Source organism: Photobacterium ganghwense (genome assembly GCF_003025595.1).
Classification (GTDB): Bacteria; Pseudomonadota; Gammaproteobacteria; order Enterobacterales; family Vibrionaceae; genus Photobacterium; species Photobacterium ganghwense.
This window is the reverse complement of sequence record NZ_PYMI01000013.1, coordinates 1-82181: the sequence shown is the minus strand read 5'-3', so window position 1 is coordinate 82181 and position 82181 is coordinate 1. Positions and strand designations below refer to the sequence as shown.

General features: G+C 54.1%; 79 protein-coding genes and 1 riboswitch. Of the genes, 46 read left to right on the top strand and 33 right to left on the bottom strand.

The genetic code is table 11. The features are described 5' to 3' along the window. Window positions 1-250: 250 nt before the first annotated feature. The 5 genes from hemG to C9I92_RS24370 form a co-directional block, all read right to left on the bottom strand. On the bottom strand, window positions 251-775 hold the full coding sequence (hemG, locus tag C9I92_RS24390) for a menaquinone-dependent protoporphyrinogen IX dehydrogenase (RefSeq protein ID WP_047887529.1): 525 nt from the start codon (window positions 773-775) through the stop codon (window positions 251-253). A gap of 31 nt (window positions 776-806) precedes the next feature. After that, window positions 807-2264 carry a TrkH family potassium uptake protein gene (locus C9I92_RS24385; RefSeq protein ID WP_047887528.1) on the bottom strand — a complete coding sequence of 486 codons (1458 nt, stop codon included), beginning with the start codon at window positions 2262-2264 and terminating at the stop codon, window positions 807-809. A 41-nt stretch (window positions 2265-2305) separates the two neighbouring features. Next, complete coding sequence (locus C9I92_RS24380; RefSeq protein ID WP_047887527.1) at window positions 2306-2938, bottom strand: YigZ family protein; 633 nt, start codon at window positions 2936-2938, stop codon at window positions 2306-2308. Window positions 2939-3161: 223 nt separating this feature from the next. Further along, window positions 3162-3650: a hypothetical protein gene (locus C9I92_RS24375; RefSeq protein WP_047887526.1), complete on the bottom strand. Its 489-nt coding sequence runs from the start codon at window positions 3648-3650 to the stop codon at window positions 3162-3164. Continuing rightward, window positions 3647-5542: a S8 family peptidase gene (locus C9I92_RS24370; RefSeq protein ID WP_047887525.1), complete on the bottom strand. Its 1896-nt coding sequence runs from the start codon at window positions 5540-5542 to the stop codon at window positions 3647-3649. The genes C9I92_RS24375 and C9I92_RS24370 overlap by 4 nt, the downstream gene beginning before the upstream one ends. Before the next feature lie 339 nt (window positions 5543-5881). Between C9I92_RS24370 and fadB the strand changes: the two genes are divergently transcribed. From fadB to acuI, 3 genes are all read left to right on the top strand, one after another. Further along, window positions 5882-8044, top strand: coding sequence for a fatty acid oxidation complex subunit alpha FadB (gene fadB / locus C9I92_RS24365; RefSeq protein WP_047887524.1), 2163 nt, complete (start codon window positions 5882-5884; stop codon window positions 8042-8044). Window positions 8045-8071: 27 nt separating this feature from the next. Beyond that, the gene (gene fadA, locus C9I92_RS24360; RefSeq protein ID WP_047887523.1) at window positions 8072-9238 is read left to right on the top strand and encodes an acetyl-CoA C-acyltransferase FadA; all 1167 of its coding nucleotides are present in this window, start codon (window positions 8072-8074) and stop codon (window positions 9236-9238) included. 162 nt (window positions 9239-9400) lie between these two features. Beyond that, window positions 9401-10381 (top strand): acrylyl-CoA reductase (NADPH), encoded by a 981-nt coding sequence (gene acuI, locus C9I92_RS24355; RefSeq protein WP_047887522.1) that lies wholly within the window; start codon window positions 9401-9403, stop codon window positions 10379-10381. Window positions 10382-10596: 215 nt separating this feature from the next. Here the strand turns inward: acuI and C9I92_RS24350 are convergent, their stop codons facing one another. Beyond that, complete coding sequence (locus tag C9I92_RS24350; RefSeq protein WP_047887521.1) at window positions 10597-11559, bottom strand: LysR family transcriptional regulator; 963 nt, start codon at window positions 11557-11559, stop codon at window positions 10597-10599. A 123-nt stretch (window positions 11560-11682) separates the two neighbouring features. Continuing rightward, window positions 11683-11865 (bottom strand): hypothetical protein, encoded by a 183-nt coding sequence (locus C9I92_RS24345; protein WP_047887520.1) that lies wholly within the window; start codon window positions 11863-11865, stop codon window positions 11683-11685. Window positions 11866-12008: 143 nt separating this feature from the next. On the opposite strand from C9I92_RS24345, the gene tusA reads away from it, so the two are divergent. Next, entirely contained in the window at window positions 12009-12257 is a 249-nt protein-coding gene (gene tusA, locus C9I92_RS24340) for a sulfurtransferase TusA (protein WP_047887519.1), read from the top strand. Window positions 12258-12323: 66 nt separating this feature from the next. Here tusA and C9I92_RS24335 read toward each other — a convergent pair whose 3' ends face one another. From C9I92_RS24335 to C9I92_RS24325, 3 genes are all read right to left on the bottom strand, one after another. After that, window positions 12324-12596, bottom strand: a complete 273-nt coding sequence (locus tag C9I92_RS24335) for a hypothetical protein (protein ID WP_047887518.1) — start codon at window positions 12594-12596, stop codon at window positions 12324-12326. Window positions 12597-12839: 243 nt separating this feature from the next. Continuing rightward, window positions 12840-13397: a TMEM165/GDT1 family protein gene (locus C9I92_RS24330; RefSeq protein ID WP_047887517.1), complete on the bottom strand. Its 558-nt coding sequence runs from the start codon at window positions 13395-13397 to the stop codon at window positions 12840-12842. A gap of 93 nt (window positions 13398-13490) precedes the next feature. After that, window positions 13491-13592: riboswitch (yybP-ykoY riboswitch) on the bottom strand. Between the two features lie 177 nt (window positions 13593-13769). After that, window positions 13770-14444, bottom strand: coding sequence for a YiaD family glycine zipper/OmpA-like lipoprotein (locus tag C9I92_RS24325; protein WP_047887532.1), 675 nt, complete (start codon window positions 14442-14444; stop codon window positions 13770-13772). 300 nt (window positions 14445-14744) lie between these two features. On the opposite strand from C9I92_RS24325, the gene glyQ reads away from it, so the two are divergent. The 3 genes from glyQ to C9I92_RS24310 all read left to right on the top strand — a co-directional run bounded on the left by glyQ (window position 14745) and on the right by C9I92_RS24310 (window position 19571). After that, window positions 14745-15656 (top strand): glycine--tRNA ligase subunit alpha, encoded by a 912-nt coding sequence (glyQ, locus tag C9I92_RS24320; RefSeq protein WP_047887516.1) that lies wholly within the window; start codon window positions 14745-14747, stop codon window positions 15654-15656. A 9-nt stretch (window positions 15657-15665) separates the two neighbouring features. Further along, window positions 15666-17735: a glycine--tRNA ligase subunit beta gene (gene glyS, locus C9I92_RS24315; protein ID WP_047887515.1), complete on the top strand. Its 2070-nt coding sequence runs from the start codon at window positions 15666-15668 to the stop codon at window positions 17733-17735. A 573-nt stretch (window positions 17736-18308) separates the two neighbouring features. Then, on the top strand, window positions 18309-19571 hold the full coding sequence (locus tag C9I92_RS24310) for a valine--pyruvate transaminase (RefSeq protein ID WP_047887514.1): 1263 nt from the start codon (window positions 18309-18311) through the stop codon (window positions 19569-19571). A gap of 285 nt (window positions 19572-19856) precedes the next feature. Here the strand turns inward: C9I92_RS24310 and ibpA are convergent, their stop codons facing one another. From ibpA to dnaA, 5 genes are all read right to left on the bottom strand, one after another. Then, window positions 19857-20297, bottom strand: coding sequence for a small heat shock chaperone IbpA (gene ibpA, locus C9I92_RS24305; protein ID WP_047887513.1), 441 nt, complete (start codon window positions 20295-20297; stop codon window positions 19857-19859). Between the two features lie 533 nt (window positions 20298-20830). Next, the gene (gene gyrB / locus C9I92_RS24300) at window positions 20831-23245 is read right to left on the bottom strand and encodes a DNA topoisomerase (ATP-hydrolyzing) subunit B (protein ID WP_047887512.1); all 2415 of its coding nucleotides are present in this window, start codon (window positions 23243-23245) and stop codon (window positions 20831-20833) included. Window positions 23246-23264: 19 nt separating this feature from the next. After that, window positions 23265-24347, bottom strand: a complete 1083-nt coding sequence (recF, locus tag C9I92_RS24295) for a DNA replication/repair protein RecF (RefSeq protein ID WP_047887511.1) — start codon at window positions 24345-24347, stop codon at window positions 23265-23267. A gap of 3 nt (window positions 24348-24350) precedes the next feature. Then, a complete protein-coding gene (gene dnaN, locus C9I92_RS24290) occupies window positions 24351-25451 on the bottom strand; it encodes a DNA polymerase III subunit beta (RefSeq protein ID WP_047887510.1) in 1101 nt (366 codons plus the stop codon). Window position 25452: 1 nt separating this feature from the next. Further along, window positions 25453-26853, bottom strand: coding sequence for a chromosomal replication initiator protein DnaA (dnaA, locus tag C9I92_RS24285; RefSeq protein ID WP_047887509.1), 1401 nt, complete (start codon window positions 26851-26853; stop codon window positions 25453-25455). A 310-nt stretch (window positions 26854-27163) separates the two neighbouring features. On the opposite strand from dnaA, the gene C9I92_RS24280 reads away from it, so the two are divergent. The 27 genes from C9I92_RS24280 (at window position 27164) to C9I92_RS24150 (ending at window position 51873) form a co-directional block, all read left to right on the top strand. Further along, on the top strand, window positions 27164-27919 hold the full coding sequence (locus tag C9I92_RS24280; RefSeq protein WP_047887508.1) for an amino acid ABC transporter substrate-binding protein: 756 nt from the start codon (window positions 27164-27166) through the stop codon (window positions 27917-27919). A gap of 96 nt (window positions 27920-28015) precedes the next feature. Beyond that, complete coding sequence (locus C9I92_RS24275) at window positions 28016-28687, top strand: amino acid ABC transporter permease (RefSeq protein WP_047887507.1); 672 nt, start codon at window positions 28016-28018, stop codon at window positions 28685-28687. Continuing rightward, window positions 28684-29454, top strand: a complete 771-nt coding sequence (locus C9I92_RS24270; RefSeq protein ID WP_047887506.1) for an amino acid ABC transporter ATP-binding protein — start codon at window positions 28684-28686, stop codon at window positions 29452-29454. Before C9I92_RS24275 ends, C9I92_RS24270 begins: the two co-directional genes overlap by 4 nt. A gap of 150 nt (window positions 29455-29604) precedes the next feature. Continuing rightward, on the top strand, window positions 29605-29739 hold the full coding sequence (rpmH, locus tag C9I92_RS24265) for a 50S ribosomal protein L34 (RefSeq protein WP_082210903.1): 135 nt from the start codon (window positions 29605-29607) through the stop codon (window positions 29737-29739). A gap of 14 nt (window positions 29740-29753) precedes the next feature. Then, window positions 29754-30110, top strand: coding sequence for a ribonuclease P protein component (rnpA, locus tag C9I92_RS24260; RefSeq protein WP_047887505.1), 357 nt, complete (start codon window positions 29754-29756; stop codon window positions 30108-30110). Beyond that, complete coding sequence (gene yidD / locus C9I92_RS24255; RefSeq protein WP_084712690.1) at window positions 30077-30334, top strand: membrane protein insertion efficiency factor YidD; 258 nt, start codon at window positions 30077-30079, stop codon at window positions 30332-30334. Before rnpA ends, yidD begins: the two co-directional genes overlap by 34 nt. A gap of 2 nt (window positions 30335-30336) precedes the next feature. Continuing rightward, complete coding sequence (gene yidC / locus C9I92_RS24250) at window positions 30337-31953, top strand: membrane protein insertase YidC (RefSeq protein ID WP_047887504.1); 1617 nt, start codon at window positions 30337-30339, stop codon at window positions 31951-31953. Window positions 31954-32087: 134 nt separating this feature from the next. After that, window positions 32088-33455 (top strand): tRNA uridine-5-carboxymethylaminomethyl(34) synthesis GTPase MnmE, encoded by a 1368-nt coding sequence (mnmE, locus tag C9I92_RS24245; RefSeq protein WP_047887503.1) that lies wholly within the window; start codon window positions 32088-32090, stop codon window positions 33453-33455. Between the two features lie 491 nt (window positions 33456-33946). Then, on the top strand, window positions 33947-34393 hold the full coding sequence (gene mioC / locus C9I92_RS24240) for an FMN-binding protein MioC (protein WP_047887502.1): 447 nt from the start codon (window positions 33947-33949) through the stop codon (window positions 34391-34393). A gap of 430 nt (window positions 34394-34823) precedes the next feature. Next, window positions 34824-36713 (top strand): tRNA uridine-5-carboxymethylaminomethyl(34) synthesis enzyme MnmG, encoded by a 1890-nt coding sequence (gene mnmG, locus C9I92_RS24235; RefSeq protein WP_047887501.1) that lies wholly within the window; start codon window positions 34824-34826, stop codon window positions 36711-36713. 10 nt (window positions 36714-36723) lie between these two features. Continuing rightward, window positions 36724-37344 (top strand): 16S rRNA (guanine(527)-N(7))-methyltransferase RsmG, encoded by a 621-nt coding sequence (rsmG, locus tag C9I92_RS24230; protein ID WP_047887500.1) that lies wholly within the window; start codon window positions 36724-36726, stop codon window positions 37342-37344. Between the two features lie 16 nt (window positions 37345-37360). Further along, window positions 37361-38155 (top strand): ParA family protein, encoded by a 795-nt coding sequence (locus C9I92_RS24225; RefSeq protein WP_047887499.1) that lies wholly within the window; start codon window positions 37361-37363, stop codon window positions 38153-38155. A 15-nt stretch (window positions 38156-38170) separates the two neighbouring features. Continuing rightward, window positions 38171-39058 (top strand): ParB/RepB/Spo0J family partition protein, encoded by an 888-nt coding sequence (locus tag C9I92_RS24220; protein ID WP_047887531.1) that lies wholly within the window; start codon window positions 38171-38173, stop codon window positions 39056-39058. A 178-nt stretch (window positions 39059-39236) separates the two neighbouring features. Continuing rightward, a complete protein-coding gene (locus C9I92_RS24215) occupies window positions 39237-39626 on the top strand; it encodes a F0F1 ATP synthase subunit I (protein WP_047887498.1) in 390 nt (129 codons plus the stop codon). Window positions 39627-39634: 8 nt separating this feature from the next. Then, window positions 39635-40420 carry a F0F1 ATP synthase subunit A gene (gene atpB / locus C9I92_RS24210; protein WP_047887497.1) on the top strand — a complete coding sequence of 262 codons (786 nt, stop codon included), beginning with the start codon at window positions 39635-39637 and terminating at the stop codon, window positions 40418-40420. A 67-nt stretch (window positions 40421-40487) separates the two neighbouring features. Then, window positions 40488-40745 (top strand): F0F1 ATP synthase subunit C, encoded by a 258-nt coding sequence (atpE, locus tag C9I92_RS24205; RefSeq protein ID WP_005302247.1) that lies wholly within the window; start codon window positions 40488-40490, stop codon window positions 40743-40745. 50 nt (window positions 40746-40795) lie between these two features. After that, window positions 40796-41266 carry a F0F1 ATP synthase subunit B gene (atpF, locus tag C9I92_RS24200; protein WP_047887496.1) on the top strand — a complete coding sequence of 157 codons (471 nt, stop codon included), beginning with the start codon at window positions 40796-40798 and terminating at the stop codon, window positions 41264-41266. A gap of 16 nt (window positions 41267-41282) precedes the next feature. After that, entirely contained in the window at window positions 41283-41816 is a 534-nt protein-coding gene (gene atpH / locus C9I92_RS24195; protein WP_047887495.1) for a F0F1 ATP synthase subunit delta, read from the top strand. Window positions 41817-41832: 16 nt separating this feature from the next. Continuing rightward, window positions 41833-43374, top strand: coding sequence for a F0F1 ATP synthase subunit alpha (gene atpA / locus C9I92_RS24190; protein ID WP_047887494.1), 1542 nt, complete (start codon window positions 41833-41835; stop codon window positions 43372-43374). A gap of 44 nt (window positions 43375-43418) precedes the next feature. Beyond that, window positions 43419-44285, top strand: coding sequence for a F0F1 ATP synthase subunit gamma (gene atpG, locus C9I92_RS24185; RefSeq protein WP_047887493.1), 867 nt, complete (start codon window positions 43419-43421; stop codon window positions 44283-44285). A 32-nt stretch (window positions 44286-44317) separates the two neighbouring features. Beyond that, complete coding sequence (gene atpD, locus C9I92_RS24180) at window positions 44318-45724, top strand: F0F1 ATP synthase subunit beta (RefSeq protein ID WP_047887492.1); 1407 nt, start codon at window positions 44318-44320, stop codon at window positions 45722-45724. A 17-nt stretch (window positions 45725-45741) separates the two neighbouring features. Next, window positions 45742-46164 carry a F0F1 ATP synthase subunit epsilon gene (locus C9I92_RS24175; protein ID WP_047887491.1) on the top strand — a complete coding sequence of 141 codons (423 nt, stop codon included), beginning with the start codon at window positions 45742-45744 and terminating at the stop codon, window positions 46162-46164. Window positions 46165-46342: 178 nt separating this feature from the next. After that, window positions 46343-47704 carry a bifunctional UDP-N-acetylglucosamine diphosphorylase/glucosamine-1-phosphate N-acetyltransferase GlmU gene (glmU, locus tag C9I92_RS24170; protein ID WP_047887490.1) on the top strand — a complete coding sequence of 454 codons (1362 nt, stop codon included), beginning with the start codon at window positions 46343-46345 and terminating at the stop codon, window positions 47702-47704. Window positions 47705-47956: 252 nt separating this feature from the next. After that, window positions 47957-48727, top strand: a complete 771-nt coding sequence (locus C9I92_RS24165) for a DeoR/GlpR family DNA-binding transcription regulator (RefSeq protein WP_047887489.1) — start codon at window positions 47957-47959, stop codon at window positions 48725-48727. A gap of 18 nt (window positions 48728-48745) precedes the next feature. After that, on the top strand, window positions 48746-50581 hold the full coding sequence (gene glmS, locus C9I92_RS24160) for a glutamine--fructose-6-phosphate transaminase (isomerizing) (protein ID WP_047887488.1): 1836 nt from the start codon (window positions 48746-48748) through the stop codon (window positions 50579-50581). A 296-nt stretch (window positions 50582-50877) separates the two neighbouring features. Beyond that, a complete protein-coding gene (locus C9I92_RS24155) occupies window positions 50878-51255 on the top strand; it encodes a helix-turn-helix transcriptional regulator (RefSeq protein ID WP_047887487.1) in 378 nt (125 codons plus the stop codon). A gap of 237 nt (window positions 51256-51492) precedes the next feature. Then, window positions 51493-51873 (top strand): helix-turn-helix domain-containing protein, encoded by a 381-nt coding sequence (locus C9I92_RS24150; RefSeq protein WP_047887486.1) that lies wholly within the window; start codon window positions 51493-51495, stop codon window positions 51871-51873. Between the two features lie 82 nt (window positions 51874-51955). Here C9I92_RS24150 and ilvA read toward each other — a convergent pair whose 3' ends face one another. The 5 genes from ilvA to ilvG form a co-directional block, all read right to left on the bottom strand. Continuing rightward, window positions 51956-53509 (bottom strand): threonine ammonia-lyase, biosynthetic, encoded by a 1554-nt coding sequence (gene ilvA, locus C9I92_RS24145; protein ID WP_047887530.1) that lies wholly within the window; start codon window positions 53507-53509, stop codon window positions 51956-51958. A 6-nt stretch (window positions 53510-53515) separates the two neighbouring features. After that, a complete protein-coding gene (gene ilvD / locus C9I92_RS24140; protein WP_047887485.1) occupies window positions 53516-55357 on the bottom strand; it encodes a dihydroxy-acid dehydratase in 1842 nt (613 codons plus the stop codon). A 68-nt stretch (window positions 55358-55425) separates the two neighbouring features. Next, window positions 55426-56361, bottom strand: coding sequence for a branched-chain-amino-acid transaminase (ilvE, locus tag C9I92_RS24135; protein ID WP_047887484.1), 936 nt, complete (start codon window positions 56359-56361; stop codon window positions 55426-55428). 20 nt (window positions 56362-56381) lie between these two features. Next, the gene (gene ilvM, locus C9I92_RS24130; protein ID WP_047887483.1) at window positions 56382-56630 is read right to left on the bottom strand and encodes an acetolactate synthase 2 small subunit; all 249 of its coding nucleotides are present in this window, start codon (window positions 56628-56630) and stop codon (window positions 56382-56384) included. After that, window positions 56630-58276, bottom strand: a complete 1647-nt coding sequence (gene ilvG / locus C9I92_RS24125) for an acetolactate synthase 2 catalytic subunit (RefSeq protein ID WP_047887482.1) — start codon at window positions 58274-58276, stop codon at window positions 56630-56632. The genes ilvM and ilvG overlap by 1 nt, the downstream gene beginning before the upstream one ends. Window positions 58277-58682: 406 nt before the next feature. Here ilvG and C9I92_RS24120 point away from each other — a divergent pair, with 406 nt between their 5' ends. After that, complete coding sequence (locus tag C9I92_RS24120; protein WP_047887481.1) at window positions 58683-60212, top strand: YifB family Mg chelatase-like AAA ATPase; 1530 nt, start codon at window positions 58683-58685, stop codon at window positions 60210-60212. Window positions 60213-60293: 81 nt separating this feature from the next. Here C9I92_RS24120 and C9I92_RS24115 read toward each other — a convergent pair whose 3' ends face one another. The 5 genes from C9I92_RS24115 to C9I92_RS25505 form a co-directional block, all read right to left on the bottom strand. Continuing rightward, complete coding sequence (locus C9I92_RS24115) at window positions 60294-60896, bottom strand: thiol:disulfide interchange protein DsbA/DsbL (RefSeq protein ID WP_047887480.1); 603 nt, start codon at window positions 60894-60896, stop codon at window positions 60294-60296. Window positions 60897-60967: 71 nt separating this feature from the next. Then, complete coding sequence (locus C9I92_RS24110) at window positions 60968-61957, bottom strand: serine/threonine protein kinase (protein ID WP_047887479.1); 990 nt, start codon at window positions 61955-61957, stop codon at window positions 60968-60970. Window positions 61958-62066: 109 nt separating this feature from the next. Further along, window positions 62067-63488: a cytochrome c oxidase accessory protein CcoG gene (gene ccoG, locus C9I92_RS24105; protein ID WP_047887478.1), complete on the bottom strand. Its 1422-nt coding sequence runs from the start codon at window positions 63486-63488 to the stop codon at window positions 62067-62069. 277 nt (window positions 63489-63765) lie between these two features. Continuing rightward, a complete protein-coding gene (locus C9I92_RS24100) occupies window positions 63766-64032 on the bottom strand; it encodes a YihD family protein (protein ID WP_047887477.1) in 267 nt (88 codons plus the stop codon). Between the two features lie 133 nt (window positions 64033-64165). Then, window positions 64166-64339 (bottom strand): hypothetical protein, encoded by a 174-nt coding sequence (locus C9I92_RS25505; protein ID WP_157038331.1) that lies wholly within the window; start codon window positions 64337-64339, stop codon window positions 64166-64168. Window positions 64340-64684: 345 nt separating this feature from the next. Here C9I92_RS25505 and C9I92_RS24095 point away from each other — a divergent pair, with 345 nt between their 5' ends. The 3 genes from C9I92_RS24095 (at window position 64685) to trhA (ending at window position 67117) form a co-directional block, all read left to right on the top strand. Then, entirely contained in the window at window positions 64685-65362 is a 678-nt protein-coding gene (locus C9I92_RS24095; protein ID WP_047887476.1) for a FadR/GntR family transcriptional regulator, read from the top strand. 156 nt (window positions 65363-65518) lie between these two features. Further along, window positions 65519-66307, top strand: coding sequence for a sporulation protein (locus tag C9I92_RS24090; RefSeq protein ID WP_047887475.1), 789 nt, complete (start codon window positions 65519-65521; stop codon window positions 66305-66307). A 150-nt stretch (window positions 66308-66457) separates the two neighbouring features. After that, window positions 66458-67117, top strand: a complete 660-nt coding sequence (trhA, locus tag C9I92_RS24085; protein WP_047887474.1) for a PAQR family membrane homeostasis protein TrhA — start codon at window positions 66458-66460, stop codon at window positions 67115-67117. An 82-nt stretch (window positions 67118-67199) separates the two neighbouring features. Here trhA and C9I92_RS24080 read toward each other — a convergent pair whose 3' ends face one another. The 5 genes from C9I92_RS24080 to def all read right to left on the bottom strand — a co-directional run bounded on the left by C9I92_RS24080 (window position 67200) and on the right by def (window position 73114). Continuing rightward, window positions 67200-68645 carry a TrkH family potassium uptake protein gene (locus C9I92_RS24080; protein ID WP_047887473.1) on the bottom strand — a complete coding sequence of 482 codons (1446 nt, stop codon included), beginning with the start codon at window positions 68643-68645 and terminating at the stop codon, window positions 67200-67202. A gap of 4 nt (window positions 68646-68649) precedes the next feature. Next, window positions 68650-70026 carry a Trk system potassium transporter TrkA gene (gene trkA, locus C9I92_RS24075; RefSeq protein ID WP_047887472.1) on the bottom strand — a complete coding sequence of 459 codons (1377 nt, stop codon included), beginning with the start codon at window positions 70024-70026 and terminating at the stop codon, window positions 68650-68652. 173 nt (window positions 70027-70199) lie between these two features. Next, complete coding sequence (gene rsmB, locus C9I92_RS24070; protein ID WP_047887471.1) at window positions 70200-71483, bottom strand: 16S rRNA (cytosine(967)-C(5))-methyltransferase RsmB; 1284 nt, start codon at window positions 71481-71483, stop codon at window positions 70200-70202. Window positions 71484-71616: 133 nt separating this feature from the next. Beyond that, a complete protein-coding gene (gene fmt, locus C9I92_RS24065; protein ID WP_047887470.1) occupies window positions 71617-72567 on the bottom strand; it encodes a methionyl-tRNA formyltransferase in 951 nt (316 codons plus the stop codon). 28 nt (window positions 72568-72595) lie between these two features. Further along, a complete protein-coding gene (def, locus tag C9I92_RS24060; protein WP_047887469.1) occupies window positions 72596-73114 on the bottom strand; it encodes a peptide deformylase in 519 nt (172 codons plus the stop codon). A 287-nt stretch (window positions 73115-73401) separates the two neighbouring features. Between def and C9I92_RS24055 the strand changes: the two genes are divergently transcribed. Genes C9I92_RS24055 through C9I92_RS24040 form a run of 4 tightly spaced genes read left to right on the top strand, consistent with a single transcriptional unit; the run spans window position 73402 to window position 76692 of the window. Beyond that, the gene (locus tag C9I92_RS24055; RefSeq protein ID WP_047887468.1) at window positions 73402-74460 is read left to right on the top strand and encodes a LysM peptidoglycan-binding domain-containing protein; all 1059 of its coding nucleotides are present in this window, start codon (window positions 73402-73404) and stop codon (window positions 74458-74460) included. 18 nt (window positions 74461-74478) lie between these two features. Continuing rightward, entirely contained in the window at window positions 74479-75573 is a 1095-nt protein-coding gene (gene dprA, locus C9I92_RS24050) for a DNA-processing protein DprA (protein ID WP_047887467.1), read from the top strand. A 2-nt stretch (window positions 75574-75575) separates the two neighbouring features. Next, the gene (locus C9I92_RS24045) at window positions 75576-76049 is read left to right on the top strand and encodes a DUF494 family protein (RefSeq protein ID WP_047887466.1); all 474 of its coding nucleotides are present in this window, start codon (window positions 75576-75578) and stop codon (window positions 76047-76049) included. Between the two features lie 34 nt (window positions 76050-76083). Then, complete coding sequence (locus C9I92_RS24040) at window positions 76084-76692, top strand: DNA topoisomerase family protein (RefSeq protein ID WP_047887465.1); 609 nt, start codon at window positions 76084-76086, stop codon at window positions 76690-76692. 121 nt (window positions 76693-76813) lie between these two features. On the opposite strand, the gene C9I92_RS24035 is transcribed toward C9I92_RS24040, so the two are convergent. Then, window positions 76814-77929, bottom strand: a complete 1116-nt coding sequence (locus C9I92_RS24035) for a 5-(carboxyamino)imidazole ribonucleotide synthase (protein ID WP_047887464.1) — start codon at window positions 77927-77929, stop codon at window positions 76814-76816. Continuing rightward, on the bottom strand, window positions 77926-78417 hold the full coding sequence (purE, locus tag C9I92_RS24030; protein ID WP_047887463.1) for a 5-(carboxyamino)imidazole ribonucleotide mutase: 492 nt from the start codon (window positions 78415-78417) through the stop codon (window positions 77926-77928). The genes C9I92_RS24035 and purE overlap by 4 nt, the downstream gene beginning before the upstream one ends. A 202-nt stretch (window positions 78418-78619) precedes the next feature. Between purE and tsaC the strand changes: the two genes are divergently transcribed. The 4 genes from tsaC to C9I92_RS24010 all read left to right on the top strand — a co-directional run bounded on the left by tsaC (window position 78620) and on the right by C9I92_RS24010 (window position 81298). Beyond that, the gene (tsaC, locus tag C9I92_RS24025; protein WP_047887462.1) at window positions 78620-79177 is read left to right on the top strand and encodes an L-threonylcarbamoyladenylate synthase type 1 TsaC; all 558 of its coding nucleotides are present in this window, start codon (window positions 78620-78622) and stop codon (window positions 79175-79177) included. Window positions 79178-79183: 6 nt separating this feature from the next. Next, window positions 79184-80089 (top strand): oxygen-dependent coproporphyrinogen oxidase, encoded by a 906-nt coding sequence (hemF, locus tag C9I92_RS24020; protein ID WP_047887461.1) that lies wholly within the window; start codon window positions 79184-79186, stop codon window positions 80087-80089. 94 nt (window positions 80090-80183) lie between these two features. Then, window positions 80184-81005 (top strand): shikimate dehydrogenase, encoded by an 822-nt coding sequence (aroE, locus tag C9I92_RS24015; RefSeq protein ID WP_047887460.1) that lies wholly within the window; start codon window positions 80184-80186, stop codon window positions 81003-81005. A gap of 29 nt (window positions 81006-81034) precedes the next feature. After that, window positions 81035-81298 (top strand): DUF1488 family protein, encoded by a 264-nt coding sequence (locus tag C9I92_RS24010; RefSeq protein ID WP_047887459.1) that lies wholly within the window; start codon window positions 81035-81037, stop codon window positions 81296-81298. On the opposite strand, the gene C9I92_RS24005 is transcribed toward C9I92_RS24010, so the two are convergent. After that, a complete protein-coding gene (locus C9I92_RS24005; protein ID WP_047887458.1) occupies window positions 81295-81852 on the bottom strand; it encodes a gamma carbonic anhydrase family protein in 558 nt (185 codons plus the stop codon). The genes C9I92_RS24010 and C9I92_RS24005 overlap by 4 nt on opposite strands. Between the last annotated feature and the right edge of the window lie 329 nt (window positions 81853-82181).

Below are 82181 nucleotides of genomic sequence, written 5' to 3'. Positions count from 1 at the left end.
GTCATTTTGAATTGGTCACTCAGTTCATCGATAAATCTTTTTGACTATCAGTTCACGAGTGCCCACACAGATTGCATGGTCAAATTGTTAAAGAACTTTTCTTTCACGTCGCTGGCTTATTTCGCCGCGCTCCGTGTCAGTGAGGTCGCATTATAGAGAGTTCGATCGGCTTGGCAAGGGCTTTTTTTGAAAAAAAATGCCCTACCGAAGCGTTCGCACAAAAAACACGCAAAACCACTAGGAGAGCGTATTACAGCGCCTTGAACTGACCTGCAAAAGCCGCGACTTTTTGCCAATCAGTATATTCAACCTCTTTCGAGGTATCGGTCTCTCCCCCCGTCAGACGCATGATGAACTGAATCATGACCCGATCGAACCACTTGTAGCGCGGATAACGCAAAGCACCGGCAAACACGCCCATCAGTTCAGGCCGCCAGGCGGATTTTTGTAGGAACTTCTTTATATAGACGCTGGTTTCCGGCGTATTCTTGCCTTCTTTACGTGCCGTCAGGTTCACGCAGAAAAAGCCGACTTTGTGTTGCGCCAGTGCTGACTGATGCTTGGCAATAAACTGATACAGCGCTTTATTAAGATGACCATAGCGGATCGAGGCGCCAATCAGAGCTCGGTCATACCGGGAAAATTCAACGTCAGGTAACTGATTTAAATCCACCAGCTCACACTGATATCCCTCGCCCAGCGAAGCTTCAATGTGACGCATGATTTTGATGGTTTGCCCATCACTGCTGGAATGAAGCAGTAATACTTTTTCCACCTTTCCTCCTTACTACCCCTGCTATCAGTGATTAGTTACGCCAAAACGTCGGCGTAAACAGCACCAGTAACGTAAAGACTTCAAGACGACCAAACAACATGGCCACAATCAACACCCACTTTGCGGTGTCGTTCACTTCCCCGAAATGCACCGCGACTTCGCCCAGCCCCGGCCCGAGATTATTCAGCGTTGCTGCCACAGCCGAGAATGCCGTTAGCTCATCCATGCCAGTCGCAATCAGGGCCAGCATACAAATGACAAAGACCAGCGCATAAGCCGAGAAAAATCCCCATACCGCATCGACAACTCGCTGTGGCAATGCCTTGTTCCCGACTTTGATGGTGTATACCGCGCGTGGGTGCACCAGGCGCTTCAGCTCTCGAATCCCCTGCAGCAATAACAGCAGCATACGAATCACTTTAATGCCCCCTCCGGTCGAACCTGCACAGCCTCCGACGAAGGAGGAAAACAAGAGCAACACCGGCAGGAACAGTGGCCACTCGGAGAAACCGGTTGTGGTAAAACCGGCTGTCGTTGAGATGGACACGGTCTGGAACAGCGCCTGATCAAAAGCATCAAAGTACGACTCATACGAATGATGCTTTAACAGCATGGAATAACAGATCGCCAACAGGATCAGCTGCGAAACCAGAAAGGCCCGAAACTCCGGATCCCGCGCGTAGGCACGCAGATTTATCCCGCCATGAGCAAATGCGGCAAAGTGCAGCGAGAAGTTACAGGCCGATATCAACAGAAACACCACGGTGATCATATTGATGGTGGAACTGTTAAAGTAGCCCATGCTGGCATCGTGAGTAGAAAATCCACCAATCGCGATGGTCGAGAAGCTATGAGAGATTGCATCAAAGACTGACATTCCCGCCAGCCAGAACGCCACGGCACAGGTGACCGTTAACGTCAGGTAGATATACCAGAGCGTTTTGGCGGTTTCAGCGATTCGAGGAGTCATCTTGCTGTCTTTGACCGGTCCCGGAATTTCCGCCCGGTACAGCTGCATGCCCCCGATCCCCAGTACCGGCAAGATGGCCACTGCCAGGACGATGATCCCCATACCACCGAACCATTGCAGCAGCTGACGGTAAAACAGGATGGCTTTAGGCAGATGGTCTAACCCGACAATTACTGTTGCCCCGGTCGTGGTCAGGGCCGAAAAAGATTCAAAAAAAGAATCGGTCACGGAGAGGTCTGGGGTTTTGGACAAGATAAAAGGCACCGCCCCGGCGCTGCCGATAACGGTCCAGAACAACACGACGATCAGGAAACCATCCCGGGCTTTTAATTCCCGGCGATAACGGCGGTTAGGCAGCCACAGCAGGGCCCCACCAGCCAGCAGTAAGAAGAAGGTGACAACAAAGGGAAAACCGGCCCCATCGCGGTAAATAAGGGCAACAATGGCCGGTGCCAGCATGGTGACACTGAATAATGCGAGCAGCAGCCCGACAATCCTAATAATAGAGCGAAATTGCATGGCCTGGTTCGGCTCTCATCTATGCTATTGATAAACAGGGTTTACGGGGCTTCAGCCGAGCGCGGGCTGGCTTCAACCTGACCGCCACTACGGTTGGTCAGCTTGGCACAAAAGGTGTCAACCTGACGCCGATCCAGCACTATAGTGAGGGTCACCCCATCGGCATAGACCGCATCAATTTGCTGCGCATCGTACTCTGCCATCAGGGTTTCCACCAATGACAACTGATTATACGCGCAGCTTACTGTTAATTCTGAAGTTATTATCTTTTCTTTGGTTTGCAGCACAGTTAGCGCTTGCTGCACACCGCCGCCATACGCTTTGACCAGACCACCGGTCCCCAACCGAATCCCCCCGTAGTAACGGGTGACCACAGCCGTGATCTCTCCCACACCGGAACCGGTCAGCTGGGCCAGAATCGGTTTACCGGCAGTCCCGGAGGGCTCGCCATCATCACTGAAGCCCCACTTCATGGAATCTTCCGGCCGGCCAGCGACAAACGCCCAGCAGTTATGACGGGCATCATGGTGCTTTTCCTTTATCTGCTGGACAAAGGCTTTAGCCGCTTCAACCGTAGGCGTGTGCGCCAGATAGGTAATAAAGCGGCTTTTTTTGATTTCTTCCTCAAACACTACCCCCTGGGCCGGAATGAGATAGGGCTGTGATGCTGTCATGCTTCTGCCATGCTGCTCGTCAAATTACGTGAACCACACAGAATAACACATCCTGCCCACGGCCTCGCCAACCAGATTACGGCTCCCGGCTCACAACTTGTGACTTTTTCCCCTGACGCGACCTACACTGAGAGCACAAACGGCAATGCCAGCAACAACCCAGATAACAAAAGGGAGGCTTACGCCTCCCTTTGCTGCTTTGGCCCAGTTAAACTTCGACCGATTATTGCGGGCGATTACGCTGCCCTACCAGCTCCAGTTTTGCCTGGCTGACACGGGGATCGCGCTCCAGCTCCGCCAGCAGAGGGAGCAAATCCCCCCCCGCCGCGGCTTTAAACAATACAATGTCTGTCCCGGTGAACACCACGTCCAGCTGATTATCCGCCGCAAATTGCTGCGCGCTGACACCCGGCGCGAGACGGACAAAAATTCCCCCGCTGACCTCTACCGGCCCCAGGGTTGACCCATCCGCCAGCAATCGATCCCCGACAAACAGACCCTCGCTCACTGTCGGAGCGGCACGAAGCATGCCAGGAGCCGCAGCCGTCGGCGCCAGTTTGGTGTAGCGCTTACCGTTCATTTCCACTTCGCCCGCAGCATGCAAACTCGCCTGCGCGTCAGCCGGTAACGGGGGAAGCTGTTCAGCCATTACAGAACCGGCACCCATCACCAGTGCCGCCAGCAGTCCGAACTGCCAATGCAATTTCTTCATTGTTTTTTCCCCTTATTGCCCTTGTGACCGAAGAAACGAATATCCCATGCCTTCAGCACCCCATCGGCACTGTTATTCGGGAAACTGATTGGGAAGGCGTTCGACGGATCAAAATACGCCACCCAGCTACTGCTGTCCTGGCTGGTATCCCGTACCACCAGCTGCCAGTTGCCTTTCGCTTTCTCACCGTAGAAATGGTGGGTCAGCAGCAACTGCTGCTCAAACCCGGTAATGGATTTGTCCAGCGACTGGCTTACCAGACCGGTACGTGGTGACAATAGGACACTGCGGGTACCGGACGGCGAGACCAGCTCGATCGCCAGATCATTCAGGCGCTCATGATCAAGATCCAGTTTGACCTGGACGCTCTCGACCACAAAGTTCTTGCGCTGATTAAACGTACTGGTCACCCCGTCAATCTTCGCATCCGGAATGACGGCATCTGCCTGAGTCGTTGCCCAGTCAGTAATCTGCAATGGCGGTAAATGCTTGCGGTAGTGCATCGCCATCATTACAGCCGCATCAATGTTGACCCGGCCAAAGCCATAAAAATTATGGAAATCGTATCCGGCCGCATTGGTTTGCCAGCCCGGTATCGCGTCATAGGTGGCTACATCTCCCGATGTCTGGGTAAAACTGAGCGAAACCCCCGAGTTAGCCGGATCGGTTTTGGTCGCTGTCGACGCCAGGATATGGCGGATGTCCCGCCAGCTCAGCGCCGGATTGGCCGACATGATCAACGCGACCGCACCCGATGTATTCGGTGCCGCAGATGACGTCCCGTTCATGGTGCCTATAAAGTCACAGTTCGGGTCAAGCTCATGGCCACCGTGCAAGCCGTTACTGGTATCACCAGTGACATTGCTGCCGGCTTCACAGCCCGACAAGTCGGTGGTAATCATGGCTGGTTTTTCATCACCGTATTCCCCACCCGGGGCAGAAACGAAGACGTTGGCTCCCACACTGCTGTAGGAAGACAAACCGCCGTCGGCATTGAGGGCCGAAACGACCAGGTTCCAGTAGTTGGCATTGGTCGGCGTCAGGTTACTGTCCTGCATCGGCAGCCCGGCATTAGCCGGACCGACCCGGGATTTATCGAAAAAGTCACCCGGTAGAACATAAGCACCGCCCAGCCCCTCGCCAATCCAGCCATAGAAATAACGGTAGCTGTTACCGGCCGACTTCACGAATAGACTGCCGCGCCCCTGATGGGCATCGCGGGTCACCTGCTCATACACTTGCTCTTCGAGGGCAAACTCAGGGTCCGTCAAATCATAAGCAATGGGGAAAATGGTGGAATAGCCGTAACTCTGGTTGAATACCCGGGTGTCTTGGGTATTGGCGGCCGCCCCGTGTGACATCAGCCATCCTTCCTGAGACTGGTTTTTCAGCCAGTTAAACCCTTTCAATCCGGCCCGGGGAGCCACTCCTCGGCCCCCGATCGCATTCCAGCCCACCGCTGCCGTTAAACCGGCTACCGCAGTACCGTGATTGTCGGACGGATCTTCCGGGCTGGGATCGTTGTCATTGTTCACCACATCCCAGGAGCCGGGACGAATATTGGCAGCCAGATCCGGATGGTGGATCTCCAGGCCGTCATCAATAACAGCGACATTCACCCCGACACCATGAATCCCCAGCAGATGAGTCAGCCACAGGTTCATGTCCTGACCGGGTGTCCCGGCGGTCTTAGCAAAAGCATTCTGGCCGGTATTGCGTAAATGCCACTGCTGACTGAACAACGGGTCACCGGGTGGTAAATCGGGTACCCAGCTGAAATCCATATCCGGCACCCATACCGGTTCAGGCTTCTTCATCATGGCTGCTTGCCCTGTCACCGGCAATAATGCCGCCGCCAGCGCCACAGACAAAAATGTCCGCTTATTCTTCATATCTATCGATCCTTCGATGGAATAAATCCGCAGCCCCGTGCTACGAATATCTCATTTACGATCGATACTTTTCAGCCTGCCAGTCTTCATCTTTCAGCTTTAGAGCTTTCTCCCAAAACCATCTAATTGACTGAAAAACAGAATAAATCACCTTCCAAAAAAGCAATATTTTGCATTTACATACCCTATCCCTCTTGGGTATAGATCAAGAAAGTTAAACAAATGTTTAAATTGAGTGTTGTAATTGTTGAGCAAGGGGTTCAGACTATTCTTTAACCTACTGGCAGGTCTAACTAGTTAAATCAATTCGGCTCAGACCGAACTTCACGGAGATAGAACATGATTTACCAAGGTGAAACCCTATCCGTTAGCTATCTGGAAGATGGCATCGCGGAACTCAACTTCAATGCCCCTGGCAGTGTCAATAAATTCGACCTGAAAACCCTAGAGAGCCTGAACGAAGCACTGAATGTCCTGTATCACCAAACCGAGCTGAAAGGACTGCTACTGACATCGGCTAAATCCGCTTTCATTGTCGGCGCTGACATTACCGAGTTCCTCGGCCTGTTTGCCAAACCGGCTGAAGAATTGTCTCAATGGGTGACCCATGCCAATGATATCTTCAACAAATTAGAAGACCTGCCGGTGCCGACACTGTCGGCGATCAATGGTCATGCTTTGGGTGGTGGCTGCGAATGTGTGCTGTCCACCGACTTCCGCCTGGCAGACAGCACGGCCCGCGTTGGCCTGCCGGAAATCAAGCTGGGCATCATGCCTGGATTTGGCGGCACTGTCCGACTACCTCGTCTGTTGGGGGCGGACTCCGCCATGGAAATCATTACTGCCGGTAAAGACAAAAAAGCCCTGGATGCCCTGAAATTGGGCCTGGTGGACGGTGTGGTCGAACCGGCGCAGCTGCGTGATGCAGCACTGGCCATGCTGAAAGAGGCCATTGCCGGTAAGCTGGACTGGCAACACCGCCGTGCCCAGAAAAAAGCCCCGCTGGCACTAAACAAGATCGAAGCCACCATGAGCTTTACCATGGCCAAAGGCATGGTGGCGCAAATTGCCGGCCCACACTATCCGGCCCCCATGACAGCCGTCAAAACCATCGAAGAAGCTGCCCGCTGCAGCCGTGATGAAGCGCTGGCTATCGAAAACAAACACTTTGTAACCCTAGCGAAAACCGACGTAGCCAAAGCATTGGTCGGCATCTTCCTGAACGACCAGTACATCAAAGGCCAGGCCAAACAAGCAGCCAAAGCCGGTAAACCAGCAGCTAAAGGCATGGTACTGGGTGCCGGCATCATGGGCGGCGGTATTGCCTACCAGTCAGCACTGAAAGGTGTGCCGGTAATCATGAAAGATATTGCTGACCCGTCACTGGAGCTAGGGATGGGAGAAGCGGCCAAACTGCTCAACAAGCAGATGGAACGCGGCTACCTTGACGGCCTGGGCATGGCCCGCGTCCTGAGCAGCATCACACCAACCCTCCACTACGCCGGTGCCGAAGACGTAGATGTGGTTGTGGAAGCGGTCGTGGAAAACCCGAAAATCAAAGCTGCTGTACTGAGCGAAGTGGAAGCGCTGGTCGGTGACGATGCCGTGATTACCTCGAATACCTCTACCATCCCGATCAACCAACTGGCGAAAAGCCTGAAGCGCCCGGAAAAATTCTGCGGAATGCATTTCTTCAACCCGGTTCACCGCATGCCGCTGGTTGAAATTATCCGTGGCGAGCACACATCGGAAGAGACCATTAACCGCGTCGTCGCGTATGCCGCGAAGATGGGTAAATCCCCGATTGTGGTCAACGACTGCCCGGGGTTCTTCGTCAACCGTGTGCTGTTCCCTTACTTTGCGGGTTTCAGCCTGCTGCTGCGTGACGGTGCCGACTTCACGCAAATCGACAAAGTGATGGAGAAACAATTCGGCTGGCCGATGGGCCCGGCTTACCTGCTGGATGTGGTGGGTATCGACACCGCGCACCATGCGCAAGCCGTCATGGCAGAAGGGTTCCCTGACCGTATGGGCAAAGACTTCAAAGACGCTGTGGATGTAATGTACGAAACCCAGCGCTTCGGCCAGAAAAATGGCAAAGGCTTCTACGCCTACACGGTTGACCGTAAAGGCAAGCCGAAAAAAACAGTGGATGCCGACGTGGCCGGGCTGCTGGCACCGGTGGTCAGTGGCAATGTGGAGCTGGATGCCGAGGCTATCATCGCCCGCATGATGGTGCCGATGATCAACGAAGTCGTTCGCTGTCTGGAAGAAGACATTATTGCTAGCCCGGCAGAAGCCGATATGGCGCTGGTATATGGTCTTGGCTTCCCTCCGTTCCGCGGCGGTGTGTTCCGTTACCTGGATACTGTGGGTCTGGCGAACTACGTGGCGATGGCAGATCGTTTTGCTCATCTGGGTGCCCTGTATGAGGTACCGGCTGGCCTGCGCGAAAAAGCGGGCAAAGGTGAAACTTACTACCCAGTACCAACCAACGCGTGATCACGGCTTAAGGATGAGGATTAATAAATGAATAACGTTGTAATTGTCGACTGTCTCCGTACCCCAATGGGCCGTTCAAAAGGCGGTGCGTTCCGCCATGTCCGCGCCGAAGATCTGTCTGCGCACCTGATGAAAGGCCTGCTGGCCCGTAACCCGCAGGTGGATCCAGCGGCCATCGAAGACATTTACTGGGGCTGTGTTCAACAAACGCTGGAGCAAGGTTTCAACATTGGCCGTAATGCCGCGCTGCTGGCCGGCATCCCGCACACCGTGGGCGCCACCACGGTCAACCGCCTGTGTGGCTCGTCCATGCAGGCACTGCATGATGCGGCACGCGCCATCATGGTCGGCGATGCGGACATTTGCCTGATTGGTGGTGTGGAACATATGGGTCACGTCCCGATGAACCACGGCGTCGATTTCCACCCGGGTCTGTCAAAGTCGGTGGCCAAAGCTGCCGGTATGATGGGGCTGACCGCGGAAATGCTTGGCCGCATGCACGGCATCAGCCGCGAAATGCAGGATGCGTTCGCTGCCCGCTCCCACCAGCGTGCCCATGCTGCAACGCTGGAAGGCCGCTTTACCAACGAAATCCTGCCAACAGAAGGCCATGATGCCGATGGCCGCCTGACGCTGCTGGCTCACGACGAAGTGATCCGCCCCGAAACAACCATTGAGTCGCTGGCTGCCCTGCGTCCGGTGTTTGATCCGGTTAACGGCACCGTGACCGCCGGGACATCTTCCGCCCTGTCTGACGGTGCCTCGGCCATGCTGGTCATGAGCGAGAGCAAAGCCCGCGCGCTGGGCCTGACCATTCGTGCCCGCATCAAGTCCATGGCGATTGCCGGCTGCGATCCGTCGATCATGGGTTACGGCCCGGTTCCGGCGACGCAGAAAGCCCTGCAGCGCGCAGGTCTGACAATCGATGATATAGATCTGGTTGAACTGAATGAAGCCTTTGCGGCGCAGTCACTGCCTTGCGCCAAAGATCTGGGTCTGCTGGAGAAGGTCGATGAGAAAGTGAACCTGAACGGTGGTGCGATCGCGCTGGGTCACCCGCTTGGCTGTTCCGGCTCGCGCATCTCGACCACGCTGATCAACCTGATGGAACATCAGGATGCGAAATTCGGCCTGGCGACCATGTGTATCGGGCTCGGTCAGGGGATCGCCACGGTCTTTGAACGAGTGGAATAAGCCTTTTCGCCTGATGAAGCCCGCTTTTGCGGGCTTTTTTTGATCTCTGTTAACTATGCAGTCACCGCATATATCAGATGATTAAGTTTCATTTTATTCATGGTTATTTGGCGTCTACACTCAAAACCAATTAAAGACGCCTGACGAATTCGGAGCTTCCCTATGTTTAAGGCCTTGGTACTCAACCAACACGACAAGCAGACCCTTGCAACGATTGAACAACTGGATGACAGCCAGCTGCCGGAAGGCAATGTGCTCATTGATGTCGATTACTCCTCCCTGAACTACAAAGATGGCCTGGCCATTACCGGGAAAGGCAAAATTGTCCGCCAGTTTCCTATGGTGCCGGGTATCGATCTTACCGGTACAGTGTGTGAGTCCAGCGACGAGCGTTACCAGCCTGGAGATAAAGTCGTGCTGACCGGCTGGGGCGTAGGTGAAGGCCACTGGGGCGGCATGGCCCAGAAAGCGCGCCTCAACGCCGATTGGCTGGTACCACTGCCTGCGGCGCTGGACGGCAAGCAATCGATGATGATCGGCACCGCCGGTCTGACAGCGATGTTGTGTGTCCAGGCACTGGTCGATGCCGGGGTCAAACCGCAAGCCGGTGAAGTGCTGGTAACGGGAGCCAGCGGCGGTGTGGGCTCAGTCGCGGTCACGCTACTGGCTCAACTTGGCTATCAGGTGGCAGCCGTGACCGGTCGTGCAGCAGAAAACGGGGATTGGCTGAAATCACTGGGTGCCAGCCGGATCATTGAACGCCATGAGCTGGAAGAACCGGCGCGTCCACTGGAAAAACAACTCTGGGTCGGCGCGGTCGATACCGTCGGCAGTAAAGTGCTGGCTAAAGTCCTGGCGCAGGTTGACTACGATGGTGCCGTGGCTGCGTGTGGGCTGGCGGGCGGATTTGACCTGCCGACCACAGTCATGCCGTTTATTCTGCGTAACGTCAAACTGCTGGGCATCGATTCCGTGATGTGTCCGTATGAAAAACGCATGGCGGCGTGGCAGCGTTTGAGCGAACTGCTGCCAGCGAGTTTCTACGCCCAGGCCTGCCGCGAAGTGAACCTGGAAGAGGTGCCAGAGTGCGCCGAGGCGATCACCCGCGGACAAATCACCGGTCGGGTGGTGATCAAACTGTAGCGGTAGCCATCATCAGTGTAAGCACTCACAGTGTAAACACTAACAGGCTGACGCGATCCGATCACAAACGACAAGACCCGAATGACTACCTTGGCCAGCCATCATGCTGGCCTTTTTTATAGCACGACTATGGCGATGAAGATGAAGATGAAGAGATAATAACCGGCAATCACCTCCATCCCTCACGACCACAGATCACCGTCTCATCGCTAACCTCACGTCAAGCGCTCACTTTCACCCAGTAAACCCATGTCGTGAATCCGTTTATCAATCAACCTGCCGCACTCTTCGCGGATCAGTTGGCGCAGCCAGATCTGCGACGCTGAATATTCACAGCGCGGATGCCAGATCAGTGAATAGTCAAACGGCTTAAACGTAAATGGCAACGGCTTGACCACCAGATCATGCTGCGCTGCCACCAGGTACGCCAAATCAGCCGGGACGGTAATGATCAGTGGCATGGTATCCACAATCGCCAGAGCTGCTTCAAGATGATAGGCCCGCAACACCAATTTTCTTTCCGGCTGTCCCAGCAAAGCATCATCGATCAGCGCTTTCACCCCGTCGCTGATCGCTATCATGGCATGCGGATACGCCAGGTAATCCGCCAGCGTGAGTGGGTGTGCCGCCAACGGATGCTGACGGGACATCATGCAAAACACACTGACCCGGCCAAGGTGCTCCGCTTGCAGTGGAGCAACCGGCCCGGTCGGGCGACAGATCGCCATGTCACACCCATCGGTGGTCAGCTGGGTCAACAAGTGATCATGCTGCAGCGGGGCAAACTCCAGGGAAATGTGGGGGGCTTCCTGATAAATGCGCGGCAGGGCAAACGGCAGAATGGTTTGCATCGCATAGTCAGTGGTGGCAATCACAAACCGCTGCTCACACGCCTGCGGCCGGAAATCACTTGGACTAAGCAGGTTACGCATGGCTTCCAGTGGTGCATTCAGCGCTTCATTGATTTCCAGCGCCCGCTGAGTCGGCAACAGATGCTGTCCCTGACGGGTGAATAAGGGGTCATTCAGTAGATCGCGCAAGCGTCCCAGTACTCGGCTCATGGCTGACTGGCTCAGATTGAGCCGAACAGCAGCTTTACTGACGCTGCCTTCTTCCAGCAGCACCCGCAGCGCTACCAGCAGATTCAGATCGCGGCGATAGATGTCTTCGAGTTCCATGCCTTACCTGTGTCTATGCCCAAGGAAAGCATATTATCCCGCGCCCAATAAAAAAAATCCCGCTATAAAAGCGGGGAAGCCCAAGAAAACTGGGGGAGTGTAGTAGATGTGCAAAGTTAGCTGTCAGCTTTCCTCTTCTTCGAGCTCAGGAGAATGAATAAGCTCGAACCAAAGGCCCAGCGCGGCGGCAATCAAACCAGCCAGCGCAAAAAAACTGGAGTCGTTCGGTGTACGCAATATCAGGGTACAAAAAGTGATAAAGCACAACACACTGTAAATGGTGAGGCGATCCATCGACGTAAGCATAGTCATCCCTCCTAATCCATTAGAAGATAAAACGTTAACGACTTGTTAAATAAGTTACACGTTTTATTTCGATTTGCCAACCCTTATTGATTAATTCTTGCCCGTAAGTATGATCGAAGGCTTCGCAACAAGATGTCGACACTATGACTACGATTTTTGATAACCCGACACATTGCCTGGAAGCAGAAGGACTCCGCTGTCCGGAACCCGTAATGATGGTGCGGAAAACGGTAAGAAAAATGGCGGATGGCGATACCCTGCTGGTGATCGCTGATGACCCGTCAACGACGCGCGATATTCCGAGCTTCTGCCGGTTTATGGATCACACTCTGATCGCCGCCGAGACAGATACGGTTCCCTACCGGTATCTGATTAAGAAAGGGACTAACTAAAAAAGGCAGCTCAATGAGCTGCCTTTTGCTTATTCGTCCGTTAGGGATGCACAACACGGTACTGCATTACGGCTCCTGCCACTCACGCTCCGTGTCATTCTCGCGCAATTGACGGCGGGCTTTCTCTAACTCATGGCGCAGCTCGCGAATTTCCTTTTTCATCGGCAGGACGTAACGTAACCGCACCAGCGCATCCACCGACAGATAAGTCGTGATGATGGCACCCACCACCATCGGTAACCACATATCAGTCAGCACCATCCCAAGGATATTCAGTGCCAGTGCGACATTAAACAGCCAAAACTGGCTGCGTGGTGAGATTGCGAGAAAACGTTCCATATCTCCTCCTTAGAGCACGCTTTCCGGTACTGGTATCACCTTAGCACGAGCAATTTTCCTGCACTACACTCAGGCTCACAAATCCTGCCAACGTCATCGAACTTTCATTAAACATTTATATTTCAAAATGTTAATTGCAACGCTGCAGTAAAATGCAAGCCCTCTTGGGGCGATCCGCAACCGTGCTGCAGAAAGGTTTCACGTGAAACCTTTCTGGCCTCTGCGCGCCCCGCCGCCACCCGCTTACAGTCCGATGCCGGCCACCACCGCCAAGCCGAGGAACAACACAGCGGTAATGATACGGATAGTTTTCAGCGGCATACGATCCGCCGAGAGTTTACCAATCAGGACAACCGGTACATTAGCAAGCAACATCCCGATGGTGGTACCCAGGACAACCAACAGCAAACCGTCGGAGTACTTCGCGCCCAGCATCGTGGTCGCCACCTGAGTTTTGTCACCGATTTCCGCTACAAAGAAGGCAATAAAGCTGGCAATAAACGGGCCGCGGCCGGAAATTTTCTCGTCATCGTCGAGCTTGTCGGGGATCAGAATCCACCCTGCCATCGCGACAAAACTGACCACCAGTACCCACTTCAGTACGTCAGGGCTGAGGTAATCAGCGACGACCACACCCAGCCACGCCGCCAGGGCATGATTGGCAATGGTGGCAAAGAAAATCGCCAGAATAATCGGCACCGGTTTACGATAACGACTGGCCAGCAGCAAGGACAACAGCTGGGTTTTATCCCCAATTTCGGCCAAGGCAACGGTAGTAATGGAAACAGCTAAAATGCTCATGACATGCTCTTTGGGGCGAGGGTAATTATTTTAAACCATAGGTAAACAAGCACGCCCCACCCCGGTTCATGCCGATTTACCAATGGTCTCGCCAAACCCACAAGTAGGATTGCGTGGGTCACAAACGCCATGAAGATTTTGCTTCAATTATGTTGACGTTTGTCTTGTACAGAACAAGAGGCTACTCCCCAAAGGAGCGTGAATTCTAGCCAGCTTTGCGCTCTGGATCAAGCACAAAACCGACACTGCCCCCTGGCCCAATGGCCGAATCGCAGCCAAGAAAAAGGAGCCATGATGGCTCCTTTTGGGAATTAACTGATAAGTTAGCAATTAGATGGTGAACAATCTCACCATGCTATTAAGACCATGCCATTAAGACATTGGAGACAGAACGATCTCAACACGGCGGTTTTCCGCGCGGCCCTGCTCAGTCGAGTTTGACGCGATTGGATGCGCTTCACCCATACCTTTGGTGATAATACGGCTGCTCGCCACACCTTCACGCATCAGCTGGTTGCTCACTTCGCTCGCACGAACCTGAGACAAACGCAGGTTGTACGAATCCGTACCCTTGCTATCAGTAAAGCCGTAAACGTTCAGGCGAGTTTTCTCATACTCTTTCACCACAACCGCTACGCTCGATAGTGCTTGTTTTGCCTGAGAGCTCAGATCGGTCTGATCAAAACCAAAAGTAATGGCGTTTGGCATGTTCAGCACAATGTTGTCACCGTCACGAGTCACGCTCACGCCTGACGCACGCAGTTTCTTACGCAGTTCCGCTTCCTGAACATCCATGTAGTAACCGATACCACCGCCCAGGGCAGCACCAGAAGCAGCACCAATCAGGGCACCCTTACCACGGTCGCTCTTACTGGAAGAAGCAACACCGATCGCAGCACCAGCCACCGCACCGATCAGTGAACCGGTTGTTGCTTTCGCTGTTTGCTCTTCACCCGTATATGGATTCACGGTCGAACAGCCCGTCGCTACCAGCGCAGCGGCCGTCGCCATCACCAGATTGCGAACCCATTTATTTTTATTGGTCATTTTCAGTTCCATAGTAAAAATCTCATTCACTCTCGGCTCCGCCGATCTCACTGTCTTGGCAGAACGATGTAGCCAATTTCCCTCTCAGGTAATTTTATACTGTCATTAAGACAAAATATTCAGAACATTGTCAAAATAGTGCTATTTCTTTAACGCCACACCCGTTACCCACACAAATTTTGGCAATTAGCCGTAAACATGCCCAAAAAACATGCACGAACCCTACTAGCAAGCGGGCTGGCGAGGTATACTGGATTGTTACTTAACATCTATTAATCCATCAATCACGCGAAGCTGACAATGCAGAAATATGATATTAAAACCTTTCAGGGCATGATCCTCGCGCTGCAGGATTACTGGGGCCAGCAAGGCTGTACTATCGTACAACCGCTGGACATGGAAGTCGGTGCCGGTACCTCGCACCCGATGACATGTCTACGTGCTCTGGGTCCGGAACCTATTGCAGCAGCGTATGTGCAACCTTCCCGTCGCCCGACTGACGGCCGTTACGGTGAAAACCCGAACCGCCTTCAGCACTACTACCAGTTCCAGGTGATCATCAAGCCATCACCGGACAACATTCAGGAACTGTACCTGGGTTCACTGGAAGCGCTGGGCATCGATACTCAAATCCACGATATCCGCTTTGTGGAAGACAACTGGGAAAACCCGACGCTGGGTGCTTGGGGTCTGGGTTGGGAAGTCTGGCTGAACGGCATGGAAGTGACCCAGTTCACTTACTTCCAGCAGGTTGGTGGACTTGAATGCAAACCGGTGACGGGTGAAATCACTTACGGTATTGAGCGTCTGGCAATGTACATTCAGGGCGTTGACTCTGTGTATGACCTGGTCTGGACCGACGGCCCGCTAGGTAAAGTGACGTACGGTGACATCTTCCACCAGAACGAAGTGGAACAATCCACGTACAACTTCGAGCACGCGGACGTTGACTTCCTGTTCACTTTCTTCGACCAATGCGAAAAAGAATGTCAATCGCTGCTGGAGCTGGAGAAGCCCCTGCCGCTGCCTGCTTACGAGCGTATTCTGAAAGCCGGCCATGCCTTTAACCTGCTAGATGCCCGCAAAGCGATCTCTGTTACTGAGCGCCAGCGTTACATCCTGCGTATTCGCAACCTGACTAAACAAGTTGCTGAAGCTTATTACGCTTCCCGTGAAGCTCTGGGCTTCCCGATGTGCAAAACCAATCTATAAGGGAACGGCATGAGCGAAAAGAATTTTCTGATTGAACTGGGTACCGAAGAGCTGCCACCAAAAGCGCTGCGTACTCTGGCCGAAGCTTTTGCTGAAAACTTTGCCGCAGAGCTGAACACCGCCGATTTGACCCATCAGGGTATCGAGTGGTTCGCAGCTCCACGTCGTCTGGCACTGAAAGTGCAGGCCATGGCACCGGCGCAGCCTGACAAAGTGGTAGAAAAACGTGGCCCAGCCGTCGCGGCCGCATTCGATGCTAACGGTAACCCAACCAAAGCAGCAATGGGCTGGGCTCGCGGTAACGGTATCACCGTTGACCAGGCTGAGCGTCTGGCCACAGACAAAGGCGAATGGCTGCTGTACAAAGAAGCCGTTAAAGGCCAACCGGCACAAAATCTGCTCCCTGAACTGGTGGCAAATGCCCTGGCTAAACTGCCTATCCCTAAGCCAATGCGCTGGGGTGACAAAGAAACACAATTCATCCGTCCGGTGAAAACCCTGACGATGCTGCTGGGTGACGAGCTGATCTCCGGCACAGTACTGGGCGTTACCGCCGATCGCGTGATTCGCGGTCACCGCTTCATGGGTGAAGCTGAGTTCACTATCGACCACGCTGATCAGTACCCTGCAATTTTGCAGGAACGCGGTATGGTTATGGCCGACTACGAAACCCGTAAAGCCCTGATTCTGGCCGATGCGCAAAAAGCCGCAGCCGAAGTGGGCGGCATTGCCGATCTGGAAGATGACCTGCTGGAAGAAGTAACGTCGCTGGTTGAATGGCCAGTCGTTATGACTGCATCATTCGAAGAAGAATTCCTGAAAGTGCCGGCTGAAGCACTGGTTTACACCATGAAAGGTGACCAGAAGTACTTCCCGATTTACGATCAGAACGGCAAGCTACTGCCTAAGTTCATCTTCGTATCGAACATCATTTCCAAAGATCCACGTCAAATCGTTGAAGGTAATGAGAAAGTGGTTCGTCCGCGCTTGGCAGATGCCGAGTTCTTCTTCAACACTGACCGCAAACGTCCGCTGGTTGAACGTCTGTCAGAACTGGACAATGTCCTGTTCCAGAAACAACTGGGTACCCTGCGCGACAAAACCGATCGCATCACAGCCCTGGCAGGTTACATTGCGGCGCAAATTGGTGCCGATGTGGAGCACGCTGAGCGTGCCGGTCTGCTGTCTAAATGTGACCTGATGACCTCCATGGTCTTTGAGTTTACCGACACCCAAGGTGTTATGGGCATGCACTACGCACGCCACGACGGTGAACTGGAAGATGTCGCACTGGCACTGAACGAGCAGTACATGCCACGCTTTGCCGGTGACAGCCTGCCAAGCACTGACGTCTCTGCAGCTGTTGCGATGGCCGACAAACTGGATACGCTGGTAGGTATCTTTGGTATCGGTCAGGCGCCAAAAGGCAGTGACCCATTTGCCCTGCGTCGTGCAGCACTGGGTGTGCTACGCATCATTGTTGAGCGTGGTTACAACCTGGATCTGGTTGACCTGATCGCCAAAGCGCACGAATTGCTGGACGGCAAAGTCAGCAACCGTGAGGTTGAAGCTGAAGTACTGGAATTCATGCTGGGCCGTTTCCGCGCCTGGTATCAGGATGAAGGCCACAGCGTTGACGTGATCCAAGCGGTTCTGACCCGTCGCCCAACCCAGCCTGCTGATTTCGACAAACGCGTGAAAGCCGTGAGCCACTTCCGATCACTGGATGCCGCGGAGTCGCTGGCTGCCGCGAACAAGCGTGTGGGTAATATCCTGGCGAAATTTGACGGAGCGCTGTCTGACGCGATTGATACCGGTCTGCTGGTTGAAGATGCCGAGAAAGCTCTGGCCGAAAAAGTGGAAGCGAAAATCGCGGCTCTGGCGCCAATCTTTGCGGAAGGCGATTACCAGTTGGCACTGTCTGAACTGGCCACCCTGCGTGAAGCGGTTGATGCGTTCTTCGACAACGTCATGGTCATGGCTGATGACGAGAAGCTAAAAGTGAACCGTCTGACCATGCTGAACCTGCTGCGTAACGAATTCCTGAAAGTGGCTGATATTTCACTGCTTCAGAAATAAGTTAGTCCAAACCCCGGCAGTGCCGGGGTTTTTCTTCTGCTCCACTATTCCACTATATAGCCTGAGTAACTCTTGGCAATTCCGCTACTTACTTCCCCCTGAACTCCCCCCTGATGCCGACGCTACTGATTCCGCCCCTCGGGCATGACTGAGTCTGACGGTAAGTGGTTTCACGTGGAACCTGCATCTGCCGTCTCTGGTGAACCTGCATCTACAGCCAATTGCCAGTGATAAATGAGCCATTGCAGCCAACAGTATATACCTCCAACCGCCAGCCCAACCGACCTTACTCACCCCTCCCAAGCAGAGAAATGTTTCATGTGAAACACACAGAGGCAGAGGCAGAGGCATGGCAACAGAACCAGAATGCCAAAAATCACGACCACAGATTCTCCGCCACACCGGATTAAACCGCGGAATTCTTCACTGGGTGTAAAGGGAAAAGAACGCCGCAATTCAGACTTTCCCTACCTCCAGCATTCAGGTATGTTGACGGAGTACACAACATAATCCATAACCATATCGAATAAATAAAAGTCAACCTTAGATAGACTGAGAATCGGAAGTAATAAGATGGAGTTTTCAACATTCGGTGACAAGTTCGCCCGCTACTCTGGGATCACCCAACTAATGGATGATTTGAACGACGGATTACGCAATCCCGATGCCATCATGCTGGGTGGCGGGAATCCGGCGCAGATTCCCGAAATGCTCACCTACTTCAATCAGCTTTGCCAGCAAATGGCCGCCAGTGGCGAACTGACCCAGGCCATGACGAACTACGATGGTCCGCAAGGCAAAAACACGTTCATCAATGCCCTGGCCGATCTGTTGCGTGAGCGATTCGGCTGGCCGATAACCGCACGCAATATCGCCCTGACCAACGGCAGCCAGAGCGCCTTCTTCAATTTGTTCAACCTTCTGGCAGGCACATTCAGCGATGGGACCCGCAAAAAAATTCTGCTGCCGCTGGCACCGGAATACATTGGCTATGGGGATGCGGGGTTAAGTGAAGAGATGTTTATCTCCTACCGCCCGGAAATCACCCTACTGGAAGATGGCCTGTTTAAGTACCATGTCGACTTCAAAAACCTGGTGGTGGATGACAGCATTGGGGCGATCTGTGCGTCGCGCCCGACCAACCCAACCGGCAATGTGTTGACCGACGAAGAAATTGCCCACCTGGATGCACTGGCGCGTGAACACGGTATCCCACTGATTATTGATAACGCCTACGGCATGCCGTTCCCGGATATCATTTTTGAAGATGTCACCCCTTTCTGGAACGACAACACGGTGCTGTGCATGAGCCTGTCCAAGCTCGGCTTGCCGGGTGTCCGCTGTGGGATTGTCGTTGCCCGCGAAGAAATCGCGACAGCCATTACCAACATGAACGGCGTGCTCAGCCTGGCCCCTGGCAGTGTCGGGCCCGCCCTGGCTTATCGGATGATTGAACAGAACGACTTGCTGACGCTGAGCGAAACTGTGATTAAACCGTTTTACCAGCGTAAATCACAGCACGCGGTCGCACTGCTGCAACAAGCCATTACCGATCCGCGCTTTCGAATTCACAAACCTGAAGGGGCCATGTTCCTGTGGTTGTGGTTTAACGATCTCCCTATCAGCACCATGGAACTGTACCAACGCCTCAAGGATCGCGGAGTGTTGATTGTCCCGGGCGAATACTTCTTTATCGGATTGGAAGAAGACTGGCAGCATGGTCATGAATGCCTGCGCATGAACTATGTGCAGGAAGACGACGTGATGCAACGCGGCATTGCTATCATTGCCGAAGAAGTTGCTCGCGCCTACCGGGAAGGCAAACCCGCTGATTGATAGCCTACAAGCTATGACTCCTGGAGTGCACTCCCCGTTTAGGGACATAGCAGCATCGCATCTAGATGGGTAATCGGTCTTTACCAAGTCACCAACCTTGGTCCGCCGCGAGCATTGTTATTATCGCTCTCCCTCAGAAAGCTGCCATTAGGCAGCTTTCTTGGTTTCACGTGAAACCAAAACGGGAACCGCTTCTCCTACTGCAATTACTAGAATCCAGCCAAACAAAAAGGCCAGCCGATGGCTGACCTTCTCTCTTATCGTTGCTGCGTTTAGCTAGCGGCGTTACTCACTTTCCAGTAGCGGCGTGCCATTGATGGTGATCTTACGTGGCTTCTGCTCTTCTGGGATCTCACGTTCAAGATCAATATGCAGTAGCCCGTTCTCCATATTAGCCCCAATCACTTTGACATAGTCTGCCAACTGGAACTTGCGCTCAAAGTCGCGTTCTGCGATCCCCTGATACAGGTACTGGCGCTCGTCGTGCTCGGACTCAGGGCGAGTACCGCGCACAATCAGTTTGTTCTCGTGCTGAGTGATATCCAGCTGCGACTCAGCAAACCCCGCGACCGCCATCGTAATGCGGTACTGGTTATCGCCACGCTGCTCAATGTTGTATGGCGGGTAGCCACCATTGCTGTTGTTCAGGTTCTGCTCCATCTGATTAAACAGACGATCAAAACCAATGGCAGAACGATATAGAGGAGTAAAATCAAGTGTACGCATAATACCTATCCTTCTTTGAAGCAATATGATTACGGTTAAGGTCAGTGAAGCTGCTTTCCTACCGGACAAGCGTATGCAGGCCCAAACTCTGGCACCTTGCTCTGCTTCACTACTAGATATAAGGTCGGCCAAATCCGATTCAAGACCCCGATAGCAATTTTTTTGCTCAGCGGTTTATTCGCAGTCAGCCGTTTTTGTCCTAACCAGGCAACTAGCCGTCTGGTTCCCCCAAAACTGCAGCACCCAGCAAGTAAAAGTCTCCCATCCCCGACAACAAATTTGCCCAAAATCAGAAAATACCCACTACGGTTTAGCAAGGAGAGCCCGCATCTTTACTCAAACGTGATCTGGGAGCAGCGAGCCTGCCCAGTTCATACTCCAGACTAACCACGATCCAAAAGAAAAGCCTCCGCCAGGATAACGGCTACGGCAGCCTATAATCGAGGTCATAAAAAAACGCCGCTCTTTCGAGCGGCGTTTTCCAACACCCTATCTGACATTCTGCCACTTGGGCAGGTACTATCTCGGCGTAATTACACGTCCAGGTTGGCGTTCAGGGCGTTCGCTTCGATAAAGTTACGACGCGGCTCAACCTGATCACCCATCAGCGTGGTAAACAGTTCGTCAGCAGCAACTGCATCCTGAACAGTTACCTGCATCATACGGCGCGATTCTGGATCCATGGTGGTTTCCCACAGCTGATCCGGGTTCATTTCACCCAGACCTTTATAGCGCTGAATGCTCAGGCCACGGCGAGATTCTTTGATCATCCAGTCCAGTGCTTCACTGAAACTGTCAACCGGCTGTTTACGCTCGCCACGTTGAACGTAGGCAGAGTCATCCAGCAGGCCGTCCAATGCTTCCGACAGATCCGCCAGTTTCGCATACTCTTTCGAGTTCAGCAGATCAACACTCAGCAGGTAGTCGTATTCCACACCGTGAGTACGCACGATCACTTTCGGCAACCATACGTTGTGCTCGTCGTCCTTCACCACCTCAAACGAGAAGTGACTTTCACCGGTTTGTTTTTGCTGCAGCGCGGCCACCAGCGTGTTCGTCCAGCCTTCTACCTGAGACTGATCCGCCAGCATGTCCGCCGTCAGACGCGGCTGATACAGGAACTCATTCAGCATCAGTTTCGGATAGCGACGGCTCATGCGGTCAATCATCTTACCGGCACTATTGTATTGCTGCACCAGCGTTTCCAACGCCTGACCCATGATCGCCGGCGCCCCTTCTGCGGTAAACAGCTGCGCGTTATCCAGTGCCAGAGTGATCTGGTACTGCGTCATGTTGTCATCATCCTGGATGTACTGCTCTTGTTTGCCTTTCTTCACTTTGTACAGTGGTGGCTGAGCAATGTAGATATGACCACGCTCGATCAGTTCTGGCATCTGACGGTAGAAGAAGGTCAACAGCAGCGTACGGATGTGCGAGCCGTCAACGTCGGCATCGGTCATGATGATGATGCTGTGGTAACGCAGTTTATCCGGGTTGTATTCGTCGCGGCCGATACCACAGCCCATGGCCGTGATCAGCGTAGCCACTTCCTGCGAAGACAGCATCTTGTCAAAACGGGCTTTTTCCACGTTCAGGATTTTACCTTTCAGCGGCAGAATCGCCTGATTCTTACGGTTACGACCCTGCTTGGCAGAACCGCCCGCCGAGTCACCCTCCACTATGTAGAGTTCAGACAGCGCAGGATCTTTTTCCTGACAGTCAGCCAGTTTGCCCGGCAGACCCGCCAGATCCAGAGCGCCTTTACGACGCGTCATTTCGCGCGCTTTACGAGCCGCTTCACGGGCTCGTGACGCTTCGATAATCTTGCTACAAACCGTTTTGGCATCACTTGGGTTTTCCAGTAGGAATTCACTCAGCTTTTCACCCATCGCCGACTCAACGGCCGGTTTCACTTCACTCGATACCAGCTTGTCTTTGGTCTGGCTGGAGAACTTAGGATCCGGCACTTTCACCGAGACCACGGCCGTCAGGCCTTCACGGGCATCGTCACCCGAGGTCGCGGTTTTCGCTTTCTTCGAATACCCTTCTTTTTCCATGAAAAGGTTCAGGGTACGGGTCAGCGCGCCACGGAAACCCGCCAGGTGTGTACCGCCGTCACGCTGCGGAATGTTGTTGGTAAAGCAGTAAATGTTTTCCTGGAAACCATCGTTCCACTGCATCGCCACTTCAACCCCGATACCGTCTTCACGAGTGAACTCAAAGTGGAACACTTTCGGGTGAATTGGAGTCTTGTTACGGTTCAGGTGCTCAACGAACGCTTTAATCCCGCCTTCATACATGAAGTGGTCTTGCTTGTTTTCTTCGCGCTCATCAATCAGTCGGATAGAAACCCCGGAGTTCAGGAACGACAGTTCGCGCAGACGCTTCGCCAGGATCTCGTAGTGGAATTCGATGTTGCTAAACGTGGCCGCACTCGGCCAGAAACGAATACGGGTACCGGTGCGGTCAGAATCACCAATCACAGCCAGAGGTGCCTGAGGTTCACCATGGTGGTAAATCTGCTGATGGATATGGCCGCCGCGGTGAATGGTCAGTTCCACTTTTTCAGACAGGGCGTTCACTACCGACACACCCACCCCGTGCAGACCGCCGGAAACTTTGTAGGAGTTGTCGTCAAACTTACCGCCGGCGTGCAGAACCGTCATGATGACTTCTGCCGCAGAAACCCCTTCTTCAGGGTGCAGTTCTGTCGGAATACCACGACCATCATCGCTTACAGACACCGAGCCGTCTTCATGGATAGTTACGATGATATCTTCACAATGGCCAGCAAGAGCTTCATCGATAGAGTTATCGACCACCTCAAAGACCATGTGGTGCAAGCCCGTGCCGTCATCGGTATCACCAATGTACATCCCTGGGCGCTTACGTACCGCATCAAGGCCCTTCAGTACCTTGATACTTGATGAATCGTAGTTGTTGGACATTGAGTTACTCTCGCTTTGATTATCCTGCGGTTATTTTACCGTGTTCCACATGAAACATCTTGCCATTTTCATCATGCATTTCCGCGATTTGGTCACCGCTGATCGCACTGATGAACACCTGGGCACCGGTTTCCTTTAACCGTTGTGCCAGCAGCGTGCGCCGCTGGCTGTCCAGTTCGGAAGCAAAATCGTCAATTAAATAAATGCACTGCTTCCCGGTGGCTTCGGTCAGGTGTAATCCCTGGGCAAGGCGCAGGGCACAGACCATTAATTTCAGCTGACCGCGGGACAGTACATCTTCGACCGGCGTACCGGCCACTTTGATCCGCAAGTCCGCTTTGTGCGGTCCGCTTGCGGTATACCCCAACTGTCCGTCACGCTCAAAATTGCGGCGCAGCAGCTCAGCATACGGGGTGTCTTTTTCCCAGCCGCGGTAGTACCCGAGCTGGATATCAAATTCCGGCAAGAAGCCCTGACAAATTTCGGCCGCTTTGGCTTTGACTGCCTGTAAATACGCATCACGCCAGCGGTCGATGTCTTCCGCCAGCTGAGCCAGTTCCTGATCCCAGTAGCTGAGCTCGCGGTAACTGGCGGCCGTTTTCAACAAGGCATTGCGCTGTTTGGTTAATCGGCGCACCCGGCTCCAAGCGTGATAAAACTGAGGTTCCACGTGAAACACGCCCCAGTCGATAAACGATCGCCGAAACTTAGGCCCACCAATCAGCAGCTCAAACCCTTCCGGGGTAATGAGCTGCAGCGGCAGGATTTGCGCCAGCTGAGCCAGCTTTTGCCCGCTCTCTCCACCGATTTTCAGCTCAGTGGTACCGTCGCGTTTTTTATTGATGCCGACCGGCAGTTCCATTTTGAGAGAAGCCGACTGCAACCTACCATGGACAAACAATTCGGCCTGCTCATGGCGGATCACACGCCCGGTCAGGTGACTACGAAAAGAACGGCCATGGCCAAGAAAATGGATGGCCTCCAGCACGCTGGTTTTCCCACTGCCGTTAGCACCGACCAGAAAATTAAAGCCTGGCGACAACGACAGGTCGCAGGCTTCAATATTACGGAAGTCTTTTACGATAAGACGTGTTAATGGCATACCTTACAGCCTGATTGGCATCACCACATACATGGCATCGCCATTGGCGCAGTCTTCCAGCAAAGCACTGGCATTGGCATCGGTCAGCGACCAGCGCACCTGTTCACACTTCAGGGTATTTAAAACGTCCAGCACATAACTGACGTTAAAGCCGATTTCCAGTGGCTCTCCCTGGTAGTCGACATCCAGAAATTCTTCCGCTTCTTCCTGTTCTGGGTTATTTGCGGTGATCCGCATTTCACCGTTGGCCAGGTTCAGGCGCACACCACGGAATTTTTCGTTCGACAGAATCGCCGCTCGCGAGAACGCCTTACGCAGTTCATCACAATTGGCTTCCAGGGTTTTGGTGGTATTTTGCGGCAGCACCCGGCGATAGTCAGGGAAGCGACCATCCACCAGCTTCGAGGTGAAGATAAAGTTATTCACTTCCGCCCGGATGTTGGAATGGCCGATCTGAATGCGGACGTCCGCATCAGGAGTATCGAGCAGACGCATCAGCTCCATCACGCCTTTGCGCGGCACAATGATTTGTTTAGCTGGCAGCGTATCCGCCAGGTCGATCGCACACACCGCCATCCGGTGACCGTCGGTCGCCACGGAACGCAGGTGCGAGCCATCGGTCTCAAACAGCATCCCATTTAGGTAGTAACGGACATCCTGGTGGGCCATGGAAAACTGGGTGCTGTCGATCAGGTGGCGCATTTGCCCCTGTGGCAGTGCCAATTCCACTTCACTTTGCCAGTCTTCAATGTTCGGGAAGTCCGCCGCCGGCAGAATGGACAGGGTGTAGCGGCTGCGACCGGACCGGATGATCACCCGATCACCTTCCAGGGTCACACTGATGCTGGCCTGATCCGGCAGACCGCGGCAGATATCCAGGAACTTACGAGACGGCACAGTCACCGCTCCCGGTTCGAAGTCACCTTCCAGCGGCAGGCGGGCGATCATTTCCACTTCCAGATCGGTCCCGGTCATAGACAGGCAACCCTGCTCCACCACCAGCAGAATATTGCCGAGAATCGGCAGTGACGGACGGCTTCCCAGCGCCCCAGACACCTGCTGGAGCGGCTTCAGTAATTGTTCGCGTGCAACGGTAAACTTCATATTAAGATGACAATGTTCTAATTAGGTTGGAATAATCTTCTTTGATGTCATGGCTTTCTTCACGCAGCTGCTCAATCTTGCGGCACGCGTGTAGCACCGTCGTGTGGTCACGACCGCCAAAGGCATCGCCGATTTCCGGCAGGCTGTGGTTGGTCAGCTCCTTAGCCAGCGCCATCGCCATCTGGCGCGGGCGAGCCACCGAGCGTGACCGGCGCTTGGACAGCATATCAGCCATCTTAATCTTATAGTATTCAGCCACGGTCTTCTGAATGTTATCGATCGTGACCAGTTTTTCCTGCAGCGCCAGCAAATCGCGCAGCGCTTCACGGACAAAATCAATGGTAATCGCACGGCCGGTAAAGTTGGCGTTGGCAATTACCCGATTCAGCGCCCCTTCCAGCTCACGCACGTTTGAGCGCAGGCGCTTGGCAATAAAGAAGGCCACTTCGTCGGCCAGACGGATATTGTGGTCTTCCGCTTTTTTCATCAGGATCGCGACCCGGGTTTCCAGCTCCGGCGGCTCAATCGCCACCGTCAGGCCCCAGCCAAAACGGGACTTGAGGCGATCCTCTACCCCGTTAATTTCTCGCGGGTAGCGGTCCGAAGTCAGAATGATTTGCTGGTTGCCTTCCAGCAAAGCGTTAAAGGTGTGGAAAAATTCTTCTTGTGAGCGCTCTTTGTTGGCGAAGAACTGAATGTCATCGATCAGCAGCGCATCGACGCTGCGGTAGTAACGTTTGAATTCTTCGATGGCATTGTTCTGCAGCGCTTTTACCATGTCCTGCACGAAACGTTCCGAGTGCATGTACACCACTTTGGCGTTCGGCTTGCGATCCGCGATCGCGTTACCCACCGCATGCAACAAGTGGGTTTTACCCAGGCCGGTTCCGCCGTACAGGAACAACGGGTTGTACGCCGCGCCCGGATTGTCCGCCACTTGGCGGCAGGCAGCCAGACCCAGCTGGTTCGACTTACCTTCCACGAAATTGTTGAAGTTGTGCTTCGGGTTGACGTTCGAGCGGTACCCGGCCTGCGATTCCGGCTGCACCGGTGACGGCGCAGGCTCCCAGCGACGGGAAGGCGGTTCATCAATAATGCCCGGAGCGGGCTGCAGGCTGGCGGGTATCACCGCCGGTTGCGGCGGCGGTGCCGTGACAGGTCGGCTGCCAACCTCAAATCGCAGGATCGGCACATCATTACCGCAAAACTCGTTAAGCAAGCGGTTAATATTGTTGAGGTACTTATCCCGCACCCAATCCAGGACAAATCGATTCGGTGCGAACAAGGTCAACGTGTTGTCGTTCAACTCGGCTTGAAGCGGTCGAACCCACATACTGAATTCTGTTGCAGGGAGTTCTTCCTGAAGGCGTTGAAGGCACTGCAACCATAGCGAAGATGACAAGCTCGACTCCACACTGAATAACTGAAAACACGAAAGGGATGCAATTTTATACCTGCTGGCTCAGGATCTCCAGCAAAGAGATCGCAGATCCAGTGAATAAGATCGGAGTTATTCACATAGATCGCACAGCAAATGGCAAGATCACCACAATTTTACCCCTCCTTACCCACAATTTCATGAACACGATCTGGATCCATGTCCTAACCTTAGGTTATTTGAAATAACTCTTAGTTATTTAAAAAAGCCGGATATAAGCAGATAGGATTATCAATAATCTGCCCTCTACCACTATCCCTGAGGAGTAAACAGGATGAAAAGCTGGGTTAAAACAACGTTTACGGCGGTTGCACTGACACTTGCGGCCAGCCAGACTGCCATGGCTGCCACTGACGTTAAAGTAGGCATGTCAGGCCGTTACTTTCCGTTCACCTTTGTAAAGCAGGATCAGCTGCAGGGATTTGAGGTGGATGTCTGGAACGAAATCGGCAAGCGTAACGATTACAAGGTTGAGTTTGTCACCGCTAACTTCTCCGGTTTGTTTGGTCTGCTGGAAACCGGTCGTATCGACACCATTTCCAACCAGATCACCATTACCGATGAGCGTAAAGCCAAGTACCTGTTTGCCGACCCTTATGTGATTGATGGTGCCCAGCTGGTGGTACGCAAGGGCAACGACAGCATCAAGAGCACTGACGACCTGGCCGGTAAGACCGTTGGCGTTAACCTGGGCTCAAACTACGAGCAGTTGCTGCGCAAACTGGATAAAGACGGTAAGATAAACATCAAGACCTACGACACCGGCATTGAGCACGATGTCGCCCTGGGTCGTACTGATGCATTTGTCATGGATCGTCTGTCTTCCGTTGAGCTGATCAAAAAAGCCAACCTGCCGCTGCAACTGGCCGGTCAGCCATTCGAGAAGATTGAGAACGCGTGGCCGTTCCTGAAAGGCGAAAAAGGTGAGAAGCTGCGTGATGAAGTTAACCAGGCACTGGCCGCCATGCGTGAAGACGGCACCCTGAAAAACATCTCCATTAAATGGTTTGATGCGGACATCACGGAATAACATTCCACCTCTACACGGCATTTCTTCATATACTTAAAGGCTCACCTCGGTGGGCCTTTGTCGCTTCAACTCTAACCACAAGAAGATAGACCACCCATGGGTTTCGATTTTAACTACATGCTGTCGCTGATGCCGATCCTGTTTAAGTATCTCGGCACCACGATGGGAATGGCACTCTGGGGCCTGCTGTTTGCCCTGATCCTCGCCCTGACGCTGGCGTTGCTGCGCATTTATCGGGTGCCGCTGCTGAATCAGCTCAGTCAGCTGTACATCAGTTTTTTCCGTGGCACCCCCCTGCTGGTACAACTGTTCCTGCTGTATTACGGCCTGCCTCAGGTCTTCCCGGTATTCGTTGGGATTGATGCCTTTACCGCCGCGGTGATTGGCCTGAGCCTGCACTTTGCCGCTTACATGGCCGAAAGTATCCGCGCCGCCATTATCGGTATCGACCGCAGCCAGCGGGAAGCCAGCCTGGCGATCGGCATGACCGAGCTACAGGCCATGCGCCGGATTATTCTGCCGCAGGCGACCCGTGTCGCACTGCCATCGCTGATGAACTATTTCATCGATATGATTAAGTCGACTTCTCTGGCGTTCACGCTTGGGGTTGCCGAAATCATGGCCAAGGCTCAGATGGAAGCCTCCTCCAGCTTCAAGTTCTTTGAAGCCTTCCTGGCCGTTGCCCTGATTTACTGGGGGGTCGTCCTGATCCTGACCCGCATCCAGGACTGGGCAGAAGTGAAACTTAACAGAGCGTACACACGATGATTAGCATTCAGAACCTTGCCAAACGCTTCGGCGACAGCACGATTTTCTCCGGGCTCAACCTGACCATAGAGAAAGGGGAAATTGTGGTGGTGATCGGTCCGTCCGGTACCGGTAAATCGACCCTGCTGCGCTGCATCAACTTTCTGGAAACCGCCGACGAGGGCCGAGTGACCATTGACAGTCTCTCCGTCGCCGCGCAGCAGGCCAACAAGGCCGATGTACTGGCCCTGCGCCGCAAAACCGGCTTCGTGTTCCAGAACTACGCCCTGTTCGCCCACCTGACAGCACGCCAGAATATTGCCGAAGGACTGATCACGGTCAAAGGCTGGCACAAAGCCGAAGCTCACCAGCGCGCCCAGCAGATTCTGGATGACATAGGTCTGGGCGACAAAGGTGACCATTACCCGGCAGCCTTGTCCGGCGGTCAGCAACAGCGGGTCGGGATCGGCCGCGCGATGGCGCTAGAAGCAGAGTTGCTGCTGTTTGATGAGCCGACGTCCGCCCTGGATCCGGAATGGGTCGGGGAAGTCCTGAACCTGATGCAAAAACTGGCGACCCGGCACCAGACCATGCTGGTGGTTACCCATGAGATGCAGTTTGCCCGGGAAGTGGCTGATCGGGTGATCTTTATGGCGGACGGCGAGTTTGTCGAACAGGGCACGCCAACGCAGATCTTCACCAATCCGCAAGATCCACGCCTGAAAAAGTTCCTGAGTCAGGTTGGGATCCGCGAAGGATCCTTGCACTCATCGCCACAAGAAGTATAATTCAGCGCCCGCAGTTCTCTGCGGGAGTAATCATTGACTATTGAACGTTCAGTGATTACAATTCCGCCTCTTTGTTTGGAGGTCCGGCTGTCCACAGTCGACAACCACAATAAACTTAAAAACTGATCAGTTAATTTAAGGTAATAACCCATGAAACGCACTTTTCAACCTACAGTTCTAAAGCGCAAGCGTACTCACGGTTTCCGTGCTCGCATGGCTACTAAGAACGGTCGCGCTGTAATCAACGCGCGTCGCGCTAAAGGCCGTAAGCGTCTGTCTAAGTAATCGCTCTGATTATTTTGAGTAAGTACGCTTTCTCTCGGGAGTTACGTCTGTTAACTCCCGAACAATATAAAAAAGTCTTCCAGCAAGCCCATCGAGCTGGCTCTCCTCACTTAACTATTCTTGCCCGTCCCAATAACCTTGACCATCCGCGTCTAGGCCTGGCCGTTCCAAAGAAACAGATCAAAACTGCTGTTGGCAGAAACAAGTTTAAACGCGCCGTGCGTGAAAGCTTCCGCCTCAAGCAAGCCGATCTGCCGGCTAAAGATTTTGTGGTCATTGCCAAGAAAAGTGCCAGTGAGCTGAGCAACGAAGAACTTTTTAAGTTGCTAGATAAATTATGGCATCGCCTGTCTCGCCCTTCGCGTGGCTAGTCATTCGACTAGTCCGCTTTTACCAACTGGCAATCAGTCCTCTGATCGGGCCTCGTTGCCGCTTTACCCCTACTTGTTCCCAATATGCCATTGAATCTCTAAAAGCGCATGGAGCGATAAAAGGTTGTTGGTTCGCGGCGAAACGTCTATTAAGATGTCATCCTTTAACTCACGGGGGTTATGACCCCGTTCCGCCAACCAAGCATAACGACAGAGATAATTAACGATGGATTCCCAACGCAATATTCTGTTAATTGCCCTACTGTTCGTCTCGTTCCTGCTGTATCAGCAGTGGAACATGGACAACAACCCACAGCCGGAAAGCCAGGGTGTAGTGCAAAACGTGACTCAAAACGGTGATGTTCCGTCACACTCCGGTGATGGTCAACCACTGACTGACGACAGCACGTCAAATAACCTTATTACTATCAACACAGATGTACTGGCGCTGACTGTCGATACGCTTGGTGGCGATATTATTGAAGCCAAACTGCTGGCTTACGACAATGAACTGGGTTCTGAAGACCCGTTTGTTCTGCTGAAGTCCGAACAAGGCCATACCTACACTGCTCAATCAGGCCTGATTGGTGCTAACGGCATCGATACAGCCGCTGGCCGTGCTCAGCTGCAAGCGAGCGCTGACAGCTTCACTCTGGCTGACGGCCAGGACGAACTGCGTGTACCGCTGACGTTTGAAAAAGACGGCATCCAGTACGCGAAAGTCTTCGTTCTGAAGCGTGGCAGCTATGCGGTCGATGTGGCTTACACCATCAACAACCAATCAGACACTGCGGCAAGCGTTCAGATGTATGCTCAGCTGAAGCAGAACCTGATGGATGATGGCGGCAGCCTGACCATGCCGACTTACCGTGGCGGCGCGTTCTCGGCAGATAACGAAAAATACAAAAAATACAGCTTCGACGATATGCAGGACAAGAACCTGAACCTGACTATCGCCGAACAAGGCTGGGTGGCGATGATGCAGCACTACTTTGTGTCTGCCTGGATCCCACGCAGCGGCGAAGCCACCAACCTGTACACCCGTACCAGCAACGGCATGGGCTACATCGGTGTGCGTCTGCCACAGACAACGGTTGCACCGGGTAGTGAGCAGACCATGACCACGACCCTGTGGGTCGGTCCAAAACTGCAAGACCAGATGGAAGCCACCGCGGCCAACCTGAACCTGACCGTCGACTACGGCTGGCTGTGGTTCATCGCCAGTCCGCTGCACAGCCTGCTGTCATTCATCCAGAGCCTAGTGTCTAACTGGGGTGTGGCGATCATGCTGCTGACCTTCATCGTACGTGGTGCGATGTACCCGCTGACGAAGGCACAGTACACCTCCATGGCTAAAATGCGCATGCTGCAACCAAAACTGCAAGCGATGCGTGAGCGTTTCGGCGACGACCGTCAGCGCATGAGCCAGGAAATGATGGAACTGTACAAGAAAGAGAAAGTAAACCCGCTGGGCGGCTGTTTACCTATCCTTCTGCAGATGCCAATCTTCATCGCCCTGTACTGGGCCCTGATGGAGTCGGTTGAGCTGCGCCACGCGCCGTTCTTTGGCTGGATCCACGACTTGTCGGCACAGGACCCTTACTACGTCCTGCCAGTGCTGATGGGTGTGACTATGTTCATGATCCAGAAGATGAGCCCAACCACAGTGACTGACCCGATGCAGCAGAAGATCATGACCTTCATGCCGGTGATGTTCACCTTCTTCTTCCTGTGGTTCCCATCCGGTCTGGTTCTGTACTGGCTGGTATCGAACGTCGTGACACTGATCCAGCAGACGCTGATTTACCGCTCGCTGGAGAAGAAAGGCCTGCACAGTAAGTGATGCAGCCCTGAACTCTGAAGGCGGCCTCCGGGCCGCCTTTTTTATTTGCTTCCGAGCCGCTCAGTTGCCAGCGCTGGGCAATCGCGGCTAGTCTGTTTACAATTGCAGCGACTTTTACAAGCTAAGCCAACATTATGATTGAACACACAGATACCATTGTTGCCCAAGCGACCCCGCCGGGACGCGGCGGGGTGGGCATCATCCGCGTCTCAGGCCCGAAAGCCAGAGAAGTCGCCCTGGCTGTCGCCGGCCGTGAGCTTACGCCACGTTATGCCGAGTACCTGCCGTTTAAAGATCCGGAAGGCAATGCGCTGGACCAGGGTATCGCCTTGTTCTTCAAAGGCCCGAACTCTTTCACCGGCGAAGACGTGCTGGAACTGCAGGGCCACGGTGGCCCGGTGCTGATGGACATGCTAATCCGCCGTATTCTGCAGATTGACGGCATCCGTCCGGCCCGCCCGGGGGAATTCTCCGAACGTGCCTTCATGAACGACAAGCTCGATCTGGCTCAGGCCGAGGCGATTGCCGACCTGATTGATGCCAGCTCAGAAGAAGCAGCGAAAAGCGCGTTCCAGTCCCTGCAGGGCGCCTTCTCAACCCGCGTTAACGAGCTGGTGGAAGCGCTGATTTACCTGCGGATGTACGTGGAAGCCGCGATTGATTTCCCGGAAGAAGAAATCGACTTTCTGTCGGACGGCAAAGTCGCCGGCGATCTGCAGGGCATCATTGACCGCCTCAATGCCGTGCGCCGCGAGGCCAACCAGGGGGCCATCATGCGTGAAGGGATGAAGGTGGTAATCGCCGGTCGCCCGAACGCCGGTAAATCGAGCCTGATGAACGCCCTGTCCGGCAAAGACTCGGCCATTGTGACCGACATTGCCGGCACCACCCGGGACGTCCTGCGCGAGCACATCCATATTGATGGCATGCCGCTGCACATTATCGATACCGCCGGCCTGCGTGAAGCGTCCGACGAAGTCGAGCGCATCGGTATTGAACGGGCCTGGGAAGAAATCCGCCAGGCCGACCGCGTCCTGTTCATGGTCGACAGCACCACCACCGATGCCACCGATCCGGTTGATATCTGGCCGGACTTTGTTGAGCGTCTGCCGGAAGGCCTCGGCATGACAGTGATCCGCAACAAGGTCGAGCTGACCGGAGAAACTGCCGGGATTTGCCATGTGAACAACCCTACCCTAATCCGCCTGTCAGCCCGTACCGGCGAAGGGGTCGAGAGCCTGCGTGAGCACCTCAAAGAGTGCATGGGTTTCAGTGGCACGACCGAAGGTGGCTTTATGGCCCGCCGTCGCCACCTGGATGCCCTGGAGCGCGCTGCCGAGCACTTAGACATCGGTCAGACCCAGCTGGAAGGCTTTATGGCCGGAGAGATCCTGGCAGAAGAGCTGCGCCTGGCCCAGCAACACCTGAGCGAGATCACCGGAGAGTTCACCTCGGACGATCTGCTGGGCCGGATCTTCACTTCTTTCTGTATCGGTAAATAAGCTGTACAAGTGAGAGTGAGGGAGTCTGACCGCCCTCTCGCTCTGTACCATAAACGATTCAGCCTCCGGTCTGCACCGGGGGCTTTTTTCGCACCGTGCTCAGTATTACCGCTCCGTGCTACCGGACGCCCACTCCCGGGTCACCTGCCCGTCCCAGCAGACCATCCTTCCACGGTTATTCACCTCTCCTGTCGCCGCCCTTGCCGTCTCAGTACCCGGCTCTGCTTCATTTCCCCTATCCCCTGTCATGTCGACAACCAGCTTGCCCCAGGGCTCCCCCTCAAACTGCGGCTATCGTTGACAAACAGCAGATCCCAACCTCTCGATCCCTACCCCCAGTCCAGTACGATCTGCCTGAATGATCCATGGCACAGCCTGTGTATAATCCGGGATAGATCCTGACAAAGCCCTACAGATTGGCGCTTTTCTCTTTGGATAAACTCAGTACAATGCCTGTGCATACTTCTATTGTCTGTTCACAGAGAGAGCCCATGAGCCACATAACCCTTATTACCGGCAGTACCCTCGGCGGGGCCGAATACGTTGCCGACCACCTGGCCGATTTGCTGGAGCAGGACGGCCACCAGACCGAGATCGTCAATCAAGCCGATCTGGCCACACTGAGTACCGACCAAATTTGGCTGGTGATCTGCTCGACCCACGGTGCAGGTGACTATCCAGACAACTTTGTCCATTTTGCCGAACAACTGGCCAGCGACCAGCCAGATTTAAGTGCACTTCGCTATGGCATTATCGGTTTAGGCGACAGCAGCTACGACACTTTCTGTGCCGCCGCCAAAAACATTGATCAACAGCTGGCCACATTAGGTGCCAGTCGCCTTGGTGAGCGTCTGGAAATCGATGTTTCTCAGGATCCGGTACCGGAAGATCCGGCTGAGGAATGGCTGACAACGTGGAAAACCCACCTTAACGCTTAAAAAACACTCAATATTTACCCACGATTTATCGGATCTTGAAACTTTTTTCTGTGGATAACTATAGATCTAAACGGTGATCAAACGATAGTTATCCATTTAATAACTTCTGAGGCTCCCAGCCCCTGTTAATAACTTCCCATTTTGATCCCAGCTAATCCTTGTAGAGATCCATGCCACTCCACAACTAATGATCCTCCCTAACATCATGATCATTAGGATCATTTATCGGTTATCCACACGATCGGGTGATCTATATAATAGATCCAACAGAAGATCTCTTTAAAAAGATCTTATATATATCTAAGCGTTACCCATTTCATGGATCAAATGATCATCTGGAAAGATTCTCTCTTTTCGTGAAACAGGATAGAATGTTCCCCCTTTGCTCAACGTAACTCACTGGCGATTTTTTAATACCCGAGGTAGTTCCATGTTTTACCAGGACAATTTTGACGTCATCGTGGTAGGTGGTGGCCATGCCGGTACCGAAGCCGCTCTGGCTGCAGCCCGGATGGGTCAGAAAACCCTACTGCTGACACATAACATCGATACGCTGGGACAGATGTCTTGTAACCCGGCGATCGGCGGGATCGGGAAAGGACACCTGGTTAAAGAAGTTGATGCCCTTGGCGGTATCATGGCCCGGGCTATCGACAAAGGCGGGATCCAGTTCCGGACCCTGAACTCATCGAAAGGCCCTGCGGTTCGTGCTACCCGGGCACAGGCAGACCGTGCGCTGTACAAAGCGGCAGTCCGCGAAGCGCTGGAGAACCAGCCAAACCTGACCCTGTTCCAGCAACCGGTCGATGATTTGATCATTGAAAACGATCGTGTCGTCGGTGCGGTCACCCAGATGGGTCTGAAATTCCGTGCCAAAGCCGTGGTGCTGACGGTCGGGACTTTCCTGGGCGGTAAGATCCACATTGGCCTGGAAAACTACAGCGGCGGCCGTGCCGGGGATCCACCATCGATCACCCTGGCCTCGCGTCTGCGTGAAATGCCATTCCGGGTTGATCGTCTGAAAACCGGTACTCCGCCGCGTATTGACGCACGTACCGTAGATTTCAGCCAGCTGCAGGCGCAGCACGGTGATAATCCGACGCCAGTGTTTTCGTTCATGGGTAAAGCTTCGGATCACCCGCGCCAGATTCCGTGTTTCATCACCCACACCAATGAGAAAACCCATGACGTGATCCGTAATAACCTGGATCGCAGTCCGATGTACTCCGGGGTGATCGAAGGGATCGGGCCACGTTACTGTCCGTCGATCGAAGACAAGGTTATGCGCTTTGCCGACAAGGACAGCCACCAGATTTTCATTGAGCCGGAAGGTCTGACAACTCACGAGCTGTACCCGAACGGGATTTCCACCAGCCTGCCGTTTGATGTGCAGATGCAAATCGTGCGCTCTATGAAAGGCTTTGAAAATGCCGTGATCGTGCGTCCTGGCTACGCCATTGAGTATGATTTCTTTGACCCTCGCGATCTGAAGCAAACCTTCGAAACGAAGTTTATCGACGGCCTGTTCTTTGCGGGTCAGATTAACGGTACCACCGGTTACGAAGAAGCCGCGGCCCAGGGCCTGCTGGCGGGTATGAACGCTGCCCTGCAGGCGCAAGGGAAAGACGGTTGGAGCCCGCGTCGTGATCAGGCCTACATCGGCGTACTGATTGACGATCTGTCCACCATGGGCACCAAAGAGCCGTACCGTATGTTTACGTCTCGTGCCGAATACCGTCTGCTGTTGCGTGAAGACAATGCTGATCTGCGCCTGACGGAAATGGGCCGAGAGCTGGGACTGGTTGATGATGAGCGCTGGGCGCGATTTAACCAGAAACTGGACAACATCGAACAGGAACGTCAGCGTCTGCGCAGCATTTGGGTCACCCCGAGCTCTGCTCAGGTTGACGCCGTGAACGCGATCCTGAAATCGCCGATTGCGCGCGAAGCCAGTGGTGAAGATCTGCTGCGTCGCCCGGAAGTCAGCTACAACCAGCTGACCGAGATCGAGACGTTCGGTCCAGCTCATGATGACAGCCAGGCCAGCGAGCAGGTAGAAATCCAGGTGAAATACCAGGGTTACATCGAGCGCCAGAAAGACGAAGTGGAAAAATCCCTGCGTCACGAAAACACTAAATTGCCGCTGGATCTGGATTACAGCGTCGTGAAAGGCCTGTCAAACGAAGTCATTGCCAAGCTGAACGATGCCAAGCCGGAAACGGTCGGGATGGCTTCTCGTATTTCCGGTATTACCCCGGCGGCCATTTCGCTGTTGCTGGTCTACCTGAAAAAACAGGGCATGCTGAAAAAAGGCGAATAAGGAGCGCGCAATGAAAGAACGTCTGACGCAACTGATTGCGCAAACCGATTTGGTGGTGACAGAGCAGCAGCTTAACCAGCTGGTTGGTTTTGTCGCCATGTTGGATAAGTGGAACAAGGCATACAACCTGACCTCTGTCCGCGATCCCCATGAGATGTTAGTGAAACATATCATGGATAGTATTGTGGTGAGCCCTTACCTGAAGGGCAACCACCTGATTGATGTCGGTACCGGCCCTGGCCTGCCGGGGATCCCGCTGGCGATCATGAACCCGGACAAGACCTTTGTGCTGCTCGACAGCCTGGGCAAGCGCATTCGCTTTATCCGTCAGGCGCTGCACGAACTGGGGCTCACTAACGTGACCCCGGTGCAGAGCCGGGTTGAAGAATTCCAGCCGGAGCAAGGCTTTGATGTGGTACTGAGCCGCGCCTTTGCCTCGCTGACGGATATGGTGTCATGGTGCCGTCACCTGCCAAGTCAGGACGGCCACTTTCTGGCCCTGAAAGGCCAGTACAATGAGCAGGAAGTCACTGAACTGCCGTCATGGTGTTCTGTGACTGAAGTCAAATCTTTGCAAGTTCCTGAGTTGGAAGGCGAGCGCCATCTAGTAATCTTGGCTGCAAAGGAATAACGGATGAGGGTTTTCTGTGGGAAGAGTCATAGCAGTCGCCAACCAGAAAGGCGGCGTGGGTAAAACCACAACATGTGTCAACCTGGCTGCCTCGCTGGCAGCAACTCAGCGCAAGGTGCTGGTGATTGACCTGGATCCTCAGGGCAATGCCACGATGGCCAGCGGCGTCGATAAGTACCAGGTCGATGCAACAGCGTATGAACTGCTTGTCGAAGAAACCCCGTTCCAGGATGTTGTCATCCACGATACCACTGGCGGCTATCACCTGATTGCCGCCAATGGTGATGTTACTGCGGCGGAAATCAAACTGATGGAAGTGTTTGCCCGCGAAGTGCGGCTGCGTAACGCTTTAGAGGTAGTTCGTGATAACTATGATTTCATCTTTATTGATTGTCCTCCAGCCTTAAACCTTCTTACAATCAATGCCATGACCGCCGCTGATTCGGTGCTGGTCCCGATGCAGTGTGAGTACTTCGCTCTGGAAGGACTGACGGCATTGATGGATACCATCAGTAAACTGACTGCTGTCGTTAACAGCGAGCTGAAAATCGAAGGCCTGCTGCGCACGATGTACGATCCGCGCAACCGACTGGCCAGCGAAGTCTCGCAGCAGCTTAAAAAGCACTTTGGCGATAAAGTCTATCGTACCGTCATCCCGCGTAATGTCCGCCTTGCCGAGGCACCCAGCCATGGTCGCCCGGCAATGTACTACGACAAGTATTCGAGTGGGGCCAAAGCCTACCTGGCCCTGGCCGGAGAAATGATTCGCCGTGAAGAACTGGCGCACTCTGCCGGGACGGTCGAGGGATAAAGGTAAACCATGAATATGAATAAGCGGGGCCTGGGCAAGGGCCTTGATGCGTTGCTGGCGACCAGTGCGGTAGCGAGCGTTAAACAGCAACAAGCCGAGCAGGCACAAACCCTTTCTGCCGATGGCACCCTCAAAGAGCTGGCTTTGTCCCAGCTGACTCCCGGCCGTTATCAGCCACGCAAAGACATGTCCGATGAAGCCCTGGCCGAACTGGCCGAGTCTATCCGGGCGCAGGGCGTGATTCAGCCTATCGTGGTGCGTGAAACGGCACCTCAGCAGTATGAAATCATTGCCGGCGAACGTCGCTGGCGAGCGTCGCGTCAAGCTGGGCTTCAGAAAGTCCCTTGTATTATTAAGGCTATTGATGACAAAGCGACCATTGCGGTGGCTTTGATCGAAAATATCCAGCGTGAAGACTTAAATGCCATTGAAGAAGCCCAGGCGCTGGAAAGGCTGCAGAGTGAGTTTTCACTTACTCACCAGCAAATCGCAGAGGCGGTGGGTAAGTCACGCGCTGCGGTCTCTAACCTGCTGCGCCTGAATCAGCTGGAAGCACCGGTGAAGCGATTGGTGGAGCAAAAACAGTTGGAAATGGGCCATGCCCGGGCGCTGTTGGCTCTGTCATCGGCGAAGCAACTTGAAGCAGCCCAAATGGTGGTTGCAAAATCGTTAACGGTTCGTGAAACGGAACGTTTGGTCAAACAGATGCAAAATCCTGCCCCTGAAGCACAGACTTCCCCCGTCAACCCCCAGGTTGAACTGGCAGAAAATCGCCTGAGTGAGCACTTCGGCACCCAGGTGGCGATTAACCAGCGGAAAAACGGTAAAGGAAGCATCGTTATCAGTTTTGATCAAACCGACAAATTGAAGCAAATCCTTGCAATGTTTGGTCAGGAAATGTGACACAAAACGTGGAACTTATGTTGCAAAAATTACAATGACGTGATCAGGTTATTGTGTTGTAAAATCTAACACTTTTTTTTGCTGCGATTAGATTGCATTCAAACTGACGAACCGTATAATTTTCGCAGTTTTCCCAGCACGACGTATGTGCAGTGGAACGGACTCGAGGAACGAATACATGGTATCGGCGCTGGTTAGACCGGGACGCCAGCTGGCGAAGCGGTTGCTCTTGCTACAATCTGGCGTCGTTTTAACAACGGCAATAATGGCAGCGTTTGCTGTCAATGTTGACTGGGGAATCTCTGCATTAATCGGCGGTGGCATCTTCGTGATAGCTAACGCTGTCTTTGCGACCTGTGCGTTTTTGTTTAGTGGTGCCCGCAAGGCACGGCTGATCATGGCGTCATTCTTCGGTGGTGAAGTGCTTAAAATTCTCATCACAGTCATCCTATTTGCCATTGTTTACCTGTATGTCGAGGTGGAACTTGTTCCCCTCAAACTGACCTATTTGCTGGCTCTCGGTATTAATATCTTTGGGCCGGTTTTATTCATTAACAACAACAAATAGGATGAGTTATGGCTGCGCCAGGTGAAGCGCTAACGCCGTCAGGTTACATTGCTCACCACCTGACAAATTTGTCAGTGGGTGAAGGTTTCTGGACGGTTCATATAGACAGCCTGTTTTTCTCTGCCCTAACCGGATTATTCTTCCTTTGGGTATTCCGCAAGGCAGCGAAAACGGCGACATCAGGAGTCCCTGGAAAACTACAGTGTTTTGTAGAAATCATGGTGGAATTCGTTGACAACAGCGTCAAAGAAACCTTCCATGGTCGCAACCCACTGATAGCTCCTTTGGCTCTGACCATTTTCTGCTGGATCTTGTTGATGAACATCATGGACTTAGTGCCAATTGATTTTCTTCCGTATCCTGCAGAGCACTGGTTAGGTATTCCTTACCTTAAGGTTGTACCGAGTGCTGATGTCAACATCACCATGGCAATGGCATTAGGCGTGTTCGCTTTGATGATCTACTACAGCATCAAAGTGAAAGGCGTTGGTGGCTTTGTCAAAGAACTGGCACTTCACCCGTTCAATCATCCGGTCATGATTCCGTTCAACCTGCTTCTTGAAGTGGTGTCGCTGCTGGCGAAACCAATTTCACTAGGTATGCGTCTGTTCGGTAACATGTTTGCCGGTGAGGTGGTGTTTATCCTTATCGCGGCACTACTGCCGTGGTGGGCACAATGGCTAGGTTCGCTACCGTGGGCAATTTTCCACATCCTGGTCATTACGATTCAAGCATTCGTATTTATGATGTTGACGATTGTGTACCTGTCTCAGGCACATGAAGACAATCATTAATCGATAATTTGTAAGATTTTCAATTCTTTACTGGCACTTTGCCGACAACTATAAACTGGAGATAGTGATGGAAACTTTACTAAGCTTTTCTGCAATTGCCGTGGGCATCATTGTAGGTCTTGCTGCACTGGGTACAGCGATCGGCTTCGCCCTTCTGGGTGGTAAATTCCTTGAAGGTGCTGCGCGTCAACCTGAAATGGCACCAATGCTACAAGTTAAGATGTTCATCATTGCGGGTCTGCTTGATGCGGTTCCAATGATCGGTATCGTAATCGCTCTGCTATTCACATTCGCAAACCCATTCGTTGGCCAGCTGGCAGGCTAATAACCGAATACGAACGGACCCATAGCAACCCTTTTTAAGGAGATGCCGTTGTGAATATGAATGCAACTTTGCTGGGTCAGGCGATCGCGTTTTTCCTGTTTGTGGTGTTCTGCATGAAATATGTATGGCCACCAATCATGGAAGCGATTGAAGAACGTCAGAAGAAAATTGCTGACGGTTTGGCAGCGGCTGATCGCGCTGCCAAAGACCTGAACCTGGCGCAGGCGAATGCTTCCGACCAACTGAAAGAAGCAAAGCGCACTGCGACTGAGATCGTTGAGCAAGCTAACAAACGCAAAGCTCAGATCATCGAAGATGCTAAGGCGGAAGCCCTGGCTGAGCGCGATAAAATTCTGGCTCAAGGTCGTGCAGAAATTGACGCCGAACGTAGCCGCGCTCGCGATGAACTAAGAAAACAAGTTGCAACTCTGGCTGTGATTGGTGCTGAGAAAATCATTGAGCGTTCTATCGATAAAGACGCTCACGCTGATCTTCTTAACAAAGTCACTGCAGAACTGTAATTAAAGGGGCAAGCACATGTCGGATATGACTACTATCGCACGCCCCTACGCTAAAGCAGCTTTTGATCTTGCAGTTGAAAAAGGTGAGCTGGCCGCCTGGGCGGAAATGCTCACCTTTGCTGCCGAAGTAGCGCGTAACGAAACGATTCAGGAAATTCTGAGTAGTGGTTATGCAGCTGAAAAACTGACAGAAGTATTCCTGTCAGTGTGCGGCGAGCAACTCAACGAAAACGGCCAGAACCTGATTAAGGTGATGGCTGAGAACGGACGCCTGAAAGCCCTTCCTGCTGTATGTGAAGAGTTCATGCTGCTCAAGAGTGAGCATGAGAAAACTATCGAAGCCGCCGTAATTTCTGCGGTTGAGCTGAATGATAGTCAACTTGAAGCAATTAGCGAGAAACTGGCTAAGCGTCTGGATCGTAAGGTCAAGCTGACTTGCAGTGTAGACGAGACCCTGATTGCCGGGGTTGTGATTAGAGCTGGAGACTTGGTCATCGATAACTCAGTACGCGGCAAACTAAGCCGTCTGAGCGATACTTTGCAGTCTTGATTTGGGGAATTGGAGCATGCAACTTAATTCCACGGAAATTAGCGAACTGATCAAGCAGCGTATTGAAAACTTCAACGTTGTTAGTGAAGCGCGTAACGAAGGTACTATCGTATCAGTAAGCGATGGTATTATTCGTATCCATGGCCTTGCAGATGTAATGCAAGGTGAAATGATTGAACTTCCAGGTGGCCGTTTTGCACTGGCACTTAACCTTGAGCGTGACTCGGTTGGTGCGGTTGTAATGGGTCCATACGCTGACCTGCAGGAAGGTATGAAAGTTAAGGGTACTGGTCGTATCCTTGAAGTACCTGTAGGTAAAGCACTTCTTGGCCGCGTAGTGAACACACTGGGTGAGCCAATCGATGGTAAAGGTCCAATCCAGGCAGAGACTACGTCTCCTGTTGAAGTGATTGCACCGGGCGTAATCGACCGTAAATCTGTTGACCAGCCAGTTCAGACTGGTTACAAGGCAGTTGACTCGATGATCCCAATCGGCCGTGGCCAGCGTGAGCTGATCATCGGTGACCGTCAGACTGGTAAAACAGCCCTGGCGATCGATGCCATCATCAACCAGAAAGATTCTGGTATCTACTCTATCTACGTCGCAATCGGCCAGAAAGCGTCTACTATCGCTAACGTAGTACGTAAACTGGAAGAGCACGGTGCGCTGGAAAACACTATCGTTGTTGTTGCATCTGCTTCTGAAGCAGCTGCCCTGCAGTACCTGGCACCTTACTCAGGCTGTGCGATGGGTGAATACTTCCGTGACCGCGGTGAAGATGCTCTGATCGTATACGATGACCTGTCTAAGCAGGCTGTTGCTTACCGTCAGATCTCTCTGCTACTGCGTCGTCCACCAGGTCGTGAAGCATTCCCAGGTGACGTTTTCTACCTCCACTCTCGCCTACTAGAGCGTGCAGCACGTGTTAACGAGCACTACGTAGAAAAATTCACTAACGGTGAAGTGACTGGCCGTACCGGTTCTCTGACCGCACTGCCTATCATCGAAACTCAGGCTGGTGACGTATCGGCATTCGTACCGACCAACGTTATCTCCATCACCGATGGTCAGATCTTCCTGCAAACCGAACTGTTCAACGCCGGTATCCGTCCAGCTGTTGACCCAGGTATTTCGGTATCTCGTGTAGGTGGTTCTGCGCAGACCAAGATCATCAAGAAACTGTCTGGTGGTATCCGTACTGCCCTGGCACAGTACCGTGAACTGGCAGCGTTTGCTCAGTTCTCGTCTGACCTTGATGACGCAACGAAGAAGCAGCTGAACCACGGTCAGAAAGTAACCGAGCTGATGAAGCAGAAGCAGTATGCACCAATGTCTGTATTTGAGCAGGCGCTGGTAATCTTTGCTGCGGAAAAAGGTTATCTGAATGATGTTGAGCTGGACAAGCTTGCTGACTTCGAAGACGCGTTGCTTTCTTATGCCAAAGGTCACTTTGCTGAGCTGGTAGCTCAGATTGATGAGACGGGTGCTTGGAACGATGAAATCGAAGCCCAGTTCGTGAAACTGGTTGAAGGTTTCAAAGCGACCCAGACTTGGTAATTGGTTGGTGATCGCTTGCGATCACCCACTAACGGAGAGTAACGATGGCCGGCGCAAAAGAGATTCGTAACAAGATCGGTAGTGTTAAAAACACTCAGAAGATCACAAAAGCGATGGAAATGGTAGCCGCGTCCAAAATGCGTAAAACGCAGGACGCAATGGAATCATCACGCCCATACGCACAAACTATGCGCAAAGTGATCGGTCATATCGCACTTGGTAGCCTTGAGTATAAGCATCCTTATCTCGAAGAGCGTGAAGCCAAGCGCGTTGGTTACATCATTGTTTCTACTGACCGTGGCCTGTGTGGCGGCCTGAACATTAACCTGTTCAAGCAAGCCATGACAGACATGAAGAAGTGGTCAGATCAAGGTGCTGAAATTGACCTGGGCCTGATTGGCTCTAAGGCAACAGCATTTTTTAACAGCTACGGCGGTAAAGTTGTGGCTCAGGTTTCCGGCCTGGGTGACAAGCCATCAGTCGATGAACTGATCGGTACTGTTGGTGTGATGCTGAAGAAATATGATGAAGGCCAGTTGGATCGTCTGTACCTGGTTTACAACAAGTTTGTGAACACCATGGTTCAGCAACCAGTGACTGATCAATTGCTGCCTTTGCCTAAGTCGAAAGACGAAGACATGCAGCGCAACCATGCTTGGGACTACATTTATGAGCCTGAGCCAAAACCTCTGCTGGATACCCTGCTGGTTCGTTATGTCGAATCTCAGGTTTACCAAGGGGTTGTTGAGAACCTGGCAAGTGAACAGGCTGCTCGAATGGTCGCGATGAAAGCAGCAACCGATAACGCAGGCAACTTGATTGATGATCTGCAGCTTGTGTACAACAAGGCCCGTCAGGCTGCGATTACACAAGAGCTGTCAGAAATCGTTTCTGGTGCGGCTGCTGTTTAAGGCAAAGATTAAACAAGTTTAGAGGATTAACGATGGCTACAGGTAAGATCGTACAGATCATCGGTGCGGTAGTCGACGTAGAGTTTCCACAGGACTCAGTACCACAGGTATATGATGCCCTGCACGTAGATGCTAAAGAAAACGGTACGCTAGTACTGGAAGTTCAGCAGCAGCTAGGCGGTGGTATCGTGCGTGGTATCGCAATGGGTAGTTCTGACGGCCTGCGTCGTGGTCTGTCTGTTGAAAATACAGGTCGACCAATTGAGGTTCCAGTTGGTAATGCAACGCTAGGACGTATCATGAACGTTCTGGGTCAGCCAATTGATGAATGCGGTGAGATCGGCGAAGAAGAGCGTTACTCAATTCACCGTGAAGCACCAAGCTACGAAGAGCAGTCAAACGCTACTGAACTTCTGGAAACAGGCGTTAAGGTTATCGACCTGATTTGTCCATTCGCTAAGGGTGGTAAAATCGGCCTGTTCGGTGGTGCGGGTGTAGGTAAGACCGTTAACATGATGGAGCTTATCAACAACATCGCCCTGCAGCACTCCGGTCTGTCAGTATTCGCGGGTGTTGGTGAGCGTACTCGTGAAGGTAACGACTTCTACTTCGAAATGCAGGAAGCTGGCGTTGTTAACATTGAGAACCCAGCTGAATCAAAAGTAGCAATGGTTTACGGTCAGATGAACGAGCCACCAGGTAACCGTCTGCGTGTTGCTCTGACTGGCCTGACTATGGCTGAGAAATTCCGTGATGAAGGCCGTGACGTACTGCTGTTCATCGATAACATCTACCGTTACACCCTTGCGGGTACAGAAGTATCGGCTCTGCTGGGTCGTATGCCTTCTGCGGTAGGTTACCAGCCAACGCTGGCGGAAGAAATGGGTGTGCTTCAGGAGCGTATTACCTCTACGAAGACTGGTTCTATCACATCGGTACAGGCCGTTTACGTACCTGCGGATGACTTGACTGACCCATCTCCAGCCACAACGTTCGCGCACCTTGATGCGACAGTTGTACTGTCTCGTCAAATCGCGTCTCTGGGTCTGTACCCAGCGATCGACCCACTGGATTCTACATCTCGTATGCTGGATCCACTGGTTGTTGGCCAAGAGCACTATGACATTGCCCGTGGTGTACAGAGCACCCTGCAGCGTTATAAAGAACTAAAAGACATCATCGCTATCCTGGGTATGGATGAGCTGTCAGAAGATGACAAGCAAACTGTATCCCGTGCACGTAAGATTGAGCGTTTCCTGACTCAGCCTTACCACGTAGCGGAAGTCTTTACTGGCGACCCTGGTATCTACGTATCGCTGAAAGATACACTGCGTAGCTTCAAAGGTCTTCTGGCAGGTGAATACGACGATATCCCAGAGCAGGCATTCATGTACTGCGGCGCGATTGAAGACGTATTGGAAAACGCTAAGAAGCTTTAAGCTAAGTAGGAGGCGATATGGCAGCGATAACCTTCCATCTGGACGTTGTAAGCGCCGAGAAACGTTTGTTCTCTGGCCGTGCTGAAAACATTCAGGTGACCGGTAGCGAAGGTGAACTGGGTATCCACGCAGGTCACACCCCGCTGCTGACCGCTATTACGCCGGGTATGGTCCGTATCACTAAGCAGCATGGCGGCGAAGAGGTAATTTACCTGTCCGGCGGTATGTTGGAAGTTCAGCCTGGCGCAGTAACTGTGCTGGCTGACACCGCGATTCGTGGTGAAGATTTGGACCGAGCGAAAGCGGAAGAGGCGAAGCGCCAGGCTGAGGAGCGTATCCACAATCAGCATGGCGACATCGACTTTGCGCAGGCGGCCAGTGATCTGGCGAAGGCGATTGCTCAGCTCCGTGTTATCGAGCTGACCAAGAAAGCCCGCTAACCAGGCAGATAAGAAAAAAGCGACCTTTGGGTCGCTTTTTTTATATCCGCGGTTTGGGACTGTCAGCTGTGGGTTAATACTCAGAAAAAATTATCTATTTTCCTTAACCCGTCAGTACTGAGTCGATACAATGCAAAAAGTCACATTGAAAATTATGCATCGAGAGGAATAACGCATCATGAGCTTCAGCGCTGTGATCCTGGCGGCGGGCAAAGGAACCCGCATGTACTCCAATTTGCCGAAAGTACTGCATACCTTGGCAGGTAAGCCAATGGTTAAGCATGTTATTGATACCTGTACCGGCATTGGGGCCAACAACATTCATTTGGTTTACGGCCATGGTGGCGAGCAGATGCAGGCTGCACTGGTGGAAGAGCAAGTGAACTGGGTGCTGCAAGCGGAGCAGCTGGGGACTGGTCATGCGGTTAACCAGGCATGCCCGGATCTGGCGGACAATGAGAAAGTCCTGATTCTGTATGGTGATGTGCCGCTGATCAGCAGCGAGACGCTGGAAAACCTGCTGGATGCCCAGCCGGATGGTGGCATTGCGCTACTGACGGTCATGTTGGACGATCCGACGGGCTACGGCCGGATTATTCGCCGCAATGGCCCGGTGGTTGCTATCGTGGAGCAGAAAGATGCCAGCGAAGAGCAGAAGCTGATCAAAGAAATCAACACCGGGGTGATGGTGGCCAATGGCGGCGATCTGAAACGTTGGCTGTCGGCGCTGAAAAATGACAACGCGCAGGGTGAGTATTACCTGACCGACATCATTGAGATTGCCCACGACGAAGGCCGAGCCGTGGAAGCGGTTCACCCGGTGAAAGCCATTGAAGTGGAAGGCGTCAACAACCGTATCCAACTGGCCCGTCTGGAGCGTGCTTACCAGGCGATGCAGGCCGAGCGTCTGCTGGAACAAGGTGTGATGCTGCGTGATCCGGCGCGTTTCGATCTGCGCGGTGAGCTGCAGTGCGGTACGGATGTTGAAATTGATGTGAATGTCATCATTGAAGGCAGTGTGTCACTGGGAAACAATGTCATTATTGGTGCCGGTTCGGTGCTGAAAGACTGTGAAATTGATGATAACAGTATCATTCGGCCGTACAGTGTGATTGAAGGCGCGACGGTCGGCGAAGACTGTACGGTCGGCCCGTTCACCCGTCTGCGCCCTGGTGCGGAGCTGGTGGGTGATTCTCACGTCGGCAACTTCGTGGAAATGAAGAAAGCCCGCCTGGGTAAAGGTTCGAAAGCTAACCACCTGACATATCTGGGTGATGCCGATATCGGCGATCGCGTGAATATCGGTGCCGGTACCATTACCTGTAACTATGATGGTGCGAACAAGTTCAAGACCGAAATCGGCGATGACGTGTTTGTTGGCTCCGACACGCAGTTGATTGCGCCAGTGAAAATTGCCAAAGGTGCCACGATTGGTGCCGGTGCGACCATCAACCGAGATGTTGGTGAAGGCGAGTTAGTGATCACCCGTGCTCCGGCCCGTACCATCAAAGGTTGGAAACGTCCGGTTAAACAAAAGTAATTCCCGCAGAAGGCAGCTTTAGGCTGCCTTCTTTTTATCTCAGCTTCCCTGCCCTACTTTTGCCCTACTTTTGCCCTATTCCCGTAACCTCCCCAGCCTATTGTGATGGCTGTGAGCAGCCCTCGTTTTTCTGAAATCACGCCGGCAGCCTTCTTTTTCATAAAAAATTAATTGCACAGTGTTGATCAAAAAAGTTTTGCTCTGCTAAAATTTCTTTCAGTTCGAAACTTATAGCTATCAGTTCGTAATTCCATGTCCAAACGAAATACCCAGCAACGGCGCCATGCGATTGTCCAGATGGTCAATGAGCAAGGTGAAGTCAGTGTCGATACCCTGGCAAAACAGTTTGCCACTTCCGAAGTTACCGTGCGTAAAGATCTGGCTGCACTAGAAAAAAACGGCCAGCTACTGCGCCGCTATGGTGGGGCGATTGCCATGCCAAGTGAAATGGTGGCCGAAACGGAAGAAGATGAAGTTTCGATTCGAAAGATGGCGATTGCCAGAGCCGCCGCCGAACGCATCCGGGATCATAACCGCATCATTATCGACAGCGGCAGTACCACGGCATGCCTGATCGGTTTGCTGGGGGAAAAACATGGTCTGGTGGTCATGACCAACTCGCTCAATGTGGCCAACGCCCTGAACGAGCTGGAGAACGAGCCAACCCTGCTGATGACCGGGGGCACCTGGGATCCGCATTCGGAAGCGTTTCAAGGGCAGGTGGCAGAATCGGTACTACGCTCATATGACTTCGATCAGCTGTTTATCGGCGCGGACGGGATCGATACGGCGCGTGGAACGACGACATTTAACGAACTGATTGGCCTGAGCCGCGTCATGGCGGAAGTCGCCCGCGAGGTGGTGGTCATGGTGGAATCGAGCAAGGTGGGGCGCAAAATCCCTAACCTAGAGCTGCCCTGGCAGCATATCAGTACCCTGATCACCGATGACGGCCTGGACATGGTCGCCAAACAACAGATTGAACAGCAAGGCGTGCAAGTGATCTGCGCGTCGGCAAATTAATTTAGGAGCAAATTAACTATGTGTGGGATTGTTGGTGCAGTAGCACAACGTGATGTAGCAGAAATTCTGGTGGAAGGCCTGCGTCGCCTGGAATACCGTGGCTATGACTCTGCTGGTGTGGCGATTGTTGACGGTCAGGGTAACCTGGAGCGTATTCGTCGCCTGGGTAAAGTGCAGGAGCTGGCGGATGCGGTGGCGAGCGCAGCACCAACCGGCGGTACCGGTATTGCGCACACGCGTTGGGCTACGCACGGTGAACCTTCTGAAATCAATGCGCACCCACACATGTCAGGCGACCACATTGCTCTGGTTCACAACGGCATTATCGAGAATCACGAAGAGCTGCGTGCGATTCTGACCGAGCGTGGTTATGAGTTCTTATCGCAGACCGATACCGAAGTGATTGCTCACTTGGTGGAGTGGGAACTGCGTTCTTCGGAAACACTGCTTGAAGCGGTGCAGAAGACTGTGGCTCAGCTGGAAGGTGCCTACGGTACGGTGGTGATGGACCGTCGTGACCCTGAGCGCGTAGTGGTGGCGCGTTCTGGCAGCCCACTGGTGATTGGTCTGGGTGTGGGAGAGAACTTCCTGGCATCGGATCAGCTGGCCCTGCTGAACGTGACCCGTCGATTTATCTTCCTGGAAGAAGGCGATGTGGCTGAAATTACCCGCCGTGAAGTGAATATCTTTGACACTGACGGTCAGCCGGTGGCCCGTGAAATCCACGAGTCTAACCTGCAGCACGACGCCGCAGACAAAGGCCAGTACCGTCACTACATGCAAAAAGAGATCTATGAGCAGCCAAGCGCACTGATCAACACCATGGAAGGCCGTATCAGCAGTGATGCCGTGATCGTTGAGAGCATTGGTAACGGCGCGAAAGAAATCCTGGAAAAAGTGGAACATATCCAGATCGTGGCCTGTGGTACCTCTTACAATGCAGGTATGGTCGCCCGTTACTGGTTTGAAGCCATGACCGGTGTCAGCTGTGACGTTGAGATCGCTTCTGAGTTCCGCTACCGTCCGTTCGTCACGCGTCCGAACAGCTTGCTGATCACCCTGTCGCAGTCTGGCGAAACCGCCGATACACTGGCAGCGCTGCGCCTGGCCAAAGAGAAAGGCTACATGTCGGCGATGACAATCTGTAACGTGGCTGGCTCGTCGCTGGTACGTGAATCGGATTTGGCCTTCATGACCCGCGCCGGTACTGAGATTGGCGTGGCATCGACCAAAGCCTTCACCACGCAGCTGGTGGCTCTGCTGATGCTGGTGACCGCACTGGGTAAAGAGAAAGGCCTGATCGACTCGGCGAAAGAGAAGCAGATTGTTGATGCCCTGCATGCCCTGCCGACGCAAATTGAGAAAGCGCTGGCTTTCGACAAGCCGATTGAGCAGCTGGCCGAAGATTTTGCCGATAAGCACCACGCTCTGTTCCTGGGCCGTGGCGAGTACTACCCAATCGCGATGGAAGCGTCACTGAAGCTGAAAGAGATTTCGTACATTCATGCTGAAGCCTATGCTGCTGGTGAACTGAAGCACGGCCCGCTGGCGCTGATTGATGCTGATATGCCGGTAATCGTGGTGGCACCTACTAACGATCTGCTGGAGAAGCTGAAATCCAACATCGAAGAAGTGCGCGCCCGTGGCGGTCTGCTGTATGTGTTCGCAGACAGCGAAGCGGGTTTTGAAGAAACCGACGGCATGAAGATCATCACGATGCCACGTGTTGACGAGATCATTGCCCCGATTTTCTACACCATTCCGATGCAGCTGCTGTCTTACCACGTTGCGTTGATTAAAGGGACGGACGTAGACCAGCCACGTAACCTGGCGAAAGCGGTGACTGTGGAATAAGCTCGATGAAAAGAGTGTTTCAAGATTGAGAAAAGGCATCCGACAAGGATGCCTTTTTTATTTTGCCGGTGTCCAGAGGTCTACTATCTAGACTGGAGTGCAGGATTTTTTGCGAAATAGAAAATACAGGCAGGTTGGTTACTTATTGCGAATCAAAATACAACCTCAAAGATAAAGTTGAGTTTTATGTTGTTGTTAATCTTTGATTTTTAGCCGTGTTGGCAAGTTGGCTTATGTTGTGCAACTCCGTAATGAAAGCTAGGCAATGTTCATTGAAGTCGGATTGGAGGTGAGACATGACTGATTCCAAAGCCAAAATCGCAGCCCGTATTAAAGAGGCCCGGGAATGGAAAGGGCTGACACAGGTCCATATGGCCCAGCAACTCAAAGTAGCACGCCAGACCTATCTTGATTTAGAGACCGGGAAGACGGAGCCTAAGGTCAGGGTGCTATCGGAAATCTCAGAAATTACTGAGCGACCGCTAACCTGGTTTGTCTACGGGGACGAAGGGATCGAAATCCTGGAAAGTGAATATAAGGACGAAATTGATCGCCTGCTTCAGTATTTCAGCCGATTACCCCACTCTGCCCGGAATGTAATTCTGCAACAGAGTATCAACCTGGCAGGTTTTATGGCGGAATACACTAAAGCATTGACGCAAAGAGATAAGTAGTGGCAGTTAATTGCGTTTATCTCATTTGTTGTGTCTGAGTTGGACGGCATCTATAAAGGATGAGTGTCTCGTTTTAGTGACACCTGTTGCCCAATATCACACTTTTACTTTTCCAGCGTCGTGCAGGGAGGAACGACAGACAATAATTGACCGTTTTGACAATAGGCAGATCCGTTTGGCGCTGGGCCAGACGGTAAACTGCTGAGATGCCGTATGGAAATTGAGGGGACGGTTTGAATGGTTACTGCTAAACCGCAGATAGCAAAACGGATTAAGGAAGCCAGAGAGTGGAAAGGCTTGTCGCAGGTAGCGATGGCCAAGCGACTGGGCATTGCCCGCCAAACTTACTTAGATTTGGAAACCGGCAAAACGGAGCCCCGCATTACCGTGTTGCTCAGTATCGCCGCGTTGACGGAGCGGCCGGTCAGCTGGTTCATGGTTGAAGAGAGTACGCATACTACCGAGCGGTGTCAGCCGGATATGCAGCCATTGTTGTCACTGTATCGCCAACTGCCGGAACCCCTGCGTTCACAATTGCTGACCAGCCATATTGGTCAACTGAAGGCCTGCCTTGATTACCTGCATCACCACCAGCCCGATGAGGCTGCCTGCGAATAGCAGGCCGTGAGCGAGTTGCCCTCGCCGCCGGCCCGTTACATCCTGGCCCAGACCTGGGCCGCGATGGTTTATGTTGATGATCTCACTGTGCCAGGAAGAATTGGTACGCCTGGTTACCGGTTTCGTCCTTCCAGCTGTAACCCAGCTCGCGCAAGTGGCTGGTGAACGACAGTAAATCGGCGTCATCCATTTCAAAGCCGCACAGCACTCTGCCATAGTCAGCCCCGTGGTTACGGTAATTGAACAGACTGATATTCCAGCGGGTGCCCAGCGTCGTCAGGAACTTCAGCAACGCACCTGGGTATTCCGGGAACTCGAAGCTGTAGAGACGCTCCTTGAGCGGCTTGGACGGACGTCCGCCAATCATGTAACGGACATGGACTTTCGCCATCTCATCGTCGGATAAATCCACTACCGGATAACCGCCTTTGCGCAAGTCCGCAATGATGTTGTCGAGTTCTTCCTGCCCCTGTAACAGGCGCACCCCGACAAACACATTTGCCAGGCTGTCATCGTTATAACGGTAGTTAAACTCGGTCACCGCACGGCCGCCCAGTAGATGGCAGAAATCGAGAAAAGCCCCTGGTCGTTCCGGAATGGTCACGGCCAGCAATCCTTCCCGTTTTTCGCCCAGCTCGCAGCGTTCGGAGACGTAACGCAGGCCGTGGAAATTGAGGTTGGCACCGGACAGGATAGCTGCCAGCTGCTTGTTTCGGAGCTGGTGCTTATCGACATATTTTTTCAGTCCGGCCAGCGAGAGCGCGCCGGAAGGCTCGGCAATCGCACGGGTATCCTCGAAAATATCTTTGACGGCAGAGCAGATTTCATCGCTGCTGACCGTGATCACGCCATCCAGATACTGCTGGCACAGACGGAACGTTTCCTCGCCAATGCGCTTGACCGCCACCCCGTCTGCAAACATGCCGACCTGATCCAGCGTAACTGGCTCACCGGCATCGAGCGCTGCTTTCAGGCAGGCCGAATCTTCAGCTTCGACCCCAATGACTTTGATTTGCGGCATCAGCTGCTTGATCAGAACCGCGACCCCGGCTGCCAGACCGCCGCCGCCGACTGGTACGAAAATGTAATCCAGGTGGCCGTTCTGTTGCACCAGCTCGACCCCGATGGTGCCCTGTCCGGCAATGACCGCCGGGTGGTCAAACGGCGGAATAAAGGTGTAGCCGTGCTGACCCGCCAGCATCTCGGCGTGGGCTTTGGCTTCGTCAAAGTTGCTGCCGTGCAGCACGACTTGACCGCCAAAGCTGCGCACTGCGTCGACCTTGATATCCGGCGTGGTACGCGGCATGACAATCGTGGCCTGAACCCCGAGGTGTTTGCCCGACATGGCCAGCCCTTGGGCGTGGTTGCCGGCTGAGGCCGCAATGACCCCGGCGCGGCGCTGGGGCTCGGTGAGCTGGGCCATCATGTTGTAGGCACCGCGCAGCTTGAAAGAGTGGACCGGCTGGCGGTCCTCTCGTTTGAGCTGAATCTGGTTGCCGAGTCGGGTCGCCAGACGAGGCATGGCCTGCAGCGGCGTGACCTGTGCAACTTCATACACCGGAGCCCGAAGGATGTCGCGAAGGTAATCCGCGCCGTTGGGTAAAGTGACCTCTCTGGCCTGAGTGGCTTCGCTCATCATTCGTTATCCTTCCAGTTTCGATTTATCGCGGACTGCGCCTTTGTCGGCGCTGGTGGCCAGGTTAGCGTAGGCACGCAGGGCGAAGGACACTTCACGCTGGCGATCCAGCGGTTTCCAGCCGCGCTGATCCGCCGTCGCACGACGTGTCGCCAGGGTGGCATCGTCCACCAACAGGTCGATCGAACGGTTCGGGATATCAATCGCAATGGTATCGCCGTCTTCGATCAGGCCGATGGTGCCGCCGTTGGCCGCTTCCGGTGAGACGTGGCCAATTGACAGGCCGCTGGTGCCGCCGGAGAAACGGCCGTCCGTGATCAGAGCACAGGCTTTGCCCAGTCCCATCGACTTCAGGTAGGTGGTCGGGTACAGCATTTCCTGCATGCCCGGTCCGCCTTTCGGCCCTTCATAGCGGATCACTACCACATCACCGGCTTTGACTTTACCGCCCAGAATGCCTTCCACGGCGGTTTCCTGGCTCTCGAACACAACAGCTGGCCCGGTAAAGGTCAGGATGCTGGCATCGACCCCGGCGGTTTTCACGATACAGCCATCCAGTGCCATGTTGCCGGACAGTACCGCCAGTCCGCCATCCTGGCTGAACGCATGCTCGTGGTTGCGGATACAGCCGTTTTCGCGGTCATCGTCCAGGGTGTCCCAGCGGCATTCTTGTGAGAAGGCCTGGGTGGTACGGATGCCGGCCGGCCCGGCACGGTAGAAGGCTTTGACGTCTTCAGACTCGGTCTGCATGACGTCAAAATGCTTGAAGGATTCAGCGAACGTTTCGCCCAGTACGTTGTAGCAATGGCTGTGCAGCAGACCGGCACGGTCCAGCTCGGCAAGAATGCCGTACACGCCACCGGCACGGTGGACATCTTCCATGTGGTACTGCTGAGTGGACGGCGCGACTTTACACAGGTGTGGGACCTGGCGGGACATCCGGTCGATGTCAGTCATGGTGAAGTCCACTTCGCCTTCCTGCGCGGCTGCCAGCAGATGGAGCACGGTATTGGTTGAGCCGCCCATGGCGATATCAAGGGCCATGGCGTTCTCGAAGGCCTGCTTGCTGGCGATGTTGCGCGGCAGCACGCTGTCATCATCCTGCTCGTAGTAGCGTTTGGTCAGAGTGACAATTCGCTGACCGGCGCTGAGAAACAGTTGTTTGCGGTCGGCATGGGTCGCCAGCAGTGAGCCATTCCCCGGCTGGCTCAGGCCCAGCGCTTCGGTCAAACAGTTCATGGAGTTGGCGGTAAACATGCCAGAGCAGGATCCGCAGGTGGGACAGGCGGAACGCTCGATCTGCTCGCTTTGTTCATCAGAAACCGTTGGATCGGCTCCCTGGATCATCGCATCGACCAGATCCAGCTTGAGGATCTGATCCGACAGTTTGGTTTTACCGGCTTCCATCGGGCCGCCGGAAACGAAAATCACCGGAATATTGAGGCGCATAGAGGCCATCAGCATTCCCGGGGTGATTTTGTCACAGTTGGAGATACACACCATGGCGTCGGCACAGTGGGCATTGACCATGTATTCCACGGAATCGGCAATCAGCTCACGGGACGGCAGCGAATACAACATCCCGCCGTGGCCCATGGCAATCCCGTCATCAATCGCAATTGTGTTGAATTCTTTGGCGATACCGCCCGCAGCTTCAATTTCCCGGGCGACCAGTTGGCCGAGGTCCTTGAGGTGAACGTGGCCGGGAACAAATTGGGTGAATGAGTTCACCACGGCAATAATCGGTTTACCGAAATCTTCGTCTTTGACACCGGTGGCACGCCACAGGGCGCGGGCACCGGCCATATTACGGCCGTGAGTGGTGGTGGCGGAGCGGTACTTGGGCATAACAACAATCCTTTTGCAGTTGGGTCTGGCCAGCAGCGGTGAGCGAGGCTGCTGGCCGGGTCTATCAGTTACTTGTCAGTCGGGTAGATGTAATCCAGCCAGCCCCATTTGTCTTCCGTGGTGCCGTTGAACAGGCCGAAATATGCCTCCTGAACGGCTTTGGTGATCGGACCGCGTTTACCGGCGCCGACGGTAATTTGATCCACGCTGCGGACCGGTACGATTTCTGCCGCCGTACCGGTCATGAAGATTTCATCTGCCAGGTACAGGGCTTCGCGGGCAATGTTCTCTTCACGCACTTCGTAACCCATTTCTTTGGCCAGGACCATGATGGAGTCACGGGTAATGCCCGGCAGGATGGCGCTGGTGGTCGGCGGGGTCGACAGAATGCCGTTGCGTACCACAAACAGGTTCTCACCGGCACCTTCCGACAGGTAGCCGTCCACGCTCAGGGCGATCCCTTCGGCATAGCCGTGGCGACGGGCTTCACCGCCAACCAGCAGAGACGACAGGTAGTTACCACCGGCCTTGGCAGCGGTCGGGATGGTGTTCGGTGCGGCGCGGTGCCAGCTTGAGATCATTGCATCCACGCCATTTTCCAGCGCTTCTTCACCCAGGTAAGACCCCCACGGGAAAGCCGCGACCATGACATCCATCTCTGTGCCAACCGGTGGGCAGACACCCAGGCCTACATTACCGACATACGCCAGCGGGCGAATGTAGGCAGAATCCAGGCGGTTAACGCGCAATGTTTCCCGGCACACTTCCATCAGTTCGTCAGTGCTGTACGGAATCGGGAAACGGTAAATCTTGGCCGAGTTTTTCAGCCTGTCCATGTGCTCTTTATGACGGAACACCGCGGGACCGTTCGGGGTGTTGTAGCAGCGGATCCCCTCGAAGACTGACGTGCCGTAATGCATTGCGTGGGTCAGGACGTGTACTTTGGCGTCGCCCCAAGGGATCATTTCACCGTTGAACCAGATAAATTCCGCTGTATTGGCCATGTTTGTTCCTTCCTTAAAAACTAATCTCGGTTATCAATGAGCGTGGTTTCAACGCTCAGGACGTCCCACAGTTTTTCAATTTGATTGATGAGGGTTGAAATGGGACGGTCACTGTCCACAAGAATTGCGATAGTGGCGATCTTGCTTTCATGGTTTTGCGTCGCATTCACTTGCTTAATAATGAAACCACGGTGGCGGATAACGCGTAAAATCCGCTCTAGTAATACTGGCTTATCATCCGCTTTGATGTCGAGTAAATATCGGTCCATTAAGTATTCTCCAGCATATCCTGGTTGGCGGCACCGGGTGGAACCAGTGGCCAGACGTTGTCTTCTTCGGCGATCACCACATGCAGCAGGTAAGCGGTGTCACTGGCCAGCATGGTTTGCAGGGCCGGTTCAACGTCTTCTTTGCGGGTGATGGTTTTGCCCGGAATCCCGAAGGCACTGGCCAGCGTGACAAAATCCGGGTTGTCGTCGAGCAGGGTTTCACTGTGGCGGCCATCAAAGAACAGCGACTGCCACTGGCGTACCATTCCCAGTCGCTGGTTATCAATCAGCACCATTTTGACAGGGATCTGGCGGCGTTTCAGGGTGCCCAGTTCCTGCACATTCATCATGAAAGAGCCGTCCCCGGAGATCAGGATTGATTCATCCTCCGGGCGGGCCACTTTCGCGCCCATTGCTGCCGGCAGGCCGAAGCCCATGGTGCCCAGACCCGCAGAAGTGATGTAGTTCTCAGGTTCTCGTGGCTGAATGTGCTGCGCGGCCCACATCTGGTGCTGGCCGACATCGGTCGACACCATGGCGCTGTCCGGCATCATATCGGAGAGCTGTTTCAGCATTTTCGGGGCGTAGATACGTTCGCCCGGGTGGTCGTAACGCCACTTGAAACGGGTACGCAGGGTATCGCAGTGGGTGACCCATTCACTGATATCCTGCGCCAGTTCCAACTGCGGCAGCACCTGGTTGATGTCCCCGCGCAGCGGGGCATGGGCATGGCGCAGTTTGTTGATTTCGGCGGCATCAATGTCTATATGGATCACTTTGGCATGCGGCGCGAAGGTTTCCAGCTTGCCGGTCACCCGGTCATCAAAGCGGGCTCCAACGGCGATGAGCAGATCACATTCCTGCACGACCAGATTGGCTGCTTTGGTGCCGTGCATCCCCAGCATGCCAAGATAATGCGGGTGATGGCGCTCGATGGTGCCCAGCCCTTTCAGGGTGCTGACCGCCGGCATTGGGTTCATGGCCAGGAAGGCGCGTACCGTGTGGGTGGCGTGGGCCAGTTGCACCCCGCCGCCGACATACAACACCGGGCGTTGGCTGTCAGCCAAAAGCTGCTGGGCTGCGGCCAGTGCCTCGGTAGTCACTTCCGGGAGAGCAGGAGGAGTGAACAGCGGCAAGGTCGTGACCGGTGCCTCGGCCAGCTGCACGTCTTTTGCGATATCTACCAGTACCGGGCCGGGACGGCCGGTGCGGGCAACTTCAAACGCTTCCGCCAGGGTCGGGGCCAGTTCATGGATATCGGTCACCAGGTAGCTGTGTTTGGTACAGGCTAGCGACATTCCGATCACATCCATCTCCTGGAAGGCATCCGTACCGATGTGAGAGCTGGCAACCTGGCCGGTGATCGCCACCAGCGGGACAGAATCGAGGAAGGCATCAGCCAGACCAGTGACCAGGTTCGTCGCCCCCGGGCCGGATGTGGCCATGCAGACCGCGACGCTTTGTGTAGCTCTTGCCATCCCGATGGCGGCCATGGCGGCTCCCTGTTCATGACGGCAGAGGATGTGTTCCACTTCACTGCCGTAGAGGGCATCGTAAATCGGCATGATTGCGCCGCCCGGATAGCCAAAAATTGTTGTGATCCCCTGCTGTTGCAGCGCTTGTACGACTAACTCTGCTCCTGTCATCGCTGCTCTCCCTTGTTGTCCCTGTTGGCGATGCGCTGAATTATTCAGCGAATTCTTGGTTATTGTTCACAAAAAAGCCCCCGGAGCTGGTTGGCTGCGGGGGCTGTTTGCGTGTTTGCATGTGATTGCTAATTTACGCCTGCTCGTCCCCCTCGCGATGAAATAATCACCACGATGACGTTAATAATGAGAAGGAGAACATTGGCGTTAAATTGCATTGACTGTCTGTCCGGTTTTTTATGTTTCTATGTTGTGTTTACTAAGTGGTAACACAGACATCGCTCGCATGACAAGCAAAAACTTTCGCTTTTTTGTACAGCGAGTAGACAAAAAAAGGTTACTTAAGCCACATAGTCTATGAATTTCATTAACTTATCTGATTAAAGTATCAACAGAATGGTGATTCATGAACCTTGCTATTGTCCATAGTCGAGCGTGTGTGGGAGTGGAAGCGCCGCCGGTGACGGTGGAAGTCCATATCAGTAACGGAATGCCGGCACTGGCACTGGTGGGGTTGCCGGAAACCAGTGTGAAAGAGGCCAAGGATCGGGTCCGCAGTGCGATTGTCAACGCCGGGTTTGAGTTCCCGTCCCGGCGGATCACGGTCAATCTGGCACCGGCGGATTTACCCAAGGAAGGCGGACGGTTTGACCTGCCGATTGCGTTGGGGATACTCGCCGCTTCCGGCCAAATCCCTGATACATCACTGCAAAATACCGAGTTTTTGGGGGAGTTAGCCCTGTCGGGGGAGCTGCGTCCGGTCAAGGGAGCGTTGCCTGCGGCGCTCGCGGCCAAGCAGGCCGGACGGTGCCTGGTCGTCCCGGATCAGAACGGCAATCAGGTGGCGCTGGTGGGGGAGGCTCTCCACAAATCGGCCCCGTCCTTGCTGGCGGTATGTGGCCATTTGTGCGGACAGGCTAGCCTCTCGCTCAGCTGTTCGGCCCCGCATGAAGACCCGCCACCGAGTGGCGTGTCCCGCGACATGCAGGACATCATTGGTCAGCAGCAAGGGAAACGGGCGCTGGAAATTGCCGCGGCCGGCGGGCACAACCTGCTCTTTTTGGGGCCGCCTGGAACCGGAAAAACCATGCTTGCGTCACGATTGTGCGATCTGTTGCCCGACATGACGGTCGCGGAAGCCATGGAAACAGCGGCCGTGGCGTCGCTGACTCAACAGAGCATTCACGAAGGCAACTGGCGGCGTCGGCCTTTCAGGACACCGCACCATTCCAGCTCGATGGCGGCGCTGGTGGGCGGGGGCTCGGTGCCCCGGCCGGGGGAAATTTCCCTGGCGCATAACGGGATCCTGTTTTTGGATGAAATGCCGGAATTTGAACGTAAAGTGCTGGATTCTTTACGTGAACCGCTGGAATCCGGCGAGATTGTGATCTCCCGAGCCACCAGCAAAATGACGTTTCCGGCTCGCTTTCAGCTGATTGGGGCATTAAATCCCAGCCCGACCGGCTACTACGAAGGCAGTCAGGCACGCACCAACCCGCAGGCGATCTTGCGCTATCTGGGGCGGCTGTCTGGCCCGTTGCTGGATCGTTTCGATATGTCGATTGAGATCCCGGCCCTGCCGCGCGGCACACTGGCGGATGGGGGCGATCGGGGGGAGCCGAGTGTGGTGATCCGCCAACGGGTGGCGCAGGCGCGGGATATCATGCAAGGGCGTGCCGGACGGGTGAATGCCCTGCTTTCGACTCGGGAGCTGGACAAGTATTGCGCGCTGGATAAGCCGGATGCGGAGTTTCTGGAAACCGCCTTGCACCAGCTTGGTTTATCGATTCGGGCCTATCACCGTATTATCAAGGTGGCGCGCACCATTGCTGATTTAGCCGGGTGTGAGCGGATCAGCCGAGCTCATCTGGCGGAAGCGCTCGGTTACCGGGCGATGGATCGGTTATTGAAACAGTTGTCAGCTCAAATGGTTTAAAAGGAGCTGCAACGCAACAGGTATCAGCCGCAGAAACAAAAACAGGGCCTGAGGCCCTGTTTTCCGTGGTGTGCGGAGCACTTATTTGGTCAGCAGGAAGTTGACCAGTTCGAAGTACTCATCGGCAGAGCGGATATTGCTGGTTTGCACCAGGTACTTGTTATTGACCACGACGGCTGGCACGCCGGTCAGACCGCTGTCTTTAAACGCTTTATTGAAGCGGTTTACCATGGAGTTGACGGCAAAGCTGTTGAATGCACCGTCAAAGTCTTCCGCTTTTACGCCTTCGTCGATGAAGATCTGGCGCAGTTCTTCGTCATTGCGTGGCGGTTTGTTCATGTCGTGAATGCGGGCAAACAGCACCGGAATCATCTTGTCTTCCACACCCAGAACCACTGACGTGGCATAGGCTTTACTCATAGATGTGCCCATCGCGCCGCCCATGAAAGAAACATGATTTTTCTGCAGCTTGGCATTGTCCGGCAGGGCTTTTTTCAGCTGCTGGATCATCGGCTCGAAGTTATGGCAGTGTGGGCAGTAGAACGAGAAAAACTCGGTGACGACCGGGGTGCTGGATTTTGGCAGGTCGAGCACTTTGTAGTAGTCGCCTTCGGTAAATTTTGCCGCCTGAACGGATAGTGATAGCAGTGCGATGCTGGCGAAAGCCAGAATTTTCTTTAACATGTTTCTTGTAACTCCCTGAAATAATAACTGAACTTACAGGCGGTGTTGCCCGGTTTGTTGGTTTATGGTGATTACCATTGCGGCATCAGCTGCAATGGCGGTTCATTGAGTGCTGCCAGCTGCTCCTTGAACGCCAGTACTTGCCCTTCCCAGTATTTTGCATCCGCAAACCACGGGAAAGCCTGCGGAAACGCCGGGTCTTCCCACCGTTTTGCCAGCCAAGCCATGTAGTGCACCATTCTAAGACCGCGCAAAGGCTCAATCAGTTTCAATTGGTTAACATCAAAATCGGCAAATTCGCCATAGGCTTCCAGCAGGGTATCTAACTGTACCAGTTTATCCTGGCGTTCGCCGTTCAGCAGCATCCATAAATCCTGAATGGCCGGGCCGTTACGGGCGTCGTCTAGATCCACAAACAGTGGCCCGTCCCGCCACAAAATGTTGCCGGGATGGCAATCGCCGTGCAGGCGGATACTTTGCCAGCTGTTGTCCCAGTGTTGTTCGATTTCGCGAATCAGGAAGTCCAGATCATTGAAGAACGCAGCTTTCAGGTGATCCGGAATAAAGTCGGCCTGCTCGAGCTGGCGACGCGGCTGATACAGGTATTCCTCCAGTCCCAGCGTCGGGCGGTGGGCAAAGGCCTGTTTCTGGCCGACGCTGTGCACCCGGCCCATAAAGCGGCCGACCCACTCCAGCTGATCGAGATTATCCACTTCAAACTGGCGCCCGCCCAGGCTGGGAAACAGCGCGAAACGGTGTCCCTGGTAATGATGCAGGGTGCTGCCGTTATGGACCAGAGGCGCGGCGACCGGAATATCCTGCTCGGCCAGTTCGAGGGTGAACTGATGCTCTTCCAGAATCTGGGCATCGCTCCAGCGCTGGGGACGGTAAAACTTGGTGACGTAACGCGCGCCATCTTCAGCCGTAAACTGGTAGACCCGGTTTTCATAGCTGTTAAGGGCAAGCAGGCCGGATTCGGCCCGAATCCCGGTGCTGTCGAGGGCATCGAGCAGCAGGTCCGGGCTGAGATCGGCAAAACTAAAACCTTGTGGGGTGGTCATGGATAATTTCCGCAAGCTACAGATGGCACAAGTATACCACCATAATAAGACAGGGCCGGAAAAGGCCCTGTCTGTGTTGCTGTGGCGCGGACGAATCCAGGCGTGGGGGTTAGCGAAGATCGCCGATAAAGCGGCTTTCTGTGCTGATGCTGGTGCCGTCTTCACGGGTTAGCGTGAATGTAATATCGGCAATGCTGCTCTCCATCACATACGGGTCAACCCCCAGGCTGATCGGTAGAGAGTAAACCTCACCGGCCGACACGGTGACCTTGCTCGGGCCATACCATTTGATATCTTCCAGGCCGCTGGCGGTCAGGGTGAAAACGGCCGGCTGTTGCGTCTTGTTCAGAATCTTCAGGGTGTAGGTGTTCTCGACCAACCCTTCCGAGTTTTCCCGGAACAACTGGTTGCGGTCACGCAGTACGTCCAGCCCCATGGGCTGAATCGACGCCAGTAAGTAGAAGAACAGGCCCACCATGGCAACCATCACGACCCCGTAGCCGAGCAGCTTCGGCCGCATCACATGGGTCTTCTTGCCTTCCAGCTTGTGCTCGGTGGTGTAGCTGATCAGACGTTTTTCATATCCCATCCGCTCCATGGTTTCGTCACAGGCATCGATACAGGCACCGCAGTTGATGCATTCGTACTGCAGGCCGTCCCGGATGTCGATCCCGGTCGGGCAGACCTGAACACACAGGTTACAGTCGATACAGTCTCCCAGTCCGAGCTCTTTCGGATCTTTCTTGCGTGAGCGCGGGCCGCGGGTTTCACCGCGTGCCACATCGTAGCCGACAATGTAGGTGTCTTTATCGAACATCGCTGACTGGAAGCGGGCGTACGGGCACATATGGATGCAGACGATGGAGCGCATCCAACCGGCATTGGCATAGGTACAGCCAGCAAAAAACAGCACCCAAAAGCCAGCCCAGAAGCTGGTGTTGAACGTGAAAAAGTCGATAAACAACGCTTTGACCGGCAGGAAGTAACCGACAAAGGTCAGCCCGGTGACCAGCGCAACCGCCAGCCAGGCGATATGCTTGAGTACCTTGCGTCCCATCAGTTTGGCAGTGGGCGCGATGCTATCTTGCTTGCGTCGTTTGTTGGCCGGCCCTTCCAGCTTTTCCTCAAACCAGATATAGATGAAGGTCCATACGGTTTGCGGGCAGAAATAACCGCACCAGACCCGGCCGAGGAAGGTGGTGACAAAAAACAGGGCAAAGGCCGCGATCATAAACAGGGTCGCCAGCAGGGTCAGATCCTGCGGCCACAGGGTGGTGCCGAAGAAATTAAACTGCTGTTGCCCGATATCGAGCAGGATGGCCTGGCGATCACCGTACGGGATCCACGGCAGGCCCAAAAACAGCAGCATCAGCAGCCAGCCCATACGTTGGCGCAGTTGCTGGTAAATCCCTTTTACGGCCCGGACGTAAATCCGGTTGTTCGGATTGAAGCGATCCGCCTCCCCTTTATGCGTTTTGGGGTTGAACGTGGGCGGGGTGATATCCTTGATCTTGATTTTCTCTTGGCTCATGACATTACTTTCCTTGGGTAGCCCCCTATGGGTAACTATAGTCAGGGGTTGACGGCCGGTACATTGCCGAGCCGATTGTGTCATTCGTAACAGAATGTTATCGAGCGATTATATCTCAGCCGCTGGAGCGATAACTCTAGCAAGGTCATAGTTTGAGCAACAGATACAGAATGGGTGCTAAAGGACTATAACAGAAGGAAAATTAATAAAAGGGAAAGGACAAAAGGCACCGCCCAGTGCCGGCGGTGAGTGGGCACTGGCGGATAAGATTGTGTGATTACTTAATGATGCCACGGGCGCGAAGAATGGCGGTTTTAAAATCTTCCTCGCAGTCTTTGGCGATGCCCGGGATCATCGCCTGCTTGTCCGCATTGCGCATTTTCAGGTGGTAAATCAGCACATCGTCGGTCAGGTCTTCCAGCTTGCCCTGGTACTTGGCTTCTTCCGCCAGCTTAAGCAGAAACTCAACCAGGTTAAGGTCTGGGTCTTTCTGCCATTCCGGATGAAGCAGCTCGATCAGCTCGTTGACGCGATGGGTTTTCATAACAGGCTCCGCAAATAAAGGCTGGGGTAATGTCGTACTTTTTATAAGGGTAAAAAGTATACCATTCTCCGGCGTGATACCAACCGGTGGGACAGAAAAAAGCACAGGCAGCCTAAGCTGCCTGTCGGACCGGTTATGCCGCTTGCTCAGCGCTGGCTGGCATCGGGTTGACGACCGGGGAAGCGGTCGGTACGGCAGTCAGCGTTGTCTGCGGTTGTTTTGGTTTTACCGTTGGAGCGTGAAAGGTACTGCGCAGACGGGAAGGACTGCGTGGAGTGCTGTACCTGACAAAGGAGGTTGGGCGCATGGTTTACCTACAAGTCAGGCTCATCCGTGGCCAGGGTTTATGGTGTATTTCCGCTTGCTCATGCTGGCTGGGCCGTTCCTCAGCGGAAATAAATAAGACATTGTTTTTTTCGCCGCGAGAATAGCAGTTACCTATGCGCAAGTCGAGTATTAATCCGGCATATTGATTAAGGTTTTTCCGTTTTGTCCGGCCGGGATTTTGCACCCGAACTGTTAGCAAGCTCGCCATCTGAGAAGATAAGCCGTTGCACCGGCGCGGCTTTGTGGTCTAATGCGGCTGACTGGCAATAAACGCCTGCTAAAGATTGACAGGCAGGTCAATAACAAGAGCCTCTGGAGGAAGTAAATGGATCACGATCTGCAACGTCAGGTCACCAGCCGTAACCTGTCATATAAACTGGCTGAAGCGATCGGACAGAAGATTCTGCGCGGCGAACCGGCTCCTGGTGAGATCTTGCCCGGCGAAGTTGAGCTGGGAGAAATGTATGGTGTCAGCCGGACTGCCATTCGCGAAGCGATCAAAATGCTGGCGGCCAAAGGGATGGTTCTGCCCCGCCCGCGTATCGGTACCCGGGTACTGCCAAAGCGCAACTGGAATTATCTGGATCAGGATTTACTGGCCTGGCTCAATTTCGATCAGCACGAAGAACTGGTCTCAGAGTTTCAGCGCGTCCGTATCACGCTGGAACCGGAAGCCGCGGCGTTAACTGCCCTGAATGCCAGTGAGGCTGATCGTGCGCAGCTGTGTGCCCTGATGGTGGAAATGCATGAGCTGGGTGAGCACTTCGATCAGGAGCGTTGGGTCGATGTGGATACCCGGTTCCATCAGCTGATTTATTTTGCTTCCGGCAATCACTTTATCAGCCCGTTTGGCAACCTGTTCAAGGCGGTGTTTGAAAATTATTTCCGGGTGATAATCCGCGACCGGTTGCTCAAGCTGGAGCTGCACCAGCAAGTGGTTGATGGCATCATGGCGCGGGATCCGGATGCGGCCCGCCAGGCGACCATTGAGTTGCTAAAGTGAAACAAAAAACGAAGCCACGGCTTCGTTTTTTTATGGGCGTGACGTCGCTTCCATCACGGTGCTTGCAGGCGGCGCCGGTTCGCTGCAATATTAATAGGAATTCATATCGTTTCGGCAGGGCCCAGCACGGCGTTGCCGGCGCAAAGGAGATGCCTGATGTCATTGTTCCGAAAAAGCCTGGCTAGCCTGGGAATAGGCTCGGCCCGGGTTGATACGTTGGTTCACCAGGACGTACTGATCCCCGGCGGTAACCTGCAGGTGGAGATCCAGATACACGGCGGGAAGGTCAGCCAGCAGATCGATAATATTGATCTCTACCTCTGCTGCCACTACCGCGAGGAAGTGGAAAGCAGCCGCGGTGACAACCAGCACCGTAAAGAAACCATTACCCAGGTGTGTAAACTGGCGGAATGGTCCCTGCCCTACGCCTTCGAAATTCAGGCCAACGAAGAGCGCCAGTTTTCGGCCACGCTGGAGCTGCCGTTCAATACCCCGATAACCATCGGGGATGCCAAGGTGTGGCTGGAAACCCATCTGGATATTCCGATGGCCGTTGACCCGAAAGACAAGGATCGCCTGACTGTCCGTCCGGATCCGTTGATGGATGGAGTGTTTACTGCGCTGGAGCTGGCCGGGCTGCGCATTCGCCAGGTCGAGTGCGAGGCGGCGAAAAACTTTGCCCTGCCGTTTGTACAGGAGTTTGAGTTTGTGCCGGTCTCCGGTCCGTACCACGGGCGCTGGCGCGAGCTGGAGATTGTAGCCTACCGCGATGAGCAGGCATTGCAGTTGTGGTTTGAGGTCGATCGTCGCCAGAACGGGTTTAGCGGCATGCTGTCGAGCTTGCTGGGGCGCGGCGAACTGAAGCGTTACCTGGAACTACCAACGGGTATGCACCCACAGCAGGCTGGTGAGATGGTGCTGGAATTCCTTGATCAGCACACCTGAACTTAACTCCCTTTGCGTCGGATCCTGCCCCTGAAAATTTAGCTTACACGTGTAAGCTAAAGTGTGCCATACTGCCGAAAACAATATGCAATATGGCCTTGCCGCAAGCGTGCGGCGGGGATTTTCGGGACAGTGAAAGGGAGCGCGAACATGGCGAAATCATTGACTTTGCGATCCGGCTATTCGGTCGCAGAGGAAGTGGCAAACAGTATCAGTCACGGCCTGGGGATGATTTTTGGCATCGTCGGGCTGGTGCTGTTGCTGATGCAGGCGGTGCAGGCCGATGCTGATGCACTGAGTATTACCAGTCTGAGTATTTATGGCGGCAGCATGATCGTGCTGTACCTGGCCTCGACCCTCTATCATGCCATTCCGTTTGCCCGTGCCAAGCGGGCCCTGAAAACTTTCGACCACTGTGCCATTTACCTGCTGATCGCCGGCACATATACCCCTTTCCTGCTGATCACCCTGCGGACCCCGCTGGCCATTACCCTGATGGCGGTGATCTGGCTGATTGCCCTGCTTGGGATGTTGGTCAAAATTGTTTTTGTGTACCGCTTTAAGCGGCTGTCATTGGCCACGTACCTGGCGATGGGCTGGTTGTCACTGATTGCCGTGTATCCACTGGCAATGTCGCTGGAGACCGGCGGGCTGGTGCTCCTGGCGGCCGGCGGGGTGATTTACTCGCTCGGGGTGCTGTTTTATGTCAATCAGCGCATTCCGTTTAACCATGCGATTTGGCATGTGTTTGTGCTGGGCGGCACGGTCTGCCATTTTCTGGCAATCTACTTCTATGTTGACCCGGTTTGAGGGGATGACCATCAGAGACGGGAAATAGAAAAGAGAGCCATGCGGCTCTCTTTTTCGTTTGGGGCTTTATTTATTCTGAGGCTCAGTTGCGCCAGAAGGCCGGGAAGAACAACACCAGCACGGTCAGAATTTCCAGACGCCCCATCAGCATGCCTAGGCTCAGGGTCCATTTCGCCATATCCGGTAAGGTCGCGAAGTTACCGGTCGGGCCGATTACCTCTCCCATGCCGGGACCAACGTTGGCCACCGCGGTCATCGCCCCGGTGATACTGGTGATGGCATCCAGCCCTTGCATGCCCAGCACAGCCGCCACAATCACGATGGTCAGAATGAAGGTCAGGGCAAAGGCCACGACAGAGCGTACGATACCGTCGGTAACCGGACGCCCGTTATAGCGCTGGATGAACACCCCGGAAGGATGAATCAGCTGCATCATCTGCTTGCGCAGCAGCGCAAACGCGACCTGGAAACGGAAGATTTTGACCCCGCCGGCAGTGGAGCCGGAGCAGCCGCCGACCAGCATCATGAATGCAAACACGATGGTCGGGAATGGCCCCCAGGAGCTGAAATCGTCCAGACCGAAGCCGGTGGTGGTGACGACTGAGATAATGTTGAACAACGAGACCCGGAAAGCATCGGCAAACGGGTAGTCGCGCTGCCACGTCAGCCACAGGGCGACCGCCAGACCAGCACACAGCACCAGCAGGGTAAAGCCTTGTACCTGGGCATCTTTGAGCAGGGTTCGCGGGTGTTTTTTCCGCAGCACCTGAACAAACAGCAGGAACGGCAGGCCTCCGGCAAACATGAACACGATGGCCACCCAGTGGGCGGCATTGGAGAAGTGGTTCATGGAGCCATCGGAAGTGGAGTAACCGCCGGTCGACAAGGTGGTGAAGGCGTGGTTAATGGCATCAAAGGTGTTCATTCCGGCCATCAGGTAACCGACAAAGCACAACCCGGTCAGGCACAGATACACGTTGACGATATTTTTGGCCACGCTTTTAGTTCGCGGTGAACTTTTTTCCGACCAGTCGGACGATTCGGTTTGGAACAGCCGCATCCCGCCCACGTTCAGCATCGGCAGGATGGCCACCCCCATGACGATGAATCCGACCCCGCCGAGCCACTGCAATGTCGAACGCCACAGCAGGATACTCGGTGCCATGTCATCCAATCCGCTCAGCACCGTCGAACCGGTCGTGGTGATCCCCGACATGGTCTCGAAATAGGCATCGGTAAAACTGATATGGTTGATGAACACAAACGGCAGTGCGGCGAAGGCGCTGGCGATAGTCCAGACCAGGGTAGTGATCATGAACATATCGCGTACCCCGAGCTTGAACTCGTCGGTCCGGCCAAATGTCAGGCACAGAAAAGCGACCACGTGGGTGATCAGCACCGCCGTTGCGAAGTCGATAAAGCCCGCTGTCCCGGTGACAAACGCCACCAGGGTCGGGACATACATGAACAGGGCGATCTTTGACAGCACCAGCCCGATCACGAAGAGGATGGGACGATAATTGACCATAGTATTACAAGAAGAACGGGCTAGGCTGGAACAGGCGTTCGACGTCCGGGATGTATTTTTTATCCACCAGGAACATCACCACGTGGTCGTTCTGCTCAATCACGGTTCGGTCATGGGCGATCAGCACTTCGTCACCACGGACGACGGCACCAATGGTGGTCCCCGGCGGCAGCTTGATATCACCGACGGCCCGGCCCACGACTTTCGACGTGCTGGCATCACCGTGGGCAATTGCCTCAATGGCTTCAGCCGCGCCGCGTCGCAGTGACGAGACGTTGACGATATCGGCCTTGCGCACGTGGGTCAGCAGGGCCGAAATGGTTGCCTGCTGCGGCGAGATCGCAATATCGATAGTGCCGCCCTGGACCAGGTCCACGTAAGCGCCGCGCTGAATCAGCACCATGACTTTCTTGGCCCCCATCCGTTTGGCCAGCATGGCTGACATGATGTTGGCCTCATCGTCATTGGTTACCGCAATAAACACGTCAATCTGCTCAATGTGCTCTTCACTCAGCAGTTCCTGATCCGACGCATCGCCACAGAACACGATGGTATTTTCCAGCATTTCCGACAGGTTTTCCGCCCGCTCCGGATTGCGCTCGATGAGCTTGACGCTGTAGCTCTGCTCCAGGCGGCGCGCCAGACCGGCGCCGATGTTACCGCCGCCGACAATCATCAGGCGTTTGTACGGCTTCTCCAGGCGCTGCAGTTCACTCATGACCGAGCGAATATGGTTGCTGGCCGCCACGAAGAACACTTCGTCATCCGCCTCGATAATCGTGGTGCCCTGCGGGCGGATTGGCCGTCCCTGACGGAAAATGGCCGCGACCCGGGTGTCGATGTGCGGCATGTGCTCACGCAGTGCCGACAGGGCATTCCCTACCAGCGGACCGCCGTAATAGGCTTTAACCGCCACCAGGCCCACTTTGTCTTCGGCAAACCCGACAACCTGCAGGGCGCCCGGGTACTCGACCAGGCGTTCGATATAGCCGGTTACCAGTTCTTCCGGTGCGATCAAATGGTCAACCGGCACAGCATCTGACTGGAACAGCGGATCTTTTTCTTTCAGGTATTCTGGCGAACGGATACGGGCGACCCGGTTCGGGGTATTGAACAAGGTGAAGGCGATCTGGCAGGCGACCATATTGGTCTCGTCAGAGTTCGTGACGGCCACCAGCATGTCGGCGTCCTGTGCGCCGGCTTCCCGCAGGGTACGCGGGTGGCTGGCAAAGCCCTGTACTACACGCAGGTCATATTTGTCCTGCAGCTCTCGCAGACGCTCCGGATCCTTATCGACGATGGTGATATCGTTGTTCTCGCCAACCAGGTTTTCAGCCAACGTACCGCCGACCTGACCGGCACCGAGAATGATAATTTTCATAGCATGTGCCTGATTATTGGAATCGTTGTAGGTTACTACGCTTCAGGATGAGGGTCATGCTGATCTCTATCCATTTAGAATAACTTAGTTTTCACCCCTGTGGCGAACTGCCTCAAACAGGAGGAAAGCTGCAAAGAAAAAGCGGAACTTGTTAACCAAGTTCCGCTTTCTGATTATGCGTTCGCTTTGCGGATCACCGCATAGTAGAAGCCGTCCATGTCGTGTTCACCCGGCAGGATCTGACGGCCCGGTTGTGCCGGATCGCTGTCCATCAGGGTCGCTTCCGGGGTACGGGCCAGGAACGCTTTGACCTGTTCACTGTTTTCCTGCGGCGTAATGGAGCAGGTTGCGTACACCAGGGTGCCGCCTGGCTTGAGCTGTTGCCACATTGCATCCACGATCTCTGCCTGTAACTGCGCCAGTGCTTCAATGTCGTCTGCGCGGCGCAGCCACTTGATGTCCGGATGGCGGCGGATCACGCCGGTTGCCGAACACGGGGCATCCAGCAGAATCCGATCAAACTGCTCGCCATGCCACCACTGTTCAGGGTGACGGGCATCGGCACACAGTACTTCGGCGTCGAGCTGCAAGCGCTGCAGGTTGTCGTAAACCCGTTTGAGGCGCTGTTCATCGCAGTCAATTGCCACCACTTTGGCTTGCGGCTGACGTTCCAGAATGTGCGCGGTTTTTCCGCCCGGAGCAGCACAACAGTCCAGAATCAGTTCACCGGCCTGCGGCTGCAGGTATTCGACGGACAGTTGCGCGGCGGCATCCTGTACCGAAACCCAACCATCAGCAAAACCCGGCAGTCGGCTGACCTCACACGGGCTGTGCAGTTTCAGGGCATCCGGTGCCTGTGGGTGAATGTCGGTCGCAATGCCAGCTTCATCCAGCAGGGCGCGGTAGCTATCCCGATCATGATGACGGCGGTTAACCCGCAGCCACATCGGTGCTTTGGTGTTATTAGCCGTGACAATGGCTTCCAGCTGATCCGGGTAACTGGTTTGCAGCAGTTTCAACAGCCAGCCTGGATGGCCGTAACGCCCGGCATCGTGGCTGGTCGCCTGGGTATCCAGAGCCTCTTGCTGGCGCTGGTAGTTGCGCAGAATGGCATTGATCAGGCCCCGCAGCTGTGGCTTTTTCAGGGTCTTGGTGGCATTCACGGTTTCAGCCACTGCTGCGTGCGCCGGGATCCGCATGTAACCGAGCTGGTACAGACCGACCAAGATCAGATGGTGGAAAACCCGTTGCTTGCCTTTCAGTGGCTTGTCCATCAGTTCCTGGGTTATGGCTTCCAGGCGGGGCAGCCAGCGCAATACGCCGTAGCACATTTCCTGCAGCAGCGCGTGATCGCGTTCTTTGATGTCTTGTTGGGCGGCTGGCAGTGCTGTTGACAGGGACTGGCCCTGATCGACAACCTGATACACCACTTTTGCCGCAGCGGCTCTTACATTCATGCAGTTTTCCTGATGTTATCGCCCCACCCTCGCCGGGACAGCGAGCCGGGGAAGAAAAAACGAAGGCCAGTGCAAGCACTGGCCTGGGGATCCGCGCGCCATGACGAATAACGCGTCAGGCCGCTGAGTCAGCTCATGATGAGAGTACGTTACCCGGGGTGAACCACTCTCGGCGCGAGTTCAGCAGATCCTGTGCCTTCATGGCTTTCTTACCCGGAGGTTGCAGCTCAATCAGACGCAGCGCGCCTTGCCCGGTCGCGACCAGAATACCGTTTTTATCGGCAGCCAGAATGGTGCCCGGGGCTTTGCCCTGGTTGTCTGCTTCCACGGCGGTCTGCCAGACTTTGATATTCTGCTCGGCCACGGTGAAGTAGCTCATCGGCCAGGGATTGAACGCACGAACACAGCGTTCGATCGCCGCGGCATCCATAGACCAGTCGATCTGGGCTTCTTCTTTGCTGAGTTTTTTCGCGTAGTTAGCCAGTGCATCATCTTGTTTCACCGGCACCGCCGTACCGGCGGCAATGTCGTTCAGACATTCAATCAGGGCGACCGGCCCCAGTTCTGCCAGCTTGTCATACATGGTGGCGCTGGTATCGGTCGCTTCAATCGGCGTGGTGGCGATTTTCAGCATGTCGCCGGTATCCAGACCGATGTCCATCTGCATGATAGTCACGCCGGTTTCGGCGTCACCGGCCCAGATGGAGCGCTGGATCGGTGCGGCGCCACGCCAGCGCGGCAGAATAGAACCGTGGACATTGATACAGCCCAGACGCGGGGTATCCAGGACCACTTGCGGCAGCAGCAGGCCATAGGCCACCACGACCATGATGTCGGCGTTCAGCGCAGCCAGCTCCTGCTTGGCTTCTTCAGACTTGAAGTTCTCTGGCTGATAAACCGGAATATTGTGTGCCAGTGCAATGTTTTTCACTGGGCTGGCCGTCAGTTTTTTCCCGCGACCGGCTGGGCGATCGGGTTGGGTATAGACGGCAATCACGTCGTGCTCTGAAGACAACAACGCCGCCAGGTGAAGGGCGGCGAAATCCGGAGTACCTGCGAAGACAATTCGTAAAGGCTTGCTCAAGGTAAACGTCCTTAAATCGGGGTTAGGCTTAGTTGTTCGCGTGCTTGTCGTTGAAGCGTTTGATTTTGGCCAGTTTGTCCTGAATACGTTTACGCTTCAGCGGCGACAGGTAATCGACAAACAGCTTACCTTTCAGGTGATCAAGCTCATGCTGTACGCAGATAGCCAGCAGGTCGTCGGCATCAAATTGGTATTCCTTACCGTCACGATCCAGTGCCTTAACGGTCACTTCGGCCGCACGTGGAACCAGGGCTCGGGCACCCGGTACAGACAGACAGCCTTCTTCAATTCCGTCTTCACCGCGTTTTTCGATGATTTCCGGATTGATCAGTACCATTGGCTGATTGCGCTCTTCAGAAATATCGATCACCACGATGCGCTGATGGATATCCACCTGAGTGGCGGCAAGGCCGATGCCTTCCTCGTCATACATGGTTTCCAGCATGTCATCGACAATTTTCTGGATCTCAGGTGTCACTGCTTCAACCGGTTTTGCTACGGTGCGCAGGCGCTCATCAGGGAATGTTAATACTTGCAATACAGACATAGATACTCGTTAAAAAGACAGTACGGATTACTCAAGATTCGTAGTTGCTCTAATTCTAGTCATTTTAAGCGCCAAATAACAGTCCCTGACGGTCGCGGGGTGCCCTGTTCGCCGAGGATAACGTGCCTTTTTGTGTAACAGAGAAAAAGGAAAGGTGAAGCGTGCCGAAAAGTCGCGGCACGGCGTGGGGAAGCGCTAGACACCTTTTCCCCGCAATGCCAGCCTGATGACCCAGTCAGGTGCTTGCCATGGGGAGCGGCACGGCGAAGTAGAACAGGAAGGGATGTATGTGGCTGCGTGTCATTGTCTTGGTATTGGCCGGATTTCACGGAACGGGGTGGGCTAAGCCGCCGCAGCCGAAGGTCATTGACGGTGCCCCTGAAGTGTATACCGTCAAAAAAGGCGATACTTTGTGGGATATTTCCGCCCATTTCCTGTCCAGCCCCTGGCTGTGGCCGACCCTTTGGCAGGCGAATGATTACATCAAAAATCCGCACCTGATTTATCCGGGCGATCAAATCCACTTGGTGTGGGTGAATGGCCAGCCGCGCCTGCAACTGAAGCGTCATTTGAAACTGTCACCGCAGGTTCGGATTGTACGCGCCCCGATCACCACCCTGCAGTCTTCCCTGATGCTGCCATTTCTGGCGCAAGATAAGTTGATGACACCAGCCCATCTGGATCGCCTGCCACGGGTGGTCGGCAGCAGCCGGGCCAGAGATTATATGGCGGAAGAAGATTTAATTTGGGCTGACACGCCGCTGGAAACCGGGGATGTGTGGTGGGTCTACCGTCCGGACAAGCGCTTTGAACGTGAATTGGCAAACGGCGACACTCGGGAAGTGATGGGGTTGAAGGAAATTGCCCGAGCCAAAGTGACGCAGGCCGACAGTGAGAAAAGTGCGCTGACTCTGACCACTTTCCTTGGCGAAGTCAGACAAAATGACATTCTGCTGCCTGCGCCGCTTGGCCGGGAGGATCTCAACCTCAACTTTGCGCCTTCTGCGCCGCCCGCCGATGTGTCCGGCAGCGTTGTCGGTCATTTAGGGGGCATGCGTTATATCGCGACCCACGATCCGGTTGTGATTGACCTTGGGCACCTCGACGGCGTGCAGGCTGGCCATGTGTTTAACCTGTACCGGGCTGGTGCCGGCGTGGTGGGTGAGAAAGGTAGTTATGATTATCAGGGAGTGAGTTTCCAGCAGCAGAAGTTTGCCCTGAGCCAGGTGCCGGTTGGTGAAATGGTCGTGATTCGGGCATATGAGCATTTTGCCCTGGGAGTGGTAACCCGGGCGACCCAGCCTTTTGTGCCGGGTACCCTCGCCTTGCCTCCACATCACGGCTGAACCACGGCAGTACGTAACATGACGGCATTAGTTGACTGGTTGGTTCTGGCGTCTGCACCGGGTCTGGGCGGCGTCAGGATCAGCCGTATCTTGGAACATGTGACTCCGGCAGCCCTGCGTGCGATGTCGGCCGAAGAGCTGACGGGCATCGGTATGACTCCCCGCCAAGTGAGTCACTTTCGCCAGCCTCCGATGGCAAAAATTGATCGTTGCCTGCGTTGGGACAGCCAGCCGGGCCAGACTATACTCACCTTAGATTCTTCTCATTACCCTGCTTTACTTAAAGAAATCGCTTCACCTCCTCCTTTATTGTTTGTCCGGGGAGAGCCGCACTGGTTGCTGCAGCCACAGCTGGCTATTGTCGGCAGCCGCTCAGCCAGTATCGACGGTCGGGAAGCGGCTTATGAATTTGCGGCTGCGCTGGTAGCGGCCGAGTATGTGGTGACCAGCGGATTGGCGTTGGGGGTGGATGGTCAGGCGCATTACGGAGCGCTGAAAAATGGCGGGGCCACAGTAGCGGTACTGGGCTCGGGCCTTGATCGGATCTACCCGGCCAAACACCGTGAGTTGGCGAGCCTGATTACGCAGCAAGGGGCGCTGGTCTCTGAATTCTGGCCGGATGAAGTGCCTCGGCCGCAGAACTTTCCGCGTCGCAACCGAGTGATCAGCGGACTGTCGGTCGGCGTACTGGTGATAGAGGCGGCGCAGAAAAGTGGATCGCTGATTACGGCGCGGTATGCCTTAGAGCAAGGGCGGGAAGTTTTTGCCCTGCCCGGCCCGATTCATTATCCCGGGAGCCGAGGCTGCCATGCCCTGATAAAAAATGGTGCCAAACTGGTCGAAACACCGGTCGATATCTTTGAAGAAGTCGGGGCGCTGACAAGCTGCGTAAAAAATAGCCATTCGGATGAATCGCTCGCACAACCTGAAAATGAAAAATTGCCATTTCCAGCGCTGTTGGCTAACGTAGGCAGTGAGGCAACACCCGTAGATGTAGTTGCTGAGCGCAGTGGGCAACCTGTTCAGGAAGTCATGATGCAGTTACTTGAACTGGAACTGCTCGGGATGGTCACTGCTGTACCAGGTGGCTATATCAGAGCGAGGAGGGGCTAGTTATGATGGATATCCTTATGTACCTGTTTGAGACCTATATCCACAGCGATGTGGAATTGATGGTCGATCAGGATGAATTATCCGAAGAATTGCTGCGAGCTGGGTTCCATCAGGAAGATATTTACAAGGCCCTGGAATGGCTTGAGAAACTGGCCGCATTGCAAGAAACCGAAAATACCCCATACATGAACACCAGTGCGGTGACATCCATGCGCATTTACACGGCGCAAGAGATGACTCGCCTGGATACCAACTGCCGTGGCTTTCTGACTTACCTGGAGCAGATTCATGTTCTGGGCGCAGACACCCGTGAAATGGTGATTGATCGGGTCATGGAGCTGGATACGGCTGACTTTACTCTGGATGATTTGAAGTGGATCATTCTGATGGTGCTGTTTAATGCACCGGGTAATGAAAGCGCCTACAGCCAGATGGAAGAACTGCTGTATGGCATGGAAGATGGCTATATTCACTAAAGCCGGTCAGGTTTACTAAGTGGTAGAGAGTAAGATGTCTGATCGAACGAATGAGCCGTTATTTACCGCTCACGAGCACGCATTAGAGCGGGAAAATCTGTGTCCTCAATGTGGTGCCGCGCTGGTGATGAAACACGGTAAGCGCGGCCCGTTTTTGGGCTGTGCGTCTTATCCCGCCTGTGATTATATCAAGCCACTCCACCATAACGACGGCCATATCGTGAAACACCTGGCAACCCCCTGCCCTGACTGTGGTGAGGAACTGGTGTTGCGTCAGGGGCGTTATGGCATGTTTATTGGTTGCAGCGCGTATCCGGTCTGCCAGCATATTGAGTCACCGGAAAAAAAAGCGCAGGCTACCCAGCTGGGTTGTCCGGATTGTGGCAAGGGGCATCTGGTCGAACGTAAGTCGCGTTACGGCAAGGTGTTTTACGCTTGTGACCAGTACCCGTCCTGCCGCTTTGCGGTCAACCTCAAACCTGTGGCCGGGGTGTGTCAGCAATGTGCTTATCCGCTTTTGGTTGAGAAGAAGCTGGCCAGTGGCGTGCGTTTGCAGTGCGCAGACCGACGCTGCCATGCGTATCAGGATGCCGTTTCGCAGGCGCCGGAACATGGTGAAACTGGCGAACCGGATATCGGGTAACAAGCACCACGCCAGTGTTTACACGCTCGCGGCGGCAGGTGAAGCAACAATGGGCCATGTGACAAAATAAAGCCGGCAGTGAGCCGGCTTTTGTGTTTTCTAGTCTGGCCGTATCGCGGCGTTAACCATGTAAGGCGGGAAACGCGTCCGGATCCAGATGGCTGGCTAATTGTTTCAGCGCCTCTTGCAAGGCCGCCGGGGTGTCTGCGCACAGGTTAATGTGCCCCATTTTTCGCCCGGCTCGCTTCTCTTTGCCGTACCAGTGGATATGGCAGGTTGGTTCAGCCAGAATGGCGGTTGGCAGGCGATCTTCTCCTAAGATGTTCACCATTGCTGTCGGACGGATTAAGGCCGTGCTGCCTAATGGAAGTCCGGTGACCGCACGCAAATGGTTTTCAAACTGGCAGGTTTCGGCCCCTTGTTGGGTCCAGTGGCCGGAGTTGTGTACTCGGGGCGCAATTTCATTGACTAGCAACTGGCCGTTTACATCAAAGAATTCAATCGCCAGGACACCCACGTAGTTGAGTGAGTTGGCCAGCGCAGTAAACATCTTTTCAGCCTGAGCCTGCAGCGCGTGATCGCCTTCCTGAGCGACGGACAAGCTCAGTACCCCATTGGTATGCGTATTCTCGGTCAGTGGATACACCGCAATTTGTCCGTCACGACCGCGAGCTCCGATCAGGGAGACCTCGCGATCAAACGGGATGAAGGCTTCCGCTACAATAGCCTGGTTTTCCGTCTGCGCCATGAAGTCAGCCATGTCTTGCCAGACGGCTTCAACCTGACCCGCTTCTTTCAGACGCCACTGCCCTTTGCCGTCATAGCCACCCAGTGCACTCTTCAGCACCATGGGCAGGCCAATTTTGGCGATGGCCGCGTCCAACTCTGCCCGGCTGGTGACGATATGGTATGGTGCATTGGCCACCCCAGCATTGTCCAGCAGGTTTTTTTCCAGACGGCGATCGCCACCGGCTTTTATGGCGGTGGTGGTGGGCTGGAATTTGCCGCTACGCTCGCAAATATCGAGAATTTCATGAGGAATATGCTCAAATTCTGCGGTGATCACATCGGTGTAGGTGAGCGCGGTATCCAACCCTTTCAGCATGACCTGCTGGGTCAGCGGATGCACGACTTTACCGGTCGCCACATCATAGGCAAACACTTCAATGTTCAGTGGTGCCCCCGCCAGGGACATCATCCGGGCCAGCTGGCCGGAACCCAGCACTAGCACTTTCATTGTGAATCCTCAGCCGGGTTTGGATTGCTCAGTACTGCGTCAGTCTGCTCTTTACGGAAGGCATCAATGGCTGCCATGACATCGCTGTCCTGAGTACCGATGATTTGCGCTGCCAGCAGGCCAGCATTCGCAGCACCGGCCTCACCAATGGCCAGCGTGCCCACGGCCACGCCTTTTGGCATCTGTACAATCGAAAGTAGTGAATCCATGCCTTTCAGAGCGCGGGATTGGACCGGTACCCCTAACACCGGCAGGCTGGTAAAGGCCGCCGTCATGCCCGGTAGGTGCGCAGCCCCCCCGGCACCGGCAATAATCACCTTAATGCCACGGGTCTGTGCACTCTCCGCATATTCCGCCAGCAGGTGCGGAGTTCGGTGAGCCGAGACCACCTTGGTTTCATAAGCGATATTGAAGCGATCTAGCATTTCCGCTGCGTGCTGCATGGTTGGCCAGTCAGACTTTGATCCCATGATGATTCCAACTTTCATCCCGATCTCCTTTGGGGTAGCAAAACTATTGGGTTCAGTGCGTGTGGGCTGCATTATACGAAGATTTTTTGTGAAGGAAAACGTTTGCGTCAGTGAAATTGCAACAATCGTTAACGAGCGTGGAGTTGTGGTTCAGGAGTCGGTAAGATAGCAGCACAGAACACTCAAGACAGGCAATGACCTGATAAGCATCGAGGAACGTGTGGAAAACCTGAACCATGTGGTGGCTGCCCTGCGGCAGGAGGAAATGATCGCCTATCCGACTGAAGCGGTTTTTGGCGTAGGTTGTGACCCTGATAGTGAGCAGGCCGTCATGAAACTACTGGCGCTGAAGCAACGACCGGTTGAGAAAGGCCTGATTCTGATCGCAGCCAATTATGAGCAACTGGCGCCTTACATAGACGACAGTCAGCTGACTGACGAGCAGAAACAGCGCATTTTTGATTCCTGGCCGGGACCGGTTACCTGGGTAATGCCAACCAAGCCTGGGGTACCCCGCTTTCTGACCGGCCAGTTTGACACCATTGCGGTTCGCGTGACTGATCATCCTCTGGTGCAGGCATTGTGTCTGGCTTTCGGTAAACCGCTGACGTCGACCAGCGCCAACCTGACCGGCCAGGAGCCGGGCCGGACGGTCGCGGAGGTTGAGCTGCAACTGGGTGACCGACTGGCCGCGATTTTACAAGGTGACACCGGTGGACGGGAAAATCCGTCAGAGATACGAGATGCCCGTACCGGTCAGATTTTCCGACAGGGATAAAGAAAGATGCAGGAAGTCAATAAAGACGCAGTAAAAGCTTTTTTACTCGATCTTCAGGATCGGATTTGCCAGGCACTAGAGCAGCAGGACGGTCAAGCCCGTTTTGAAGAAGATGCCTGGGTACGTGAGCTGGGTGGCGGCGGCCGGAGTCGGGTGTTGCGCGATGGCCGGGTGTTCGAACAGGGTGGCGTGAATTTCTCGCACGTATACGGTACCCAAATGCCAGCATCGGCAACGGCCCATCGTCCGGAACTGGCCGGCCGCAGCTTCGAAGCGATGGGTGTCTCCTTGGTTATCCATCCTCGCAATCCGTATATCCCGACTTCCCATGCAAACGTCCGTTTTTTTATTGCTGAAAAAGAGGGTGAAGCGCCGGTTTGGTGGTTTGGCGGTGGCTTTGACCTGACGCCGTTTTACCCCTTTGAAGAAGACTGCCAGCACTGGCACCAGACCGCGAAAGCGCTGTGCCAGCCGTTTGGTGACACGGTGTATGAGGAGCATAAGGCGTGGTGCGATCGGTATTTCTTCTTACCGCACCGTAATGAAACCCGGGGGGTCGGTGGCCTGTTTTTTGATGACCTGAACCAATGGGGCTTTGAAAAGAGCTTTGCTTACATCCAGGCTGTAGGCAACGGTTATCTGGATGCTTATCTGCCGATTGTTGAGCTGCGCCAGAATACGGAATACGGTGAGCGTGAACGCCAGTTCCAGTTGTACCGTCGTGGCCGTTATGTGGAATTCAACCTGGTCTATGACCGTGGGACCTTGTTTGGCTTGCAAAGCGGCGGTCGCACGGAGTCGATTTTGATGTCGATGCCGCCACTGGCTCGCTGGGAATACGGTTTCGAACCGGAACCAGGATCGCCGGAAGTGGTATTGTATGAACATTACCTTCAGCCCCGCGACTGGTAACCGTTAAAAACGGTTTGTTCCCCTGCGACGGCAATGATAGGGTCAGTGAATCACTGACCCTTTTCTCGTTTTACCGAGCATGGATTTCTTGCAAATGGATAAGTACGTTGTGTTTGGCAACCCGATTGCCCAGAGTAAATCGCCTTTTATTCACACCCTGTTTGCGCGCCAGACCGCCCAGGACATGAGCTATGAAGCCCGATTAGCCCCGTTGGAGGGTTTTGTGGCGGCGATGGAGACTTTTTTTGCTGATGGGGGGCGAGGTTGTAATGTCACTGTGCCTTTTAAAGAGCAGGCGTTCGACTATGCGGATCAGCTGACAGAGCGTGCTCGCCTAGCCGGTGCCGTCAATACCCTCAAAAAGTTGGACGACGGGTTAATCCTGGGGGACAACACTGACGGTGAAGGGTTAGTGCAGGATCTGCTGCAACACCAGATTGAGCTCCAGGGTAAGCGTATTTTGCTGGTAGGTGCGGGCGGCGCGGCGCGTGGCGTGGTCCTGCCGTTACTGGCTCAGCAGCCGTCATCCGTCACTATCACCAACCGGACCGTCGCGAAAGCCGATGCACTGGTCGAGGCCTTCGCAACACATGGCCCGGTGAGCGCGAAGGCACTGGATGAATTGGAGGGTGACCACTATGACATCATCATTAATTCCACTTCAGCCAGCCTGAGTGGCCAGTTGCCGGGGATCCCCGCCGGCCTGATTGAGCCGCATACCGTGTGCTACGACATGGTGTACGGTGCGGAACCTACTGCGTTTAATCAGTGGGCACAGCAGCAGGGGGCTAATGTAGTCCTAGATGGGCTCGGGATGCTGGTGGGCCAGGCAGCGGAAAGCTTCATGCTGTGGCGCGGGATCCGTCCGGGTGCCAGACAGGTACAGCGTGAGTTGCGTCGTTCCCTGCAACCTTAATGTGTTACTAATAGATAAAAGATAAGAACATGAACCAAAATATTCTGTTTCCAGACTTACAACAGTGGGATGAGCAACAACAGGCTGTGATGTTTCCGGCGCAGCAAGGCGGTTCACTGATAGCCTGCTGGGTGAGCCTGCAATGGCTTGTTCAACATTGTCAGCAACCGCTGAGTACTGAAGCAGAGATTATGGCTGCATTCGGGCAGTACCGGTTCGATCTGGAAGAAATCGCGGAAGACCTGATTGAAGAGGAAGCCTTCAATCAGGACGGTGAGATCCACATTGATTAACTGTGAGGTGAGTTTTCTCGCTCAGCCAGATACTCGTTTTTCAATCTGACGTAGTTATCCGCTGATACCGTTAAGAAAGCACGTTCTTTGTCCGACAGAGGGCGGGCTTTCTTGATTGGACTACCTATATAGAGAAAACCGCTTTCTAGCGTCTTGTTTGGAGGCACCAGACTGCCTGCACCAATAATCACATCATCTTCAACAATCGCCCCGTCAAGAATGATGGCTCCCATCCCGACCAAAACCCGATCGCCAATCTGGCAGCCGTGCAGCATGGCTTTATGGCCAATCGTCACATCCTGACCAATAATTAGGGGATGGCCGTCAGGATTCTCCGGGGTTTTTCGGGTGACATGCAAAACACTCCCGTCCTGAACATTCGTACGTGCCCCAATGGTAATGCAGTTGACATCGCCACGGGCTGCGACCAATGGCCAGATGCTGGTATCTGCTGCGAGGTGAATATCGCCGACCAGAACGGCAGCGTCGTCAACATAGGTCGATGATGTGAGAGTGGGATAAATGTCTTTATAGGAACGAAGTGCATTTTGCATGAATGAAAGCCCTGAAATTGAGAGTTTACTCAGTCAGAATAGCGCTACGATGACGTAATTAACATCGATAAATGCCGTCTTTGGGTGATAATTGTACGGTTGAGCTAAGATGACAAAATTATTTCAATTTAGCCCTTGCGTATGTGATCGAACTCTCTATAATGCGACCTCACTGACACGGAGCGCGGCGAGATAAGCCAGTGACGTGAAAGAAAAGTTCTTTAACAATTTGACCATGCAATCTGTGTGGGCACTCGTGAACTGATAGTCAAAAAGATTTATCGATGAACTGAGTGACCAATTCAAAATGACTTCGGTTATTTTGGCAC

Excerpts from the sequence above, each read along its gene's own strand:
- C9I92_RS24385 (WP_047887528.1), bottom strand. The coding sequence starts at position 2,264 with ATGCAATTTCGCTCTATTATTAGGATTGTCGGGCTGCTGCTCGCATTA.
- C9I92_RS24380 (WP_047887527.1), bottom strand. The coding sequence starts at position 2,938 with ATGACAGCATCACAGCCCTATCTCATTCCGGCCCAGGGGGTAGTGTTT.
- C9I92_RS24375 (WP_047887526.1), bottom strand. The coding sequence starts at position 3,650 with ATGAAGAAATTGCATTGGCAGTTCGGACTGCTGGCGGCACTGGTGATG.
- C9I92_RS24370 (WP_047887525.1), bottom strand. The coding sequence starts at position 5,542 with ATGAAGAATAAGCGGACATTTTTGTCTGTGGCGCTGGCGGCGGCATTA.
- fadB (WP_047887524.1), top strand. The coding sequence starts at position 5,882 with ATGATTTACCAAGGTGAAACCCTATCCGTTAGCTATCTGGAAGATGGC.
- fadA (WP_047887523.1), top strand. The coding sequence starts at position 8,072 with ATGAATAACGTTGTAATTGTCGACTGTCTCCGTACCCCAATGGGCCGT.
- acuI (WP_047887522.1), top strand. The coding sequence starts at position 9,401 with ATGTTTAAGGCCTTGGTACTCAACCAACACGACAAGCAGACCCTTGCA.
- C9I92_RS24350 (WP_047887521.1), bottom strand. The coding sequence starts at position 11,559 with ATGGAACTCGAAGACATCTATCGCCGCGATCTGAATCTGCTGGTAGCG.
- C9I92_RS24345 (WP_047887520.1), bottom strand. The coding sequence starts at position 11,865 with ATGCTTACGTCGATGGATCGCCTCACCATTTACAGTGTGTTGTGCTTT.
- tusA (WP_047887519.1), top strand. The coding sequence starts at position 12,009 with ATGACTACGATTTTTGATAACCCGACACATTGCCTGGAAGCAGAAGGA.
- C9I92_RS24335 (WP_047887518.1), bottom strand. The coding sequence starts at position 12,596 with ATGGAACGTTTTCTCGCAATCTCACCACGCAGCCAGTTTTGGCTGTTT.
- C9I92_RS24330 (WP_047887517.1), bottom strand. The coding sequence starts at position 13,397 with ATGAGCATTTTAGCTGTTTCCATTACTACCGTTGCCTTGGCCGAAATT.
- C9I92_RS24325 (WP_047887532.1), bottom strand. The coding sequence starts at position 14,444 with ATGACCAATAAAAATAAATGGGTTCGCAATCTGGTGATGGCGACGGCC.
- glyQ (WP_047887516.1), top strand. The coding sequence starts at position 14,745 with ATGCAGAAATATGATATTAAAACCTTTCAGGGCATGATCCTCGCGCTG.
- glyS (WP_047887515.1), top strand. The coding sequence starts at position 15,666 with ATGAGCGAAAAGAATTTTCTGATTGAACTGGGTACCGAAGAGCTGCCA.
- C9I92_RS24310 (WP_047887514.1), top strand. The coding sequence starts at position 18,309 with ATGGAGTTTTCAACATTCGGTGACAAGTTCGCCCGCTACTCTGGGATC.
- ibpA (WP_047887513.1), bottom strand. The coding sequence starts at position 20,297 with ATGCGTACACTTGATTTTACTCCTCTATATCGTTCTGCCATTGGTTTT.
- gyrB (WP_047887512.1), bottom strand. The coding sequence starts at position 23,245 with ATGTCCAACAACTACGATTCATCAAGTATCAAGGTACTGAAGGGCCTT.
- recF (WP_047887511.1), bottom strand. The coding sequence starts at position 24,347 with ATGCCATTAACACGTCTTATCGTAAAAGACTTCCGTAATATTGAAGCC.
- dnaN (WP_047887510.1), bottom strand. The coding sequence starts at position 25,451 with ATGAAGTTTACCGTTGCACGCGAACAATTACTGAAGCCGCTCCAGCAG.
- C9I92_RS24280 (WP_047887508.1), top strand. The coding sequence starts at position 27,164 with ATGAAAAGCTGGGTTAAAACAACGTTTACGGCGGTTGCACTGACACTT.
- C9I92_RS24275 (WP_047887507.1), top strand. The coding sequence starts at position 28,016 with ATGGGTTTCGATTTTAACTACATGCTGTCGCTGATGCCGATCCTGTTT.
- C9I92_RS24270 (WP_047887506.1), top strand. The coding sequence starts at position 28,684 with ATGATTAGCATTCAGAACCTTGCCAAACGCTTCGGCGACAGCACGATT.
- rpmH (WP_082210903.1), top strand. The coding sequence starts at position 29,605 with ATGAAACGCACTTTTCAACCTACAGTTCTAAAGCGCAAGCGTACTCAC.
- yidD (WP_084712690.1), top strand. The coding sequence starts at position 30,077 with ATGGCATCGCCTGTCTCGCCCTTCGCGTGGCTAGTCATTCGACTAGTC.
- yidC (WP_047887504.1), top strand. The coding sequence starts at position 30,337 with ATGGATTCCCAACGCAATATTCTGTTAATTGCCCTACTGTTCGTCTCG.
- mnmE (WP_047887503.1), top strand. The coding sequence starts at position 32,088 with ATGATTGAACACACAGATACCATTGTTGCCCAAGCGACCCCGCCGGGA.
- mioC (WP_047887502.1), top strand. The coding sequence starts at position 33,947 with ATGAGCCACATAACCCTTATTACCGGCAGTACCCTCGGCGGGGCCGAA.
- mnmG (WP_047887501.1), top strand. The coding sequence starts at position 34,824 with ATGTTTTACCAGGACAATTTTGACGTCATCGTGGTAGGTGGTGGCCAT.
- rsmG (WP_047887500.1), top strand. The coding sequence starts at position 36,724 with ATGAAAGAACGTCTGACGCAACTGATTGCGCAAACCGATTTGGTGGTG.
- C9I92_RS24220 (WP_047887531.1), top strand. The coding sequence starts at position 38,171 with ATGAATAAGCGGGGCCTGGGCAAGGGCCTTGATGCGTTGCTGGCGACC.
- C9I92_RS24215 (WP_047887498.1), top strand. The coding sequence starts at position 39,237 with ATGGTATCGGCGCTGGTTAGACCGGGACGCCAGCTGGCGAAGCGGTTG.
- atpB (WP_047887497.1), top strand. The coding sequence starts at position 39,635 with ATGGCTGCGCCAGGTGAAGCGCTAACGCCGTCAGGTTACATTGCTCAC.
- atpE (WP_005302247.1), top strand. The coding sequence starts at position 40,488 with ATGGAAACTTTACTAAGCTTTTCTGCAATTGCCGTGGGCATCATTGTA.
- atpH (WP_047887495.1), top strand. The coding sequence starts at position 41,283 with ATGTCGGATATGACTACTATCGCACGCCCCTACGCTAAAGCAGCTTTT.
- atpA (WP_047887494.1), top strand. The coding sequence starts at position 41,833 with ATGCAACTTAATTCCACGGAAATTAGCGAACTGATCAAGCAGCGTATT.
- atpG (WP_047887493.1), top strand. The coding sequence starts at position 43,419 with ATGGCCGGCGCAAAAGAGATTCGTAACAAGATCGGTAGTGTTAAAAAC.
- atpD (WP_047887492.1), top strand. The coding sequence starts at position 44,318 with ATGGCTACAGGTAAGATCGTACAGATCATCGGTGCGGTAGTCGACGTA.
- C9I92_RS24175 (WP_047887491.1), top strand. The coding sequence starts at position 45,742 with ATGGCAGCGATAACCTTCCATCTGGACGTTGTAAGCGCCGAGAAACGT.
- glmU (WP_047887490.1), top strand. The coding sequence starts at position 46,343 with ATGAGCTTCAGCGCTGTGATCCTGGCGGCGGGCAAAGGAACCCGCATG.
- C9I92_RS24165 (WP_047887489.1), top strand. The coding sequence starts at position 47,957 with ATGTCCAAACGAAATACCCAGCAACGGCGCCATGCGATTGTCCAGATG.
- glmS (WP_047887488.1), top strand. The coding sequence starts at position 48,746 with ATGTGTGGGATTGTTGGTGCAGTAGCACAACGTGATGTAGCAGAAATT.
- C9I92_RS24155 (WP_047887487.1), top strand. The coding sequence starts at position 50,878 with ATGACTGATTCCAAAGCCAAAATCGCAGCCCGTATTAAAGAGGCCCGG.
- C9I92_RS24150 (WP_047887486.1), top strand. The coding sequence starts at position 51,493 with ATGGTTACTGCTAAACCGCAGATAGCAAAACGGATTAAGGAAGCCAGA.
- ilvA (WP_047887530.1), bottom strand. The coding sequence starts at position 53,509 with ATGAGCGAAGCCACTCAGGCCAGAGAGGTCACTTTACCCAACGGCGCG.
- ilvD (WP_047887485.1), bottom strand. The coding sequence starts at position 55,357 with ATGCCCAAGTACCGCTCCGCCACCACCACTCACGGCCGTAATATGGCC.
- ilvE (WP_047887484.1), bottom strand. The coding sequence starts at position 56,361 with ATGGCCAATACAGCGGAATTTATCTGGTTCAACGGTGAAATGATCCCT.
- ilvM (WP_047887483.1), bottom strand. The coding sequence starts at position 56,630 with ATGGACCGATATTTACTCGACATCAAAGCGGATGATAAGCCAGTATTA.
- ilvG (WP_047887482.1), bottom strand. The coding sequence starts at position 58,276 with ATGACAGGAGCAGAGTTAGTCGTACAAGCGCTGCAACAGCAGGGGATC.
- C9I92_RS24120 (WP_047887481.1), top strand. The coding sequence starts at position 58,683 with ATGAACCTTGCTATTGTCCATAGTCGAGCGTGTGTGGGAGTGGAAGCG.
- C9I92_RS24115 (WP_047887480.1), bottom strand. The coding sequence starts at position 60,896 with ATGTTAAAGAAAATTCTGGCTTTCGCCAGCATCGCACTGCTATCACTA.
- C9I92_RS24110 (WP_047887479.1), bottom strand. The coding sequence starts at position 61,957 with ATGACCACCCCACAAGGTTTTAGTTTTGCCGATCTCAGCCCGGACCTG.
- ccoG (WP_047887478.1), bottom strand. The coding sequence starts at position 63,488 with ATGAGCCAAGAGAAAATCAAGATCAAGGATATCACCCCGCCCACGTTC.
- C9I92_RS24100 (WP_047887477.1), bottom strand. The coding sequence starts at position 64,032 with ATGAAAACCCATCGCGTCAACGAGCTGATCGAGCTGCTTCATCCGGAA.
- C9I92_RS25505 (WP_157038331.1), bottom strand. The coding sequence starts at position 64,339 with ATGCGCCCAACCTCCTTTGTCAGGTACAGCACTCCACGCAGTCCTTCC.
- C9I92_RS24095 (WP_047887476.1), top strand. The coding sequence starts at position 64,685 with ATGGATCACGATCTGCAACGTCAGGTCACCAGCCGTAACCTGTCATAT.
- C9I92_RS24090 (WP_047887475.1), top strand. The coding sequence starts at position 65,519 with ATGTCATTGTTCCGAAAAAGCCTGGCTAGCCTGGGAATAGGCTCGGCC.
- trhA (WP_047887474.1), top strand. The coding sequence starts at position 66,458 with ATGGCGAAATCATTGACTTTGCGATCCGGCTATTCGGTCGCAGAGGAA.
- C9I92_RS24080 (WP_047887473.1), bottom strand. The coding sequence starts at position 68,645 with ATGGTCAATTATCGTCCCATCCTCTTCGTGATCGGGCTGGTGCTGTCA.
- trkA (WP_047887472.1), bottom strand. The coding sequence starts at position 70,026 with ATGAAAATTATCATTCTCGGTGCCGGTCAGGTCGGCGGTACGTTGGCT.
- rsmB (WP_047887471.1), bottom strand. The coding sequence starts at position 71,483 with ATGAATGTAAGAGCCGCTGCGGCAAAAGTGGTGTATCAGGTTGTCGAT.
- def (WP_047887469.1), bottom strand. The coding sequence starts at position 73,114 with ATGTCTGTATTGCAAGTATTAACATTCCCTGATGAGCGCCTGCGCACC.
- C9I92_RS24055 (WP_047887468.1), top strand. The coding sequence starts at position 73,402 with ATGTGGCTGCGTGTCATTGTCTTGGTATTGGCCGGATTTCACGGAACG.
- dprA (WP_047887467.1), top strand. The coding sequence starts at position 74,479 with ATGACGGCATTAGTTGACTGGTTGGTTCTGGCGTCTGCACCGGGTCTG.
- C9I92_RS24045 (WP_047887466.1), top strand. The coding sequence starts at position 75,576 with ATGATGGATATCCTTATGTACCTGTTTGAGACCTATATCCACAGCGAT.
- C9I92_RS24040 (WP_047887465.1), top strand. The coding sequence starts at position 76,084 with ATGTCTGATCGAACGAATGAGCCGTTATTTACCGCTCACGAGCACGCA.
- C9I92_RS24035 (WP_047887464.1), bottom strand. The coding sequence starts at position 77,929 with ATGAAAGTGCTAGTGCTGGGTTCCGGCCAGCTGGCCCGGATGATGTCC.
- purE (WP_047887463.1), bottom strand. The coding sequence starts at position 78,417 with ATGAAAGTTGGAATCATCATGGGATCAAAGTCTGACTGGCCAACCATG.
- hemF (WP_047887461.1), top strand. The coding sequence starts at position 79,184 with ATGCAGGAAGTCAATAAAGACGCAGTAAAAGCTTTTTTACTCGATCTT.
- aroE (WP_047887460.1), top strand. The coding sequence starts at position 80,184 with ATGGATAAGTACGTTGTGTTTGGCAACCCGATTGCCCAGAGTAAATCG.
- C9I92_RS24010 (WP_047887459.1), top strand. The coding sequence starts at position 81,035 with ATGAACCAAAATATTCTGTTTCCAGACTTACAACAGTGGGATGAGCAA.
- C9I92_RS24005 (WP_047887458.1), bottom strand. The coding sequence starts at position 81,852 with ATGCAAAATGCACTTCGTTCCTATAAAGACATTTATCCCACTCTCACA.